The 115,343-nt window shown below is 33.3% G+C and carries 94 protein-coding genes and 2 tRNA genes (1 of these 96 only partly in view); 39 read left to right on the top strand and 57 right to left on the bottom strand.

Features of this window, described 5'->3' with window-relative positions:
• The 3 genes from lysS to OD917_RS16635 all read left to right on the top strand — a co-directional run.
• Positions 1-1,607 carry the 3' portion of a lysine--tRNA ligase gene (gene lysS, locus OD917_RS16645; RefSeq protein WP_263524515.1) on the top strand. Its footprint begins 97 nt before the window's first position, so only the last 1,607 of its 1,704 coding nucleotides appear in the window; the start codon falls outside the window, past its left edge; it ends in the stop codon at positions 1,605-1,607.
• 99 nt (positions 1,608-1,706) lie between these two features.
• A complete protein-coding gene (locus OD917_RS16640) occupies positions 1,707-1,940 on the top strand; it encodes a hypothetical protein (protein ID WP_263524514.1) in 234 nt (77 codons plus the stop codon).
• Positions 1,925-2,248, top strand: coding sequence for a type II toxin-antitoxin system RelE/ParE family toxin (locus OD917_RS16635; protein ID WP_263524513.1), 324 nt, complete (start codon positions 1,925-1,927; stop codon positions 2,246-2,248). Before OD917_RS16640 ends, OD917_RS16635 begins: the two co-directional genes overlap by 16 nt.
• 34 nt (positions 2,249-2,282) lie before the next feature.
• On the opposite strand, the gene OD917_RS16630 is transcribed toward OD917_RS16635, so the two are convergent.
• Together OD917_RS16630 and OD917_RS16625 are read right to left on the bottom strand one after the other, a co-directional pair.
• Positions 2,283-2,879, bottom strand: a complete 597-nt coding sequence (locus OD917_RS16630) for a hypothetical protein (RefSeq protein ID WP_263524512.1) — start codon at positions 2,877-2,879, stop codon at positions 2,283-2,285.
• Positions 2,880-2,906: 27 nt separating this feature from the next.
• Positions 2,907-3,908, bottom strand: coding sequence for a 2-hydroxyacid dehydrogenase (locus OD917_RS16625; RefSeq protein ID WP_263524511.1), 1,002 nt, complete (start codon positions 3,906-3,908; stop codon positions 2,907-2,909).
• 194 nt (positions 3,909-4,102) lie between these two features.
• Here OD917_RS16625 and OD917_RS16620 point away from each other — a divergent pair, with 194 nt between their 5' ends.
• On the top strand, positions 4,103-4,519 hold the full coding sequence (locus OD917_RS16620; RefSeq protein ID WP_129746276.1) for a hypothetical protein: 417 nt from the start codon (positions 4,103-4,105) through the stop codon (positions 4,517-4,519).
• 153 nt (positions 4,520-4,672) lie between these two features.
• A complete protein-coding gene (locus OD917_RS16615) occupies positions 4,673-5,404 on the top strand; it encodes a hypothetical protein (RefSeq protein WP_263524510.1) in 732 nt (243 codons plus the stop codon).
• A gap of 44 nt (positions 5,405-5,448) precedes the next feature.
• Here the strand turns inward: OD917_RS16615 and hemL are convergent, their stop codons facing one another.
• From hemL to OD917_RS16595, 4 genes are all read right to left on the bottom strand, one after another.
• Positions 5,449-6,735 (bottom strand): glutamate-1-semialdehyde 2,1-aminomutase, encoded by a 1,287-nt coding sequence (hemL, locus tag OD917_RS16610; RefSeq protein WP_263524509.1) that lies wholly within the window; start codon positions 6,733-6,735, stop codon positions 5,449-5,451.
• 118 nt (positions 6,736-6,853) lie between these two features.
• Positions 6,854-7,753, bottom strand: coding sequence for a glucosaminidase domain-containing protein (locus OD917_RS16605; RefSeq protein WP_263524508.1), 900 nt, complete (start codon positions 7,751-7,753; stop codon positions 6,854-6,856).
• Complete coding sequence (locus tag OD917_RS16600; RefSeq protein WP_263524507.1) at positions 7,746-8,654, bottom strand: 1-aminocyclopropane-1-carboxylate deaminase/D-cysteine desulfhydrase; 909 nt, start codon at positions 8,652-8,654, stop codon at positions 7,746-7,748. The genes OD917_RS16605 and OD917_RS16600 overlap by 8 nt, the downstream gene beginning before the upstream one ends.
• Positions 8,651-8,986 carry a hypothetical protein gene (locus OD917_RS16595; RefSeq protein WP_263524506.1) on the bottom strand — a complete coding sequence of 112 codons (336 nt, stop codon included), beginning with the start codon at positions 8,984-8,986 and terminating at the stop codon, positions 8,651-8,653. Before OD917_RS16595 ends, OD917_RS16600 begins: the two co-directional genes overlap by 4 nt.
• Positions 8,987-9,100: 114 nt before the next feature.
• On the opposite strand from OD917_RS16595, the gene OD917_RS16590 reads away from it, so the two are divergent.
• The 5 genes from OD917_RS16590 (at position 9,101) to ilvA (ending at position 14,689) form a co-directional block, all read left to right on the top strand.
• Positions 9,101-9,280, top strand: a complete 180-nt coding sequence (locus tag OD917_RS16590) for a DUF5522 domain-containing protein (protein ID WP_095928730.1) — start codon at positions 9,101-9,103, stop codon at positions 9,278-9,280.
• Between the two features lie 11 nt (positions 9,281-9,291).
• Complete coding sequence (locus OD917_RS16585) at positions 9,292-10,266, top strand: 2-hydroxyacid dehydrogenase (RefSeq protein WP_263524505.1); 975 nt, start codon at positions 9,292-9,294, stop codon at positions 10,264-10,266.
• Between the two features lie 363 nt (positions 10,267-10,629).
• Entirely contained in the window at positions 10,630-12,606 is a 1,977-nt protein-coding gene (locus OD917_RS16580) for a urocanate hydratase (RefSeq protein ID WP_263524504.1), read from the top strand.
• A gap of 29 nt (positions 12,607-12,635) precedes the next feature.
• A complete protein-coding gene (locus OD917_RS16575; protein WP_263524503.1) occupies positions 12,636-13,172 on the top strand; it encodes a DUF4136 domain-containing protein in 537 nt (178 codons plus the stop codon).
• Positions 13,173-13,444: 272 nt separating this feature from the next.
• On the top strand, positions 13,445-14,689 hold the full coding sequence (ilvA, locus tag OD917_RS16570; protein WP_263524502.1) for a threonine ammonia-lyase IlvA: 1,245 nt from the start codon (positions 13,445-13,447) through the stop codon (positions 14,687-14,689).
• A gap of 77 nt (positions 14,690-14,766) precedes the next feature.
• Here the strand turns inward: ilvA and OD917_RS16565 are convergent, their stop codons facing one another.
• Positions 14,767-17,184 carry an RICIN domain-containing protein gene (locus OD917_RS16565; RefSeq protein ID WP_263524501.1) on the bottom strand — a complete coding sequence of 806 codons (2,418 nt, stop codon included), beginning with the start codon at positions 17,182-17,184 and terminating at the stop codon, positions 14,767-14,769.
• Positions 17,185-17,562: 378 nt separating this feature from the next.
• On the opposite strand from OD917_RS16565, the gene OD917_RS16560 reads away from it, so the two are divergent.
• From OD917_RS16560 to OD917_RS16550, 3 genes are all read left to right on the top strand, one after another.
• The gene (locus OD917_RS16560; RefSeq protein ID WP_263524500.1) at positions 17,563-17,973 is read left to right on the top strand and encodes a group III truncated hemoglobin; all 411 of its coding nucleotides are present in this window, start codon (positions 17,563-17,565) and stop codon (positions 17,971-17,973) included.
• A 77-nt stretch (positions 17,974-18,050) separates the two neighbouring features.
• Positions 18,051-18,497: a hypothetical protein gene (locus OD917_RS16555; RefSeq protein ID WP_263524499.1), complete on the top strand. Its 447-nt coding sequence runs from the start codon at positions 18,051-18,053 to the stop codon at positions 18,495-18,497.
• A gap of 135 nt (positions 18,498-18,632) precedes the next feature.
• Positions 18,633-20,408 carry an aromatic amino acid hydroxylase gene (locus OD917_RS16550; RefSeq protein WP_263524498.1) on the top strand — a complete coding sequence of 592 codons (1,776 nt, stop codon included), beginning with the start codon at positions 18,633-18,635 and terminating at the stop codon, positions 20,406-20,408.
• 186 nt (positions 20,409-20,594) lie between these two features.
• On the opposite strand, the gene OD917_RS16545 is transcribed toward OD917_RS16550, so the two are convergent.
• From OD917_RS16545 to OD917_RS16520, 6 genes are all read right to left on the bottom strand, one after another.
• The gene (locus OD917_RS16545; protein WP_263524497.1) at positions 20,595-21,230 is read right to left on the bottom strand and encodes a DUF4230 domain-containing protein; all 636 of its coding nucleotides are present in this window, start codon (positions 21,228-21,230) and stop codon (positions 20,595-20,597) included.
• Between the two features lie 182 nt (positions 21,231-21,412).
• Positions 21,413-23,728 carry a BamA/TamA family outer membrane protein gene (locus OD917_RS16540; protein WP_263524496.1) on the bottom strand — a complete coding sequence of 772 codons (2,316 nt, stop codon included), beginning with the start codon at positions 23,726-23,728 and terminating at the stop codon, positions 21,413-21,415.
• Positions 23,712-28,811, bottom strand: coding sequence for a translocation/assembly module TamB (locus tag OD917_RS16535; protein ID WP_263524495.1), 5,100 nt, complete (start codon positions 28,809-28,811; stop codon positions 23,712-23,714). Before OD917_RS16535 ends, OD917_RS16540 begins: the two co-directional genes overlap by 17 nt.
• A 212-nt stretch (positions 28,812-29,023) precedes the next feature.
• On the bottom strand, positions 29,024-29,749 hold the full coding sequence (locus OD917_RS16530; RefSeq protein ID WP_263524494.1) for a hypothetical protein: 726 nt from the start codon (positions 29,747-29,749) through the stop codon (positions 29,024-29,026).
• Between the two features lie 115 nt (positions 29,750-29,864).
• Positions 29,865-30,824 (bottom strand): GSCFA domain-containing protein, encoded by a 960-nt coding sequence (locus OD917_RS16525; RefSeq protein WP_263524493.1) that lies wholly within the window; start codon positions 30,822-30,824, stop codon positions 29,865-29,867.
• A gap of 97 nt (positions 30,825-30,921) precedes the next feature.
• Positions 30,922-31,722 (bottom strand): hypothetical protein, encoded by an 801-nt coding sequence (locus OD917_RS16520; protein WP_263524492.1) that lies wholly within the window; start codon positions 31,720-31,722, stop codon positions 30,922-30,924.
• Between the two features lie 162 nt (positions 31,723-31,884).
• Between OD917_RS16520 and OD917_RS16515 the strand changes: the two genes are divergently transcribed.
• Positions 31,885-33,027 carry a matrixin family metalloprotease gene (locus OD917_RS16515; RefSeq protein ID WP_263524491.1) on the top strand — a complete coding sequence of 381 codons (1,143 nt, stop codon included), beginning with the start codon at positions 31,885-31,887 and terminating at the stop codon, positions 33,025-33,027.
• 41 nt (positions 33,028-33,068) lie between these two features.
• Here the strand turns inward: OD917_RS16515 and OD917_RS16510 are convergent, their stop codons facing one another.
• From OD917_RS16510 to OD917_RS16500, 3 genes are all read right to left on the bottom strand, one after another.
• Positions 33,069-33,851 carry a hypothetical protein gene (locus tag OD917_RS16510; protein ID WP_263524490.1) on the bottom strand — a complete coding sequence of 261 codons (783 nt, stop codon included), beginning with the start codon at positions 33,849-33,851 and terminating at the stop codon, positions 33,069-33,071.
• Between the two features lie 43 nt (positions 33,852-33,894).
• Complete coding sequence (locus tag OD917_RS16505; RefSeq protein ID WP_263524489.1) at positions 33,895-34,692, bottom strand: hypothetical protein; 798 nt, start codon at positions 34,690-34,692, stop codon at positions 33,895-33,897.
• An 87-nt stretch (positions 34,693-34,779) separates the two neighbouring features.
• Entirely contained in the window at positions 34,780-35,520 is a 741-nt protein-coding gene (locus OD917_RS16500; protein WP_263524488.1) for a hypothetical protein, read from the bottom strand.
• 340 nt (positions 35,521-35,860) lie between these two features.
• On the opposite strand from OD917_RS16500, the gene OD917_RS16495 reads away from it, so the two are divergent.
• Positions 35,861-37,606: an ABC transporter ATP-binding protein gene (locus OD917_RS16495; RefSeq protein WP_263524487.1), complete on the top strand. Its 1,746-nt coding sequence runs from the start codon at positions 35,861-35,863 to the stop codon at positions 37,604-37,606.
• A 283-nt stretch (positions 37,607-37,889) separates the two neighbouring features.
• On the opposite strand, the gene alaS is transcribed toward OD917_RS16495, so the two are convergent.
• Entirely contained in the window at positions 37,890-40,529 is a 2,640-nt protein-coding gene (gene alaS, locus OD917_RS16490; protein ID WP_263524486.1) for an alanine--tRNA ligase, read from the bottom strand.
• 278 nt (positions 40,530-40,807) lie between these two features.
• Here alaS and OD917_RS16485 point away from each other — a divergent pair, with 278 nt between their 5' ends.
• The 8 genes from OD917_RS16485 (at position 40,808) to OD917_RS16450 (ending at position 48,366) form a co-directional block, all read left to right on the top strand.
• Positions 40,808-41,785 (top strand): M23 family metallopeptidase, encoded by a 978-nt coding sequence (locus OD917_RS16485; protein ID WP_263524485.1) that lies wholly within the window; start codon positions 40,808-40,810, stop codon positions 41,783-41,785.
• Between the two features lie 57 nt (positions 41,786-41,842).
• A complete protein-coding gene (locus tag OD917_RS16480) occupies positions 41,843-42,175 on the top strand; it encodes a MerR family transcriptional regulator (RefSeq protein WP_012023968.1) in 333 nt (110 codons plus the stop codon).
• Between the two features lie 34 nt (positions 42,176-42,209).
• Entirely contained in the window at positions 42,210-42,794 is a 585-nt protein-coding gene (locus OD917_RS16475) for a LemA family protein (protein ID WP_111283518.1), read from the top strand.
• A gap of 86 nt (positions 42,795-42,880) precedes the next feature.
• Positions 42,881-43,318, top strand: coding sequence for a TPM domain-containing protein (locus OD917_RS16470; protein WP_263524484.1), 438 nt, complete (start codon positions 42,881-42,883; stop codon positions 43,316-43,318).
• 3 nt (positions 43,319-43,321) lie between these two features.
• Positions 43,322-44,152: a TPM domain-containing protein gene (locus OD917_RS16465; protein WP_263524483.1), complete on the top strand. Its 831-nt coding sequence runs from the start codon at positions 43,322-43,324 to the stop codon at positions 44,150-44,152.
• Between the two features lie 93 nt (positions 44,153-44,245).
• Positions 44,246-44,659: an RrF2 family transcriptional regulator gene (locus OD917_RS16460; protein ID WP_012023964.1), complete on the top strand. Its 414-nt coding sequence runs from the start codon at positions 44,246-44,248 to the stop codon at positions 44,657-44,659.
• A 251-nt stretch (positions 44,660-44,910) separates the two neighbouring features.
• On the top strand, positions 44,911-47,472 hold the full coding sequence (locus OD917_RS16455) for a TonB-dependent receptor (RefSeq protein ID WP_263524482.1): 2,562 nt from the start codon (positions 44,911-44,913) through the stop codon (positions 47,470-47,472).
• Positions 47,473-47,622: 150 nt separating this feature from the next.
• Entirely contained in the window at positions 47,623-48,366 is a 744-nt protein-coding gene (locus OD917_RS16450) for a DUF2490 domain-containing protein (RefSeq protein WP_263524481.1), read from the top strand.
• Positions 48,367-48,466: 100 nt separating this feature from the next.
• On the opposite strand, the gene OD917_RS16445 is transcribed toward OD917_RS16450, so the two are convergent.
• The 3 genes from OD917_RS16445 to era form a co-directional block, all read right to left on the bottom strand.
• Positions 48,467-51,214 (bottom strand): outer membrane beta-barrel protein, encoded by a 2,748-nt coding sequence (locus OD917_RS16445; RefSeq protein WP_263524480.1) that lies wholly within the window; start codon positions 51,212-51,214, stop codon positions 48,467-48,469.
• A gap of 156 nt (positions 51,215-51,370) precedes the next feature.
• On the bottom strand, positions 51,371-52,681 hold the full coding sequence (der, locus tag OD917_RS16440; RefSeq protein WP_263524479.1) for a ribosome biogenesis GTPase Der: 1,311 nt from the start codon (positions 52,679-52,681) through the stop codon (positions 51,371-51,373).
• Between the two features lie 231 nt (positions 52,682-52,912).
• Complete coding sequence (gene era, locus OD917_RS16435) at positions 52,913-53,794, bottom strand: GTPase Era (RefSeq protein ID WP_263524478.1); 882 nt, start codon at positions 53,792-53,794, stop codon at positions 52,913-52,915.
• Between the two features lie 117 nt (positions 53,795-53,911).
• On the opposite strand from era, the gene OD917_RS16430 reads away from it, so the two are divergent.
• A tRNA-Met gene (locus OD917_RS16430) sits at positions 53,912-53,984 on the top strand.
• On the opposite strand, the gene OD917_RS16425 is transcribed toward OD917_RS16430, so the two are convergent.
• The 5 genes from OD917_RS16425 to OD917_RS16405 all read right to left on the bottom strand — a co-directional run bounded on the left by OD917_RS16425 (position 53,944) and on the right by OD917_RS16405 (position 57,502).
• Entirely contained in the window at positions 53,944-55,500 is a 1,557-nt protein-coding gene (locus OD917_RS16425) for a recombinase family protein (protein WP_263524583.1), read from the bottom strand. The two genes, OD917_RS16430 and OD917_RS16425, sit on opposite strands and share 41 nt — an antisense overlap.
• On the bottom strand, positions 55,457-55,729 hold the full coding sequence (locus OD917_RS16420; RefSeq protein ID WP_263524477.1) for a hypothetical protein: 273 nt from the start codon (positions 55,727-55,729) through the stop codon (positions 55,457-55,459). The genes OD917_RS16425 and OD917_RS16420 overlap by 44 nt, the downstream gene beginning before the upstream one ends.
• Positions 55,730-55,958: 229 nt before the next feature.
• A complete protein-coding gene (locus OD917_RS16415) occupies positions 55,959-56,276 on the bottom strand; it encodes a hypothetical protein (RefSeq protein WP_263524476.1) in 318 nt (105 codons plus the stop codon).
• Between the two features lie 21 nt (positions 56,277-56,297).
• Complete coding sequence (locus OD917_RS16410) at positions 56,298-56,636, bottom strand: hypothetical protein (protein ID WP_263524475.1); 339 nt, start codon at positions 56,634-56,636, stop codon at positions 56,298-56,300.
• 11 nt (positions 56,637-56,647) lie between these two features.
• Entirely contained in the window at positions 56,648-57,502 is an 855-nt protein-coding gene (locus OD917_RS16405) for a hypothetical protein (RefSeq protein WP_263524474.1), read from the bottom strand.
• Positions 57,503-57,675: 173 nt separating this feature from the next.
• On the opposite strand from OD917_RS16405, the gene OD917_RS16400 reads away from it, so the two are divergent.
• Complete coding sequence (locus OD917_RS16400) at positions 57,676-58,092, top strand: helix-turn-helix domain-containing protein (RefSeq protein WP_263524473.1); 417 nt, start codon at positions 57,676-57,678, stop codon at positions 58,090-58,092.
• 175 nt (positions 58,093-58,267) lie between these two features.
• Here the strand turns inward: OD917_RS16400 and OD917_RS16395 are convergent, their stop codons facing one another.
• Positions 58,268-61,450, bottom strand: coding sequence for a type ISP restriction/modification enzyme (locus tag OD917_RS16395; protein ID WP_263524472.1), 3,183 nt, complete (start codon positions 61,448-61,450; stop codon positions 58,268-58,270).
• A 353-nt stretch (positions 61,451-61,803) separates the two neighbouring features.
• Positions 61,804-62,442: a heavy metal-binding domain-containing protein gene (locus OD917_RS16390; protein ID WP_263524471.1), complete on the bottom strand. Its 639-nt coding sequence runs from the start codon at positions 62,440-62,442 to the stop codon at positions 61,804-61,806.
• 618 nt (positions 62,443-63,060) lie between these two features.
• On the opposite strand from OD917_RS16390, the gene OD917_RS16385 reads away from it, so the two are divergent.
• Both OD917_RS16385 and OD917_RS16380 read left to right on the top strand, forming a co-directional pair.
• The gene (locus tag OD917_RS16385; RefSeq protein ID WP_263524470.1) at positions 63,061-63,453 is read left to right on the top strand and encodes a MobC family plasmid mobilization relaxosome protein; all 393 of its coding nucleotides are present in this window, start codon (positions 63,061-63,063) and stop codon (positions 63,451-63,453) included.
• The gene (locus OD917_RS16380) at positions 63,441-64,688 is read left to right on the top strand and encodes a relaxase/mobilization nuclease domain-containing protein (RefSeq protein WP_263524469.1); all 1,248 of its coding nucleotides are present in this window, start codon (positions 63,441-63,443) and stop codon (positions 64,686-64,688) included. The genes OD917_RS16385 and OD917_RS16380 overlap by 13 nt, the downstream gene beginning before the upstream one ends.
• Positions 64,689-64,744: 56 nt before the next feature.
• Here the strand turns inward: OD917_RS16380 and OD917_RS16375 are convergent, their stop codons facing one another.
• From OD917_RS16375 to OD917_RS16335, 9 genes are all read right to left on the bottom strand, one after another.
• Positions 64,745-65,782 (bottom strand): hypothetical protein, encoded by a 1,038-nt coding sequence (locus tag OD917_RS16375; RefSeq protein WP_263524468.1) that lies wholly within the window; start codon positions 65,780-65,782, stop codon positions 64,745-64,747.
• Positions 65,770-67,770, bottom strand: a complete 2,001-nt coding sequence (locus OD917_RS16370; RefSeq protein ID WP_263524467.1) for a Piwi domain-containing protein — start codon at positions 67,768-67,770, stop codon at positions 65,770-65,772. The genes OD917_RS16375 and OD917_RS16370 overlap by 13 nt, the downstream gene beginning before the upstream one ends.
• Positions 67,771-67,973: 203 nt before the next feature.
• Positions 67,974-69,740 carry a DUF262 domain-containing protein gene (locus tag OD917_RS16365; protein WP_263524466.1) on the bottom strand — a complete coding sequence of 589 codons (1,767 nt, stop codon included), beginning with the start codon at positions 69,738-69,740 and terminating at the stop codon, positions 67,974-67,976.
• 209 nt (positions 69,741-69,949) lie between these two features.
• The gene (locus OD917_RS16360) at positions 69,950-70,090 is read right to left on the bottom strand and encodes a hypothetical protein (RefSeq protein ID WP_263524465.1); all 141 of its coding nucleotides are present in this window, start codon (positions 70,088-70,090) and stop codon (positions 69,950-69,952) included.
• A gap of 90 nt (positions 70,091-70,180) precedes the next feature.
• On the bottom strand, positions 70,181-70,492 hold the full coding sequence (locus OD917_RS16355; RefSeq protein ID WP_263524464.1) for a hypothetical protein: 312 nt from the start codon (positions 70,490-70,492) through the stop codon (positions 70,181-70,183).
• A gap of 432 nt (positions 70,493-70,924) precedes the next feature.
• On the bottom strand, positions 70,925-73,435 hold the full coding sequence (locus tag OD917_RS16350; protein ID WP_263524463.1) for a DEAD/DEAH box helicase: 2,511 nt from the start codon (positions 73,433-73,435) through the stop codon (positions 70,925-70,927).
• Positions 73,428-74,138 (bottom strand): hypothetical protein, encoded by a 711-nt coding sequence (locus tag OD917_RS16345; RefSeq protein ID WP_263524462.1) that lies wholly within the window; start codon positions 74,136-74,138, stop codon positions 73,428-73,430. Before OD917_RS16345 ends, OD917_RS16350 begins: the two co-directional genes overlap by 8 nt.
• 239 nt (positions 74,139-74,377) lie before the next feature.
• Positions 74,378-75,313, bottom strand: coding sequence for a hypothetical protein (locus tag OD917_RS16340; RefSeq protein WP_263524461.1), 936 nt, complete (start codon positions 75,311-75,313; stop codon positions 74,378-74,380).
• Positions 75,314-75,449: 136 nt separating this feature from the next.
• Positions 75,450-75,644, bottom strand: coding sequence for a tyrosine-type recombinase/integrase (locus OD917_RS16335; protein ID WP_263524460.1), 195 nt, complete (start codon positions 75,642-75,644; stop codon positions 75,450-75,452).
• Positions 75,645-76,249: 605 nt separating this feature from the next.
• Here OD917_RS16335 and OD917_RS16330 point away from each other — a divergent pair.
• Positions 76,250-76,714, top strand: a complete 465-nt coding sequence (locus OD917_RS16330; protein WP_263524459.1) for a RadC family protein — start codon at positions 76,250-76,252, stop codon at positions 76,712-76,714.
• Between the two features lie 7 nt (positions 76,715-76,721).
• On the opposite strand, the gene OD917_RS16325 is transcribed toward OD917_RS16330, so the two are convergent.
• The 6 genes from OD917_RS16325 to OD917_RS16300 form a co-directional block, all read right to left on the bottom strand.
• Positions 76,722-77,813: a hypothetical protein gene (locus OD917_RS16325; protein WP_263524458.1), complete on the bottom strand. Its 1,092-nt coding sequence runs from the start codon at positions 77,811-77,813 to the stop codon at positions 76,722-76,724.
• Between the two features lie 83 nt (positions 77,814-77,896).
• Positions 77,897-78,730 (bottom strand): hypothetical protein, encoded by an 834-nt coding sequence (locus OD917_RS16320; RefSeq protein ID WP_263524457.1) that lies wholly within the window; start codon positions 78,728-78,730, stop codon positions 77,897-77,899.
• Between the two features lie 34 nt (positions 78,731-78,764).
• Positions 78,765-79,484 (bottom strand): hypothetical protein, encoded by a 720-nt coding sequence (locus tag OD917_RS16315; RefSeq protein WP_263524456.1) that lies wholly within the window; start codon positions 79,482-79,484, stop codon positions 78,765-78,767.
• 123 nt (positions 79,485-79,607) lie between these two features.
• Positions 79,608-80,282 carry a hypothetical protein gene (locus OD917_RS16310; protein ID WP_263524455.1) on the bottom strand — a complete coding sequence of 225 codons (675 nt, stop codon included), beginning with the start codon at positions 80,280-80,282 and terminating at the stop codon, positions 79,608-79,610.
• Between the two features lie 421 nt (positions 80,283-80,703).
• Positions 80,704-82,371, bottom strand: a complete 1,668-nt coding sequence (locus tag OD917_RS16305) for a recombinase family protein (RefSeq protein WP_263524454.1) — start codon at positions 82,369-82,371, stop codon at positions 80,704-80,706.
• Between the two features lie 3 nt (positions 82,372-82,374).
• A complete protein-coding gene (locus OD917_RS16300; RefSeq protein WP_263524453.1) occupies positions 82,375-82,644 on the bottom strand; it encodes a hypothetical protein in 270 nt (89 codons plus the stop codon).
• A 705-nt stretch (positions 82,645-83,349) separates the two neighbouring features.
• On the opposite strand from OD917_RS16300, the gene OD917_RS16295 reads away from it, so the two are divergent.
• The gene (locus OD917_RS16295) at positions 83,350-83,742 is read left to right on the top strand and encodes a MobC family plasmid mobilization relaxosome protein (protein WP_263524452.1); all 393 of its coding nucleotides are present in this window, start codon (positions 83,350-83,352) and stop codon (positions 83,740-83,742) included.
• Positions 83,730-84,971 carry a relaxase/mobilization nuclease domain-containing protein gene (locus OD917_RS16290; RefSeq protein ID WP_263524451.1) on the top strand — a complete coding sequence of 414 codons (1,242 nt, stop codon included), beginning with the start codon at positions 83,730-83,732 and terminating at the stop codon, positions 84,969-84,971. The genes OD917_RS16295 and OD917_RS16290 overlap by 13 nt, the downstream gene beginning before the upstream one ends.
• A gap of 261 nt (positions 84,972-85,232) precedes the next feature.
• Here OD917_RS16290 and OD917_RS16285 read toward each other — a convergent pair whose 3' ends face one another.
• The 8 genes from OD917_RS16285 to OD917_RS16250 form a co-directional block, all read right to left on the bottom strand.
• The gene (locus OD917_RS16285) at positions 85,233-85,679 is read right to left on the bottom strand and encodes a hypothetical protein (RefSeq protein WP_263524450.1); all 447 of its coding nucleotides are present in this window, start codon (positions 85,677-85,679) and stop codon (positions 85,233-85,235) included.
• A gap of 22 nt (positions 85,680-85,701) precedes the next feature.
• Positions 85,702-86,205, bottom strand: coding sequence for a hypothetical protein (locus OD917_RS16280; protein ID WP_263524449.1), 504 nt, complete (start codon positions 86,203-86,205; stop codon positions 85,702-85,704).
• 85 nt (positions 86,206-86,290) lie between these two features.
• A complete protein-coding gene (locus tag OD917_RS16275; protein WP_263524448.1) occupies positions 86,291-86,788 on the bottom strand; it encodes a hypothetical protein in 498 nt (165 codons plus the stop codon).
• A 9-nt stretch (positions 86,789-86,797) separates the two neighbouring features.
• Positions 86,798-93,292: an RHS repeat-associated core domain-containing protein gene (locus OD917_RS16270; protein ID WP_263524447.1), complete on the bottom strand. Its 6,495-nt coding sequence runs from the start codon at positions 93,290-93,292 to the stop codon at positions 86,798-86,800.
• Positions 93,293-93,295: 3 nt separating this feature from the next.
• Positions 93,296-93,751 (bottom strand): T9SS type A sorting domain-containing protein, encoded by a 456-nt coding sequence (locus OD917_RS16265; protein ID WP_263524446.1) that lies wholly within the window; start codon positions 93,749-93,751, stop codon positions 93,296-93,298.
• A complete protein-coding gene (locus tag OD917_RS16260) occupies positions 93,751-94,884 on the bottom strand; it encodes a hypothetical protein (RefSeq protein ID WP_239455552.1) in 1,134 nt (377 codons plus the stop codon). Before OD917_RS16260 ends, OD917_RS16265 begins: the two co-directional genes overlap by 1 nt.
• A 296-nt stretch (positions 94,885-95,180) precedes the next feature.
• Positions 95,181-95,309 carry a hypothetical protein gene (locus OD917_RS16255; RefSeq protein ID WP_263524445.1) on the bottom strand — a complete coding sequence of 43 codons (129 nt, stop codon included), beginning with the start codon at positions 95,307-95,309 and terminating at the stop codon, positions 95,181-95,183.
• 621 nt (positions 95,310-95,930) lie between these two features.
• Positions 95,931-97,319 (bottom strand): serine hydrolase, encoded by a 1,389-nt coding sequence (locus tag OD917_RS16250; RefSeq protein WP_263524444.1) that lies wholly within the window; start codon positions 97,317-97,319, stop codon positions 95,931-95,933.
• Positions 97,320-97,564: 245 nt separating this feature from the next.
• Between OD917_RS16250 and OD917_RS16245 the strand changes: the two genes are divergently transcribed.
• Both OD917_RS16245 and OD917_RS16240 read left to right on the top strand, forming a co-directional pair.
• Positions 97,565-98,644, top strand: a complete 1,080-nt coding sequence (locus OD917_RS16245) for a TlpA family protein disulfide reductase (RefSeq protein ID WP_263524443.1) — start codon at positions 97,565-97,567, stop codon at positions 98,642-98,644.
• Positions 98,645-98,686: 42 nt separating this feature from the next.
• On the top strand, positions 98,687-99,805 hold the full coding sequence (locus tag OD917_RS16240; protein ID WP_263524442.1) for a TlpA disulfide reductase family protein: 1,119 nt from the start codon (positions 98,687-98,689) through the stop codon (positions 99,803-99,805).
• A gap of 366 nt (positions 99,806-100,171) precedes the next feature.
• On the opposite strand, the gene OD917_RS16235 is transcribed toward OD917_RS16240, so the two are convergent.
• Positions 100,172-102,712 carry a WG repeat-containing protein gene (locus tag OD917_RS16235; RefSeq protein WP_263524441.1) on the bottom strand — a complete coding sequence of 847 codons (2,541 nt, stop codon included), beginning with the start codon at positions 102,710-102,712 and terminating at the stop codon, positions 100,172-100,174.
• Between the two features lie 472 nt (positions 102,713-103,184).
• Here OD917_RS16235 and OD917_RS16230 point away from each other — a divergent pair.
• The 7 genes from OD917_RS16230 (at position 103,185) to OD917_RS16200 (ending at position 108,881) form a co-directional block, all read left to right on the top strand.
• A tRNA-Glu gene (locus tag OD917_RS16230) sits at positions 103,185-103,256 on the top strand.
• A gap of 233 nt (positions 103,257-103,489) precedes the next feature.
• Positions 103,490-104,584, top strand: a complete 1,095-nt coding sequence (locus OD917_RS16225; RefSeq protein ID WP_263524440.1) for an exopolyphosphatase — start codon at positions 103,490-103,492, stop codon at positions 104,582-104,584.
• 210 nt (positions 104,585-104,794) lie between these two features.
• The gene (locus tag OD917_RS16220; protein WP_263524439.1) at positions 104,795-106,195 is read left to right on the top strand and encodes a DUF1254 domain-containing protein; all 1,401 of its coding nucleotides are present in this window, start codon (positions 104,795-104,797) and stop codon (positions 106,193-106,195) included.
• Positions 106,196-106,252: 57 nt separating this feature from the next.
• Entirely contained in the window at positions 106,253-107,347 is a 1,095-nt protein-coding gene (locus tag OD917_RS16215) for a DUF1214 domain-containing protein (protein ID WP_263524438.1), read from the top strand.
• A gap of 124 nt (positions 107,348-107,471) precedes the next feature.
• A complete protein-coding gene (locus OD917_RS16210) occupies positions 107,472-107,798 on the top strand; it encodes an ArsR/SmtB family transcription factor (protein WP_111362835.1) in 327 nt (108 codons plus the stop codon).
• 58 nt (positions 107,799-107,856) lie between these two features.
• Positions 107,857-108,330, top strand: a complete 474-nt coding sequence (locus tag OD917_RS16205; protein WP_263524437.1) for a DUF6428 family protein — start codon at positions 107,857-107,859, stop codon at positions 108,328-108,330.
• A 131-nt stretch (positions 108,331-108,461) separates the two neighbouring features.
• Positions 108,462-108,881: an arsenate reductase ArsC gene (locus OD917_RS16200; protein WP_263524436.1), complete on the top strand. Its 420-nt coding sequence runs from the start codon at positions 108,462-108,464 to the stop codon at positions 108,879-108,881.
• A gap of 140 nt (positions 108,882-109,021) precedes the next feature.
• Here OD917_RS16200 and OD917_RS16195 read toward each other — a convergent pair whose 3' ends face one another.
• The 6 genes from OD917_RS16195 to OD917_RS16170 all read right to left on the bottom strand — a co-directional run bounded on the left by OD917_RS16195 (position 109,022) and on the right by OD917_RS16170 (position 115,125).
• Complete coding sequence (locus OD917_RS16195; protein ID WP_263524435.1) at positions 109,022-110,065, bottom strand: hypothetical protein; 1,044 nt, start codon at positions 110,063-110,065, stop codon at positions 109,022-109,024.
• A gap of 76 nt (positions 110,066-110,141) precedes the next feature.
• Positions 110,142-110,621, bottom strand: coding sequence for a hypothetical protein (locus tag OD917_RS16190; RefSeq protein WP_263524434.1), 480 nt, complete (start codon positions 110,619-110,621; stop codon positions 110,142-110,144).
• Positions 110,622-110,681: 60 nt separating this feature from the next.
• Positions 110,682-111,161 (bottom strand): YybH family protein, encoded by a 480-nt coding sequence (locus OD917_RS16185; RefSeq protein ID WP_263524433.1) that lies wholly within the window; start codon positions 111,159-111,161, stop codon positions 110,682-110,684.
• Positions 111,162-111,339: 178 nt separating this feature from the next.
• Positions 111,340-112,407, bottom strand: coding sequence for a type II asparaginase (locus tag OD917_RS16180; protein WP_263524432.1), 1,068 nt, complete (start codon positions 112,405-112,407; stop codon positions 111,340-111,342).
• A gap of 24 nt (positions 112,408-112,431) precedes the next feature.
• Positions 112,432-113,880 carry an aspartate ammonia-lyase gene (locus tag OD917_RS16175; RefSeq protein ID WP_263524431.1) on the bottom strand — a complete coding sequence of 483 codons (1,449 nt, stop codon included), beginning with the start codon at positions 113,878-113,880 and terminating at the stop codon, positions 112,432-112,434.
• A gap of 39 nt (positions 113,881-113,919) precedes the next feature.
• On the bottom strand, positions 113,920-115,125 hold the full coding sequence (locus OD917_RS16170) for a DcaP family trimeric outer membrane transporter (protein WP_263524430.1): 1,206 nt from the start codon (positions 115,123-115,125) through the stop codon (positions 113,920-113,922).
• Between the last annotated feature and the right edge of the window lie 218 nt (positions 115,126-115,343).

The raw sequence follows: 115,343 nt of genomic DNA, 5'->3' as shown, positions 1-115,343 counted from the left end.
ATCATACTTCGAAGCAGATAAAGGAAACTTTTGAGGAAGGTAAGAAGGTTATCGTTGCAGGACGTTTGATGAGTGTTCGTGATCAAGGTAAAGCTTGTTTTGCTGAATTACAAGACAGCGAAGGCCGTATTCAATTGTACGTGAATCGTGATGTTTTGTGCGAAGGTGACGATAAAACTTTATATAACCAAGTATTCAAAAAATTAACCGACTTAGGAGATTTTATTGGTATTGAAGGTGAATTGTTTACTACACAAGTGGGTGCAAAATGTATTCGTGTAACTGGTTTTACTTTCTTGAGTAAAACATTACGTCCGTTGCCTTTACCAAAAGTTGACGAAGACGGAAAAGTGCACGATGCTTTCAATGACGCTGAATTACGTTATAGAATGCGCTATGTAGATTTAACGGTTAATCCTCAGGTTAAAGAAACTTTCCTTAAGAGAACTAAATTGTTCACTGCAATGAGAGAGTATTTTAACAATGCAGGATATCTTGAAGTAGATACTCCGGTTTTACAATCAATTCCTGGTGGAGCTTCAGCTAGACCATTTATTACGCACCATAACTCACTTGATATTCCGCTTTACATGCGTATTGCGAATGAGTTATACTTAAAAAGATTAATTGTTGGTGGATTTGAAGGTGTTTATGAGTTCTCTAGAAACTTCCGTAACGAAGGAATGGACAGAACGCACAATCCTGAATTTACTGCAATGGAAATATATGTAGCTTACAAAGACTACAACTGGATGATGGATTTTGCTGAAGGCTTATTGGAGCACTGTGCAATTGCTGTAAATGGTACAAGCGAAGTTACTTTTGGCGAGCACAAAATCAACTTTAAAGCGCCTTATGCACGCGTTACAATGACCGATTCTATCAAACATTTTACAGGTTTTGATATTTCTGGAAAAACAGAGCAAGAATTGTTTGAAGCTGCAAGAGGAATGGGAATCGAGGTTGACGAAACAATGGGTAAAGGAAAATTGATCGATGAGATTTTCGGAGCAAAATGTGAAGGAAATTATATTCAGCCAACTTTCATTACAGATTATCCAAAAGAAATGTCTCCGCTTTGTAAAGAGCACCGCGATAATCCAGATTTGACTGAGCGTTTTGAATTAATGGTTTGCGGTAAAGAAATCGCAAATGCATATTCTGAATTAAACGACCCAATTGACCAAAGAGAGCGTTTTGAAGATCAAATGCGCCTTTCTGAAAAAGGTGATGATGAAGCAAACGGAATTATCGACGAAGATTTCTTAAGAGCGCTTGAGTACGGTATGCCTCCTACTTCTGGAATGGGAATTGGAATGGATCGTTTGATTATGTATTTAACTAATAATGCTTCTATTCAAGAAGTTTTATTGTTCCCGCAAATGCGTCCGGAAAAAAAACAAGCTCAGATCGAACTTTCTGACGAAGAAAAATTCATCATTGATTTGCTTACAAAAAATGAAAATAGAATGGATTTGACGCAACTAAAAATTACAGCTAACTTAAGCGGTAAAAAATGGGATGCTTCTATGAAAAACTTATCTAAACACGGTTTAACTAAAGTTGTTGTTGACGGCGAGTTTAAATTTGTGGAATTGATGGGGTAATAATTGTCCTATTTTATTATAAATACAGCCCGATAGGTTTATAACTTATCGGGTTTTTCGTTTTATTTACATAACTTTGATTAATTAAAATGCATTATTATGAGCACTTTAGAAATAAAATTAGAAATATTTGATAAACTAAAAAACATTGAAGATGTTAGTCTGCTGGAGAAAATTAGAAATCTTCTAAAAAATGTAGATACAGAAGATGTTTATCAATTTGAACAATATGAACTAGATATGCTAAGAGAAAGTGAAGAAGACATAAAATACGGAAGAGTTATTTCTCAAGAAGATTTAGATAAGGAAGATCTTGAATGGCTGTCAGAATAATTTGGACTAATGCTGCAGTTAATCAAAGAAGAAAAATACTGAATTATTGGAATAAAAGAAACAAATCAAAAACGTATTCAAGAAAATTAGTTTCGGAAATAACACAAAGAACTAAATTCTTAGTTGAAAATCCTGATACTTATGTTAAAACCAGCTTTCCAGACATCAGAACCTCAACATTAGGACATTATAATATCTTTTATAAAATAACTCCAAGTGAATTGATTGTTATTGCATTTTGGGATAATAGACGAAATCCAAAAATCCTTTCAAAAATTCTAAAAAACAATAAGCCCGACAGGTTTTAAAAACCTGTCGGGCTTTCTATTTAAAAGAATCTGATTAAAACGAATATTTCTCCAATTTCTCTCCTTGAATATCCAAAACCTTAGTGCTTTCTTTTGGAACATCACCTTTTATAACTTCTTGAACAGATGGATTAGACGGATATTTTCCGCCTTTCATTTTTAAAAGATGAAATTTTCCCCCACTTTCAAATATAAGATCATAAAATTTTTCAGTTGCTGAAGTAGTTACATAAATTGGAAAATCGGTTACGGTGAAACGATTAATTACACTTCCATCATTATTTAAAATATAGCCCGAACAGCCTCCGCTTCCGCAGAAATAGGGGTTTGAAAAACCAACTAAATATTCGTTTTTCTTATCGTTATTTAAGTCGAAAGCATCGTAATAAAAATAACGATCCTCTTTTGTCATAGCAGGAATATCGTTCTTTAATAAAACCAACAATTGCTCACGTATTAGTTCTATTGCCTTGTCTTCTTTTGGAGCAGCTTCACTCAAATTGGCTGTTCCTCCAAGTGTTTTAGACAATGTATCTTGAACAACTGTTTTTACAATATTTTTTGAATTATCTTTATTCTGACAAGAACTCAATGCCAGAATAGCAATTAGAATTAAAATTTTATTTTTCATAATCTGAAATTTTAAATTCGTTATAATTTACACCAGCAAAGCGGCTTTATTTTCAATATCATTTTGTTCCAACAGAGATTTTATATTATTGAAAGTCACCAAAGCAATTTGTGTCAAAGCTTCATTGGTAAAAAACGCCTGATGTGCGGTTACCAAAACATTTGGAAAACTCATTAAACGCTGAATTGCATCATCTTGAATAATGTCTGCAGAAAGATCTCTAAAGAACAGTTTTTCTTCTTGTTCGTAAACATCAATTCCTAAATAACCTATTTTTCCTTCTTTTAAACCTTCAATAACCGACGCCGTTTCGATTAATCCGCCACGGCTTGTATTGATAATCATCACGCTGTCTTTCATAAAAGAAATTGAAGTGGTATTGATGACGTGTTTTGTCTGCTCATTTAGCGGACAATGAAGCGAAATAATATCACTTGATTTAAAAATCTCCTCTAAACCAACAAAAGAAACCCCATCCTTTTTCATCTCTTCGTTTTCAACAATATCATAAGCCAAAACTTTACAGCCAAAACCTAATGCTATTTTAGAAAATGCCTTTCCTATATTTCCAGTTCCAATAATTCCGATTGTTTTTCCAAATAAATCAAAACCTAATAATCCGTTTAGAGAAAAGTTTTGCTCACGAACTCTGTTATAAGCTTTGTGTGTTTTTCTGTTTAAAGTCAAAATCATCGCCATCGCATGTTCGGCAACTGCTTGAGGAGAATATGCGGGAACACGACAGACTTTTATCCCGTGTCTTTTAGCAGCGTCCAAATCGACATTATTAAATCCGGCGCAACGTAGAGCAATTATTTTTACTCTTTTTTCTGCTAATTGATTGATAACCGTTTCGTTTACAATATCATTTACAAAAACACAAACAATCTCACATTCCTCAATTAAGGCTACAGTTTGCGGATTCAATTGCGTTTCAAAAAAGTCCAACTGAAAACCAAAATTTTCATTGTATTTATTGAAAAACGTTTTATCGTAAGGCTGAGTTGAGAAAAAGGCGATTTTATTCATGGTTTTGAGAATTAATTCATTTCAAATTTCTTGATCCATTAAAAATAAGAAATTATTTTCAATGAGCACTTAACTAAATTGCTAATCAACTACTTGTCAATTTGTTAAAAAAAGTATAATTTTTAAAAATTCAATTAAACCTGTTTTATTCAAAAAAGTCTAATTCCTTATAAACAATTAAAAAAACTTAAAACATGAAAAAATTATTAATTGCAGCTTTGTTATTTGTTGGAATAGCAAGTTTTGCACAAGAAAAAAAAGAAAGACTAACGCCTGAACAGCGCAACGAAAAGCAATTGCAAAAATTGACAACAGAGTTAAATCTTGATGCTAGTCAGCAAGCTCAGGTGAAACAGCTTTTAGCAGACCGAAGCGCCAAAGCTGAAAAACTAAGAGATGCGCGTCAAGAGCAAAAAGAAAGCGGTACAAAACCAACTGCTGCCGAAAGAGAAGCTTTTAAAAAGGAAATGATGGCTGAAAAAGATGCAAACGATGCTAAAATGAAATCGATTTTGAATGCTGACCAATACACAAAATGGAAAACCATTCAAGAAGAAAACAAAGACAAAGCGAGAGAAAAAATGAAAGAATACAGAAAAGATAAAAACTAAATTAAAGAGGCCTAAAAGCCTCTTTTTTGTTTCTAGACATTCTTTAAACTTTCCTTAATAGTTTCTGTTAAATAAAAGATAAACCTCAAAATAGCATTAAACTTAATAATTCTGATGAAGTCTAATTGCTATAAACCTTTTATAAGACGAATTATGAAAAAATTATTTATTGCAGCTTTATTATTTGTTGGAATAGTAAGTTTTGCACAGGACATCAATCAGAAACCGACACGCGATCAACGAGAAAAATTAACTCCAGAACAGCGTAACGAAAAGTATTTACAAAAACTAACTTCTGATTTGAGTTTAGATAAAAAACAGCAAGAGCAGGTAAAACAGCTTATCGCAGAAAAAAGTGCCAAAGCTGAAAAGTTTAGACAAAGCCGAAAAGACAGCAAAACACCTCCAACAGCTGAAGAAAAAGCAACTTTCAAAAAACAAATAGATGCAGAAAAAGCAGATAATGATGCTAAAATGAAATCTATCTTAAATGCTGATCAGTATACAAAATGGACAGCTTTAAAGAAAGAACACAAAGGACATCATAGAAAGGGTGATTTTAAAACACCTCAAGAACGCGATCAGGCACATTTGCAAAAATTGACAACTGACTTGAATTTAAATGCAGATCAGCAAAAACAAGTAAGCGAACTTTTATCTGACAGAAGCACAAAAATGGCAATGCTTAAAAAAAGCAGAAAAGATTCTACTTCGCAACCAACAGAAGCTGAGAAAAAAGCCATGAAAAAACAAATGGAAGAAGATCATAAAGCTTATGATGCCAAAATGAAATCTATTTTGAATGCTGACCAATACAAAAAATGGACTGCGATTCAGAAAGAACATAAAGACAAAATGAAAGAATACAGAAAAGACAAAAAATAATCTTGTTCTAAAAAAGAAAAGGAGGCTTAAAGCCTCCTTTTTTATTAAAATGATTTTGATACCTTATCAATCGCATTGATTGTAAAATCTAAATCTTCATAAGTCAATGCATCTGTAATAAACCACGTTTCGTATGCAGATGGCGCGATGTAGACACCTTCTTGCAATAATCCGTGGAAGAATTTCTTAAACGTTTCATTATCTCCTTTTGCTGCAGTTTGAAAATCGGTAACCGGATTTGCATCAAAGTGAACCGAAATCATAGAACCTACTCTATTGATTGTAAATACAACATTATTAGCTTTTAAAACTCTATCGATTCCTGCTTCCAAATAAGCTGTTTTTTCTTCTAAACGTGTAAAAATTTCTCTGTCATTATCAAGAGCTTTCAACATCGCATATCCTGCTGCCATTGCCAATGGATTTCCAGATAATGTCCCTGCTTGATAAACTGGTCCTAGAGGCGCTAAATAATTCATGATTTCTTCTCTCGCTGCAAAAGCTCCAACTGGAAGTCCACCACCGATAACTTTTCCGAAAGTTACGATATCAGCATCAATCCCGTACAATTCTTGAACCCCACCGCGAGCTAAACGGAAACCTGTCATTACCTCATCAAAAATCAATAAGATTCCGTTTGCTGTACACAAATCTCTTAAACCTTGCAAGAATCCTTTTGCCGGTGGAATACATCCCATATTTCCAGCAACTGCTTCGATAATAATCGCAGCAATTTCTCCTTTATTAGCTTCAACCAATGTTTTTACATTTTCTAAATCATTGTATTTTGCCAACAAAGTATCTTTTGCTGTTCCTTCTGTAACACCTGGACTATTTGGAGATCCAAAAGTTACAGCTCCGCTTCCCGCCTGAATCAAAAATGAATCTGAATGTCCGTGGTAACAACCTGCAAATTTTACAATTTTATCTCTTTTTGTAAATCCGCGAGCCAGACGGATTGCGCTCATACAAGCTTCTGTACCAGAATTTACAAAACGTATTTTATCAATATTTGGAACCATAGAAACAGCCAAAGCTGCAATTTCAGTTTCCAATTCTGTTGGCATTCCAAATGAAGTACCCAATTTTGCTTTTTCGATTACAGCATCAACAACTGGCTGATATGCGTGACCTAAAACCATTGGCCCCCACGAGTTGATATAATCAATTAATTTATTTCCGTCTTCATCATATAAATAAGCGCCTTTAGCACTTTTTACAAAAATCGGAGTTCCGCCAACCGCTTTAAACGCTCTTACTGGTGAATTTACTCCTCCCGGAATTACTTTTTCTGCTTCAGCAAAAAGCTGACTACTTCTTTTATATAACATTTTTTATTTTAGATTTTAGAATTCAGATTTTAGATTAAAACTGAAAACTTATTTTGAATTTTAGTTTGATTTTCAAAACTGATCCCAATAGCTATCGGGAGAGACTGCGACTGAAAACTTATTTCACTTTCAACCTCTGCCCGATCGAAATCGCATTATCAGTTAGATTATTTTTCTTTTTTAAATCTTCAACCAATAAATTGAATTTCTTTGAAATCGAATAAAGCGTATCTCCTTTTTGAACCTCATACGTATTCGGATCGTATTGATCCATATTGATCTTTGGATCAGAAGCGACATCATAAGATGATTTTTTTGGTGGAGCCGAAGTATTTATTGGCACATAATTTCTTCCTGTAACCTGACAATCGTATTGATGCAGATTGTATCTTTCAATATAACTGATCAATTTATCAGGATATTTTGGATCTGTTGCGTATCCGCAAGCTCTAAGTCCTTTTGCCCAAGCTTTGTAATCGTCTTTTTCGTAAGTAAATAAGCTAGCGTATCGTTTTTTTCCAACCAAAAATAAAGCGTGATCTCTATACGATTCTGATGCTTGAGGATATTTTCTAAAACATTCCTGAGCCGAGTCATCGTCGTGGCGAACACTTTCTCCCAACCAATCATTATGACATTTTATTCCAAAATGATTATTAGCATCTACAGCTAAATCTCCTCTTCCTGCACCAGATTCTAAAATTCCCTGAGCCAAAATAATACTCGCTGGAATTCCGTAAGTTTTCATGTTTCCCATTGCAATTTCTTTGTACTGCAATACATAATTATTGATTAAATCGCTGGTAACAACTGTTTTGGAAGTAGATTGAATAACCTCAGTTGTGTTATTTGTAGAAGGATAATTTTTTCCTATTGGCTTGGCTGGAGTATTTCTTTTTGCTGATGCAGTCCTGGCTTGAACTGCTGCCGCTTTTTTAGTCGTCGCGATGGCAGGCTTACTAGAAGAGCAACTTGCTAAAGCTAATATTACGAGAAGTAATACAATTTTTTTAATCATTGGTTTTGAGTATTGGTAATTTTTTCTGCTTCAACTTTATATTCATTCCGTCAATTCCCTGCAATCCGCCAGTGTGAATGAGTAAAATTTTTGAATGTGCAGGAAAATAATTTTTGCTAATTAAATCTATAACGCCAAAAACCATCTTTCCTGTATAAATTGGATCTAAAGGCACTTTTGTCTTTTCAAAAAAAGCATTAACAAATTCAATTAATTCTAAATTTATCTTGCCATAACCTCCAAAATGATAGTCAGAAATTAAATTCCAGTTATCTTTTTTTGCAAAAATACGAATTTCATCGTTTAAAAAGTCACCTTTTAACGCTGGAAAGCCCAAAATCTTCTGATTTGGCAACGCACTATTGATTAATCCCGAAATTGTACCGCCTGTTCCAACTGCACAACAAACGTAATTAAAAACCGAATCTTCTTCTTTTAAAATCTCCTCACAACCTTTTACAGCCAGTTCGTTTGTTCCGCCTTCTGGAACTAAATAAAAATCGCCGAACTTGTCTTTCATTTTCTCAATAAAAGATGTTTCGCTTTTTAATCGATACTCTTCTCTGGAAACAAACTCAAATTGCATTCCGTTTTGCTGCGCAAATTTAAGCGTTGGATTTTCTTCAATTCTATCGGAAAGTTCGTCTCCGCGAATAATGCCGATAGTTTTAAAACCTTGTTCTTTTCCAGCATAAGCTACTGCCGCAATATGATTGGAGAATGCTCCTCCGAAAGTCAATAAAATGTCTTTATTTTCAGCTTTCGCCTTAAGTAAATTGTATTTCAGTTTTCTGAATTTATTTCCCGAAACAAACGGATGAATTAAATCTTCACGCTTTATTGTCAACGAAATATCATTCGGAAACTGAATATTTATGGATTGATTGAAAACTGGATTCATTTTAATTTGATATAATTCAGAAACTGAAAAAATGATCTTTTTTTGAGATAACTCAAATTGGTTTCGTTTGTATAAGCTTCTCTTTCAAAACTAATATTTCTATAGGCTAAATCTTTGTTTTTGTATTGAATTAACCGAATTAAAAACTCAAAAATATACCAAATAAAAAATGGCAGAATCAGCATTTCCAACTGTTGTCTCAAATGTATTTTTTCATGATTGACAAAAACTCCATTTGCTTTATCAAAATCATATTTCACCAAAACAAACGGAAATACAGCCATTCCTCGATAACCTTTCGGAATTAAATATTTAGCAACAATCAGAAACATTGGCTGTAAAATTTATAAATTTGTAGCTATAAAATTGTTCGATTTCAATAAAATCATAATCAAATATTTATATTTTTGATTTTAATTATTCGAAAAAGAGCGCGAAGCAGATTTATGAAAGAGCAAAGTAATGAAAATAAATTAATCGAAGGCGAAGATTTTTACTATACGCCCGAAGGTTACAAATGCTTTACTGAAAAACATCATTTAAAACGTGGTTATTGTTGCAAAAGCGGTTGTCGCCACTGTCCGTACGGATATGATAAAAAAACAGGAAGAATAAATAAAAATTAGAATACCACAAGATGAAGGTTTTTATAAATAAAAATATACCTGAAGCTGGCATTAAATTGCTTCAAGATAAAGGCATTAGCTTTACAATAAATCCAACAGAGAATCTATTGTCAAGAGAAGAGTTTATAAAAATCTGCCAAGAACATGACGCACTTTTGAGTGTTGGAACCAATAATTTAGACGAAGATTTTTTTCAGCAATGCCCTAATTTAAAAGGTATCGCTTTATTTTCCGTCGGATTTGATTCCGTTACTATTCCATCAGCTAACAGCAGAAAAATTCCTGTTGGAAATACGCCCGATGTTTTAAGTAGAGCTACATCAGATGTTGCTTTTTTATTGATGCAGAGCGTTGCGAGAAAATCATTTTTCAATCATAAGAGAATTCTAAATAATGATTGGGGAAGTTTTGATCCTTTAGCCAATTTAGGTCAAGAACTTTACGGTAAAACTTTAGGAATTTTTGGTTTGGGAAGAATTGGTATTGAAATGGCAAAAAAATGCAAAGCCGCATTCGGAATGAAAATTATTTACCATAATCGTTCTCGAAAAGAAGATGCAGAAAAAGAATTAGATGCAAAATATGTAGATTTTGAAACCTTACTTGCAGAAAGTGATGTTTTAAGCATTCATGCTAATTACAGTGCAGAAAACAATGAAATTTTCAATAAAAATGCTTTTGCCAAAATGAAACCGAATTCCATTTTCATCAATACAGCAAGAGGAAAATTTCAAAATGAAAATGACTTATTTGATGCTTTAACCAACAATATAATTTGGGGAGCCGGACTTGATGTTACAAATCCAGAACCTATGAAGTTTGATAATCCGTTATTGTCTCTTCCAAATTGTTGTATTTTACCGCATATTGGTTCAGCAACTTATGAAGCCAGAAACGGAATGGCAGTTTGCGCCGCACAAAATATAATCGCACTTTTTGAAAATAAAAAAATGCCTTTTTGTGTTAACGAAGAAGTGTACTCTTAATGAGATAATGGGAAATTTGAAAATTAAATAATTGAGGAAATCTCAAATTTTTAAATTCCAATCTAAAATCTAAAATCAACAATCTAAAATTTATATATGGATATCCATTCACGAAAATTTAGGATTACGATCTATAAATCGTATCATCGAGCGGATATCCGTTATCCTTAGTTTTTTTAAATTAGAAAATGTGACAATTTGAGAATTAGACATTTGAATAAATTCCCATCGTGCCATTTAGGCATCGCGAGGGCGACATAATCAAAAAAACAAAAAATTAATCTGCTGTTAATCTAACCGCAATACCTTAGCATCTTAGTCCTGATAGCTATCGGGGACAGCACCTTAGCATCTCTAAAAAAAATGACTTTTAAAGAACAAATACAACAAGGAATACCAAATATATTACCTCCAAAACAAGCATACGATCCAGCGATTAATCATGCTCCGAAACGAAAAGAAATTCTTTCGGCAGAAGAAAAAAAACTGGCATTGAAAAATGCTCTACGCTATTTCGATCCAAAACATCACGCTGAGTTAATTCCTGAATTTTCACAAGAATTAGAAACTTACGGTCGTATTTATATGTATCGTCTTCGTCCAGATTATAGAATGTACGCAAGACCAATTAATGAATACCCAGGGAAATCGTTGCAGGCAAAAGCAATTATGCACATGATTCAGAACAATCTGGATTATGCAGTGGCACAACATCCGCACGAATTGATTACTTATGGCGGAAACGGAGCTGTTTTCCAAAACTGGGCTCAATATTTATTGACGATGCAATATTTGTCTGAAATGACAGATGAGCAGACTTTAACAATGTATTCTGGTCACCCAATGGGATTGTTTCCTTCTCATAAAGAAGCGCCAAGAGTTGTGGTAACAAACGGAATGGTAATCCCGAATTATTCTAAACCGGACGATTGGGAAAAAATGAACGCTTTAGGAGTTTCTCAATACGGACAAATGACAGCGGGAAGTTATATGTATATTGGACCGCAGGGAATTGTACACGGAACTACGATTACAGTTTTAAACGGTTTTAGAAAAATAAAACAAAATCCAGAAGGAAGTTTATTTGTAACTTCTGGTCTTGGCGGAATGTCTGGCGCTCAGCCAAAAGCAGGAAATATTGCAGGCTGCATTACAGTTTGTGCTGAGGTAAATCCGAAGATTACTAAAATCCGTCATGAGCAAGGTTGGATTAATGAAGTAGTAACTTCTACAGACGAATTGGTTGCCAGAGTTGCTTTGGCGAAAGCCAACAAAGAAACTGTTTCTATTGCATACTTAGGGAATGTTGTGGATGTTTGGGAACGTTTTGATCAGGAAAATATTAAAATTGATTTGGGTTCAGATCAGACTTCACTTCATAATCCGTGGGCTGGAGGTTATTATCCAGTCGGAATTTCATTTGAAGAAGCAAATGATTTGATGGCTAATAATCCGGAATTATTCAAAGAAAAAGTTCAAGAAACCTTACGTCGTCATGCAGCTGCAATCAATAAACACACTGCAAAAGGAACTTACTTTTTTGATTATGGAAATGCCTTTTTATTAGAAGCTTCACGTGCGGGAGCTGATGTTATGGCTGAAAATAATATTGATTTTAAATATCCAAGTTATGTTCAGGATATTATGGGTCCAATGTGTTTCGATTACGGATTTGGTCCTTTCCGTTGGGTTTGTACTTCTGGAAAACCTGAAGATTTATTAAAAACTGATGCTATTGCTTGTGAAGTTTTAGAAAAAATGGCTGAAACTGCGCCAGATGAAATTCAGCAGCAAATGCAGGATAACATCAAATGGATTAAAGGCGCACAGGAAAACAAACTAGTTGTAGGTTCACAAGCTCGAATTCTATATGCCGATGCTGAAGGAAGAATCAAAATTGCAGAAGCCTTTAATCAATCGATTGCCAAAGGAGAAATTGGCGCTGTGGTTTTAGGACGCGATCACCACGACGTTTCTGGAACGGATTCTCCTTACAGAGAAACTTCAAATATTTATGATGGTTCTCGTTTTACAGCCGATATGGCAATTCATAATGTGATTGGAGACAGCTTTAGAGGAGCAACCTGGGTATCAATACATAATGGCGGCGGAGTTGGCTGGGGAGAGGTTATAAACGGCGGATTTGGTATGGTTCTTGATGGTTCTACAGAGGCTTCAAAGCGTTTAGCGTCAATGCTTTTCTGGGATGTTAACAATGGAATTTCAAGAAGAAGCTGGGCAAGAAATGAAGGTGCTGTTTTTGCTATAAAAAGAGCCATGGAAGTTGAGCCATTATTGAAAGTAACTTTGCCTAATTTAGTTGACGAAAGTTTGCTTTAATTAAATTGAGAACATTAATTCTTAGAAATATGAAAACACTTAAGTTAATTCCGTTTTTGCTACTGCTGATAGTTACTTCTTGCAGTACCGTGACCGTTTATTCTGATTATGACAAAACTGTCGATTTTACGCCTTATAAAACGTATGCCTATTTTAAGCCCGGAATTGACAAGGTTGAAATATCAGATTTAGATAAAAGAAGAATTTTACGTGCTATTGATGATCAAATGCTAGCTAAAGGTTTTACCAAAAGCGAAAATCCTGACTTGCTGGTAAACATTTTTACAAAATCAAGAGAGCAAGTAGATGTAAACCAATTTAGTGCTGGCTGGGGTTATGGCTGGGGCTGGGGTTGGAATCCTTATATGATGTACGGAGGCCAAACTACAGTTTCTACTTCTACTGAAGGCACTTTGTACATTGATTTAATCGATGCTAAAAAGAAAGAAATGATTTGGCAAGGTGAAGGAGTTGGAACTCTGACAAGAAACATCGATAAAAAAGATGAAAAAATTGCTGAATTCGTTGCTAAAATTTTAGCTCAATATCCGCCAGTAAAAAAATAATTCTTTACATTTGCCTTTCAATCAATAAAGAAAATGACAAACTTTAACAACATTATTATCGCTATTATTAGCATTATTGCAATTCAGCAGTAATGGCGAGGTGTTATATAAGTTTGTAAAATATAATTTATAGAAACCTCCCAATTGGGAGGTTTTTTATTTTAAAAAAGTTTAAGACGAATATTTTTTGCCACAGATTTCACAGATTCACACAGATTAAAAATCATTATAATCCCTTTTAATCTGTGGCAAAAAAATAAAAACAAAACATCATGAGTTTATTTGAAGAAGTACTTAATGCCCAAAAGCATCTTGAAAATGTAGTTGCTGCAACGCCTTTAACGCAAAATTTGAACCTTTCAGACGAATTTGAATCTACTATTTTACTAAAAAGAGAAGATTTGCAAATTGTTCGTTCCTATAAAATTAGAGGCGCTTATAATAAGATTTCTTCTTTAAATGAAAAAGAAAAAGCAAACGGAACTGTATGCGCCAGTGCAGGAAATCACGCTCAAGGTGTTGCCTATTCCTGCAATCTTTTAAAGATTCATGGTAAAATTTACATGCCAAAAACAACTCCAAAACAAAAGGTAAAACAAGTTCAACTATTCGGAAAATCATTTGTTGAAATTGTTTTAACTGGAGATACTTTTGATGATGCTTATGCTTCAGCAACAGCAGATGCTATCAAAAATCATAAAACATTTATTCATCCTTTTGACGACGAAAAAGTAATCGCTGGACAAGGAACTGTTGGATTGGAAATCTTAGAAAGTTTTAAAGAACCTATTGATTATGTTTTTGTACCAATTGGCGGCGGTGGACTCGCTTCTGGATTGTCTGAGGTTTTTAAGCATTTAAGTCCGCATACAAAAATCATTGGCGTTGAGCCGAAAGGCGCTCCTTCGATGAAAACTTCAATTGAAGAAAATAAAAACACACCGCTAAAAACAATTGACAAATTTGTAGACGGCGCAGCAGTAAAACAAGTTGGCGACAAGACTTTTGAAATCTGCCGATACAATCTTGAAGATATTATTCTGGTTCCAGAAGGAAAAGTCTGCACCACAATTTTAAGATTATACAATGAAGAAGCAATGGTTGTAGAACCTGCCGGTGCTTTGACTATTGCGGCTCTTGATTTTTATAAAGATAAAATTAAAGGCAAAAATGTTGTCTGCATTGTAAGCGGAAGTAACAACGACATTGAAAGAACTGCCGAAATAAAAGAACGCTCTTTGCTTTACGAAGGTTTAATGCATTATTTTATGATTCAGTTTCCGCAACGTCCGGGAGCATTAAAAGAATTTGTCAATAATATTTTAGGTCCAGACGATGATATCACTTATTTCCAGTTTGCTAAGAAAAACAGCCGTGAAGTAGGTTCTGTTGTGGTTGGTTTAGAATTGAAAAACAAAAATGATATTATGCCAATCAAATTAAAAATGACCGAAAATGGTTTTGAGTTTCAATACCTGAATGACAATCAAGATTTGTTTACGCAATTGATTGGATAATAAAAAACAAAGGCTGTCAGATGGGATGACAGCCTTTTCAAATTCAATACAAATTACTAATTGAATTGTGGATGTAATTATTGCTTCAAGATTTTTTTCGAATACGAACCTTTACTATCGTTAACTTTTACAATGTAAACTCCTTTTGGCAATCGAGAAATTTCTACTTCAGTTTGATTTCCTTTTACAAATTTTACATTTTTCTTTAAAACTGGCTGTCCAGTAATATTGAAAACCTGGACTTCAGCATCTCCTTCATGATTAGTGTCAATTTTTAAAGAATCATCTGCTTCATTTACAAAAATCGTCATGTCATTTGAGTTTGTATTTTCAACTACAGGCATTTGCGTAGCTAAAGTACTTTTTGCTGCAGAAGATTCAACTTGCACAAATTGCCATTGCTGATTTAAGCCTCCTGTATATGCCCAAACTTGAATATTGGCGCCGTTTGCCGTAGAAACATTTTCAACGTCAAGCGATTTACCGCTGTTTACGTTTATAATTTTATAATAACCAGTGCCAAGACTTGTTACTGTCCACTTAAATTCATTTGAAGATGAGAACGTTTTCTGCTGTACTTTTAATCCATCAGCTGTACCATTGTTTTCAACAGCCAAATACATTCCTGTCGATTTTACAATGATGTAATAATTACCGCTTCCGTCAGAAACAAATTTCCATCTTTGGTTGCTTCCTCCTCCGTTTGTAATATCGTACTGTTGAATTCTGCTTCCGCTTGTTGTAGCATTATCAGCAACGTCTAAACCTTTGTTACTGTTTCTTGAAATAATGTTATAATACCCAGGAAAACCAGTTGAACCTGCCGTTACGGTAATAGCGCTTGTAGCTGTTTTGGCACCATCAACTGTAGTTGCTGTGATAGTGACATTTCCTGCAGCAATTGCAGAAACCAATCCGTTGGAATTTACTGTCGCAACAGAAGTATTGCTCGAACTCCAGTTTACAGCCGTATTTGTAGCATTGCTTGGAGAAACCGTCGCTGTCAATTGCTGTGACTGACCTGCTGTTATTGTAGCTGAAGTTGGGCTTACACTAACTCCAGTAACCGCAACCGGGTTTGATGCTCCCCAAGTAAAAGTAACCGCAGAAGATGCTGGAACTGCATAATTAAATGCTGATGACCCAGAAACTACTTTTATTGTATTGGATGATCCTGCAGAATTATAAACTACCAATGCTGTTGAACCATCAGGATTTTTAAAACCAACTGAAGAAATACTGCCACTAGAACTTGAAGCACTAATTCTTACTGCGCCCGGTTTCACGTATTTAGAAATCTGACCAATAATATAATACGCTACATTTTTAGTATAACTTGTACTATTATTAACTGTTATAGCACCCAAACAAGTACTGCATCCTCCAGGAGTACGAGGCCCAAGACTTGAATTATTTGCAGCATTCCATTCTAAAACTGTTTTAGACCAGTTATTTGTACTACCAATAACAACGTTCTGCATGTGCCAGCCAAAATCTCCGCTAAAGCTTCCGCCCGAACCTGTGTATTGTTCTGTGAAATAAACATTTTTATTGGTTTGAGTTTTTACCGTTGACATTGCTGAGATATTTCCTAAATACAAGTGAAATGCCGCTCCGTCAACATAAGAACTGTTATTTAAGACATCAATTGGGTAAGCTGTATTATCGCAATTGTGGTCAAAAGCAATAATCTTGATGTTTCCGTAACCCGCTGCAGCCATTTGAGGTCCAAGCTGTTGATTAATGAAATTCTTCTGTTCTGTAGAATTCATCAGCATACTTGGTTCGTTGTTTGGATTTTCTGGCTCGTTTTGTGGTGTAATTCCCCAAATATTAATACCTTGTGCTTTCATAGCATCAAAATATTTTACGAAGTATTTCGCATACGCTGCATAATATTGCGTCTGCAGAGAACCTCCAACCCAAGATCCGTTAGTTTTCATCCATCTTGGTGCAGACCAAGGCGTTGCCAAGATTTTGATGTTAGGATTAATGAGTAAGATTTTTTTAAGGATTGGAACCAAATAAGTCAAATCAGGCCCGTTCAAGCTGAAATTGTTCATGTTTGTGTCGCCCGAAGTTTCGTTATAACTGTAAGACGAGCTGCTTAAATCTGAAGCTGCGATACTAATACGAACTACACTTGCATTTAATCCTGTTGTCGGATTGTATAAATCATTTAACAATTGGTTTTGTTGAGTGGCAGCCATTCCAGAAATGACTTCACAGCTTCCTTCGGTAAGGGTATAACCAAACCCATCCATGGTTTGATAAGTCGTTCCTGCATTTACTGTTACAGTTGAAGGATTGGTTCCCGAATTGGTTCCGAAACTTACAGTAGCTTGCTGCTGTAATAATTTAGTCTGATCTCCTGTAGTCATAAAAGGAGTTACCGTCTGAGCATTTAAGCTGTTCATGAATAAAAGCGTACCGCAACATAATAGTTTCAACGCTTTACTTACCCGAATTGTAGGTGTTTGAGTAGTTTTGTGCATTCTTTTGTGGTTTTGGTTTGATAATTAGTTTTTTCTTATTTATTCAGTTTTATTTTACTAAAACAGCACAATATTATGAGTATTTTTGCAACATTCTCATTTTTTTAACTTTACAAATACACATCAAATTAAAAAAATAGATATAACAAAAACTCATCTAATCTATTTTCAAACCATTGAAAAACAATATTTTAAAAAATTAAAAATCATAAAAAACTTACCATCTAAAACCAATAAAACTCATCATTAAACCAAAAATTCGTACAAATCCTGTACAACCGCCCTTTTTAGGAGCATTTATAAGGTTAAATGATAATTATCAGGAAAGTAAAAAGAACTTAAATTGTATTTTTGTATTTTACTTTTATACCTAAAAAAATGACATCTCTAAAAGATATTTCTACTATAGAAGACGTTCAGCAAATGGTTAACAGCTTTTATACAAATGTTAGAAAAGACGATTTAATTGGTCCTATATTTAACGATAAATTACAAGATCGCTGGGAGCCACATTTACAAAAAATGTACAACTTTTGGCAGACGATATTGTTTGATGTCCGTGCTTATTCTGGAACTCCATTTCCTCCACATAAACAGTTACCTGTAGATAAAACACACTTTGACCGCTGGATTGCCATTTTTAACACAACAATAGATTCACAATTTGCAGGCCCAATAACTGAAGAAGCCAAAATGCGTGCTACTAATATGGCTTTCATGTTCAGCCATAAAATCGAATATTTTAGGAATGCAGAAAATGAAATGAGAAACGCAACTAAAAAACCTTAAAAAGTATAAGATTAATAAGCAATAAAACTTTACAATTCGATATATTTGAGTTAAATGAATTAAACCCAAATCTATTTATGAAAAAAGTAATTTTCTTTATTGCAGTCTGTTTCTCTTTTTTAAATCAATTATCAGCACAATCTCAAGCTCCCACTTCTAATTTATACAAAGGAACTGTCGATGGAAAAACTCCTATAACTGTTTACATTAAAACAGAAGAAAATCCATGTACTGCCGATTTGATGTACACTTCAATGTATCGTTATAATAAATCAAAAAACTGGATTCAGCTTAATATTACTCAAAACACAAAAAAAGAAAATGAGTTTGTAATGGTTGAACAAGGTTTCAGCGGTCTTTTGATTTTACAAAAAACTGGGAACACTTTTTCGGGATTATGGATTAGTCCCGATACTAAAAAACAACTAAAAGTAGATTTGAAAGAAATGACAATGACCAAAAAAGAACTCGAAAACTACGAAAAGACAATGGAGAAAGTGAACTACGAAAATAACGACTGCTAAACACGCTTTTAACACAAGTCATAAAACTTACAAAAACGCAATAAAACTTACTTTCAAATAAAAATTTTGTGATGAATGATAAGAAATCGAGCTGTAAATTCGTAATTTTACAATCTAATCTACATCGTTTTCGAAATGAATCCAAATATTGAAACCAATCCGTTATTAGAGCGATTGCCTAAACATTTACAGCAATTTATTAAACCTCAAGATTATAGCGATTACACCCCTATCAATCAAGCAGTTTGGCGATATGTTATGCGTAAAAATGTAGATTATCTTTCTAAAGTTGCGCATCATTCTTATTTGGAGGGTTTACGCAAAACGGGGATCGAAATTGATTCTATTCCGAGTATGTATGGAATGAACCGAATTCTAAGCGAAATTGGCTGGGCAGCGGTTGCTGTTGACGGTTTTATTCCGCCAAATGCTTTTATGGAATTTCAGGCTTATAACGTTTTGGTTATTGCTTCAGACATTAGACAATTAGAACATATTGAATACACTCCTGCTCCAGACATCATTCATGAAGGTGCAGGCCATGCTCCAATTATTGCCAATCCTGAATATGCTGAATATTTAAGACGTTTTGGTGAAATTGGCTGTAAAGCGATTTCTTCTCATAAAGATTATCAAATGTACGAAGCAATTCGTCTGCTTTCTATTTTGAAAGAAGCTGAAGATACGCCACAGGAAAAAATTGATGAAGCTGAAAAAGCCGTTGCCGATTTACAAAATGATATGGGCGAACTGTCTGAAATGGCTCAAATTAGAAACCTGCATTGGTGGACGGTTGAATACGGTTTGATTGGAACAGTTGAAAACCCTAAAATATATGGCGCTGGATTGCTTTCTTCAATTGGAGAAAGCGCCCACTGTATGACCGATAATGTAAAGAAAATCCCTTATGATATTTCTGCAGCCAATCAAAATTTTGATATTACACAATTACAGCCGCAGCTATATGTAACTCCAAATTTTTCTTATTTGAGTTTAATTCTCGAAGAGTTTGCCAATAAAATGGCTTTACGAACTGGAGGTCTTTCTGGAATTAAAAAACTGATTCAATCAAATGCTTTAGGAACAATTGAACTGAGTACAGGTTTACAAATTTCGGGAGTTTTTACTAATGTGATTGAAGAAGAAGGTAAACCAGTTTACATTCAAACTACTGGAAAAACAGCACTTTCTTACAGAGAAAAAGAATTAGTTGGTCACGGAACCCTAACACATCCACATGGATTTGGAAGTCCGATTGGAAAATTGAAAGGCTTTAATCTCGCAATTGAAGATATGAGTCCGAAGGATTTGCAAGCTTACCGAATTGTAGAAAACGAAACGGTAAAATTGGAGTTTGAAGGAAATATTGTGGTTGAAGGAGAAATCATTACAGGCTCTAGAAATTTACATGGAGAAATCATTTTGATTAGTTTTAAAAATTGTACCGTAACTCATGGCGAAACGATTTTGTTTCAGCCAGAATGGGGAAATTACGATATGGCAATTGGCAAAAAAGTAATTTCTGCTTTTTCAGGGCCAGCCGATGTGAATAGTTTTGACTTAATTAATATCGTTCCTTCAACCAAAACGATTAAAGCAAAACATACAGATGAACGTGACGAATTAGAGCATTTATACGCAACTGTTCGTGACATTCGAAATAAAAAAAATGCTGACATCAACTTGCAATCTGTTTTCGAAAAACTAAAAAACAATCATGCAAACGATTGGCTTTTAGCTATCGAAATCGCTGAACTTTTGAAAGATTCAAACGAAAAACAGCTTTTGCAAGAAGTTTTAATTTATCTAGATCAATTGAAAGAAAGACGCCCTGAAATCGCACATTTAATTTCTGGCGGATTGGATTTGATTTTTGACAGTTCTTTACCTAATTTGCCACAAAGGCACTAAGACGCAAAGTTTTTTTATTGGTTGAGTTTTTTAAGCATGTTTGTCATTTCGAGGAACGAGAAATCACACTCGGGATTCGACAAGGATTGACGATTATGATTGCGGAGTTTCTAGTGTGATTTCTCGTTCCTCGAAATGACAAGATTGTGAAAATTCTTTGCGACTCTGCATCTTTGCTAGATTCTTTTATAACTTTGAATTCAAATCCTGAGTCAGCTCTGTTTCCGATTCAATCGTTTTTCCGTTGTATTGTAATTTCCAACCCATTGAATTCGTCATGATTAAAATCTTAGACAATTCGCTAATTAGTCTATTTTGAGCGTTGGTTTTAAGGGTAGAATTTTGGATTTTTTTAGCCAGATTCGCTTTAACAGATTTGTTGATTTTATTATAATCGTCACCTGTAAACGGATTCAGTTTGCTTTGTTCAACATCATAAAACTGAATATCTGGATTTATAGTAATTTCTTCTTTTGGAATATTTAAAATCGTAATGGTTTTATTTTTTTCATCAATATCATATTTCATCTGATGCAAATCGTAGGCAACAGTGACGTTCGCATTGACGACAATCAAAGCTTTTTTCTCAAAAGAAATCATGTCCATTAAATACTTTTGCTGATTTTTATAAGTAATCACTTCAGAGAAATGCCCTTCGGTAACAACCAATTTTCCAACGTTAAGAATCTGCTGCTGTATTAAATTGGTATTATAGTTTATATCAGAATCGTCCTCTTTTTTGAACTGGCAATATTTAAAAGCCAGAACAATTAATAAAACAATAACTCCAATACCTATAATTCTTTTGATCAAGTTTTGCATTCCTTTAAAATATTTAGACCAATTTACTTCATTTTTTTCTTTTTTTAGCCATGAATTACACTAATTACACTAATTTTTTGGAGCGTTTAAAATTTTGCCTTTTCGTATTTTTTATTTGTGAAATTGAAAAACACAGAAGAGAAATTTGTGCTAATTCGTGTAATTTGTGGCAGAAAAAAAATTTAGAATGGATATCCGATAGCAATATTCAAAATCAGGTTATCTTTTCGCCAAGAACTGCTTCCGAAATTAATATCATCAATTATCCATCTTTGTCCGTCTGGCAAAGCAGGATTTCTGAGCGGAATTGCCAAATCTGTTCTTAAAACAAAAAACGATACATCAAAACGTAAACCTACTCCAGCACCAACAGCAATTTCTTTCGTAAAGTCTTTTGAAATTTCTGCTCCAGGTTTGTCCGGATCGGCATGCAAAAGCCAAATATTTCCCGCATCTAAAAACACCGCTCCTTTCACAATGCTAAATAATTTTGCTCGGTATTCGGTATTAAACTCTAACTTTAAATCGGCTGATTGATCTGGTGTATAATTGCTATTTGTTGTAGGCGGAATAACATAACTTCCCGGCCCTAAAGTTCTAGCTCTAAAAGCTCGAATACTATTGGTTCCTCCAACTACAAATTGTTTTGACGCAGGAAGTGTATTCGAATTTCCGTAAGCAAACCCAGCTCCAACAATCAATCTGCTGGCTAATTCGCTTTCTTTTCCTAGTTTTAAATAATGCCTAAAATCGGTTCTGATTTTTACGTATTGACTAAAAGGAACATCAAATATAGTTTTTACTTTATTTGGATAATCTGCGCCAGTGATTAGCCCTGTAAGATTTCCTGCCAAATCCAATTCTCCATTAAAATAAATAGTATTTTTTCGGCGTTTCTGCATTGTATTGGTATACGTATAATTGTAAGTTGGGCCAAAAATCAATTGTTTTTCAATTACTTTTCCAAGTGCTGGATCTTGTTCTATATCAGCTAAATATTCTGGCGTAACATGATTCGGACTTACGTAAGTCACATCGACTACATTCAATTGATGTTCTTTACGAATGTTTTCTTTCCACAAATAACCAAATGAAGTATTAAAAGAATTTAAGGCATACAACTGCGTTCGTTTTTGGTATTCGTAACGAATAGTTGCTTTGGTTCTTGGCACATACTCGCTATTTCCCTCAATATTAAAAGGCGTAATAAATCTTGGCCAAGTTAAACTGACTTCGCCTCCAAGCTTATAAATATTTTTCCCTTTATTTACTCCTCCAAGCTGAAAATCGGCGCCACCAAAAACCGAAGCTGTAAACAATTCTGCACCACGCAAAAAGTTTCGGTTGTTCCAGTTTAGATTTAACTCTGTACCCGTATAACTCGCTGAATTGGTTTTCCCTATAACTTCAACACGAATAAATTTTTTAGGCAAAAGCGTTAAGTAATAGTACGAATCCAAAGCATTATCGATACTGTCGGAAGGCTTAAATTCATTTTTGACAAAGCTGAAAGTTCCAAGATTTACAAAACGGTTCAAAGTCAAATTGTGATCAGTTCGGTTGTATAAATCACCTTTTTTGAAATAAATTGTTCTGTCGTAAACTCTTGGTTTAAATGTTTCTGCTGTATCAATAATCGTAAAATCTTTATATTGAGTAATATTCTTTTTTCTGTAAACCATGCTATCGTTTCCTAGAGAATAATTCGGATAAACAAAAATGTTATTTATTGTATAGGCTCTTAACGCTTTTACTGGAGTTTCGTCTTTAATAACCAATTTAATTTTTACCTCATGATCTCCTTTACTGCTATCTACTTTCGCCAAAAGATAATCGGGATTGAAATAGTAATATCCTTTTTCTTTCAATCTTGCGTCAATACGTTCTCGCTCTGCTTTTATAACATCTAAATCATACGGTTTACCAACTTTGAGCAAACTGCGTCGACTTGACTTGGCAATTATTTTTGACATTTTTAAAGAATCGTCTGGAAATGTGACGCTTTTTATTATGTATTGTTTTTTAGGAACAACGGTATATTCTGCTGTTACTCTTTTATTTCTTACTGTCGAGTCGGCGCTGACACGAGTTTTAAAATAACCTCTGTTTTCTGTGAAATTTCGTAAAACTGAAGCATTATAATCTAAATCGACTTTGCTAAAAAGTACTGGCTCTTCTCCAACCTTATTTCGAAGCCAATATCTAAATCCTTTCTGTTTTTTGGGTTCGCCAGCAATATTATAAAACCATAATTTTGGGCGTAAACCTAAAAAAGTCTTATTTGGTTTTGGACGAAGAAGACCTTCCAGCTCGGTTTGCAGTGCTTTTCTATCTTTCTTTTTCATGATAGAATCTTTCACTTTTACCGAACCGCCTGTGTAAAGCAAATCGCCTTCTGGAAGATATTTTGTATTACTGCATCCAAAAATAAAAAAGAAGGATATCAGCACAAAATACTTTGCAAAATGATTATTAATATGATTATGTTTTTTGTTCATTCCTTTCAATTTGATTTTCCTGCAATTTCTCCTTCTCTTTATCTTCCTTTTTTTTCTGTTTTTCTTTTTCTTTTCGAAGTTTTTCCTCTCTTATCAATTCTTTTTCTTTTTCAGTGCGATGGAAAAGTTCTCTGAATTTATTGTAACTCATTGTGATAATAAAAGCGACACCCGTTTCTATAACCTGCCCTTCGACTGCCACCTGATACTGATTTTTTCTGTAAGCACGAACCATATAACGGCCGTCTTTCGTTAATTGATAATCCAAAGCGACATCTCCGGCAATATTGGTACTTTCTTCATTGGCTCGCTCCGCGCCTTCTACTCCAAAACTGCTTCCAACAGTTACTTTTAATCTGTCATCCAACAGTTTTTTTGAAACCTCCACATTCAGATCGGTTCTGTTTTGCATGGTTCCAGAAGTATAATCTTCAGACGATTCCAAATCAAAATTGACTTCAAATCCTGTAATTAATTCTCCCGCTAAATTATTCAGTTGCTGAGAAAGTATTTTGCTCACACTTTGTCTTGCCATTGTTTCAGCACTTATGCCTCCACTTTGACTCGCAAATGGATTTTCGCCCACAAAACGATTTAATAATAGAAGCGCAAAAACCTGTTTATTCAATTCTGCAGGATCTTGTTCTAATTGTTTCAACTTGGTTTGCGTCATTGTAACCACATCTGTAGAAACATTATAATTTCCATCTGGCAATACAATTCCAAATGAAATTTCAGGCTTCATCAACTCGCCGTTCATTTTCAATAAAGTCTGAAACGGAAGTTTTTGTTTGTAAGTGTTTTGAACCGCCTGAGTCTCACTTTGTAATTGTTTTCCAAGTAAATCAATTGGTGCTGCATCAACCTTATATATAGCCGTAATGCTTACGTTTGCCATAGTCGGTTCACCATTCCAGGTAATAAAACTTCCTTTTTGAATATCAAATTTTCTTTTGATTCCGTTAAAATTCATTTGATAAGCACCATCCGAAAACTCATATTTTCCAGTCAAAGTTGTTTTTCCAGATTTATCAATTCCTCCAACTAATTCTGCTTCTCCTTTCAAATTTAAATAATCGCCATTTGCTTTATCAATCAGCAGCGTCAATTCAGCCTCTTTATCAATCGTAATGGCAACGTTAACGTCCATTCCTTTTAATTCGGATTGATCTAATTTATTCTGAAGATCAACTGTTTGTTTGAGGTACATATTGTCTTCGTCAACAAACTCTACAATTCCTTCACGGTCTGCAATTGAAGGATCTGATTGAGGCATTACAACTGTAAATTTGGTTTCTTTATTGATTTTAAGCGTTCCATCAACAACTGGACTATCTAGATTTCCTTTAATATTCAGTTTTGTATCCAAAAACAAATCGCCATAAAACAAATCATTGTCTTTTGCTTTTGAATGAATTGCTCTAAAATCGTTTGCTTCAACAACCAGATTAAAATTGTATTTAACAAAATCAGGAGATTGAATCGTTCCATTTACATATAATTCATTGTCATTTTCATCGAAAAGAGAGAATTTATCAAATGAAATGGTTTCGTTATTGAAAGTAATTTTTTCGTTTTTAGTTTTAAAATAGGAATTCAGTTGCGTTACTCTAAAACCAGCGTCATTAAAGTTTAATTCTCCATTAATTTTTGGAGCAGAAGTATTTCCTGTCAATTTAAAATTTCCAGATAAAAAGCCTTGACCTTCGGTAATATTTCCCATACTGAACCCCTGAATACTTTTGATGTACAGTTTGTTAATTACAACATCAAAATCAAAATTTCCAGCATCTAATTGATAATCTCCTGTCAGTTTTAGATCATTTCCTTCGTCGCTCAAAGCTACGTTCGCGGCAAGCGTATTGGCAGTTTTATTGTCAACTTTTATTTCTAAATCACCAACTTTTGATCCTTTAAAAGTAAAATCATCTATTTTTAAATCTGATGTAAAAGTTGGATTTGTCATTACATTTTCAACCAAAGCATTTCCGTTTATCAAACCTTGCATTAGCAACTCGTCTTTTTTAACCATGTTCATAATGGTTTCAATTTTGAAGTTTACAAAGTCGATTTGTAACGGCGCATTATCTTGATTTCCTTGCGATTGTACTTTTAATTCATTTCCGTTATTATTCAAATTGAATTTATTGACATACAGTCTTTTTCCTCCAAATTCAATTGAGTTTTCTGGATCGACATTCCAGTTGTCATAATTTAAAATGAAGTTTTCAGAATCCAGTTTTACTATATTTTTAGAATCTTCTGCTTTAAATTCACCTGCAATAAAATACTGCTGTTTTTGTTTTGCATCTTGAACTTCAAGCGCATACGTCAAAATATTATTTTGAACTTCTCCACTTAAACTTGTAAACGGAATTTTTAAAGAACCGCTTTCAATTGTAGCAACAGAAACGGAATATTCTAAAGCATTTTCTTTAGCCTCTATATTGATTCTTCCGTCAGAAATAGTGTTATTCGCGTAAACAATTCTCGGAATCGTCCCTTTTACTTCTAAGGAATCAGTCTGATTATTGTATTTCCCATTGATTGTAAAAGGCTCTAAACCCGTAAGTTTTGGCAACAATTTAAAAAGCACTGGATCATTATCAACTTTCAACATAAACGCCAATCTTTGCTCATCTGATTCTGCATTAACTTTCGGATTTTTAAGATTGATATATTTCGACAATGACTTTTGAACTGAATTTGCCAAAGTCGTCAGTTTGTATTTTCCAGTCACTTCTGCTTTTAGAAATTGAGACGAAATTTTAATAGAATTACTGTCTTTATCTGCGAAAGCCAAAACACGAATCGAATCCAAAACAATTGGCTCAACATCTTGTAAAATCTGAATGTTGGATAAAAATACTTTCCCGTTTAGAAAATCTGGATTACTGTTGGTAATATCGGCATCGACATTTCCACGAAGTTTCATTGGTCCTGCATGAAGATTCAACTTTTCTAAATCGGCAATATCTAAATTCAGTTTTAATTTTACAGTTGGATATTTTTCTTTTGTATCTCCGCTTGCAATTAAATCAAAATTCAAATTTGGATCTTTCATCCCAGATTTTACTGCGAAAGAACCATTTTCTATATTTCCTTTTAAAACCAAATCTCGATAAGTGTATCGATTAAAAACCGCTTTCTGTACTAAACCATCAATCGCTGCATTTGCGGTTTTTGGATCTAAACCATTCCCTTTGACTTTCGCTTTAAGCGTAATTTTTCCGATTGAATCGTTTTTAATTAATCGTCCCAAATCGAATTCCTGTAAAGAAACGTCTGCATCGTATTTTTCTTTTTTCTTGATTCGCTGATCAAATAAAGCATCTACTTTTGCATTTCCGAAACTGCTGTTTAAAGTTAAATTGGTTTTGAAATTCTGTACCGAACCTTTAAATTTTCCTTGTAAGCTTAATTGTGAAGGCAACTGAATGCTTTTCGGAATTGTTCCCACAGGCACAAACATATTGATGTCTTTTGAAGTACTTGAAATCTTCTTGATATTCAGATCATAATAAGCTTTTTGAGCATCAGGAAGTCCGGCAATTTTCCCCGAAAGGGAAACTTTTGTAGAACCGATTCCGCTCATTTCAAATTTCGAAATATTCAAATCTTTTACTTTTCCGCTCACGCGACTGTCCACATACAAAATCGCATTTGGGTTACTTTTAAACGGATTGGTTTTCTGCAAATCAGGAACAAACAATAAAATATCTTTGAAACCAATTTTTGACTGTTTCAAATTGGCATCAATAGCAAGATTTCCTAAATCTTTTTGAAGCGATTCTAGTGATTTATATTGCGCCTTAACTTTATCCTGAACAAGAGTTTGTGGCGTTTTTAAATACAGATTTTCTAACGAGGCGTTTTTTGGACCATAAAAGAAATCTGTTTTTAAAGCTTGAATCTGCAAACCGCTTTTTTCGTTTACGGTCAATGTTTTGATATTTCCAGAAATGGTATCATTCCCGTAATACAATTTTTCGGCTTTAAAGTTGAATTTATTCAAATCCAAGTGCGCATAATCAATACCTTTTGTTTTGGGTTTTGACTGCATATCGTCAAATTTGAAAGCGATATTTTCTAGATTGGTTTCGTTGAGTTTTACTTTCCAGCCTGCTTGTTTTATGGCTGTTGTATCTAAATCTGGAGCTTGAATTTGTTTGTCTTTTGCGCCTAATCTTAGATTTCCGCTAAGATTTTTTACTTCGAAAGTATCAAAATCTAAAAGCTGTTTGTTCAAATCAATTTCGTTTACGGCGAGATTTAAATTTCCTAAACGAATGCCCGAATTTAATTTGGAATCTTTATTATCGTATAAAACATCGATTTTAGACAAAGCTATTTTATCTAGTTTCAGTTTAAAATCTGGACGTTTTGAAACAGTGTCAACGGTTTTAACAGAAACTTCAGCAATTTTCTCGACAACATCTTGATCTAAAACCACTTTCAATCCATTCAAATTGATATTTGGAATATTAAAATCCATTTGATCCAAATCAAACTTTTTAAATTTAGTATCAAAATGAGTCAAGTTTACCCGAATATCATTTTTCGAAAAATCATCTTTAAAATTAAAATTAACTTGATCGAGATTGACTTTTACAACAGAAATTTTGAAAGGTTTAGCTTCCGGATCTTCTACTTTCGGTTCTTTAGATTCAAATGCTTTTATGATGTAATCGAAATTGAAAACGCCATCTTTGTTTCTTGAAATATTGGCTTTTACGTTTTCTAATGAAACTGAATTGATTTCCAGTTCGCTGCTTACCAATTTAAAAAGATCAACATCAACTTCTAATCGTTTACCAGCCAGCAAAGTATCTTTCTTTTGATCTTCAAAGTAAAAACCTTCCAGCACTACATCTTTTGGAAATTTTATCGAAATATAATCTAAGGAAACTTTGGTCTTTATTTTATCCTGAAGATAAGTTATGGCTTTATTTTTAACGAAATTCTGAACCGATGGAACCTGAATTAAGATTATTAGAAGTAATAATAGCGCAACCACAGAAACCACGCACCATAATAGGACACGAAAGATTTTTTTAAAAAAATGTCTGGGTTTCTTATTCATACGTCAATAAAATCTTCTAGATTCAAATTGCTTCTGAAAAAAGCAGGGTTATACATTTTACAAAAATGTAAAATTTAAACCTTAACAATTTACATAATTATGAGGAATTATTCTAAAATTTTATTGCAAACTGATTTATTAAGACCAATAAAAAAAGCCAAACAATAAAATTATTTGGCTTTAAGATTTTCTATATGATTATATATATTTTACTAATAAGAATATGTACATGCAAAAGATATTGCTTTATAATTCATTTCATTAGGAAAATTATTCTCATCAAAAGCATATGCTATCTCATTGGTATAAGTAGAATTATTTGCCAAAGTAACCGTATAGCTTATTACATTATTAACCGATGAGCTAATTTGTGGTTGTTCCTGAAAGATTTTATTAAAACCCAGAACATTTCTCATCGGACTATTTTTATTATCATACTTATAGACTGTTGTAGCATATGAAGTTTCATATTTTATTATATTTCCATCTTTTAATGTATAAATATTCTTTTCAGAAATGATTTCTTCCACACCAGTGGAAATAGTAATTTTAGTTACTACAAATGAAACAACATCATTAGATTCATAGGTATAAGAATATTTGTCATAGTAGTCTTGTCCCGGAAGTTTTCGCAAATAAGTTGTCAGTTTTCCATCCGTATAAGCATACTCATCTGTAAAATCCGAAGCCTCTATCTTTGTTATTAAATCCCCAGTATAAGTATATTTCACAACATAATTGTTAGCATACGTTTTGCTAACGATTTTATTCCCATCAAAAGCAAAATCAATAGTCACTGGATCACTATTAAGACTGGAAATAATTTGTTTTTTCGGTACTCGGCTTGTCTCAGTATTCTGAGCAGAGTTGTCATCGCTTGAACAAGATGTTAACATCATTAGCGAAATGCATAGCAAATAAGTAATTTTTCTGATCATATTTAAAGATATTTATTACAAATAAACATAATTTTAAGATCAAAACATAACAATTTGTTTATTTTTTGTTTTAAATATTTTTAAACCAAAACGTGAAAAAAGTTTTTTTTACACACTAAAATACAATATGAGGCCATTTTTCCTCAACTTTTTTCATTTTCTGTTGAAGATTAGCCAAGAACTTTTTATGCTGTTCTGATTCTGGGTTAAAACTCCTATGACGCAGGCTTTTTTGGATTTCGTCTACTTCCTTCATTACAGAAATACTGTTTTCTGAAACATTATTTTCGCTGAAAAGCTTCCAGATATAATCAATCGCAATTTGGTTGGGATGAAGCATATCTTCGTTATAAAAACGATAATCACGAAGTTCGTCCATCATGATTTCGTAGGAAGGGAAATAATTATGAGTTATTAGTTTTGAATTATGAGTTTTTAAAACCTGATGAAGCGCTGTAAATAAATGCGATTTGCTTAATTGGTTTTCTATAAATCCATCCTTGATATGACGAACTGGAGAAATAGTGAAAATAAAATTAATATTTGGGTTTAAAGTCTGAATAGTGCTAACTGTATTTTGAATACTTTTTTGAATTACTTCTGCTGATAATAATTCTTTTGAAAATTGCTTTTGAGGCACTTTATGGCAATTGGCTACAATTTCGTCTTTTTCAAGATTTCTGTAGATCCAAGAAGTTCCGAAAGTGATAATAATATGAGTTGCTTCTTTGATTTGTTTATAGGTTTCGGTAATTGCTTTGTTAAGTGTTTCCAACAATTCTTGTCGGTCTGAATTACTCAAATCAGAATGAACTTCATAACTATGCCAGCGTTCATTATGAAAGAAAACATCTTTTTCTTCAAACAATTCCTGTTTAGAAACTCTATCAAATAATTTCTCAATTGATACTGGATTAAAAATTATCCCAAACGGATTTGTTTCATTTTGAAATTTAAAATAATCGAATTTCTCCGCCATATTTTCTGCAAAACAAGAACCAATAGAAAGTACTTTCGAATTATAATCAATCGGATTATTACTTTTAAAAATAGGAATCTGGGTTCTAAATTGCATTTCTTTGGGTTTTTAAACAAATTTCGGTTATTTTATTCAACAAAAAAACCAAATACAAAAAGCATTTGGTTTTTTATGGTTTTGGACCTTGCACAAATTAGTATTTATATTCAATTGTTTCATTTAAATTATCCAATGTAAAGATTGTTTTTTTAGTTGGATAACCTTCTTTATTGTATTCATATTTAAAATTACAGACATAATCATTAATAGTATAATTAAATTGATATGTTGTATAGTGACTTTCTCCTTCTAAATTATTTATTGGGGAAAAAGATCCTATACTATCAAAACTTGCTTCACCCATTAAGTATTTTATTCCTAAAACATTTTTAAATGCACTATTACTTGTATCGTATCTGTATAAATGAGTTTCAACAATACTCATAGAATCATATTCATAATAGGATTCTATTTTTGTCAAATTCCCTTCAGTAAAAGTTAAAATTTCATTTGCATTTCTTTTTAGTTCCTTACCTGTTTTACTATCAACCTCATATATTTCTCTCTTAATGGTTCCATCTTCATTGTAAGAGTACAGATATTTAAATTGATTTCCCTTAGAAATTTTATCTACAACAATCAATTTATCATTTACATAAGTAAATGATGTTTCCGAAATTTTCACCTCTTTTCCCGATTCAAAACTGTATATTTTTTCTTTTACTATTTTATCGCCCTGATACTGATAATCATTCCTTTTATTTTTATTGCTAATATTTAAAATCTTATTACCGTCATAAACCAAGTTTGTCACTCTGGTGTATGAATCATTTTCGGCTTTATAAATTATTGATTTAGGCAAGATCAATTTGTTTTCAAAACTTTTTTCCTCATCTTTAGTACAAGAGGTTAAAACAGTTAAACAGCATAATAGAAAGAAATACATTTTTTTCATAGCATTTTTTGATTACAAGTTTCATAACAAAAGGAATGTTTTTCTATTCCTTTAAACTCCACAAAAAGACATTTTTATAACAGATTAGGGCATACCTTAAAGCAGAGCGGAATTAAACATTCATTTTTCATTAAAATTGCGTTTCACTTAAATCAAAATTTTATGAAAAAATCAGTTTTTTCTATCATAAGTCTAATTTGCTTATTCTATTCATGCACTTCTGATAAAACAGAAAAAAATATTCAACCAAAGATTGATGAGGGGCCAATGTGTACTTTTGATCTAATTAATCCACAAAATAATGATAATTCTAAACCAGCTTCAGCAATTATCACTTGGCCTCGATGGCAAACAGGTCAAATTATTAAAATAAAATTTTTAGATGGTAATGAAATGCAGCGAGAAAAAGCAAAAAAACATGCAAGTGAATGGTTAAATTATGCCAACCTGAAATTTGAGTATGTTTCTACTGGATATGCAGATATCAGAATTGGTTTTGATCGAGCTGGAGAAAGTGGGACAAAGTATGGAGCCTGGTCAGAATTAGGAATGAGTTCTGCTTATGGTTTTAATCTAGAACGTCAATCAATGCGTTTAGGTCCACTCACTTCTGCAGATGAAAGTTCTATACGAAGAACTGTTTTACATGAATTTGGTCATGCGCTAGGTTTAGTTCATGAAACAACAAATCCCAATGCAAATATCAAATGGAATTTATCAAAAGTATATAATTACTTTAACGAATATAGTAAAGAAGAGGTGGATGAAATGATCATAAACCCTGATTATAAAACAAATTATAGTGCATACGACCCACTTTCTATAATGCATTATTATATACCCGCTTCCATTACCACAGACGGAAGAGCAGTAAATGAAATGACTCTTTTATCGGAAATTGATAAAAAATCTATAAATGGGTGGTATCCTTTTCCTATAGTTTCGGTTCTAAAATCCGGTCAAAGTATTTATGATCTTGCCTGGAAAGATCGAATAAAGTCTCCTAGCGGAAGATATGCATTAGAATTTACTCCAGGTGTTTTGCGGGTAGTGGATTTAACTGAAAACAAAATAATTTGGGAAGTTGGAAATAAAGAGTATAATCGTAAAGCATTTTGCTATTTTGAGTCAAATGGGAATATAACATTAAGAGGAGCCAAAAATCCATTTTCTGCTATAGAAACCATTTGGACAAGTAATACTTCTGAGTATCCTGAAGCAACTTTACAATTACAAGATGATGGCAATCTTCAATTAATTTACAAGAGAGTTGTAAAATGGTCTTCTAAAACAGGAAAAATCTAAAAAAGCAAAAAGCCAAATACTTCATGTATTTGGCTTTCTATTTAATATAAATATTTTGTTGTACTTGAGACCTGTTCCCCCCCACCTTTATAATACGTTTTTAAACTCGGATATCCTTCATCATTATATTCATAAGTATTCTTATCGTAAACAAAATTTGCATTACTCGAAATTGTTAAAATATTATTACTTGAGGACATCTCGTCAGCAATTAATAAATTGATACCTTTAATGTTTTTAAATGGAGAATTTTTATTGTCGTACTCATAAATTTGCGCATACATATCAAGTGCTGTTTTGCCGTTTACAGTGGTGTTTCTAATTACATTTCCATTTTTATAGATCAGCATATTATAAGTATCGCTTTCTTTTTCAATATTTGTAAATTGATCTGTGTTAAATCTTTGCTCTTTAATTAATGTGTCCGATACAAAGGTATATACATTTCTACCTGCAAATTTTCCATTCGGATAATCTATACTAATGCTACTAATAAATTTACTTGATGCTAGTTTTCCGTTTTCATAAAAGTAAGTTACAACTGTAGTCTTGTTTTCTTTACCTTGAACAATCTCATAATACTGTTTAGATTGAATTAATCCTCCTTCGTAAAAAAAATAAATTTTATTTTTTTTAGTAGCCATACTTTCAATTTTATCATCTTTATAAGTAATAAAAGTAGTATCGGCCGGAGATCCTGAATAAGTAGTTATAATACTTTTTGGAAATGTATTGTCTTTTGCTTCAGGAGAAGAATTTTCATCACTTGAACATGATGAGAATAGTAGTGCCAAAGTTCCAAAAAGCGGTATTAGTTTTTTCATAATTTGTATTTGTTCTCGTCTTTATTTTAGATTTTTAGATTTCTTAATAAGTATATTCAATTTCATATTCAATATCCTTTCCACCTCCATCAAATGAAGTATGTCTTGTTGGATAATTTTTATCGTTATAATGGTATGTTGTTAAGTAAACAGCTGCATTAGGATATTCAGAAGATTTTCTTGTTGTTTTTACAATATTATTTTTTCCAAATTCACCGATTTCATTTAATAACAAATTGAAACCTAAAATATTTTTAAGAGGATTATTTTTAGTATCGTATTCATAATCAGAAGTTACTGTTACTGAATTGGATTTCTGCTCCTCTTTTACTAGATTACCGTCTTTATAAGTCAAAGTACCTTCACTGCTTTTAGTTTCTGCTTTAGTGTCTTTATCAACTGAATAGTTTACATAAGAAATAATTTCGTTTGAAGTATGTGTATAAACCACTTTATCAATGTAATATCCATCTGGATATTCTGTAGTGATATCTTCTTTTAATAGTCTCGTTTTTAACTTTCCATTTTCGTACACATATGAAACTTCCTCATTCTTTGTTTCTTTTCCACTCCCATCTACGTCAAAAACTTCTTGTTTAATGATTACATTTCCATCATAAGTGAATATTGATTTTGAGCCTTCACTTGTAATGCTAACGATTTTATTTCCATTATAAGTAACTGTGTTTTTAACATTTGTCCCTAATTGAGGATTAGGATAAATGTAAGAAATTGTTTTTGGCAGCGTCGAATCATTTTCTCCTGAAGAAGAGTTCTCATCACTTGAACATGATGATAGCAGTAATGTTAAAGCGCCAAAAAGATATAAGACTTTATTCATGATTGAGGTATTTTTGTTAAACTTTGCAAAAGTAAGAAAGCCAGAAGCATTTGCATCTGGCTTTTATAAATAAAACAGGTTGAACTATTAATAAAAATATTCAATAGTACCTAAACTATCAGATCCTGTATCAACTTCTTTTACTGGATAACCATTTTCATTATAGGTAAAAGTACTGTTTGTCCATAAGTCACCTTCTGATGTATCAGTTAAAATATTAAATTTAACTCCATTAGCTTCTCCGTCAATGAATGCAATTTTATCCATTCCTAAAATATTTTTCGTTGCATTGTTTTTGTTATCATAAGTATATTTATGATTTTCCCAGCTTGCATCTTCACTTATTATCTCGCTAACCTCTCCATTTACAAATTTTATAGTATTGGTTGTTCCTTCAAGTGTTTGAGTTGTTCCATCTCCAGAAAATGATTGCGCTGTAACAGTACCATCAGCATTATAAGTATAAACTTCTTTATGTCCCCAATCCATATTTGGTTCTATTCTAACAAAAGTTACTAATTTGCCTTCTGCGTTGTAAGAATAGTTATTTATCTGATCGATTGATCCATCTGGATTTTTATATTCCATTTTAGTAATTAGATCTCCGGTATAAGTATAATAGATATTTAATTCTCCTGAATCATCTATTGCACTTACTATTTTATTACCATTGTAATTATAAGTAATAGTATATTTCTCTCCGTCAGAATTTGTGATAACGTTTTTTTTAAGTAACACAACATTTGAAGAATCTGAAGAAGAATCATCGCTTGAACAAGACGTTAATAGTAAAGTAAATGCTCCAAAAAGACATAAAATTTTTTTCATTTTGATTTGGTTAAATTTGTTATTGTTACAAACGTAAAACAACCTAAAATCAAATCCTTACGGGATTCCACATTAAAAATCAATTACTATAATTTAAATGCTTCTTAAGATATTATTGGCTAACAAAATAAGCAAATAAATACCTTAGTAAAAAAGATTTGCTAAACGTAAAAACACGTATAAATACCTAGCTTTTTTCTTCTATTTTTTTAATTAATTCAGAGACTAAAACAACCGGTAGTTTCATCTGTAAAAAAATTACATTTTTAATAACAAAAATGAACTTCACAAACTAAAACAATTCCTTATTTTTGCATCTTCCATTTTTTTAAAATCATATATGAAATTATTATATACTTACATTATCAAACATAAAATGCTCCTGTTTTTTGCTTTGATAATGGCTTCTATCAACATTTGTTTCAGTTTATCAGACTCAGTAATTACAGGAAAACTTATGCAGGATTGCGGAGTTGGTCTGGCAAAATATAAAGGAAACGAAATCGGATTCATTAAATCATTGTCTTTCTGGCTTGGCCTTTCACTTGGTGCAGCGATGATTTCTAGAATTACCAAAAACTTTCAGGATTACTTTACCAATGTCGTTATTCAGCGTACTGGTGCTCAAATGTACACAGACGGAATTAAGAAATCTCTTGATCTTCCTTATGCCGAATTTGAAGATCAGCGAAGTGGAGAAACTTTGAGCAAATTGACAAAAGTTAGAATTGATTCTGAGAAATTAATTACACTTTCTATTTCACTAATTTTTCAAACGATCATTGGTTTCATTTTTGTAATCGTGTATGTTGCAAGAATCGACTTTAGAATTTCGATAATCTTTTTAATTACTGCTCCAATTATTGCTTTGGTAAGTTTGTATTTGGGTAAAAAGATTAAAATTGTTTCTCGAAAAATTGTTAACCAAACAAATGCACTTGCAGGCTCTACAACTGAAAGTTTACGAAATATCGAATTAGTTAAAAGTCTTGGTTTAACGTATCAAGAAGAAAAGCGTTTAAATCTGAATACCTTTAAAATTCTTCAATTAGAACTGGAGAAAATTCGTTTTATTAGAAGTTTGAGTTTTATTCAAGGAACAACGGTTCATTTCTTAAGAACTTGTGTCGTTTTTGCTTTGTATTATTTCTTATTTGGAGGAAAAATCATTGTTGGTGATTTGTTGACAATGGTATTTTTTACTTTCTTCATCTTTGGTCCATTGCAAGAATTAGGAAACTTTATCATTGCTTTGAATGAAACTAAAGTTTCTATGGAGAACTTTAGAAATTTATTAAATGCTCCGAAGGAATTTCGTCCAAAGACTCCAAAACACGTTGGAGCAATTCAGAAATTACTTTTCGAAAATGTAAGTTTTCAACATAAAACTGCCAAATTTAAAGCAGTTGAGAATATTAATTTCGAAATCAAACAAGGACAGACCGTTGCTTTTGTAGGTCCGTCGGGATCTGGAAAAACAACTTTGGTAAAATTATTAGTCGGATTATACACTCCACAAGAAGGTCAGGTTTTGTATAATGATATCGATTCTGCAGAAATTGATTTGCTTGATTTAAGAAAACAATTAGGATTTGTAACGCAAGACGCCCAATTATTCTCTGGAACGATCCGTGAAAACTTATTATTTGTAAAACCAAATGCAACTGACGAAGAACTTTATGATGCTTTAAAACGTGCAAGTTGCGACAAACTTCTTAGACGTGCAGAAGACGGTTTAAACACGACAATTGGCGAAGGCGGAATCAAAGTTTCCGGTGGTGAAAAACAACGTTTATCTATTGCTAGAGCTATTCTTAGAAATCCGAATTTATTGATTTTTGATGAAGCTACTTCTGCTTTGGATTCGATTACTGAGGAAGAAATTAATGCGACAATCAGAAATATATCAGACAAAAATAGAATTACTGTTTTAATTGCACACCGTTTATCAACTGTAATGCACGCCGACAGAATATTTGTTCTGGAACAAGGTAAAATCATCGAACAAGGTAAACACGATGATTTGATCGTCGAGAAAGGTTTGTATTACGCTATGTGGCGCCAGCAGATTGGGGAGAGAAAATAGTTTTTTTTAGCCACTAAGGCTCTAAGACACTAAGATTCTAAGTTTTTTAAACAATCTATACTCGTACTATTTGTCATTTCGGCGAAGGAGAAATCTCCACAAGTAACTCCGTAACGAAAATCCAATCTTTGTCGAGCTTCTCGCGAAGATTTCTCCTTCGCCGAAATGATATAAAATGAGAGAATACTACAAATAAAAAACCCGACAGATTTTAAAAATCTGTCGGGTTTACTTTTATAAAAAACTCAGAACCTTAGTATCTTAGATTCTTAGCACCTTTAAATTATTTCACGAATTCCACTGCTTTAGATAAAGCTTCAGCAATTCCATCAACATTTTTACCTCCTGCAGTTGCGAAAAAAGGTTGCCCTCCTCCTCCACCTTGGATGTGTTTTCCTAATTCACGAACAACTTGGCCAGCGTTTAGGTTTTTCTCAGCTACAATTTCTTTAGAGATGTAGCAAGTCAACATTGGTTTTCCTTCATGAGCAGTTGCAAAAACTACAAATAAGTTATTATAAGAATTACCTAATTCGTAAGCCAAATCTTTTGCTCCTTCTGGATTCAAATCTACTTGTTTTGCTAAAAATTGAACTCCATTGATCTCTTGTAATTCTTTAGCTAAATCAGCTTTCATATTTTTAGCTTTATCTTTTAGTAAAGCTTCCACTTGTTTTTTCAATTGAGCATTTTCATCTTGTAATGCCTGAATCGCTTTTACAGGATCTTGGGCATTTTTAAGCACTTCTTTAATTTCGTTAAAAGAAATTGCCTGAGACTCAAAATATTCTTTTGCTGCCTCACTTGTTATCGCTTCAATCCTTCTGATTCCGGCTGCAACTGCTCCTTCAGAAACAATTTTAAAATGCCAGATATCAGATGTATTTGCAACGTGTGTTCCTCCGCATAATTCGACAGAATCACCAAATTTGATTGTACGAACCAAATCGCCATATTTTTCTCCAAATAAAGCAATTGCTCCGTCTTCAAGTGCCTGATCTTTTGGAATGGCTCTTTTCTCGATTAATGGCAAACTCTCACGGATTCTAGCGTTTACGAAGTTTTCTACTTCTACTAACTCTTCATCAGAAACTTTAGAAAAATGAGAAAAGTCAAAACGAAGTGAAGCATTACGAACCATCGAACCTTTTTGTTCAATATGAGTTCCTAAAATCTTGCGCAAAGCCTGGTGCAATAAATGCGTAGCCGAGTGATTTGACGAAGTTTTTGCTCTTTGTACTGCATCAACAACAGCATTAAAAGTTCCTGTAATATTTTCCGGAAGCGACTTTGCTAAATGTATCGTTTGGTTATTTTCTTTCTTAGTATCAATAATATAAACAATATCTCCGTTTTGAGCTTCAAGATATCCTTTATCTCCAGTTTGTCCTCCGCTCTCTCCATAAAATGGAGTTGCATTGAAAACCAATTGAAAAATTTCTCCATCTTTCGCGCTTTCTACTCTTCTGTATTTCGTGATTTTCACTTGTTGAGATAATCTGTCATATCCAACAAATTCCTGAATATCATCCTCAACAATTACATTCCAGTCACCAGCAGTTACTTTTGATGCCGCACGAGATCTTTCTTTCTGTAATTGCAATTGTTCCTGGAATCCTTTTTCATCTAATTTCAATCCTTTTTCTGAAAGAATCAAAGCTGTTAAATCGATTGGGAAACCATATGTATCATATAATTCGAAAGCTTTTTTACCATCGATTGTATCTCCTACATTATTTAAGATTACAGCATCCAAAAGAATTAATCCCTGATCTAATGTTCTTAAGAAAGAGTTTTCTTCTTCACGAATAACATTCGAACAAAGTGCTTTCTGTGTTCTGATTTCTGGGAAAGAATCTCCCATTTGCTCGCTTAAAGTTTCAACCAATTTAAAAATAAACGGCTCTTTTGTTCCTAAGAAAGTAAATCCGTAACGAATTGCACGACGCAAAATTCTACGAATAACATATCCTGCACCCGTATTAGAAGGCAACTGCCCATCCGCAATAGCAAAAGCTACCGCACGAACGTGATCTGCCACTACACGAATAGCAATATTCATTTTATTTTGTTCTTCACTAATACCTGTTACATCATTAGTTGTATATTTTGCACCAGTAATAGTTTCAATTTCTCTAATTAAAGGCATGAAAACATCAGTATCATAGTTTGATGTTTTTCCTTGTAAAGCCATACACAAACGCTCAAATCCCATTCCCGTGTCAACGTGTTGTGCTGGTAATTTTTCTAACGAACCATCTGCTTTACGGTTGAATTCCATGAATACGTTATTCCAGATTTCAACTACTTGAGGGTGGTCATTATTTACTAAACTTTTTCCAGAAACCAACGCTTTTTCTTCCGCAGAGCGTAAGTCAACGTGAATTTCAGAACAAGGTCCGCATGGTCCTTGGTCTCCCATTTCCCAGAAATTATCTTTTTTATTTCCAAGAATAATTCGGTCTTCGTCTATTAAAGTTTTCCAGATATCCCAAGCTTCTTGGTCAAACGGAACATTATCTTCTTTACTTCCTTCAAAAACAGAAACATACAGATTCTCTTTTGGGATTTTATACACCTCAGTCAATAATTCCCAAGCCCAGTTGATTGCTTCTTTTTTGAAATAATCGCCAAAAGACCAGTTTCCTAACATTTCAAACATCGTGTGGTGGTAAGTATCGATACCAACCTCCTCAAGGTCATTATGTTTTCCTGAAACACGAAGACATTTTTGCGTATCGGCTATTCTTGGACTTTTTGGAGTTCCGTTTCCTAAGAAAAATTCTTTAAACTGGGCCATTCCCGAGTTATTGAACATCAAGGTTGGGTCGTCTTTAAGGACAATAGAAGCTGATGGGACAATTGTATGTCCTTTACTCTCAAAAAAATCTAAAAATTGTTTACGTACGTCTTGTGATTTCATATTTAAATTAGAAAAATGTGTCTGTTTTAATGTGTCAATTTGAAAATTAGATGATTAGCTAATTTATTCATTTGATGATGCGTTAAGTTTTTTATAATGTAATTAAAAAACTTATAATTTAAACAATAAATTACCTATTTTGCGCATTATCTTAATGATAAAATAGCCCCAATATCTAATCATTAATTCTTGTAAAAAAGAGCTGGACAACTGAAACATTTGGCAGTTTCCTTCGACTAACTCATTTTACAAGGTGCAAAAATAGCGTATTTTAAAATATGGCGAAAGTAAAATATTATTACGACTCAGAAAATCTGGCTTATACGAAAATAAAAACCAGAAAAAGGATTAAAATCGGTTACGCATTACTGTTTTTATTGGCTTCAGCACTATTTGGCTTTTTAGTTTTTGTTCTTTTAATTAATACTCCTTATTTCGAAACTCCAAAAGATCGTTTACAAGCACGTGAAATAGAAAATTTAAAACTGCAATACGCCATTTTAAATAAAAAATTAGATGAAATTGACGAAGCGGCAGACGCATTAGAAGAACGTGACAATAATATTTACAGAGTTTATTTTAATAAAACTGAAATTCCCGATTCTATCAGAAAAGCTGGCTTTAGAAGTTCTCAAAGATATAAGGCTTTAGAAGGTTATAATAATTCTCAGCTCGTTTTAAATGCAACAAAAAGAATTGACAAACTGTCAAAACAATTGGCAATTCAATCTACATCTTTAGATGAAATTTTGAAATTGGCTGGAGCCAAAGAAAATTTATTACTCGCAATTCCTGCCATTCAGCCAGTTCGAAACGAAAATTTAAAACGTGTCGCGTCAGGTTTTGGATACCGAATCGATCCTTTCACGAAAGTGCGAAAAATGCACAACGGAATGGATTTTACCGCCAATACTGGAGCTCCCATTTATGCAACAGGTGATGGAGTTGTAGAAAGAGCTGACAACACGGCTTCTGGATACGGAAATCATATTGTGATCAGGCATGGTTTTGGATATGAGAGTTTATACGCCCACTTAAGCAAATACAACTGTCATCCGGGACAGCGAGTTAAAAGAGGTGATGTTATTGGTTTTGTTGGAAGCACAGGAAGATCTGAAGGTCCGCACTGTCATTATGAAGTTCATAAAGATGGTAAAGTAGTCAATCCGTTGAATTTTTATTACGGAAATATTTCGGCTGCAGAATATGTGGCAATTTCACAAATGGCAAACCAAGAAAATCAATCATTAGATTAATAAGATTAATATTCCGAAAAAATAGTATTTTTGAAATAAAATAGAAAAAAACGAACCATGCATATTGAACTTTCTAAAGACAAAAGATATTACAGTATTGGCGAAGTAGCCAAAGCTTTTAATGTCAATGCCTCTTTGATACGATTTTGGGACAGCGAATTTGATATTCTGAAACCTAAAAAAAATGCAAAGGGAAATAGAATGTTCACGCCTGAGGATATTACAAACCTTCAGCTAATTTACCATTTAGTAAAAGAAAGAGGATTTACTCTTGAAGGTGCGAAAACACACTTAAAAGAAGGTCAGAAGAAAACGTTAGATAAATTCGAAATAATACGTAAATTAGAATCCATAAAAACGCAATTGAACGACATCAAAAACGAATTGTAATTAAAAATAGAAATAAACTTAAATCAAAACAAATATGAAAAAGTGGTTAATCCCTGTAGGAATTATTGTAGCACTTATTGCTATTATCGCATTTTGGTCGATTGGTATTAAAAATACTGCTTTACAACACAGTCAAGCTGTAAATAAAGAATGGGGAAATGTTCAAACGGCTTACCAAAGACGTAATGATCTTATCGGGAATTTAGTAAACACTGTAAAAGGTGCTGCTGACTTTGAAAAAGGAACTTTAACAGCAGTAATCGAAGCTCGTGCAAAAGCTACTTCGGTAACAATTGATCCAAGTAATGTAACTCCTGAACAATTAGCAGCATTTAACCAAGCTCAAAGCGGTGTGAGTTCATCATTATCAAGATTATTGGTTTCTGTTGAACAATATCCAACTTTGAAAGCGAACGAGAATTTCTTAAAATTACAAGACGAATTAGCAAGTACTGAAAATCAAATTTTAACTGCTAGAACTCGTTTTAATGAAGCTGTACAAGTTTACAACGGATATATCTTAAAGATTCCAAACAACTGGTTCTTGAGCGAATACAAAGAAAAACCATACTTTGAAGCATCTACTGGAGCAGATAAACCTGTTGAAGTAAAATTCTAAAGATTTAATATTTTTGATTAACGATTTTTAGATTTCAGATTTATCTGCAATCTAAAAGCTAAAAGCTAAACTCTAAAATAATTTCCATGTCAAAAGTAGAAGATTTTTTAACCAAAGAAGAAGAGCAAGAAATTGTTGAAGCTATTCGCATGGCCGAAAATAATACTTCTGGCGAAATTAGAGTACATATAGAAAAAACAACTTCTAAAGTCCATTTTGATAGGGCTTTAGAAGTTTTTCATGAATTGCGAATGGATGAAACTAAACTGAAAAATGGCGTATTACTCTATTTTGCAGTTGAAGACAAAAATTTTGTAATCTGTGGAGACAAAGGAATTAATGATTTGGTTGCCAATGATTTTTGGGACTGTACCAAAGATATTATGACCAATCATTTTAAAGCTGGAAATTTTAAACAAGGAATTGTTGACGGTATTTTAAATGCTGGAGAACAGCTTAAAAAATATTTCCCTTCTCAAGAAGATGATGTAAACGAATTATCTAACGAAATCTCAAAAGGATAAATAATGAAAAATTCCAAAAATAAAATCTCAAATTTCAATAGAATTTTTCAGATTACTCTTTTGTTTATCGCATTATTTATCAGCAATAGCATTTTTGCTCAGTTTGATATTCCCAAAAAACCAGATTTTCAAACTTCAGTTTACGATTACGCTAATATTTTAAGTTCTACAGAAAAAACGCAATTAGAAGAAAAGCTAATTCGCTATTCAGATTCTACATCTACACAAATTGTAGTAATTACCATTGAAAGCTTAAAAGGTGAAGACATTGGTATTCTTACGCCAAAATGGGCTCAAGAATGGGGAATCGGACAAGCAAAGGAAGATAATGGCGTTTTAATTCTATTGGCTAAAGCCGAAAGAAGAATTTGGATTTCGCCAGGTTACGGACTTGAAGACCGATTAACTGCAGGTATTGGCGGAGAAATTACTCGAAACATTATTATTCCAGAATTTAAAAAAGGGAGTTATTATAACGGTCTTGACAAAGGAGCTGATGCGCTTTTTGATGTTTTTAAAGGAAAATATAAAGGCGAACGTAAACAATCAAAAGGACAAGACTTTCCTTTTCTGCCTTTTATCGTAATTGTTGTAATTGTTTTAATCTTACTCTCTCGAAATAAAAGAGGCGGTGGAGGAAATTCTGGCAACAATGGCGGTGGTGGCCCTAGCTTGCTTGACGCTATTATTTTGAGTAATCTTGGAAGAAGTAGTGGCGGATTTGGAGGCTTTGGCGGCGGATCATCTGGCGGTGGTTTTGGCGGAGGCGGCGGTTTTGGCGGTGGCTTTGGCGGCGGCGGATTCTCTGGAGGTGGCTCTGGAGGAAGCTGGTAATTTATTCTGGTTCTAATTTTCATTGTTTGAGGTTTCAGGTTTAGGTTTCAATCTTAAAAAATCATACATTTACATTTTACAATTTATTAATAGATGTTATCACATAAAGCAAAATACGCCCTTAAGGCCTTACTTTATTTAGCAGAACAGGACGAAAATCACATTTCTAGAACCGTAGAAATTGCTGATGGCGCGAATATTCCAAAAAAGTTTTTGGAACAGATTTTATTAGATCTAAAACGTGGTCGTTTTGTGAGCAGTAAGCAGGGAAAATTTGGCGGATACTATCTAATTAAATCCAAAAATGACATTACTTTGGCAGAAATTCACCGATTATTTGACGGTGCAATTGCACTTTTGCCATGCGCTTCTTTAAATTTTTACGAGCCTTGCTCTGATTGCAAAACCGAGTCTGAATGCAGTCTGCGTCACGGTTTGATGCTTATTAGAGATAAAACTTTGAAGGCTATGGAAGGCATCACAATCGCCTCATTGGTAAAAAAATAAAAAAATATTTTCTAAAGTCTAGTAAATCGATAGAATTAATTATATATATTTGCCAAAAATAATTAACTAATCATTTACAAAATTTTAACTCATGAAAGTACATTCTAGTAAATCAGGTGGACAAAATCTTTTGCAAAAAAAACATAATTATAATTTCACAACTGTGAATACTGTTTCATCTATGATGTGTATGTGTTGGTAAAAAAAAATTAATTTTAAATTCTACTAATCACATATACTTAATATAAGAAATGAAAACATCTATAAAAAATATACTTACAATACTTGCAGTTTTAACATTCTCAATCTCATTCGCACAAAACATTGAAGGAGTTGTAACAACTGATCAAAATATTCCTTTAGAAGCAGCTAACGTGGTAATTAAAGGAACAACTTTTAGTACAATTACAAATTCTGAAGGACGCTTTTCTATAGAGTCTCAAGGAAAATTACCTCTTACACTTTTAGTTCAATACATTGGTTATAATACCGCTGAACTTGAAATTACTTCAATTCCAGCTTCTCCAATATTAATAACTTTACGCGAAGAGAATAAACTTGTTGAAGTAGTAGTTTCTTCAAGAAGAAGAATCGAAAAAGTACAAGATGTGCCAATTGCAGTTTCTGTCGTTACAGGAAAACAAGCAGAAGCAGCTGGAGCATTTAACGTAAACCGTATTAAAGAATTGGTTCCATCTGTACAATTATATTCTTCTAACCCAAGAAATACAGGAATCAATATTAGAAGTTTAGGTTCACCATTCGGACTTACAAATGATGGAATAGATCCTGGAGTTGGTTTCTATGTTGACGGTGTTTACTATGCACGTCCAGCAGCAACTACTTTAGATTTTATCGATGTAGAACAAATCGAGGTTCTACGTGGCCCACAAGGTTCTTTGTTTGGAAAAAACACAACTTCTGGAGCTTTTAACATTACTTCTCGTAAACCAAGTTTCACAACAGGTGCCGATTTTGAACTTAGCTACGGAAATTATGCCTTTTTACAAGCTAAAGCTTCTATTACAGGAGCATTAGGAAAAAAAGTGGCAGGTCGTTTGTCTTTTTCTGGAACGCAGCGTGATGGTTTAATTGATAACGTTGCTACAGGAAGACCGACAAATACTTTAAACAATCAAGGTTTTAGAGGACAATTATTATGGACTCCTACCGAAAATACAAACGTCACTTTTGCAGGTGATCTTACAACACAGCGTCCTGACGGATATGCGCAGGTTGTTGCTGGTGTTGCCCCTACTAAAAGGGCTGCATACCGTCAGTTTGATGCTATTATTGCCGATTTAAATTATCAATTGCCAAGTTTAAATGCTTTTGATCGTAAAATTGATCATGATACTCCTTGGCGTTCTGGACAAGATTTAGGAGGGGTTTCATTAAATGTTGATACAAAAATTGGAGGCGGAACACTTACTTCTACAACAGCATGGCGTTTCTGGAATTGGGATCCATCAAATGATAGAGATTTTACAGGATTACAAGTTTTAGCTAAATCTCAAAACCCAACAAGACAAACTCAAATTACGCAAGAAGTTCGTTATGCAGGACAATTAACTTCAAAAATTAGTGGTGTTGGAGGAGTATTCTTTATAGACCAAACTTCTCAAACAAACGGAACTGAAGAATCTGGAGATGCGCAATGGAGATTCTCTCAAAGTTCAACAAGTTCATTATGGGCAACTCCTGGACTTTTTGAAGGGTACGGAATTCATACTGATGCAAGAATTAGAGCTTCGAGTGCGGCAGTATTTGGACAACTTGATTGGGCAATTACAAACAGATTCCATATTTTACCAGGTTTAAGATATAATTTTGATAAGAAAGATGCAAGCTACTCTCGTAAAACTTACGGAGTTCTTCAGACTACAGATCCTGCCCTATTGGCTTTGAAAAAATCGGTTTACTCTGATCAAGCATTTGATTCAGATACTGATAACACAGATTTTTCTGGAAACTTAACACTTACTTACAAAGCATCAGACAAAATCAATGCTTATGCAACATTTGCTAAAAGTTACAAACCAGTTGGAGTTAACGTAGCTGGACTTCCAACAAATTCATCAGGACAGCCAATGACTGAACTTGCAGTGGTTAAACCAGAAAAAGTATATCATTACGAAGTTGGTGTAAAAACATCTCCATTTAAAAATTCAATTTTAAATTTAACACTATTTAATACTGATATCAAAGATTTTCAAACTAACGTTCAGGCAGCTGAATTAGGTGTAAACCGTGGTTATCTTGCAAATGCTGATAAAGTACGTGTAAGAGGTGCCGAATTGGATGCGAGCTTTGTTATCAATTCACATGTAACAATAAATGGTGCTGCAACTTATACTGATGGTAAATATGTGAAATTTACAAATGCACCACTTCCATTAGAAGAAACAGGACTTACTGTTGATGGGGTTCAGGTGGCTTATAAAGATGTTTCTGGAACTGATTTACCAGGTGCTTCAAGATGGGCTGGATCTCTTGGAGGTGAGCTTTCTGATCAGGCAAGATTCTTTGGTAATGCTGGAAAAATTTTCTTCGCTGCTGATGGTTATGCACGTTCTGAATTTTCTTCAAGCCCTTCGGCTTCAAAATATTTAGTAGTTCAAGGTTATGCAATCTTTAATGCTCGTTTAGGTTTCCGTGCTTCGCAAGGTTTATCTATTCAAATTTGGGGAAGAAACCTTTTCAATAAAGATTACTATGAGCAATTATTGCCTGCAAGTGGTAACACAGGACAATATGCTGGAGTTCTTGGTGATCAAAGAACTTACGGAGTTACTTTTAAGTATTCACTGTAAGCGGTTAGGTTAGTTAGTTTTAGTATTAAAAACGAGATGCATTTTAGAATGTGTCTCGTTTTTATTTTCACAAAAAAAATTATAAAACAGATTTTAAAATAAATAGAAATGAGATCAATTGTATAAATTCGCAGCCTGAATTTATAACTTTTGAACAGATCTTTTAGATTTCTTTTTATTATAATCTTTGCTTGCCAGCTAATTACAGCGCAAAATCAAAGAAATATCGACCAGCAAACTTTAACCTGGATTCGATACTATAATATTTTTCCGTTATCTGAAAAATGGGCTCTTCATTCTGAATTTGACAATCGAAGTTTTGTAAATCCCATTCATGAAAATCTTTTTGTCATTAGATCTCAAGCTCGTTATAGAGCAAATAAAACAATAGATTTAGGTGCCGGATTTGCTTTTTTTAGTGTGAACACTCAAAATCCGTATGTTGATCCTGATTATTCGGTTCCTGAATATCGCGCTCAGCAAGATGCGACCTTGATTAATGATATTGCGAAAATTACTTTTCATAACCGTTTTCAGCTAGAGGAACGATCCATACAAAAAGCAGATAAAAACGGATTATTGGACGAGTTCTCCTATGCTTTCAGATTTAGGTACCGCTTACAATCCATGTTTACGCTTTGGGAAAAAGAAGGCAGAAGTATAAAAGGAACTATCTCTGATGAAATTTTATTCAATTTCGGAAAAGATAATCGCAGAAATACTTTCGATCAAAACCGATTTTATGCTGCATTGCGTTATCATTTCACACCAAATCTTGGTTTAGAATTGGGATACTTAAAAAACTTTCAAAGACGTGCCAGCGGTGTAGATTTCTATAATCGTGATATTATTAGGTTTACGGTTTATCATAGAATTAATCGTAAAAAGTTATGAGTTATGAGTTATACAAAAAATGCCTGTCAAATCAAATTTGACAGGCATTTTTTGCAATCTTTAAACCTTTGTTCCTCTGAATCTTTGCCCCTCAAAAAAATCAAGATCCTCTTTGTCTCTTTCCTTTTTTACTTTCTGCAAAGTTTCCAATTTTATAGGCTAAAGAAAACATTACATAACGTTTTAAAACCGTATTTTCTTCATCTCTAATCGATGTTGCCGAAATGGTTCTTGTAGCACTTTGATTCTGATTTAAAACATCATAAACCTTAACCTTTGCATATAATTTTTTATCCAAAAATCCGTAAGACAAACTCGTGTTCCAAAGGAAAAAATCCTTTTTAAAATCACCTGAAATATTTGAATTATAAGTGTATCCAAAATCATTTCCAAAAATTAAATTGGCTGGCCAATAAGATGTTGTTTGCAAATTAATTCTGTGAATCACGTTTGAAGTCGCGTCTCTCGAATAATTTTCATATCTAGTTTCATTATATGACAAACTATAAGATGGTGCAATCGAAAGCACTTCTCCATAATCGTAAGAAGCATAAACACTTGGCGTAACTACAACCGATTTTGCATAATACAAAACAGCATTTGTAAATCCTTTATCAAAATTATAATTACCGCTCAAGCGAAGACCGTATCTAATTGTATGCGCATCTTTTTTAATCTGCTGATTCCAGTTTCCGCCAATCGAAGCTGAATAAGTTCCTGAAATATTTACATAAGTCGTATTTCTTTTCCCGCTTTCATCATAAATAGAAGTCGAAACTACGTCATTGTTATAATAATCGCCTCTAAGGAAAAGGCTGTATCCTGAACGCGTTCTAAAATCAAAATTTCTGAAATCAACGCCTGCACTGTTTTTCTCAATCGGATTCAAATTAGGATTTCCAATTACACTATTAAGCGGGTTATTTAAGTTTGCAACTGGCATTAATTGTGTTGCAGACGGAAGCGTATTCGAATAATCATATTTAAAAGTCAAATTTCTCGAACGATCAAATTTATATCGAAGCTGCGCATTTCCATAAGGAAGCATATATCTTTTATTCAGATCGGTTGCTTGATTTAAATAGAAAGAGTGATTGTCAAACTCTATAATAGAAGTTCTCGAATTTAAATTAAGAGTGAATTTACTTTTCTGTAGAGTAATTCCAACTTTTGGCGTAATCGAATTTTGTTTTGATGTAGTGTAATTTGTTAAAGATAAATTCAGATCAGAATATTGCTGTTCTGTTTCATCAAAATCAAATGTTTTTTGGTCATTAATCGAATTCTGCCAATTAAAATCGGTTCCGAAACGCACACGAAGCGAATCTGTAATTGGCTCTGTATATTCTAAATCAATGGCATAATTATCACTTTTAGATGTGTTTTTAGCATTTTGATTTCTTTCGTCATTTGGTTTTGCATCCTGATAGAAAATAGTTTCAGAAACGTTGATTCCGTCAGAATCACTCTTAGTGTTATTGTTATTGAAAACAATACTCAGATTTCTTGATTTCTTTTCGAATGTTTTATTGAAATTGATGCTGTTCGCAAAATTCGTATTCGAACTTTCATTGTGCGAAGTCGCTGTGCTTTCGTTCAATGCTTCACCGTTTTCGTTTTCAGAATATGTCGAAGAAGAAGAGTCACTATTTGACTGCGAAAGGTTCAATTTTGGAGCAAAAACGATCTGCATCGTCGGATCGATTTTATATTCTAATTCGAAATTTACATTGTTTCCTGTATTTTCATTTTTAGTCTTAGAATCTGCTTCAGTCAAAATATTTCCAGTCGGCAAGAAACTCAACTGATTTGATTTGCTATCATTTTTAGTTACAGCATTTGTAAAATTATAACTGCTCATAAATTCCAAATCCTTTGTCCAATCATCTGAATAATTAATTCCAGCCAAAGTAGACTGTGTAATTCCTTTTGCGCCACTACTAGCGCCCTGACCGCCTTTTGCATTTCGTCCGCCTCCCATATTATCAAAAACTTCATCCATAGAGAATCCCGTTGAATTGATATTATTGGAAGAAGCCAAAACACTTATTTTTTGTTTATTTTTGAAAAAGTTCATCATCAAACTGCTTTCGTAGCGTTCGTCAGAACCATATCCGCCAAGAACTTTTCCAAAATATCCTTTGTTTTTCTTTTCGTCAATAGTGATATTAACTGTTGAATAATCTGAACTCGATTCTTGTTTTGCAAGCTCTTCTTTTTTTGTTTTAAAATCAGAAACCTGAACTTTTTTAATGATGTCTGCAGGAAGATTTTTAATCGCAATCGCTCCATCTTTATCAAAAAACGCTTTTCCATTCACTAAAACCTGATTGACTTCTCGTCCATTTACCGTGATTTTCCCGGAATTATCAACATCAAAACCAGGCAGTTGCTTCAATAAAGTCTCCACATTCGCATCTGGACGAACTTTATATGAAGGTGCGTTAAATTCTAAAGTATCTTTTTTAATGGTAATTGGCGGGGCTTCAGATTTTACTATAACTTCATTTAGAACATTTGCATTTTCAATCATATACAATTTTCCAAAGTCTTTACTTTCTGTAAGTCCCTTTTGCTCTTCGAAATAAGCTTGATATCCTGTATAATTTACTTTTAAGAAAACGGGTTTATCATACTTTTTTGTATTTATAATAAAATTTCCATTTTTATCCGTAGTAGCATATTCGATAATTGTGGAATCTTTTACAGCTGTAAAATAAACGGTAGCAAGTTCAAGTGGAAGCTGGCTGTTAATATCAATTACAGTTCCTTTAATAACAACATTGTTCTGGGCACTTGCCGAATAAACAAAAACTAAAAACAATAGAAACGAATAAATTCTGGTCATAAAATTAGGTTGGTTATAGCAATAAGACTTAAAAAAACACAAAAGGTTTAATTGTGTTTTTTACATTTATTCAAATATAATGCCAATAAAAAATTGATCTTATAATTATAATGGCACAAAACATAAAAAAATCCCCTATTCTAGGGGATTCTTTTTTTATTTTTCTCTGATATAAATATCGATTGGAACTCCAGCGAAATCCCATTTCTCTCTAATTTTATTCTCCAGATATCTCTTATAAGGTTCTTTTACGTATTGCGGTAAGTTTGCAAAAAACACGAATTGTGGTGTTTGAGTTGGCAACTGCATGCAATATTTAATTTTCACATACTTTCCTTTCATTGCTGGCGGCGGATAAGCTTCGATTACTTTCAACATATACTCGTTGAATTTTGAAGTTGAAATTCTTTGTTTTCTATTTTCGAAAACCTGAACCGTAGCTTCCAATGCTTTTAATAAACGTTGTTTAGTCAAAGCAGAAACGAATAAAATTGGCACATCTGTAAAAGGCATCAATTCTTTTTTGATTTTCTCTTCGTAATCACGTGTAGACATAGTATCTTTTTCTACTAAATCCCATTTGTTTACCAAGATTACAACACCTTTACGGTTTTTCTCTGCCAACCAGAAAATACTCTGGTCCTGACCTTCAAATCCGCGAGTTGCATCGATAACTAAGATACAAATATCTGCATGCTCGATAGCACGCACAGAACGCATTACAGAGTAAAACTCTAAATCTTCTTTTACTTTTGCTTTACGACGAATTCCCGCAGTATCAACCAAGTTAAATTCGAAACCAAAACGGTCAAATTTAGTATCAATTGCATCACGAGTTGTTCCAGCAATATCGGTAACAATGTAACGATCTTTACCAATCAAGGCGTTGATAAAGCTAGATTTTCCAGCATTCGGACGTCCAACAACTGCAAAACGAGGCAAATCTTCTTTAACCTCAACTTCTGGTTTTTCTGGAAAAGCTTCAATTAAAGCATCTAATAAATCTCCCGTTCCGCTTCCTGAGATACTTGCAAAAGTGAAATAATCTCCTAAACCAAGATTATAAAACTCAATTGCATCTTTCTCACGCATTGCGTTATCTACTTTATTTACAGCCAATAAAACTGGTTTTGTTACTTTACGAAGTAATTTTGCAACAGTTTCATCCATTGGCGTAATTCCTTCTTCAACATCAACCACAAAAATAATAACATCAGCTTCGTCAATAGCAAGCTCAACTTGTTTACGGATTTCGCCTTCGAAAACGTCATCAGATCCTCGAACATATCCACCTGTATCTATGACAGAAAACTCTTTTCCGTTCCACTCGCTTTTACCATAGTTTCTATCACGGGTAACCCCAGATACTGAATCTACAATAGCTTCTCTTCTTTGTATCAGCCTATTAAACAGGGTCGATTTCCCTACGTTAGGTCTTCCTACTATCGCAACAATGTTATTATTCATTTTTTTTGAATTTTAGACTTTAGACTTTAGGTTTCAGATTTTTAGCTTACTAAAAACCGAACCATTAAAACCCTAAATGCCTTATTTAAATTTTTTGCAAAGGTAGTTAAAAAAAGTTGCTGAGCTACTAAGTTTCTAAGTACCTAAGATTTTGTTCTCTTTCAGGTGTAAAGTTTAAAGTTTTTAAGTCCAACATTCAACTTGAAACCTGAAACTTGAAACAATTAAATTTTATTGATTGTAACCAAATCGTTTCAACATATTAGCATTACTTCTCCAGTTTTTGTTCACTTTTACATAAAGCTCAATATGAATTTGTTTTCCAAAGAATTTCTCTAGATCAGCTCTAGCATCGGTTCCAACTTTTTTCAAAGCGGCACCTTTATGTCCAATAATGATTCCTTTTTGCGTATCGCGTTCTACCATAATTACCGAACGGATTCTGATAATAGTATCGGTTTCGTGAAATTCTTCTGTTACGATTTCTACTGCGTACGGAATTTCTTTAGCGTAATTCAATAAGATTTTCTCACGGATTGTCTCGTTAACAAAGAAACGTTCTGGCTTGTCTGTTAATTGGTCTTTTGGATAATAAGCTGGAGATTCTGGCAATAATTCGATAATTCTTCCAAAAACTTCTGGAACGTTGAAATTCTGCAAAGCCGAAATTGGAAAAATTTCTGCATTTGGTACTTTTTCTTTCCAGAAAGAAACTTGCTGTTCTAATTGTTCTTGATTTGAATTATCAATTTTATTTAAAAGTAATAAAACCGGAATTTTAGCATGAATGATTTTCTTAAAGAAGTCTTCGTCTTTAAGATCCTGCTCGCCTATTTCGACCATGTAGATTAAAATGTCAGCATCTTCAAAAGCCGATTTTACAAAGTTCATCATAGATTCCTGCATTTCATATGCTGGTTTGATGATTCCAGGAGTATCAGACAAAACTAACTGAAAGTCTTCTCCGTTTACAATTCCAAGAATTCTATGACGTGTAGTTTGTGCTTTTGAGGTAATGATCGATAATCGCTCTCCGACGAAAGCGTTCATCAATGTTGATTTTCCAACATTTGGATTTCCGATAATGTTTACGAAACCTGCTTTATGTGACATTTTTTGTTTTATTTATTTTGCAAAGGTAGTCATATCAAGTCAATACAGAAAATAAAACATTTTTTTAAGTTTTCGTTGGATTTCTCAAAAATCGCCGTATCTTTGCACCCGAAACATCGCGGGATAGAGCAGTAGGCAGCTCGTCGGGCTCATAACCCGAAGGTCACAGGTTCGAGTCCTGTTCCCGCTACTAATTGGGACAAAGAAGAAAATTTCTTCTTTGTCCCTTTTTTATTTAGCCCTATCAGCCTGTTAATACTGTAGATGAGATGCACCACTTCATTTACTCTAGCGGTTCGAAACCCGTTTTCTGAGATCGTAAAATTCTCAGGAAAAATCGAACCTAATAAATCTCTCGACTCAATCCAGTTGCCGTTTTCATAATATTCGTTAAGCTTCATGAGATTCTCAACTCCTGCTTTTAAAAGCTCTTCTATATCTTTATTCTCATCGTCAATACCAGATAATTTTAATTCAAGCATTCTTACCATCTCTCCGTAATCTGACTTCATATCTCGGTAGTCAGAAGCATCTATCTGTTTTGTTGCAAGAAGATCTCTTGCATTTGAGATTCTTGTTTCATAATCTTTGATCTGACTTATGATTTTAGTCTTTTCTTCCAAGACATCCTTGATCTGTTCTTTATAACAGTCGCCTATGACATTCGCATAGATATTTTTAATTTCAGGAATAGGCACATATTTTTTCAGGTTTTGTATAAATATCTCATTGGCTGTTTCCGAATTAATCCTATATCTGCAACCTGCACTGCAATGATAATACGGGTAATATTTATGTCGTCCTTTAGATATGCTTCCAGTCAATATTTTCCCGCAGTCGGGACAGATGAAAAAACCTCTCAGCGGAAAAGGCTTGGCTGAAAGAGCTTTTGGAAGATATTTGCGGGATCGCCCGTCAAGCACATCCTGAACTTTGTAAAAAAGTGATTCCGAGATCAATGCTTCATGCTGTCCTCTCACTAAAGTGCGTTCCTCATCCTTATATTTAGGAACTTCTATCTTTCCACAGTAAAGAGGATTGCGGATCGCTCTCCAAAAATGGTTCTTGCCTGCTTTAAGCCCCTTTTCTTTTGCCATGTGAAGCACCTGTTCTGTATTGAAAATTCCTTTGGAAAGTTCTTCAAAAGCCCATTTTAAAATAGAGGCTTCTGGCTGGTCGAATGCAATATATTTTGTACCATCTTCTTTTACTCGGTTAACATATCCAATGGGAGCAATTCCCATATATCTTCCCTCTTTTCTAGCTCTTCTCATTCCGTGAAAGGTATTCAGGGCTCTACGGTCATTCTCTACCTCAGGAGCAGCCAGATAAAAAGCCAGCATCATTTTGTTCTCGGGTATTGAAAGATCTAAAGGCTGTTCTATAGCCTGAGGCTCAACTCCCAATTTTCTGAGGATACTGATCATCTGGTAAGCATCTCCCGCATTTCTGCTGAATCTGTCCCATTTGGTAAAAAGCAGAAGATCAGTTTTATTCTTCTGCTTCTTTAGATCCGTAAGCAGTTTTTTCCACTGCGGGCGGTTGAATGTCTTTGCCGAATGGTCTTCATAAATTACATATCTAACTTCAACTGCATTTATATCGCAGTACTTGCGAAGCATTTCTTCCTGATTTCTCTGTGAGTAGCCCCTGTCAGCCTGCTCATCGGTACTCACTCTCACGTATAGGTCTGCTATTTTTCTCATCTTTTTTCTTTAAATAGTTTGAAACTGCCATGTTTGCCAATTTTCTTAAAAATTCTAAAATCATTCCCGCCTGTTCCAGCGATACTTCCACTCCTTCATCTTTCAGCATTTTTCTTGTCTTTTCTGCCGTCATTTTTCCTCTTTCTTCTCTTCCATCCTTCTCCATTTGAAATTCCTCTTCATTAAAAAAAGACCGAGCCTCGGTCTTTTTTGTTCCACAATCATTCATCGCTATAAAGTTATGACACTTTTTTCATTTTATCCTGATCAAAATATGGTGGGGATAATACAAATATAAAACCTAATTCACTGAGGATCATAAGTAAAATTTACCTATCATAACTCAATCCATTTTCAGATTCTCTCCCAAAGATAAATCGCTTTTCTGTCAATGTCATGGACATAATATGTACATAAAATAGTTCTATCATTATGGAAAAACTTATTTAGTTTAGTGTTCATTTATCTTCGCTCTTTTCATTGAGCATTCTGTATATTTCATCCAGAACCTCTATTTCTGCACTTGGAATCAACTGAAGAGCAAGCTCCAGAACCGAACCTATGTAAATATCCCTGTTGTCAAGTTCATCCGAATAAACCACATTCAGGCACATTTTAATAAGATTCACTCCCAGACATGTCATATCTGTATAACCATAAAATCTTATCTCACGTATTGATTCCCCATCTTTGTCCTGAATGGGTTTCAAAAGTTTAAAATGATAGGATGCAAAATCTTTAAATTCTTCCAATGTTTTTATCTTATCAGTTTCCATAATTTTAAGTCTTAATATTAGTTATTCCATTTCTTCTTTATTTTCTGAAAACAGATCATTAATCTCATTTAAAAATTCAAATTCGTCAACTGGAAATAACTGAAGAGCTATTCCCAGTATAAGTCCCACATCAATGTATTGGTTTTCAATCGTAGGAGGAACTTCTGCGCTGTCGTGATCTAAAGCGATAATACAGAGCTTCATCAGGTTTCTTATAACACAAGCAAGCTCTTGATAGTCATAAACTCTTATCTCTGCATTGTACATTCCCCTTTTATCGTCTGCTGGTTTCAGGGTATTAAGCATTCTTCCGCTTAATACCCTGATATTATCCAGTTTTTTGATTTCATCAGTTTCCATAACTTCATTTTTTAAGCTGATAAAGTCACATCTTGATGAATTTCCGCAAGTCTCTCTAATTCTTTTTGAATCATAGCTTCTGCCTCCCTCATAAAATCACGGCATCTGTCTTCCATCAGCTGATAGTACAGATAATCAGAACTGTTTCTTCTGCTGAATCGAAGTGTGTTCGGATTCTTTTTCAGAAGTCTGAACATATTTTTTTCATCCCTGCTGTTTCGAGGGAAGTATTCAGAAGTTATGTCTGTAAAATATTCACACACTTCAAATAAGTAGCCCATAGAAAAATGGTTAGGCGTGTACCCGAGAAATACCCTTATAAGTGAAAGGCAAGTCTGCTCTACGATCTGATGAAGAGAACTCATTCTGACTTCATAGGAAAAATACTGATCATTATTGTAAATAAGATCCCAGATCGATGCAGAAACACTGCTTCGGTCTCCAGCGTATAATGTGGTGCTTTTTACATGGCGCATCCCAGAATCAATGTCAATTTTAGGATGCTTTTCGGCATCAATAAACAGAGCCTGCGAACTCCTAATAATATTACATAAGAATAACTGCTGGTCGCCGTATAATTTCATAATATTTCGAAGGCTGTGCATAAGAATAGTAACCGTTATCAGACCTTTCGATCTGCCCTTTATCTTATCGGTAATATCATTGGCGATATTATCCTCGAACTCTTCTGCTATAACCAGCAGATAAAGATGGACACGCTTTTCTTTTTTAACAGGCTTCTGGAAAGGCTCATTAAAAGTATAACTGCTCTTCTTCTCTGCAAAACAGTAAATGCCTATCGGATCGATGTTCTGCGAAATAACTCGATAAATTAAATCGGATGCGGTGTTTTGAATTGCTTTCATAATTTTACTCATTTTAGTTAATACTTGTCTGAAAAATTGTATTTTTGTTTAACACACAGGCAAGTAAGCAATTACTTGTACCGTACCGTATCAAATTTTACCGTACCGTACATGAGATTCTTTGTATCATACATGAATCCCGCTTTTTTATTCTTAATTATTATCTTTGAGCTATGAGCACATTAACAAAACCAAACCACATGGGACGCAAAATCAGCCGTATCCGTGAATTGAAAGACATGAAGCAGGAAGCATTGGCGCAGGCTATGGGAACAAACCAGCAGACTGTTTCAATATTAGAAAATAGCGAAGAGATCGATGATGAAAAATTAGCAGAAGTGGCAAAAGCTTTAGGAGTTACTGTAGAAGCAATTAAAAACTTTTCTGATGAAGGCGTGATTAATTATTTCAATACTTTTAGTGACAATAGTATTAATCAAGGACCAATAGGTAACCAAAATATTTGTCATTTTAATCCTCTTGACAAACTAGTTGAAGTTTACGAAGAAAATAAAAAACTTTACGAAAGATTATTGAAATCTGAACAAGACAAAATTGAATATTTGGAAAAATTACTAAAAGCCAAATAAGCTTTTCTATAAAAGATATATTAATTCACGCAAAAAAGAGACTAAAAGTCTCTTTTTTGCTTTTAATTCATTTACATAAATAGCTCATAAAGGTAGTTTTTTTAACTGCCTATTAAAAATCCCACTATCTAATTAATTCGAATTGAAAATATCATTATACTGCAAAGTGATTCCTCTAATCTATTTCAATTTTATTAATTTCTTCCATTATTTTGTTCGTTTCTGATAATGCAACAATTATTTTTTGGTAATGAGCAATTTCATCAAATTCAAGTTTTCTTTCCTTTCTGTCTTTCAGCCATTTCTGCGCTGGCTGATACCCCCCAATATAAAAGTTCCATACAATTTCTGGAACATTCTCAAAATATTGTGTTTCATTGATAAATATCTTTTCGTCTTTATAGTGAGGTCTACTTACAACACAATCTCCGGAAATATTAAACTCCGTTATAAAATCTTCAACTTTTGAACTTTCTAATAAATGAATTTGTCTAATTTGCGAACCCAATGCTACCAATTCCCAGAAAAAATTGATATTTTTTGGATATGGAATTTTTGGAAAATCTGTTTTTAAAAAATCTTTGTATTTAGCTCTGTATTTTGGAGAATGCAAAACTGCGTATATATAATCTAAAAGATCAATTGGAGAAAAACTACTTGTATTTTGTTCTTTTTCATGTGTAAATTTCAGATCTAAAATAGTTGCTATCTCGTTTATAATTTCAGCATTTAAATTTGGAATTCTTTTTGAATTTAATTCTGTAGAAAGCTGTCCGTTACTTTCAGGATAAAGATATAAGGGAAAAAGATTGACACCACCTCGGCGAAACATATTAGCATCAACAGGATTTTTAGAAACTGTTGTTAGACACCATTCAACATCTCCAATTGCTAATCCCTGTCTACCAATTCCTAACAGTATATTTTCTTTAGCTAAAACATTTGTAATTAATTCTTTTCTTGGATAATCCATCATTACACTACTGAAATAACACGGTCGGTCGTCAAATGGCCTATAAGCGCAATTAATAATTTTTTTATCCCAATTCAAATCATTTTGAATGTCTGTTCTAGCCTTAGTAAGCTTCCAATCTCTATTATCTTTAATCGCATATTTTAAGTAGATTTCTTCATTTGAAATATTTTTATTTCTTAGTATTTCAGCTCTTTTAAATATCTCATTTTTATCCAAATTGATACAAAAGTCATCCCTGTGGGTCTGAAAACCCATAACGTTTATTTTAAATAATTTTGTTGGATTTATTCCTTTATTATATTCAGTAAAACGTTTTTCATCAATACTTTTAAAAAGAAAATCATTTTTAAATGGAACAAAGTTTTTGAATTGAATAGATTTCAAAGAATTTTCAGAAAGGAAATCATATTTAAAATCTCTTTTTCCAAATAAGTCGTAATGAAAAACTCTCCCTAATTCGTTTGCTTTTTTCTTTCCAGTTTTTATAAATATATTAATTGAAACACCTTGCTCAATATCAAAAACATTTACATCTACAGAACCATCTGGGGAAGTTTCTTTTTTCTTGTTATTCCCATGTAGATCTATTGTGTAAATTTTGTCGTAAGTTTTTAATAAACTCCAACGCATTCCTCTAAATGTTGGGTTGTCTAAAAAACCGTGTGGATTAATAAAAGCCAAGACTCCTTCACCATTTCGTTCAATATAATGTTGCGCATAACGCAAGAACTTTACATAATCGTCATTTATAAATTTTGAGTTTTGTTCTTTTAATTTTTCTTTCCCGCCTGGCTCTTTTTTGTAATCCTCCATTAATTGTGTAATCCATTTGCCTTTATTTTTGCTTTCGCCACTATAAGGAGGATTTCCAACAATACACATTACTGGTGTATCACGTTTTATGAAATTTGCTTCGTTAGCTTCGCTACTTAACCAATTAGCAAATAAGGTTCCTGTATCAGGATGACTTTCTTCTAAACTGTTGGTTAAATATATTTTGAAACGTTGATCCTTAGTTGGTTTAAAACCTGTTTCTGTTAACAACAAATCCATTTGTAAATGCGCCATTGCGTAACTTGCCATAAGCAACTCAAAACCATTTAAACGAGGTAATAAATGTGTCTCCACATAATTACTCCAAACGCCTTGTTGTCCTTTGAATTTTGCGTGAATATGTTTTACTACTTCAGCCAGAAAAGTTCCCGTTCCTGTTGCTGGGTCAAGAATTTGGACTTTATGCACCTCTTCCTCAACTGTTCTAATATTGTCTTTGTATCTTTTATCTGTTGCTTGAACATTTACCTTAATTCTTGTTTTACTATTGTCTGCCAATCCTTGTTGCAAATCAAATTCTGTTTTCAGGATTTCGTCAACTGCACGAACTATGAAATTCACGACCGGTTTTGGCGTGTACCAAACACCGCGAGCTTTTCGTAATTTGGGGTCGTATTCGCTCAAAAAAGTTTCATAAAAATGGATAATTGGATCTTCCATTTTTGTTGATTTTCCATAATTTTTCAAAATTTCTGCAACGTTACAAGCCAAGAAAATTTCTACTAAACTATCTACAATCCACATTATTCTGTCATCAATATCTGGTCCAGCAATGTAACCAAACAATTTTCTCAAAAATGGATTTGTCTTAGGAATTAACTCTGATGCTTCCTGTCTTGAAAAAGTTGGCAAGGTAGGGTCGTGTAAACGAGCAGCAAACATTCCATAAGCAATGGTTTGAGCATATACGTCTGCGAAACCTTTTGGAGTAATATCATGAATTAATATTTCTTTGAAAGCTTCCATTTGATCTTTCAGAGTACTATCTTCACTATTATTCTCGTCATTCGTTAAAGCTAATTCAATAACATCGGAAAGAAGGCGAGCTTTACCAGCCATCATTTCAGCTAGCTTTTTTGAACTTTTGATAGTTTGTCCAATAAATGAACAAAAGTCCTTTAGTAGATTAATAAATGTGGCAAAATTGTTAGGTAAAGCAATTATTTTTCCATTCTGAATTTCTGCGATTGTAACCTTAGTAATAAAAACTCCTTCAATATATAGATGGAAATCTAAATAATCTGTGAATATAATATTTGGTAAAGCTGATTTGTAACGGTCAAATTGTTCTTTATTTCCCGTTTTTTTTGTTCCCGCTAAATCTTTGTCACCAATATCTTTTGCTTCAATGTAACCAACTTCAATTTCTTTTTTAGTTATAATATAATCTGGAGCCCCACATTTAATTCTCTTGGGCTCGTTTGTCGCTTTTACTTCAGGGACTATACTTTCTACCAGTTGTTCAAGCAAACCTCTAAAAGTATGTTCAGTTGAGTTACCAAGCTTATATTTGGCATTTAAACTTTCAATATATTGTTCTAAACTCATTTACGTATGTTGTGTTTTATGAAACATAATGTTAATCTTAAAATAAAATCTTTGTTTTTCATTTCTGAGATTTTTTTTAATAGCATGATATAGCCATCTTTACAATAAATATTATTTATTATAAAAATGGTAAATTATACATAGCTTATAATTACAATACTACATAAAAAAAACAAACAGCCCTTATCAATAACCATAAAAAATCAGAATTATTTATTGCAAAAAATCGAAATAAGGTGACTTATTAATACGGGTAAGGATCATATTTGGACTTCCTAAATAATAAAATTCTCCAAAACCTATATTTGCCATAATTCAATTTTTGAAATTCATTGCAAATTTTTAATAGAAAATTATTTTGGTATATCAGCTATTGCTTCTAATTTCTCAGTTAATTCGATTGCTTCTAAAATATATTCTCTGATTTTCTCAGGAAACATATTTATGTCCAAAACTTTTATTGCCGTGCCTGCCATACAAACCATTAGCATATTTGTACTACCTGAACCAATTTCGTTATAATCTATGTCTGTAGAAATTATAGCATTTCCTCCCATTTTAACACATTGGATCCTTATATCAGCTTTACATAAATTAGTTGCATTTAATATTTTCTTATTTGTTGTATTTGATGTTCCACCAAAAAAATCGTTGAAAGACCGTGAAAGTTCAGTTGCGAATCCAGTTCCAGATGTTGTTTGTGCAGTAATCATGTCGATTGCCTCATATTTCCAGTCATTTGGAGCTGGAGATGATAATATTGGTATGTAATGAATGATTTGCCTCAATCTATTTTCTATATCATTTTTTTGTTGTTGAAATGTACGTGCTAATTTATTAAGCAAATCAGGTGAGCAACCAGTACAGTAGGCATCAAAATTTTGATTAAGATGTCTATTTATAAAATCAATTTTTGTTTGTGGCACTAAGTTTACAGTACTAAAAAAACCTGTTAAAGATTTTCCACAGCAAGGACATTTCTCTAATTTCATAATAAATGTGATTTTGAATTTCAGTTAAGCTAAATACTTTTTATTTTTATAAATTAGTAAAAGCATAATATCACAATGATACATAAAAAACACAAATAGCCTTTACGGTTTTCCATAAATTCATTTTATTTCTAAAATATCCAAATTAAAAAATAATTTATTTATGCCACAGCTGGAAGAATTTAAGAGCTATAATCTGCTTTTTTAGACTTTCAATTATTCAAAAGACTAAAAAGTAAAGCAAGGTATTGGACACAGCCAGAGAAGTGCGCATAACATTTTCCTTCGTTCCTCAAAAAAATGCCCTTCGGGACTTATAGCACTTCACCTGTCTGACTGTCCAATTGAAGACTGCTTTCTTTTTTCCCTTTTTCTTTTTTTAAGTATTTATACATCGTAACAGTCTACAGCCATCATGACCATATTTTGCGCATGATACATTCAAATATTTTCTTTAAATTAGAAGCCTGCTTTTAAAAATCCCCAAAGATTGCCACGTTTCTGCAATCAGCAAGATGTACGGTTGTCTGACAACCGCCTATCTTGCCACCTTCTGCCTCGGAACTCGGCGGTGGAGAATCTTAAAAGAAGAGAGTTCGAAAACAATGAAAAGGAAAAATGATGGAAAGAGAAAATTCTAACAGATCACGCAGGATAACCCTGCGTCTGACAGAGAAAGAGTATGCAAAAATTGAAAGCCAGTTCAAGGCAAGCACCTGCAGAAAACTAAGCGACTATATCCGTAGGCACATATTCAGCAGACCAATAACAAGCACTTACCGCAACCAGTCTTTAGATGATTTAATGGAAGAAACCGTCGTGCTTTCTTCAGAACTCCGTTCAATTGGAAACAACATCAACCAGATTGCCAGAAAAGTAAATACGCTGAAAATGATTCCTGAGTTTAAAACACAGCTGTTTTTATTTGATTTGGAAAGAAAAGTACTTTCTAATAAATTAGAAGCAATCAGCAGTCATACCCAAAAAATATCGGAACAATGGTTGCAGTGATAAAAACCAGCCGTTCGATAAACAGCATTCTCAACTATAACGAAAATAAAGTTAAGGAAGGAGTGGCTGAGTGCATTAACGCCGTGAACTATCCTCTTGAATTAGAGAAATTAAACTTTACCCAGAAGCTGAACCGTTTTTTAAAACTGTCTTCATTGAATGTAAATGCAAAGCGGAACAGTGTTCACATATCGCTCAATTTTGACCCGTCGGAAAATCATTCTAAAGAAAAGCTGATTGAAATTGCAGACACTTATATGAGAAAAATAGGTTTTGGAAAACAGCCCTATTTAGTGTATCAGCATCATGATTCAGGGCATCCGCACCTGCATTTGGTCACAAACAATATCCAGAGAGACGGGAAAAGAATTGATCTGCACCTTATAGGCGTTAAAAAATCAGAGCCTGCGAGAAAAGAAATTGAAGAGCTTTTCGGGCTGGTAAAAGCCGAAGGAAGAAAACAGAAAGAAAACTTTTCATTAAATCCGATAGATATCGGCAGAGTCCAATATGGAAAAGCAGAGTCCAGAAAGGCAATAAATTCAGTTTTAAACAAGGTTTTATTTGATTACAAGTATTCAAGCCTGCCTGAACTCAATGCAGTTTTAAACCTTTATAATATCCATGCTGACAGAGGAAGTGCGGAATCGAGAGTTTTTAAAAACAACGGACTGCTTTACAAGATACTTGACCAGAATTTAAAACCGATAGGCGTGCCGATAAAAGCCAGCGAATTTTACAGCAAACCCACCTTAAAATTTCTGGAAGAAAAATTCAGGGTAAATGAAGCAAAGAAACAATATGGCAAAAGCCACGTTAAAAATGCTTTGAGGCAGGCTTTTTTTGATGAAAGAATGATTTCTGTAGAGAGATTATCCGAAAGACTCAAAGATGAAGCCATTCATACTGTTTTAAGAAAAAGCAGTGAGGGAAAACTTTATGGAATTACATTTATCGACTTTAAAACACAGTCGATTGTCAATGGAAGCAGTCTGGGAAAAGAATTCAGTGCAAAGGGAATTCAGAAAAGCTGCGCAATGAACATTATAGCATTTGGAAAAAAGCATCAAAACTCTATTTCAATAAATCCAGAGAACTTTCAGGGTTTTGAATCAAGAAAGTATATTAAAGAAAATCTTGCAGAAATACTATGTCATGGGGAAAAAATAAATGATTATGTATCAAAAGAATTTAATTACAAAAAGAAGAAAAAGAGACTTCATAAAGGAATGTAAAAAAGTTAAAGGAAAAATATCCTTTAACTTTTAATGTATTTTAAAAACATCAATCCCTAATTAACAACAATTACCTCAACGTTAAAGTCATGTCCTCCTTTTATTCTATCGCCATTAAGATCTTTAAAATTTGAAACATCTCTGGTTTTTTTATAAGGATCATAAACAAAACAGTATAGTTTTCTCAACCACTGACATTCATGATAAGATTCAAAGTCAACCTTTAACTGCTCGATAAAATGCGTCTCATTTGAATCTTTAAGTTTAATCATTTTTACCTCGATCAAAATCTTTTCTTCTCTTATGATTAAATCAATTTTGGTAGACTTTTTACCAACTTTAGGTATTGGATCTTCTTCTCTCAAATTTGGAAAAACAGACTTTAAAATAACATATAATATATCTTGTACATCATATTCATCCTCAATTTGAAACTCAGCATGATTTAATCTTCTTCCTGTTATTATCTTTTGAATGGCATTACTAAAGTTATTTAATACATCACGTACTAATTCATCAGCATTTTTATTTGTAAACCTAACTTGTAAAATTATGTGCTCTAAATCTTCTAAAAGGACTTGTAATTGCACATCAATATTATTAAGCAAGGAAGTAGATTTTAAAGCGTTATTTAGTTCATCCATTGTTATGGAGTCAATATTTAAAATGGCCCTTACAAAAATTGCAATGGGATTATTCTCCTGCTGGATTTCTTCATATAACTTTGTCGTTAAAGATGGTTCTATTTTGCTAAGAAAATATTTTTGTTTCCAATCGCTTTGTTCAAATTTATCTTCCAAAGATTTATGCAATTCATTTTTCGCAGATAAATAAAGGCCTGAAAACTTATATATATTGGAGGTAGCACTAATTCCTTTAATTGGAACTTTTGAAAAAATTTTCATTACCTCTGAACTATTAATTTTTTCTTTTCTATAACCAATTAGTGCAATTTCTTCTTCAGGGCTTAAATCAAATGTAAAATTGGATAAGTCTTCAAACGAACGAATGTACAAGTAGGAAGCTAGTTCAATATTTTTTATTTGAACTAGCTTTTCTCTATTATGTATTAAAATTTCTCTTAAATAAACCATAACTTTTCACTTACAGCTCTTAATCTTTCATAATCCCATCCATCCACTTTTTTAAGTTCTTCAGTCATTTTAGCCATTAACGAAGGATACATTATTGTTACTGTTCTTTTAGAGGGCATGTAGCTTCTATGTGATAAGTGAGAAAACCAATATACCTGTTTGGCAATATAAAATAGACTGGTGTAGGTCGATCTTTTATCTAATTCAATTTTTAATGGCAAATCGCTTTTACTTACAAAATGTAATAAAGCAGAATATTTACTAAGTTGGATGTAAGTTCCCTGAATTAAATCATTTTTACCATCATTACTATATAATCGAAAATTATGACCATAAGCTAAATGTACCAATGCAAATTCAAAATTATAATTTGCTAATCTTTCTTTAAGACCATTTATTGCTTTTATTTCATATTCCTCACTAGCAGACTTAAATAAATGAAAAATTAAACGAAATGTACCAGATTTGTTCATTTCTTCAACTAATGGCTTTAACATCTTGAAAAGATGATTCTCTAAATTTTCAGCATAATTGCTAAATGACGATAAAGGAGAACAATCTCCTGTCATATACCTACCGTCATTATGAAATACCTGGGCTATTCCAAGTACAAACTCTCCATTTTCAGATAGAGTAGAACCAATACCAACTACTAACTCATCTTTTACTTTGTCTTCCTTCTCAATTGTCCATGCAGTTCCTCCTAACTTTGCATACGAATTTAAAGAAATATTAGTCAACGTAAATTCATTTAAATTTTGCCTTATTGTCTCGATTTGAATATCCTGAGTTGGGATTCCATTTCCTATAAATTTTGCCTTACATACATAGTAAGGTGAATCACTTGGATTTAATTTTTCCTGCATTTGATTTACAATTACATAAATTAAATCGCATCCAAGCAACAAACTATCATATAGCACATCTTTGTAACTTTGCAAATCAGTATTATCAACAATTCTAAAACAAAAACTTAAGGAATTGAAATGGAATACTTCTTTAAGCTTAGCTTCTATTTTTTTTATAAAAACTTCCGTCTCGCCCTGATATTCTGCTGGACAAATAACACCTATTTTAATATTTTTATTCTGATACAATTCTAAAGAATAGGGCTGGTATGCTTTAACCATCTGATCGTAGCTTCTAAGATTCAGCGTATTTTTACGATTACTATAGAAATATCTTTGAGGTTTGCTTATCATCTCTGACTTGATTAGATCATTTTCAAGTGGCAAATATTTTTTTGAAATTGTATTAATACTCAAATTAAATGGCATAGTGATTTCTTGTTTATTTTTGTCAAGCCAGTTATAAAAAGTATCTATTACAGAAAAAACTTTAGTGTTCTTGTTTTCAATAAGTATAATTTTATCATATTTACCTGAAAGTCCTTTTGTTTCTAAAAAACGTTTTAAAGATTGCTTATTTGCAAAAATTCTTTCTTCATCTCCTTTTAACCCCTTAATATCGACTCCTTGTTTTTCGAATTCAATCCGACTCCAAGAAAACGAATTTTTTAATGATGTTGATAAGCTAAAACCAAGTAACAGCACATCTTCCTTATAAAAAAAACAAGGGCTGAAATGTACTATTCTATTAACAATTAAACCTTCAAATTCACCATTAAGAACATCCTTCGGAGAAATAATCTCCCATGAATTTGAGTGTTTATTTTTAAAAAGTTTATAGCCTTTGGCTTCAATGAAACTAATTATTCTCCTTTCTAAAATTTTCGAAAGCACCTTAGGTTTTTCGACAAAGTTAATATCTACGAGATAAGTTCCCTTCGGATATTCAGCTTCAGAATTATTCTTCCAAATTAAAATTTTATCATTATCCCTATAAAAAGAAAGGTTCGGAAAGTCGGATTTCAACTTATTAAAAGCTTCTCTTGAAGAATAATCGTTGTAACTGAGAGAATGTACATATGAGATTTCTGTACTTGCAGAAATGGATATTTGATAAAAGTTTAAAAATAGACCGCTCATTAATTTATTTACTTTTCGTGACTTACCTTAAACAATGTGCTAACTTCAAGCTAATTTAATATTAATAAACCATATAAAACAACTGAGTTATAAACATGTGTTTTCTTCATAATTCTTAAAAAACTTAATCTAAACGAAATCAAACAAATTAAACACTTGTTATTTCAAACACTTGAATATTTCTACTTGATTTATATCATTATTTATCTTTCCCACATTTTTATGGCAATATCAAATAATTTATCTTCTCTTTCTTTTATATTATTCTCACTCCATTCCTCGTTATGAATATAATCTGTAGTTTGCCTAAGCGTTGAGTATTTTAGCAGAGCATCCTTTTTCTTTTTCCAACTTGAATCGCGCATTGAACTGTTAAGCTTGCCTCTTATTAATGTTAAATTACCTAATGTTAACAATTTATGCCTTCTAAAATCTGCTTCAATACCTTCTGGAAGCTGTTTCCAATTTTTAATCCAATTCTTAGGCATAATATGTTCTACACTAAATCCTTCAAAATTTAGTCTTGGATTATCAGCAAAAGCATGATCTAGTTCGTAAAGTGCAATGCAATATAGAACTTCACGGCTGTATTTATTAATTAAATGCGAAGTACCAAATGCTGCTTTAAATTCTTCATTCGTGGGAAATTTATTCGTTACTTCTGTATAATCAAGCAGTCTGCCTTTTATGCTATCTGCAGATATTTCAGACATTTGTTTTGTCTCTGCCAAAAGTGATAAAAACAAATTATTGTAATTTTTAGTAGTAAATTTACAAATTGTTCTTCTTGTAATATAGGATTCCAATACTTTTAAAATTGCTATACGTTCATCAATCTCTTGTACATTTTTGTATATGAATAGGATCAACGGAAAAATAGTCGTAATGTCAAATTCTTTTATAAGATGAAAGAAACGTTTCTCATGCTCCTTATATGATATTTCGGAAAGATTTTCTCCATCTGGCATTTCCTGATAAACTATAGCATACTCTTGCAGTTCTTTTGCAAAAGCAATTAATTCGCTATCACTTTTACCGTTTAAATAATTTTTAAATTCTTTAAAAAGAGTTTCCATTTTGACATTCCCTTCTTTTATAATAACTAGATAACTATATAAAAACAATTCTACAGTTGTTCTTCGCACCCTTCCAGAAGTCTTTTCTCTATTCCAAAATTCTATTATATCCTCATCTGCTTCAAATATACTATACCAATAATCTTCATAATAGTCTACAACGCACTTATTAGCGTACAAGTGATTTTTTAAGAGCTCAGCTGTGGTTAATTTTACACCGAGAGAGTTTATAGTATCAAAAATCTGCTGTACATCATCTTCAGCATTTAGTGCCATATGAATGACTGGAAGACGTTCAATAATGACATTTACATATTTTCTCACATCGACGATGTCGCAATCTTTTGATATTCTATATCTAAAATAAATATAAGCACCTATAATGTTACTAATTGATTCTATCTTCTTTTCTAAATCTTCAATCTTTAAATCTTTATATTCATTCCATAAATTGTTATTCCCATTTTTATCCTGAACAATATTTTGAAAGTTTACCGTATCTACTTTACTGTGCTTAATTCTTATATTTTCTTCACCGTAAGAATCTACAAAAGTAAAGAAGTTCTTAATCCAAGTTTTTGCACTTTGCTCTTCTGTTACATCATAAAATGCTCTTAGCAAAACACATACTGTTGTCAAACGTTGCTGTCCGTCAATCAGTTCATATTCTGTTGCTCCAACTCTTTGCGAAAGAACTTGTTTTATAATTATCGTACCTATAAAGTGTTCACTAAAGTTGTTATTATTCAATTCATTGTATTCTTCAAGAATATTTTCCCAAAGTTCCGCCCAATTTTCAGTTTTCCAGACATAGCTTCTTTGGAAAAATGGAATTATATATTGACTTGAACCATTTAGAAATGAAAGTAGTTTTTCTTTACTTGCACTTAGCATATTTTTTAAATTAGAGATTTATGTATTTAATTTTAGCGCATATCAACTCAGAAATGATAAGAAAAGCAAGGAAACAAATTTCTGCGAAAATTGAACAGGTATTTATACTTGATTTGAAAAGTTAAAATTTCAATTCTTTATCCTTTCATATTTATTACTCATATTCATTAATCATATTAAATCCCATCTGAAAAGACGGGACTTAATATTTAATCTTTCGGTTTATGCTTGTGTGGTTTTAAATCAGGATGTTTATCTTTATTAGGAGGATTAACCCTCCTTCTTTTATCATCTTTTCCCTCATCTGTTTTTGGCTTTGGTCCAGGTTTAATTGCATACATACTTTCCATAATTTTTATATTTTAAAGTTTTAGAATCAAAAACGATTCAATAGCAAATAACTAAAATCTTCGAAGTATAATTTTATGGAAAACCGTAACTTATAAATATATTTCAAATATTAGCAATAACTTTAAGCAAATAAAAAAGGAGAGTTTTATTAGTTCATTTGCCCACATTAAAACTAACCTCACTTTTAGAATTCTTTTCCAAAGCATAATCCAGCCAGATATAATTTTCTTGTGTCTGATATAAGTACACAGTTCATCTACTTCGTAAGTTTTACCTCTGCTGACAATTGGTCTAGTTATATTTCTCGCAATGGAGACAATTCTTTTCAATAATGTTGTCGCTGATATTTTTAATACTCTTGCCGTGCTTCTTATTCCTAAACCTTCTTTGGTGAACAGCACGATCTCCTGATTGATATCTCCTTTGCAAGCGTTATACTTATAGTTAATCTACTGTCGTTTTTGACAAATAGTACATTTATAACGCTGATTACCGTTAGATTGAAATCCATTCTTTATGCATTTACCATTGCAAAAATTACATTTTATTTTCATGACCTAATTTGAAACACTAAGGTAAGGCAAAAGCATTTTAAGGCTTATTAAAAGACAACAAACGAAAGAGACGACCTGATGGTCATCTCTTTTTCCATTCAATAATTTAATTTTAATATTCTTTTTTAGTTAGCTACATGGATATATTTCAAAACACCTAATCTGTAACACTACCAAATGCAATTTATTTCGATTAAACACAAATTTTGCAAATACAAAACAGACTTTCAATAATCACCAAAACCCAACTTGCACTTACTAGCTGTTGTGGGAAGTGCTTTAATTTAAATATCTTTGGATTTCAAATCGAAAGAGTTCTTGTTGCTTTTGAAGGTAATTATTAAAATCCCGAATGTTTTTAACTCGTAAATTTCCATTATTATCAATCTCTATATTTTCAATTTGATTGTCACTTTGTAACTTGGTAATTATGTTAACGCTGAGTCCGAAACGCGCAAGCTTAATTACTTCCATGTCATTTGTGCCATAAATGTAATTGAAATAATAATCTTCTGGAATTATTTCAAATTCATATAAAAAAACAATTAGTGAGTTTAATTTAAAACTGATAAAATCCTCCTCCATTTTCAGTTTTACGATAGCAATATTTACAAGTTTATCCTCAGAAATATTTAAATCAATATAAACTTTCCCATTATAGTGTTTGTTGTTATAGGTTTTATATGGACTAATCATATCTCCGTATGATTCACCAATGTATAAACTTGAGTCTTCGGATTTTGCTTTTTGTTTAAAATACTTTAAAGTATTGGTTATACGTTCATTTAAATGCATTTTTTGCATTACCTCTAAGTAATTATTATAATAATTTCTTGCTTTTTCATTTCTTAATCGCTCTACAACAAAATCTGAGATATTATTTTCATTGTTTTCTATAAATATTTTAAAAACGATGTCTACAATCTTATCTGAGACAGCAAAATTATAACTTGAAATATTTTGAATAACCGTATTAATGGCTTTATCTAAATCATGAAAAATCATATTAATAGAATTTTCTATGAAATTCTTTTTTATTTCGAAATCCAAATTTGTAGGATCTTCAAGAACAAATTCAGAATATTTAAGAATTTCTTGATCAATTATTGAGTGTTTTATTTTTCTTTCAAGCTTTTCTTGTTTGTTTCCCGAAAAGGATAAGTCATCAATATTATAATTTTGTATCAGCGGATTTTTTATTGTGTCTTTAAAACTATCTTCTCTAAGCGATTTTATCGCAGATTTAATACTAAGTTTACCTTGATAGTATTCATGATCTAAAAAATGAATTTTTGATACTAAACCAGATAAATTTTGTTTGTCTTTTTTAAAAACATCATTTAATCTATTGGCTCTACCAATCAGGTTTATTAAATCTTTAACCTTTAATCGTTCAATTTTGTTTCCGGTTCCATTAGTTGTGATGAAAATGGTTTCAATAGGTAGATTTATTCCTTCAAGAATAACGGAATTAGCCACAATATATCTTATCTCGGCAACGGTTTTAAATTTGTCTTCCAAATATTCTTTTATAATATTTGGTATTTTTGCATGAATATAAACTACACCTTTTTTTATGTAATCTACCGCATAAAAAGATTTATGAACTTCTTTTGTTAGTGTTTCTACAATAATATCTATTTCTTTGTTTCCGCTAAGGTTTGTATAAACGTTTTTAGATATATTCTCAGCTAAACTTTCAACCTTTACGGGCCTTGAATTAAAGATAAAATTCTTGTTGCTTGAATTACTTTCAATATATTTAAAGTAGTTAATCTTGCCGTTTATAGTAAAATATGAGTCAGTAAATCTATCATAGAAATAGCTTTGATTATCTTTAAATAAGTATAATTCAAAAGATTTGAAATCGTGTTGTATTCTCTTGGTGTAAATTAATCCAGTATTTGAATTTTTAACTTTTAAATTCTGGTCATTTTCTATTAGAGGCGATAAGTAAACTACTTTTTGTTTGTTATTTCTAATGTAATTCAGTTGCATTAATCTTGATAGAATATAGCTTCGAGAATCCCTATCGAAAAGTTTATGTGCTTCGTCAATAAAAAGAATTTCAAAGTTTGACAACTTGTATTTGTTTAATATTCTTGTAGCTCTTTCTTGTGTTAAAATCCCAATGAATTTTTGATCATTAACATTAAACATTTCATCATGAAGAACTAGTTTATAATCAAGCTTAAGGGATTTAATTTCTTTATAGGTTTGGACAAGAAGTGATTTTGATGGAACAATAATAGCAATCCTAGAATAATTGTTCAATTTGATAAATTCTTTAATAATAGAGCTTTTTCCATATGATGTTGGTGCTATGTATGCGATTTCTTCTGAATCACTATTAATTATTGAATTTCTAGATATGTTTTGCTCTAAAGATTCAATGTAATTTTCAGGTGATTTGAAATCTTTTCTGTACGAAATGAAAGTTATTGCATCAAGAATTAGATTTTTAGAGTTGACCTTGTAAAGATTTCTATTTTGGTCTGTAATAAAATCTATCAAAGGATAAAATCCAATTTGTAAGCTGATTTCATATAGTGGTTTATAATTTTTTGAATTAATCGAGTATTTTAAAATGATGTAGTATCCAATTTTAAAATAAACTTTTAATCTCTTGTCAAGATTGTAGTTTTTAAAAAAAAGTAATGCACAGGTAAGTAAATATTCTTCTTCAATATCACTTAGTTGCTTATTCAAGCAAAGCTTTTGGAATGCTTCTTTAAAGTACTCGTCATTTCCGAGTTTTTTTAACTGTTTTAAATCATCTGTTTTATCCATCAATGAATTTAATAAAGTCGTCTATACTTTTCTTATTTATACAAATAAGATTTAACTTTTTTGCTTTGTATTTTTTGCAAAGACTTTCTAATTTATGTTTCAAATCATCGTTGTCAATTGTCTTCCAATTATCACCTAAAAAAATCGTAGAGCATGGAATAATATTATATTCATCTATTTTATGATTAATTTGATTAATATAATCACTACTTAAATCAGCAATTATTTTTGAAAGTGTCTTGTTTTCATGAATATTTCTGTTATCGATATGATTTTTTGCATTTTCCCAAGGGTTATTTTCCTCATTATCTACAGATTCAATTTTAAGTTTGATGTTGTTGTAGGCTTCGCTAATTTTTTTGTTATGAGTTTTTAAATTTGATGAAGTCGATTTACTTTCTAGCAACCAAAGTTCATTATCAAATAAATACAAGCCATCGAATCCTTTTTTGGGTCCGTTTTCTTCTAAATTTTTAAAAAGAAAATATTGTTCGAAGTTCTTTGATCTTAGATATAGGTGACAAATAAATTCTGCCACATATCCAATTCTAGGACGCTCATCATTTATTTTTGTTTTGAACCATCTATTAATTGCTTTCTTGATATCGCCAATATTTTCATTGCTTAAATTCCCGTTTCTAATATACCCAATCTCTTTTTCAATTTGATTTAATAAATCAATAGAATAACTTTCGATATTCAAAAAGTTTAGACATAACTTGTCAGATATTATTATTTGTGTCTCTTTAAACAAAGTTCCTAATTATTTGATTTTAACTGCGAGTGTCATAACATTTCCCACAACGGTTGCGGGCTTTGCGTTCGGGCGGTTTTGGAGTACAAATTTTCAATTTGTCACTAAAGTTCATTAGAAGCACAAAGCTCCAAGGTTGCACGTCAGCCCGCCTGAGGCAAAACCCGTGTTACTGGCTGCCCTGTTCGTTAACGTATATGTGTTTCTACTTTCTCTATGTTATGTCTCTTTAAAATGTTGTTAAGCGTATCAATAATTTCTCTCCTGTCGTTATTTAATGTTTCACTTACTTTTGTTTGCCAGTCACCAGGAAAATAAAGGAAATTATCCCGTTGCTCTATGTTGCCTTCTCTCAAATTATCTGTGGTAAAGCTTCTTATTTTTTGAAGTAGTCTCTCAATAATAGTAATCTCATTACGATCTTCCTGTTTACTTAAATTTTTTGCAGGATAAGATGTTGTTATTAAGTTGCCATCACGGTCGTACAATTTCCCTGTATTAAAGGCTCTTTGTGTGTCGGACATTGCTTTAAGAAAGTCTTCGCAATTATTTTCTGAATGAAAATTGGTGTTAAATGCTGGTCTGCTTAAAGAATGTTTCAATAGTGCAAGTATGTGAATGTCCTTGTCATATTGATTGAATTTCTTTAAAATTTCATCATAGTAAAAATATGCTAACTCGGAATGCTTATTTATTTCTTCTTCAAATGCTTCCCAAAACCAAATTTCAATTTTTGGAAGTCCTTTGCCTTTCCTTTTGTCATTTAGATTGTTGATGTGAGTTTGTATTTCTACATCTCTAAATGTCGTTGTTGCGATTATGAAGCGGTCAAGTTTTGGCGTAAAAGTGTCAGCAAGTATGAGTTCAGCGTCAATGATTTTTGTCGTGATTGCTGTAACAATTTTCCTCGCTGTCGCAGGAGTGTGTCCTTTATGTTTACACTGCAAACCGCTATTGATTTCATCCTTATCCCAGCCATACACATCAACACCATCCTGAGCTTGTCCCTGCCGTCCATAATTTTCAAAGTCTCCAGCAAGCCGGTATTTTGCAACATCCTTTGCAAGTTGTTCAAAGTCTTGCCAATTTCTTGGTGGCGGAAATGAAAGTATGAGTGTTCCCATTTATTTTTAGTTTGATTGGTCGTGTCGTCTTAGGGTTGCCACTAAATTGTTTATATGCTCAGTTTTTTCTCATTTTACCGAGTATATACATCCTTTTTTTGTTGTATACACTCAACTTTTGTTGAGTATTATTTTTTTATAAATCATCAAAAGGACTTTTTATTTGTTGTAGACTTTTTATACTCACATGGGTATAAATTTCTGTTGTTCTACTACTATTATGCCCTACTAATTCTTGTATATTACGTAAATCTGTACCGCTTTCCAATAAATGCGTTTCATAACTGTGTCTGAGCCAATGTAATGCTACAGGTTTGTTTATACCGGCCAATTTAATACTTTTTTTTAGTTTCTTCTAAGCTCCTGTCAGAATATTTGGTATTTTAGCTACTCTTCCAGGAGCCATGTTTGGGGTTTATAACGGATATAGTACTCTCAAAGCATCTCTAACATTTTGGGCGATAAAGGTATAATTCTGTCTTTTTTACCCTTGCTTTGCCTAATAATTACTTTGAAGCTTTTATCCTTCCTGCAGATATGGATTCTAGTCAAAAGCGATTGAAAAAATTCAAATAATAAAATTATACCTCATTCAAAATCTTCAAATCCTCCATAAATTGGTTCGAATTCTGCACCGTAAAAATCACATTTAATAACAAAAGTCTACCCGTTATTAAATTTGTAGATTTTTCAATTTCTAGTGACCGCAGAGGGGTTCGAACCATAGTTATATTGAATTTATTTTTTGACTGTATAAAGGCACATTACTTATAATATCTCATTTAATTTCGTCACAAAGTTCGGAAATCACCTGCGGGCGCTTGCAAAAAATTCCCCCATAAATGCAGGATAAAAATCCTGCTTTATTGCGTTGCTTTTTGCGCTTGCTGGATGATCTCCGATTGATGTTCCATAATTAATTTAAAATTTAAAATTATGGAAACTTTAAATCAGAAATGGCAGATTGTATCGGAAATTGAATTAATCTACAAATCAAAAATTAAAACCTCTGAAAGACCTCAGATCAAATCATCTAAAGACGCCTACTTACTTTTGAAATCCTCATGGGATCAGGGTAAGATAGATTATTTTGAACAATTCAAGATCTTGTTTCTGAATAATTCATTCAAAGTTTTAGGACTTTACGAAATGTCCTCGGGAGGAATAACAGGAACTATAGTAGATCTTCGCATGATATTTTCAGCAGCCCTGAAAGCAAATGCCACAAACATTATGATTACACATAATCATCCCTCAGGAAATACAAACCCCTCAGAAGCAGATAAACATATGACTGCAAAGATCAGACAGGCAGGCGAACTTCTTGATATAAAACTACTGGATCATCTAATCATAACCTCGGAGACTTATTACTCCTTTGCGGATGAAGGCGCCTTGTAGGTGCCATTTACCATTTTTTATACTGCTTTAAGTCATGTTCTGTAAAGATATCATCAGGGGCTCGTATGAGTGGATCCATCCAATTGATCTTTTTTTCAGCCCAAATTATCCATTGCTGAGTCTGATCATCTAATGGGTCGGTCTGCTCTTGAACAGCTTTTACATAATTCCGTAGTTTCGTAACCTCATCAAATCTTTGTGCTTCCTCAAGCAAGGCTTTAAAATCCTGTACCTCTTTTTGCTTTCTCTCAGCTTTATTCCTTTCAATTGCTTCTTGTTTTTCCCGTTCTATCTGTCGCAGTCTGCTTTCTTCCTGCCATTTCTTTTCCTTCTCTGCCATTATTTCCAGCTTGGCAACAATCCTCGCAAGTATTCCTTCCAAGGGTGTAGTGCCGTCTCGCCATTCTTTCTGGTCGGAATATTTTCCTACTTGAAAGACAAAGACACCCGTTGGCATTAGTTCAGTTGCACTGTATCCTTGTTTGGAAGGTACACGTTTGTTCGCTTCACGAAGATGCACCTCGATTTCGATACCGTCCACCACTGCGACCGTATAGCCATACTGGTTCTTTTTTAATTCATGTCCACGGTATTCAAGCAGCTTGATCAAAGCATCCATGAAGCGAAATGCCCTAGGCATAAGCGCATCAGCTACATGCAAGAATAGTCCTTCCCTATTCGGCTCCCAGTAACTTTTGCTTCTGTCTCGTTTTTCCCAGTTATCTTTAGTAATCTGTATGAGTCTATGAGGCTTATTTAGTTTTTCCCCAACTTCAAGAGGAGCTTTCGGGTCTTTTTCAATTTCTCTTGTAAGCAATACTATAGGCAAAGGAACTGGTATATGTTTTTCGGTTTCAAACTTCTTTTTCAGAATCTCCACTGTCTGGGATCCCGCATAATTCTGAGGCAGTTTTGTCTTCCACTCTCTGCCGTACCTAACCTGTACCCAGTAGCTGGCATAAGGAAGAGGAACCTGTATTTCTGCGCAGGCGGCACGGAGATTGTAACTGGATATGCCATAGAGTCTGGTGATCTGCTCCATGGTCTTTTTCCATACAAGATCGTATAATTCCTCCCGTGTAAATGAGATTGTTTTCATAGGTGCTTTAAGAATGCAAAACGACAGAAACATCATTCATATTTTATCAAAATAGATTAAAGTTTGAGAAGTAGCAGATCTGCTTATTCAGGCATTTCATTTTCGAAATCCGCTGTTAAAAACTCCATTTCAATCCAATGTACGGTTAAATCAATAAGTTTTTTTAAATCCGAAAGATCTTTATTTTCCCATCTTCTAACATAATGTGTTTCATCATTACCCAACCAAACAGCTCTTTTAGACACTGATTCAATACGTTTGTCATCAATATAATCTTTAATACATTTTGCAAGAAGTTTTTGCTCTATTTGCTCAGCTTCATTTGGATTTTTAAACTTTGCATAATCTTTAATAAGATACTCCAATGCTTTTCTATATCCAACGCCACAAATTTCAAATAGCTGCTCTTGTTCCGCATAGAATGCTTGATTATAAATAGTTACAAATTCTAACGATAATTCCATAATAGAATGATTAAAATCTTTTTCTAAAATTGTTCCTCTCGTTACTCTGTTTTGGAATTCAAAACAGTTGAAATTATAGGTTTCTATATATTCACCTATGAAAGTTTTCAAGCATGTATTTTTTGGACAAGAAAAAAATACATCCATTTTATGGCTCGCTGAAATAAAACCAAAATGAGCATTCGGAGATATTGAGCTATGACAAAATGGACATTCGTTTGGCAAATCATTGATTATAGCATGTTCTTTATTAGTTTGAATTCCTATTGACATCTTATATGTTTTATTATTAATAGATTTATACTTTATTATTTTTCTCCAGTCTGAAGATAGTAAACAAAAAGATTGTTGTTCATTCTTAATTGTTTCGCATTTGTTATGATGATTTACCACGGTAGCACATTGATAAATTAACTCAATTTCAAAATCAGATTCAAATTCAATACCATGCATCAACTTGACTATTTATTTAACGATGTTCGCTCTTTTAAGAATAATCTCTTTTTTTTGGTCCATTTGTATTTGGTACACCTGTCTCGCTATTTATTCCTTTACCAATTACTCTTAAGAAATTGCCATCACCAGTATCTATTAAAACTAAATTATCAGGATACTTTTCGTAGAGTTTCGTTTCAATATCATTTATTAAATTTATGACAAAAATTAAATAATTAAGACTGTTTCTTTTAGCAAATTCCATAGTGTATTTTAGCTGAAAGCTTGGGTCAGCTTTTGTACTAATCGTATAATTATTTATGGCTTGCTCGTCTGGAAAGTCACGTAGAATCTTATCGCTATCACTGTGAGAAAATCCATTTCTAAATTGATTTTTAATTTGCGTTACAAGCTTATTCCTATTACTTTCCGATAATAGACCTTTCTCAAAACATTGCTCAATACTTTGATTCATCATTAACTTGCTATATTTTCTATGCGCTTCTTCCCAGTGCTCTTGTGGAGGGTAAGGAATTGGAGCCAATTCATTATAATCTTCAATTAGTGCTTTCTTTAAAAGTTTTTCAACTATATAATTCGTTAAAGTTATTGCCCCGTAATGAGATTCGTACATTAAACATTTGCAAACTTCATTTATATGTAAAAATATTTCACAAAATATAACTGGTTTATAATCCATTAAAGGCTTTAATGTGTTGAAATGTTTTTCAATCAAATTATTAGAGTTTTCTTTAAATTTTTCTATGTCCATATTATTTGAATAAAAAAGTGATGGGCTTTTGCCCTATGTAAAATTTCAAACTTCGACTAAACAGTATTCTAACTATTATCTTTTCGAGTTTATACTTTTCATTTTATTTAGCACTACTTATAATTACCGATCTTTTTTTGCGATTGGCATTTTTGCTTCCTCAGATAATTTATTTCTTTCGTCATACTGAATTGAATCGAAATCTCCTTTTTTAGAATTAAATTTCATATCAATTTTTGTTATTACACAATTCCCTACTTTTTGAAAAATACTAATTATCTCTTTTATGCCTATTTCAAATAAGAATTCATTTTTGTTTGCATCCGAATTTACAAATATTCCAAGTAATGCTTTTTCACTATTATGATAGATTTCAATTTTTTCATCATCTGGTATTTTTTCATCATCCATTTTTAGTCTAGAATCTTCTTCCACTATATCGATTATTGGAATAAAAAGATAACTATGTACAAATTGATTTATAAAAAATTTCAACTCACGTTTTTCAAATTTTGGACTTTTAAAATCATAGTTATCAAAAATATCATAACGATCTAATGTCATTATCTTTTCGTGATTACTTGGATAGACTTTACATAGAAGGCGAGAGTTGCAAAGCTTATTATCTAATTTATTTGCTTCCATTAATTTTCGAATGATATAAAAACCAACCATAATTTCCTGTTCAAATTTTGCTCGTCTAGAATCTGACCAATTTTTTTCAACGGTAATTTTTCTAGATATTTTTTTAGATATTTTGATGAGTTTCTTTCTCCAATAATAGCTTTCGTAAATCATATTTTTTGTATTATTAATATCTTATTCATGAATGCATGTGTTAACCATCTAAAACTATCAACTTTATTAATATTTGATGCTTTAATTTATATTATAATAGCCAAAACAAGGCTACCCTATAAGGGCAGATATACCATAATATGAATCATGTTAGTTTTTTTATTAATTCAAAACTACTTATATAGTACGCAGTTATTTTGCGTAGTTAAATGATAATATTTTATTCTTTTGATTTGTTATGCGATTGTACAACTAATAAATCTGATAATCAGAATGACTCTATCTAACATCAAACTCTAAAAGTTAAAGATTAAATGAATAAAATTTGAAAATTATAAAGTGGAAATTACAGATCTAAATCAAGTATAATTGTCGAAACTTTGAAATGAGTATATAAGTTGGAAGTGTAATAATATATATTTCAACCTAGAATTTTTAAATCATTAATAAAATGGTTCGAAAATTGTCCCGTTAGGGCTACAGAGAATGACCCATCAAAATTTTGATGGGTTTTTTGTTTTTTATTGCCCCTGTCAATGCCTGTAAACGTTTGGACTAATCCAAAAATCGAGTTTACTCTTCCAGTTAGATATTCCCTATTTTCAGACCTAATTGACAATCCCTCTGGAAATACCAGATTCTGGATTCTTATTTTGCTGTCTATATCGCCTTCTTTCCAGTATTTATTAATGTTCGTAACTTTCTCTATTACTTTATCGATATGTCTGCCGTGGTTAGATATTTTTTTGCCGTTTGCTGTAATCTGAAGCCCAACTTCTTTTAATTCCATATCAAACTGAAGCGAGTATCTATTGTATTTTTCATCTCCGAAATTCGGATTGTCAAAATAGCGTTTATCCAAGTTTTCGATTTTGGTTTCCAAATCTTTTTTCTTCGCAAGAAGGCTTTTCATTTCTTCCCTGCCTTCATTTTCCATGATATCAAAAAGTTTATTCAGCTGAAGTTTGAAAGGTTCTACAAATTGAGAACTTAGCGTATATCTTGATAATAGCTTTTCAAAAGAATCATTCAAACCTTCCGCTTTTGAATATGGTGTGGTCAATGCGTTGAAACTGGCATTTCTGCATTTCTGGCACTTGTAGTAGTGCGCATTCTTTTTTCTCACCACATAGCTTGTCAGAAGGCTTCCGCATTCGCATCTTAAAAATCCCGTCAATGGTCTGAACTCATTGATCCTGCTTTTGGAATATTCCTTGACTGGCACTTTGCTTTCAGAGAGCATTCTGTCAACCTTTAGAAAATCCTCCTCACTGACCAAACCTGTCCAGTTTCCTTTCACTGGCTCTTCAAGCAGTGCATTCACCGATATTCCGCAGTAAAAAGGATTGCGCCACATAGAACCGAGTGACTGTTTTGTAATATTTAAATTCAACTTTGCCAGTTTCTCCCTGATTACAAAATCCCTCTCACCCGCAAGCTTCCATTTCCAAGCCTTTTTTAAAATCTCTCCCTCTAAATTAATTGTGATAGACTGCTTTTCCTGTATTAGAGCGTAATCCCCAACCTTCCTTCCTCTCATTGTATAGCCTCTGGGAGCTTTGCCTAGCCAGTTTCCTGCTCTCAGTAGCGCTTTCATGCCAGGAATTGTTTTTTCGAGCCTGTCCATGTTTTCTCTTCTGGCATCTAAAAGCTTGCTGTAAATATCAAGTTTGCTGTACTCGTCATTGGTGCACAGACCAGAAGAAGTTTCAATTAAATGCACTCCGAGTTTATCCACAAGCTCGTGAACAATGCTAATAGCGTTTCCTCCTGTTCTTGAAAACCTGCTGATAAATTTTATGGCGATTGCAAAAGGTTTCTGTTTTGCGCTTTTAACCTCTTCCAATAATCTTGTAAACTCTTTTCTGGTAAAATCTCCCGAAGCGCTTTCATAAGTCCCTCCAAGCATATTTTTGAGCGTATAGCCGTTTTTGGAAGCAAACTGTATTATTTCCATACGCTGTTCTTCAAGACTGTTGTTTACTAACTGTAGTTTTGAGCTTACCCTTGTGTATCCCCAGATTTCTTTTACCTCAGCCTTTTGGGCTAATTTTTCTTTCTGAAATTTCTTAAAACTTTCAATCCCCATAGTCTACATTTTAAAATTATATACAATCACTGCCAATTGAAATAAGCTTTCGATTATCTCATTCCCCTCCGATTCTGAAATTTCTTCAAAACCTCTGCAACTTCTTAATTCTTCAACTGTTAATTTCCCTTCATTTGTTTTAGTTGTTTCTTCTGCATCACAAATACCACTTTCTCCTTCACATAATCTAACCCCTTGTTTTTCAGTTTGTAAATTTACAAAAGTTTTCCCTCGGGTGATTCTTCTTCTCTCATCCGTTGCTCTGTTTTTCATTATACAATTCCTCTTCATTAAAAAAAGACCGAGCCTCGGTCTTTTTTATTCCACAATCACTATCCGCTATAAAGTTAAAACACTTTTTTCATTTTACCCTGATCAAAATTTGGTGGGGATACTACAAATATAAAACCTAATTCATTGAGGTTCATAAGTAAAATTTACCTATCATCACTCAATCCATTTTCATGTTTTCACAAAGATAAATCGCTTTTGCGTCAATCTCATGGACATAATATGTCCATAAAACTTTTAAGCAGTGTCTATAATACGAATAATTTAACTGCTTCATATTATAAATAAGCCAAAAGAAAAAAGAAAAGCAAGGTATTGGACACAGCCAGAGAAGTGCCCATAACGTATTTTTCTCGTCCCTCAAAAAATCCGCCCTTCGGGACTTATAGCACTTCAACTGTCTGACTGTCCAATTTTAGACTGCTTTCTTTTTTCCCTTTTTCTTTTTTTAAATATTTATCTATTGTCACATCCTACAGCCATCATGGACATATTTTGAACATGATACATTCAAATATTTTTTCTAAATTAGAAGCCTGCTTTTAAAAATCTCCAAAGATTGCCACGTTCCTGCAATCAGCAAGATGAACGGTTGTTAAACAACCGCCTATCTTGCCCCCCATTGCCTCGGAACTCGGCGGTGGAGAAACTTAAAAGAAAAGAGTTTGATAATAATGAAAATGAAAGATGATGAAAAGAGAAAATTCAAACAGAACACGAATCGTGGGACTGCGATTCACTCCTTTGGAGTATGCCGAACTGGAAAAAAGATTTAGAGCAAGCACCTGCCGAAAATTAAGCGACCACATCAGAAGCCACTTATTCAACAGACCAATTGTCTCCACTTATAGAAACCAGTCTTTAGACGATCTGATGGAAGAGACAGCCGTACTTACTTCCGAATTACGGTCAATCGGCAATAATATCAATCAGATTGCCAGAAAGATAAACACGCTCAACACAATTCCCGATTTTAAAGGGCATCTTTATCTGTTCGAGATCCAGAGAAAAAGACTTTTTGATAAAATGGAAGAGGTCTCAGGCCACACCCAGAAAATAGCAGAAAAATGGTTGCAGTGATAAAAACTAGCTCGTCCATAATAGGTATTCTGAATTACAACGAAAATAAAGTTGAGATCGGAAAAGCGGAATGCATAAGCGCAGTGAATTATCCGCTGGAACTGGGAAAACTGAGTTTCACTTCAAAATTAAACCGTTTTCTGAAACTGGCAGAACTCAATACCAATGCGAAGCGGAATACGGTGCATATCTCGCTAAACTTTGATCCTTCTGAAAATCATTCGAAAGAAAAACTCGCTGAGATTGCGGATGTCTACATGGAAAAACTGGGATTCGGTAGACAGCCCTATCTGGTGTATCAGCATCATGATGCGGGACATCCGCACTGCCATATCGTGACAAACAACATTCAGAGAGACGGCAAAAGAATCGATCTGCATTTACTGGGAATCAGAAAATCAGAACCCGCCCGAAAAGAAATTGAAGAAATGTTCGGGCTTGTAAAAGCCGAAGGAAGAAAACAGAAAGAACATTTTTCGTTAAATCCGATAGATATCTGTAGAGTCCAATACGGAAAAGCAGAGTCCAGAAAGGCGATCAGTTCAGTTTTAAATCAGGTGTTGTTTGAATATAAGTATTCAAGCCTGCCTGAACTCAACGCGGTTTTAAACCTATATAATGTTCATGCTGACAGGGGAAGCGAAGAATCAAGAGTTTTTAAAAACCATGGACTGCTTTACAAGATACTTGACCAGAATTCTAAACCGATTGGCGTGCCGATAAAAGCCAGCGAGTTCTACAGCAGACCTACCTTAAAATTTCTGGAGGGAAAATTCAGAGTCAATGAAACAAAGAAGCAATACTGCAAAAGCCACGTTATAAATGCTTTGAGACAGGCTTTCTTTGATGAAAGAATTACTTCTATCGAGAGATTATCCGAAAGGCTCAAAGATGAAGCGATTCACACAATTTTAAGAAAAAGCAGTGAGGGAAAGCTTTATGGAATTACTTTTATCGACTTTAAAACACAGTCCATTGTCAATGGAAGCAGTCTTGGCAAAGAATTCAGTGCAAAAGGAATTCAGGAAAAATGTGCCTTGAACATTCTTGCACTTGAAAGAAAGCATCAAAACTCAATTTCAACAAATTCTGAGAACTTTCAAGATCTTAAATTAAGAGAGTATGTAAAAGAAAATCTTGCAGACATCCTGCTTCGTGGGGAAAAATTAAATGACTATGTTTCTAAACAGTTTAAACAAAAAAAAAGAAAACTTTATAAGGGAATATAAAAAAGTGGCACTTGGCCTCTTAACTTTATCTCCAATTTTCGTGAGCGTAATCACGTTTTCTTTAATAATAAAAACAGAAGAGACGACCAACTGATCGTCTCTTTTATTATCTGAAAACTATGTTTATACCAATTCATTAAACCATATTTGTTTAACTATATAATCTTGAATACTGTTATAAATAAGCAATCAAGCCTCGTAAAAGCATCCTTTTATTTGTATGATCCAGATGTCTCAGAAGTAATTTGTTTTGGCTGATACTTATATATATCTTTTTTCCTTAAAATAATTTTCTAAATCTTTTTTAAAAGTAGCCAAATCAAAGTCTTTAATTTTAGTTCTCATAGTTTCTATTATTTCTAATGATTTCAGAATTTCTAATGACAAATGTTTTTTAGCCTCAATTTCTGAAAAATTTTTGAATGTTTCAAAGTCTAATTTTATGCTATACTCTAGGCATTTTTCAACTTCATATTCAAATCCCTCGCTTTTTATATGTTTTTTTTCATTAGTATATTTTGGTCGTTTTGGTTTAAAAAATTGTTCAAACATTGGACTTACACATATAATTCCAATTACAATTTCAATTAAATCATTTCCATATCTCTTTTCTATGAAAGATTTTTTCATCTCATTTGAAAAATCTATTAAAAATCTGGTTTCGTTTTCTATTTCAGCAGAACTGTATTGTGCCAAGCCTAATCTCATATATTATTATATTATTAATTATTTACCTAAAAATTGGATTTCCTGGCGGCCTCTCACCATGCAAGAAATAATATCCATATATATAATATTTTTCTTGAATTAATATTTCCATTTGGTTTCCGCCAGGTGGAAGAGGCCGCATTCTCAAGCCATTTGTCTCAAGCCATTTTTCTGAATATCTATTTGTTTTTGTTGTTTGCCCATATTTCCAAACATCCCCAATTTTTAATTTGGTTGAACCCCCAGTATTCAAATTCGGATAATCTCGATTTTCTGTCGCCACTAGTTCATAGACAAAACCAGACGGCCCCAATGTTCTTTTTTTGATTCCCTCAATCTCTCGAGTCATCTTCTCAATATAGTCGCCAGAATAGAGATAAGCCGCTGCAGCTGTACCTGCTATTCCATATGCAACCCATTTAGGCCAAGCTGCGTCTGATGGCTCAGGGTCAATCGTAAAAAGTCGGAGACTTTTATTACGTTTAGAAATTCTAAGACCAAAAAAATTGCACAAAGTCAGAGACATTTGTGCAACTTTTTAATCTAAGTTTAGAACTCTTTGCAGAGCGGAGTAAATTACTAATTTAAAAAAACTCTCTCAAATATCAACCTCATATCCTTTTGTTCTTTTCAAAGTATTGGTTTTCAAAATTTTTAGTTCTCTCAATGAAGAATTCTTTACCTTTAATCATAAATTCGATTGCTCCCACAGGAAATTGAAAAGATACTATGGGGATATTAAATTGTTCCTCAGTCAAATTGTTCCCCAAAAGCTCTTTTTCATTATATTTCAGTTTATACCATAATCCTGATTCAAGATCTCTCCATCTGAAAATGGGATAATAATTCATTTTATCAGGTATTTCTATATTTCCTATTAGTTTCCATTTCTTCATTTTTATACCCGCTTCTACGGTTGTATAGAAATAAAAACTATATCCAGAATCAAGAATTTCATTTAAATTGTCATTATCAATATTTTGGTTAAAAACCCAAATTAAATTACCTCCCAAATAATGTGGATCTGTATAAAAATACTGAAAGTACCTAACTTCCTTTTCATCAATCACTTTAAATATATTTCCAGTATTCATTATTTTTTTAGCCATCTTTAAGGTTTATTTTTTTATATTATATTTAATCCAATACTTTTCTGCAACTGCATTTATCCGATTGTATAATTTTTCTAATTTATAATTGAGAATTTCCATTTGCTCGTAATATTTTGCTCCATATTTACTTAGACCGCCCTTATATAATACTGGTTCGACATTGTGAATCCATCCTTGTTTTGTTTCATCTAATAAATGCTGCGCAAATCTAGTTAACATTCCTTGATTTGTTTTTCCTACATATTCAACAACTTGAGTTTCTTTATTTACTAAATGATAAACTTCATATACTTTTTCTCCAGCCTTTGCAAACAGCGTGACCTCCGCTTCACCTGTAATAAATTCTAAACCTCCACTGCTTGCGATCAAATAAGGGTTATCTGGTCTACCAGATAATAATCTTTCAATGAGAGGCTTTTTTTTCCATTCTTCATAGTCTTGCAAGTACTGCCCATACTTAACCATAGAGGAAGGTGCTTCTAATGACGTTCCATTGATCCCTAAAAGCGAATTATCAGTTTCTGGATTAACTATAGGTGCATATTGACCAATCCCATTTTGCTTATCTTTAGAACTGCCATAACCAAAATCTGTCGTTATAGTCGTGCTAAAACTAATTCCCGCATTATTTGATGCGGCATTCCAGTCTCCAGTTTTACTATACTCAGCATACGCAGCACCAAAATGCGCCACTCCGGCTCCAATTAATACAGCTCCAACCCCTGTCCCAACGCCTGTTACTGACAGAACCGCCCCAACAGCTATTGCAACTCCTGCGATTATGTCATTGAAATTAATTTTAAACTCCCCGCTAGGATCTGTATATTTTAGCGGGTTATTCAATACATAGCCATATCGGTTATAATTTTGGGTGTTTTCGGGATCCTGCACGTAATTATCCGGCTGCAGGAAACGGTGGAGCTTAGGATCGTACAGACGCCCGTTCATGTGTATCAGCCCTACGCTCTGCAGATGCTCGTGCCCTGTATAGCCTCTGTCAAGAATAGTAAGCCCATTTAATGCATTACCAGAGCCATCCTGCACTTTTACAATAGCTCCCCAAGCATCAAACTGCCTTTTTTCCAATACAGCTCCCGCCTCATTAGTTATAGCCAAGATGCTCCCCAGATAATCTCTATGCAAATATAGAGTTTGTTCCTGTACAGCTCCTGCACTGCTGTATGTTTTTTTATAAACGACAAGAGCCGAGTATCCGTCACCATCCGCATAAGTTACGAACTCAATTTCTCCTGTTTGCGTATTTTCTTTAATCTCCATCGTGCCATCAGCACTATAATGCTTGAGGTATGTTCGGGTTTCTTTGAGCCCTAAGCCTCCATAAAACATCACGCTTCGGCTATTGTCCGCATTATAAACAAAGCTTATTTTGTCTCTGCCATCTTCCACTATTTCAACCGGGCTCTTAAAAGTGTTATAGCTGACTGTCTGCAAGGGTCTGTTCTGATAATCGGTTGAGGCCTGAGCGGTCAGTGTTATAGAGGTATTTTGGTGCTTTTTATCTGAGCTGCCATAATTATAGGTTCCCAATCCGTTTGACTTAATCCGTCCATCGTCTTCATAGGCCTGATCCTCCTGCACACCCTGTGCATTAGGATACTGTATAAGGCGATCTTGGCTGTCATATCCAAAATTTTCAGTAACATTTCCGAAAAGGCTGTTTTTACGCCATTTGAGATTTCCGCGTTGAGTGTCAAAACTGGTGCCTAACTCCATGATAAGAGACGTGCCTAAGGTATGCTTTGCATTGGTTATATAACCGTAGCTGTCAAAATCCCTGCTAATGGCAATTCCATTGCCCAGCAATGCCTTGGTCACCTGCCCTTGGGCATTTACCTCGGTAGCTTCCCAGAGAGTTTTCGTTTTTTGTCCGCCTTTTAGCTCATAAACTTTATATGCAAAACCATTTTTGTATTCATTTTGAGTGCTATATGAACTTGTTTTTCCGTTTAAAGAAGCCGTTTTGGTTTCTTTTTCAATCCTGCCCCAGGCATCATATTCTATCTTCTTTGTAAAAACAGCACCATAGCCTGTGGTTTCGGTAACGGTTTCCAATCGTTTTTTGGAATCGTAAGTGTAATCGGTAATAATTGCTTTTCCTGCATCCCCTCCATCAGTATAAACCGTCTTTGAAAGCAGCCTGCTGTCCGGAGCATAAGTGTACTGCGTGGTGCTGTTAGTGTTAGCGCCTGCTATGGTTTTGGTTTCGAGTTTGCCCCAATCGTTCAATTTATAGGTTGTCGTACCGTTGGGAGTGTTTTCTTTTGTGCTTTCGCCAAGTTCATTATAAGCATATGTGTAGGTTCCGGCAGACGGATCGCTCATGCTGATCTTGCGCCCCCAGCCATCTTGACCTATCGTTATTTTGCTGCCATTGCAATTGGTTTCCTTTAGATTTCCGTTGGCAAAATAGCTGTAATTTATGGTGCCCCCTATTGGGCTCTCAACCATAGAAACCAAATTGCCCATAGCATTTTTAGTCCCTGTTTTAGTTTGACCGGTAGCGCCATCCGTTACTGTAGTGGTTCGCTTATCGTATTTCACAGTTGAGATTTTGCCTCTGTAATCTGTAATAGTTTCAGGACGTCCATAAACGTCATATAAAGTAGTATTCCATAATGGAGGGCCCGTATTAGGTTCGCTGACACTATAGTTACGGTCATAAATATCGTATTTGAAATCTACATAAGACATAATGCCATGCACGCCTTTTATGCCAGTGCGTATTTTTCTTCCCAATTCGTCAAACAGCTCTTCGCTATAAGTATCGTCAGTGTTTCCGGTCAGCGTAATTTTGGCTCTCTCATTTTCTCGTATGTATGCATAGGTGTGGGTTTTGCCCAAATAATCGGTAACCACAGTTTTCCTGAACCATGGATCATATTCGTACCCCGTCAGCAGGGCATTGTTCCAAACGCCTAGCTCGGTCTGCCTGTTTTCCGATTTAAGGGTTCCGTTAGGATAATACTCAAATGCTGTTTTGAATCCCTCAATTCCAGTGCTTTCCTTTAACAGAATGCCTGTAGGATCATATGCGAAACTCGTTTGCCTATCTGCGAGGCCAGATGCCGATATCTTTTTTAATGTCACGTTTCCGAAAGCGTCATACACATTGGATTCTGTTATAGCGTTTGTATTGCTGCCCCATTTTTGGATTATCTTCAATAAATTGCTTTCAGATCCCGAACCGTATTGATAGGTCTCCTTAGAATTCATGCTATCGCCAGAAGCAGCCACATTTTGGGTCTTGCTATTTGGCCTGCCCACCATGTAAGGGGCATTTATCAGCGGGTCATAAGCAATTGTAGTAGTAGTGACTTGCTGGTTGACTCCTCCAGATCTGATTTTAGTTATAGACTCTGTAGGATTATTAAAGTCATCATATACAGTATTGGTTTCGTCACTGCTGTCATTTAGAATATCATAATTGTTGGATCTTACATTTTGCAGCTTGAATACTTTTGAAGCAGACAGGCTGGATTCATAAAATAAAAGAGATTTGCTTATCAGCCCATAAGGCGGAATGGCATTTGTTTCCGTATAGCCATTCGCATCATAATCGGAAGTGATTTTAGCCGTAAAAGCATTGCCTGCTCCAGGTTTGATGACTGCACCTGGGCTAAACGTAATACTGTTTGTCGCCAAAATGGTCTCGGTTGCCGTTCTGGTATTGTCTACCGTAATTTGGCTTGCTCTAGGAATGTTTGGAGCGGCACTGTTCAATGCTATTGAAGGGCCAACGACACCCAGATAGGTATAATCCTCAACTATAGCGCCACGCAGGCTTGGATCAAACTTAGACACAGAACTAATCGACTGATTATCCTCTTCGAACCAATTTGTTCGCATTGATGCGCGATATCCCATAAAGCCCAACCCTTCTAAATTGGATACTGCTCCAGCATAAGCGAACAGCTGTTTTTTGTACACCGAGGCGCTTAACCTCTCTAATTTAGAAACTACTTGAACAGCCAGCGCAAATTCTACATCTGTGTTAGGATAACTCTCCGTATATCCGCTCGAATATACTGGCATGCGTCCCTCATTCACTGAAGCTGCAGACAATGGCTGGTAGGTAATCAGCTCTCTTACTCCATTTCCTGTTGTTATGCTCCGAAGCAATTGGTCCTGGCCGCTGTCTTTATTGGAATTAAAATAAAATATCTTGTTATTGCTCAAAAATGCAATTTCCAAAGTCGGATTATATGGCTTGCCATCGCTTGGTATTCCTCTTCCCGTGGTTAAGTAAATGGGCAGTGCGCCCAAATTAATATCAGGACTGCTTATGCTCGAAGATGAAGCCGAATTAGGATAAGAAAAAATGCCTTCTTTATTGCCAAAACATTCGATATCTATTCGCCCCGACGACGAGTTGGCGAGTTTAGAGCTATCAGCTCTAATTAAATCAGATTTTCCATCCTTATTATAATCGGTAGCAATATAATTGTGGGTGGAATCGCTTTCATTAGGATAATACCAAACGCCATAAAAAGGCATCTTCACAAAAGTGGTGCCCGTTGATGTATAAGTAATCCATGACATGGTTCTATTGCTTACATCAGCAGGAATCATAAAATCTGTTTTCCCATCTCCGTTATAATCCCCGAGAAGAGGGAAATTCGAATTTGAAAAAATTTGAGAATCGGCATACTCAAATAATAGTACAAGCTGATTGCTGTCATTGAGGGTATAGGCACTTGCTTTTCCTTTTTCAAAAATTATAAAATCAGATTTCCCGTCACCATTCACATCCGCCACTTCGACTTTAGAAGCGGAAGTGACAACTGATGCCAATTCTCCCGAATAGATTAAGAAATTAGATGTGCTATCTCTTTTTAAATCGACAAAATAGACCTTTTTTGAATCTACCAATTCATAAGTTATATAATCGCAAGAACCTCGATAGAACGATTCTGTCATCTGCAGATCAATCGCAATTGCATCAGTGAGTCCATCACCGTTGAAATCTCCTGAAAGTATCTTTTTAGGGAAAACTTTTTCAACCTGATACTCTGAGCATTCCCTTGCTTCACTCACTGATATAGTGGGGAAGCTAACCGTCTTTTCGTACTGAAAATAGACAGGAGTGACTGTTCCGGCAGAAAAAACAGTAAAAGTATAATTCAAATCCGTTTTTTTTACTACTGCCCATCCCTGTTTTGACCATAATTTATTGTTCCAAGTCAGCCAGCTGACAGGAAAGATAGTTTCAAAAGCCCCTACTTTATGCTCAAAGCCTATATTATTTCCACCGGAATTTATATCCGAGTACAGCCAATACTTTGATTTTGCATCCGGCTCTATTGTAGGATAGATTAAAAAATCCATTTTTTCATCCCCTCCAAAATCTCCGGAAACAGTGGCTACATTTTGAGAAGATACATTTCCTAGGCTTACCTTTGTAGTAATATCTGCATATGATATAGACTCGCTGGTATTTTCATAGGTGAATACTGTTGGATTATAGCTTTTCGTTCCATCTCCGCTTAATTCAAATACTTTCTCCAGGCGCTGGTATCCTATAGTGCTGGAAATATATTTTAAATCGTAATTCCTAAAACCCAGTCCATTGCCTTTAACTTCAATTCTTTCTAAAATTTTGTCATCCAGAATGCTTTCGCCCCCTATATAAGACTGTTCTGGACGTGAGCGTGTCCCGTAAAGAAATTTAATTTCGTTAATGGGAGTTCCTGTTCCCAGCGCTCCATATTTAATGCTTGTCACTATGATATTGTTCTGCGATTTAGCATAATTATACGAAATTCTTACCCCTTGCGGGTTCTGCCAATAATTAATGACCCAAGCTTTAATTGACTGCGAGTCTAAAGAAGAGCCATACTCCGCAATCGAGCCATCAGGGTATTCCACTAAGAAAGACGCCGGACCATAATTAGCGCCAAGCGGAGATACTCCAACAGCTTTAATCTTCACATTGGAGAAGTTCTCTGTTTCATAAGTCGTATTTGCCGAACCGTAAAGCGCACCTGTTTTTAAAATTAATCGCTGTCCATCTAGGGCAAAACGATCCTTAGCGTCAAGATTTACTCCTCCTACGCTTCCATCATGAAATTTTGTTCTGGGAATTCTGGTTATGGCTGAAACGCCTGAAATGCTCCAGCCGTAGCCTGCGATTCCATTTCCTGACTGGCTATTATAAACTAGATTCACTCGCGGCACTACGCCATTAATTCCCGCAGGCACCGCAATGGGAATGGAGTAGTTGGCTGCACCACTAAGCGAAACTGACAATTGTCCTTCCGTAACGCCCACTTCAGCCGAAGTTCCCGTCGGTCCAGGTATTGCGCTTATGGCTGCCAAATTGGAAATTTCACTATTATTTTCAATGTTGCCAACTGCAGTTTCTGCTTCTTCATTGGCTCTCTGTATAAGAGTCACCCCCTCAACTGGCGTTCCCCCTGAGTCCTGGGCTGAAGCATAAAAAGATAAACCGGTAAATAGGAATGTTAGGTAGAAATGCTTCATATATTACTGCTTGATGATTTTAATTGTCTTCTGCTCCCCATTTCCATAATTGAGAGCCACCAGATAGACCCCTCTTGGATATTCCCCAAAGGAAATAGTCTGATTATCCGTATTTTCTGTTCTCGAAAAAGTCTGCAGAACCTGTCCCGATATTTCATAAACGGTGATGGAAGATACCTTGCTCCTGTTGATCAGCTCCCATTTTATGTAGAGCAGCTCTTTCACTGGATTAGGGTAGTAGGAGATGACATCCTCCTCTGAAAATTTAAGCAGATCATCCTCTACCAGCGCTTCAATTTCTTTGGTTTCCTCTACTGTTTTGGCCGTACCCCCACAGTTGCTTAAGCACAAATTGCGGCTTATCTGATTTCCTGCACTGTCATATCCGAATGTTATTTTCTGCTGGGCATTTGTTAAAGAGCAAATTCCAAAAAGCAGAAGAGTAATTATTCTTTTCATTAATTTTTTGATTTAATATCCTTCACTTCCTTTTTTAATTCCTCAATAGCCTTATTCTGCTCTATCACATACAAAGTAAGCTCTTCAATTTTCTGCAGCAGTTTGGAATTCATTTCCCCAAGGCTGATTCCGTTTTTCAGAACCTCCTCCTCACTCGGAATATTCTCCAAATGGCCTTTTTCGGCAATATGCTTTTCGACTTCAGCAAGTGTTGGCAATTCATAGCCATTCTTAAATACAAAATCAGACCAGCCTGTCATGTCCACTTTTACCTCTTTTGAATGGATTGTGCCATTGACATCAAGCTTATTTGTTCCAATTGTCGTTCCTATGCCCACATTTCCTGAAGTGCTGATGTATATATCAGGAGTGGTTCCTGATGTCTGTGCACTGAACAACAATGGTTTTGCAACAGTCGGAGCAATATTTGTCGATTTAAACCTGTTATAGGCCGTATTCGATCCATCAAAGAAAACTCCTCCATTTGTATCAACAATATGAAATTTTGCTACTGGCGATGCAGTTCCGATTCCGACGTTTCCATTTCTTGATATGTCAACTAGTGCGGATCCATATCTTGTGAATCTAAAAGCAGATGTTGTCAGTGTAGAAAAATCAGCATTAGTGTTCATCCTAACATCGAAAGACATATCAGGATTGCCATTTGTGTCAGGAGTAGCCCCCATTAGTCGCAAACCAGATATGGCATCATTTGTTTTTCCTGTGATTGTTGGAAATGCTAATGTTGCGCTAGAATTGTTTACCGATATGCTGCCATTCTGCTGGTTTGCCAGATCAAGCGTATTGCCTGTCAAACCTGTAAAAATATTAAGCCTACCAACTGGCGCCGTTGTGCCAATGCCAACATTACCATTTCTTAGAATATCAAACAGCGATAAATTATATCTTGAAAATCTAAATGCGCTTGATGTTAGTGTGGTGAAATCGGTTCCGTCTTCCTTCATTACTACAAATCTCATATCCGGACTGGCATTTACATTATTTGTACCCGTAAAAATTGAAAAACCTGCCGAATTGCTGCTTTTACTGAAAAGGGTCGGTATTGCTAAAGATGCATTATTATTTGCAAATGCAATTGAGCCTGAAGATAATGCCCCTATTGAGGTTGGCACGCCTGAAGTTCCTGTAACTATCTCTAGCTTCCCGGCAGGTGCTATTGTTCCGATACCGGCATTTCCCGTGGTTGGAAATGTATTTTGAGCCGCCAGATGCTTGCAATTCAAAATAATTATTATAATTAAGAGCTTAGATAATCTGTTCATTTTTTTCCTTTTTATGTTAATCTTTATTGTTGTTCATTACTCATTTATTTCAGAAAAAGGCTGATCTAATCCATAAATAGTGCCCCTAGCATTGATAGCATTAAGAAAACCTTTATTTTCATGACTGGATTAGGCTACCGAAATCTTTAAATCATCTGATTCTCGGGATCATTCAATCCCAATCCAAAGCTATAAACAATTGTTAATGCTTCGTTAATTTTTTTTGCGCGCAAATAAACAAAAGCATTCCCTATTTTCTTTACGGGATTCCTCATTTTGACATTTTTTTTGATGATTTTAAAGATTGGAAAAAATAGGAAAGACAGGATTAACAGCTAACTCCAAAAAACTTCTAATGGATTACAGTTCTATATTGGAAACAGTCTTATAAGTTGAAATTAAACTCCGCAAAATACAGACTAAGTAATTTAACTTTTCAGCAAAGTCTTCCTACTTGATTTTTAAACAATCCGTTTGTCGATAGATAAATATAGACGGGCAGTTAAAACTCAAGCTGATAAGCTTCTGATCAAGCATCCAAAATATCCCCTCTCCTTAAATGTAAATCTCTAGAAGCTTATTTCAAAGCGTTTGTTCATAAATTGCCAGCAGGAAGGCTACTAGCTTCCTTTGCAGTGACAATAAATTAGCCCGTTATTCAATCACCACTTTCAAACAATAAGCAGGACCACTGCAAACAGGTCAAGAAACTAATCTTAACACCTCATTAAAATCATCAAAAAACCGGTTAGATAATTGAATGCTTCCCGCTACTAAAAAAAAGCTTCAGATTTCTCTGAAGCTTTTTTTTGTTTTTACCCTTTTCTGATTCTCTTTGCGGGCACAGATTGCAAAATCTGCGCTATTGTTGTCTACATATCGGAGCGATCGGATTTTTATTTCATCCGTTTTGCTTCTATTTTTTTTCCATTCTGTAATAAAAACAAATTTGAAATTTCTCCTTTTTCGTTCTTTTCAAACTGAATTTGTGCATCTACTACTTTGTAGAAAAATAACATTTCACTATCTGCAAATATTCGGAACGCATTTTGTCCTGTCAATTGTGAAAATAGTTGGTCTTTGTCTAATGAAATTTTGATTTCAAAATCTTTTTCAACTTCATAAGTCCCAACAAACTTTTGAAGTTCTTCAGTAGTAATACTAATTTCTTTTCTGATTTTTTGCACAGGCAATGGTTTATTATATAGAATATTTCTAATTGCTTTAGAAGGAATTGAAACGTTGTTGTGATTTTGAAGTATTATTATTGTTTTATCATTTGTAATATGCCTATCGATAAAAGTTACATAACCTGGCCAACCACCATCATGGTTTGCAATTTTTCCAAAATCAGCATTTTCTTCAATTCCCCAGCCAAAACCATAATTCCTTTTAGCTCCGTCTTTCAAAGTTGCTAATTCAAAAACTGCTTTCATATCCTCTTCTCTGAGTAATTTATTGGTATATAATGCCCTATCCCAAATCAATAAATCGTTTACAGTTGAATTAACTCCTCCGTCTCCAACAACACCATCAAGCCAAACAACTATTTTAGTTTCTTCCAATTCGTCTGGTAAAACATATTTTTTCAAATTATCTGAGTAAACATAACCAAAAGCATAATTGTCAATTTTCTTTGGCGATAATCTACGATTGTAAACAAAGGTGTTTTTCATTTTCAACGGTTGGAAAATAGCTGTTTTTAGATAGTCAGCATATGTCAAACCCGATGCTTTCTCAATTATTGAAGCCAATAGTGCGTAGCCCGTGTTGCTGTATTCCCACTTAGTATTTGACTCAAATAATATTTTTGGTTGATGTTTACTAAATATATCAATTATGTCTTTGTTAGTGGCAACTTTAGATTTATCAAATAAACTATCCATAAGCTGCATATAGTCTGGCAAACCTCCTGTATGATTTAATAAATTTCTTATAGTTACACCTTTATAAAAAGAAAGTTCGGGTAAATATTTTTTGATTTCATCGTCCAAATTCAACTTTCCTTTTTCTTTAAGTATCATTATCCCCATAGCTGTGAACTGCTTTGAACAAGATGCCAATTCAAAAATCGAATTTTCGTTCAATTTCTCTTTTGTTGTTTCGTTAGCAAGTCCAAAACTATGGCTATAAATAACTTTCCCTTTTTCTGCAATTAGAAAATTCCCATTGATTTTCTCTTTTGAATAAAGAGAATTGAGTAAACTGTCAATTTTTTGAATTCTGTCTTGTCCAAATGTAAAATGTCCAATTAAAAGAAGTGCGATTGTAATTGTTAATTTCATTTTTTATTTCTGGTTAATAATGTAGGTAATATGCATCTCATAATTGAACAAACTTATTTATATGCGTAATAAACTTCAACATATTATTATCAAATATATACTTTTAGATTTTCTCTACAAAGCAATTCATAATCAACGCAAAAAATCATTTACGATGTGGTTTTACGTATTATTTTACTCTTTTTTTATTCTATATTTGATTAGTAATTTATTCGATTTCTTTTTAAAACATTAAAAGTATCAATATGACTATAAAAAACTTTTCCTTTCTACTGTCTGCTTTTCTATTGCTTTCGTGCTCTCAAAAAAAACAAGAATCAGGTATTATCAAAGCTGATATTAGCAAGCTCACTACAGATTTTGACAAAGTAGTTATTAATATGTGGGGAGATGAAGCTCTTGGAGATTCGATAAAAACATTTGACACCATACCAGCAAAAGAAGGTAAATTTGAGTATCATTTTAAAGTTAGAGAACCTAAACACGCTTATATTTATTTTCTCAAAAACAATAAGAAAGTTGCAAATTTAGGTTTTAGGGACAAATCTTCTAAAAAGCAAAGTTTTTGGGGTGATATTCTTTTAGGCAATGAAAATATTGAATTCAACACAGACAGCCTGTATGAAACTAAAGAATTTAAAGGTTTAAAAATCTATCAGGTAAATTTTGAAGGATCGCCAGAAGCTGAAATGTTTATGAGAGGCTGGAAAGAGCCAATTGTTTCGAATAAAAATATCAAACAAAACTCATCAAATTTCGCGCTATTGTATAAATTATTCTGGAGTAAGGAGCAGTATTCCGTAAATCAATTAAAAGAATACAGTTCTTTGTTTTCTGACGAAATAAAAAAATCTGTTCCGTTTAATATGCTTACGGATTATATCAATAATAAAGAAAAAATAGAAAAATTTGGATTTAGGGAAAATTTCAATTGGGTTGACATTGATAACAAAAATTACACTTTTGATCAAGTAAGCAATGGCAAGCCAGTACTTTTAGTATTTTGGGCAAGCTGGTGCGGTCCTTGCAGAAAAGAAATTCCAGAGCTTAAAAAATTTCATAACGCTTATAAAGATAGAATAAGCATTGTTAGTCTAAGTATAGATGATAAATACGATAATTGGAAAACGGCAGTAGAAAAAGAAAATATGCCTTGGCTTAATCTTTCTGGGTTGCCAAAAAGAAATAATGCGATAAAAAAAGAATACAATATTTTTGCTGTGCCAAATTTAATCTTACTTAATAAGGACGGAAAAGTATTGCTTAATGCTGCAAATGATCTTTCGCAGGTCATTAATGCAATAGATAAAAAGACAACAATCTAGTTCCTTTTCTGTAAATTATTAAGAGGACTCAATTAAAAAACAATGAAATCATCATCAAGAATATTTTTCTTAATCTGCACATTTATAGTAATAATAGCCTTTATTAAAAAAGAAGAGAAATTTACTATTTATGGTCAAGTAACTGGATTTCAAAATGGAACCAAATTCTATTTAAAAAACCTCGCAACAGATGCTATTATAGATAGCACAACTGTAGAAAACAACAAATTTAAATTTGAAGGAAAATTAGCTAGTCCGCCAGAGCAAATTTGGATGTATGCCCTTGTAGATGAAAAATTAATCTATACCAGTTTACTTATTGGCAACGATAATATTAGAATCAAAGGAGACATTAAAGACTTTCCTCGAAATGTAGAAATCAAAGGTTCAAAAAGTCAGGAAGATTTTAATTATTCGCAAAGTTTTACAAAAGAATATTTTGCCAAAAGAGAAACTCTTGTAAATTCATTTTTGCAGTTGCCAAAAGATAAGCAACAAGAAGCTGGCGCAAAAATATGGGACGAAATTAAAGGCATTGACAGCATTACACAAGAACTGCGCATTAAATATGTAAAATCACATCCAGATACTTACGCAAGTATAATAGAGCTTGGTTATCTAAAGAATCAATTGCCAAAAGACACAATTCAAAAAATATACGATAAATATACTCCTCAAATAAAAGAAAGTAAATATGCTAAAGTTGTTGAAGTCTTTTTGAAAGAAAACATTTCGAAAGTTGGAGATAAATATCACGATTTTGAAGGTTGGAATCAAAAAGGTGAAAAAGTTAAGTTTTCAGACATTAAAGGTTCTTATACTTTAATTGAGTTTACTTCTGCCTTTTGCGGACCTTGCATTCAAGCAGCAAAGGAACTGACTGAAATTAATGAAACCTATTCGGGTTCTTTAACTTTAGTAAGTTTTTCTTGTGATCCAAAAAAAGAAGACTGGCTGAAATCTGTAGACAGAGACAAAGTTATTTGGAATAGTGTATGGGACAGCAAAGGTCGATTTAGCGAAACTGCTATTAAATATGGCATTCAAGGCATTCCTACTTTCATTCTAATTAATCCAGAAGGAACAATTATCGACAAATGGTCTGGTTACGGCAAAGGCAGTCTGATTAATAAACTGGAAAAGAAAATATTAAAAAAATAAGTTCTGGAAGTTATAACGTAGTGAAAAGCCAAATAATAACAAATTGCCAAAACCCTAATATTGCAACAATATCATTTGAATTGAAAGACAATTATCTGATTTTACATTTTCTTTCTAATGAAGGATATTCTCAAAAATTTCAAAAGAATCAATTAAAAAATGCATAGTTAATCTTTATCAAGTCCCCACTTCAAAACAAAAGCTTCAAATTTCCTTGAAGCTTTTGTTTTTTACACATTTTTCTACTTCATACAAATATTATTCTTTATTAAATTCATCAGCTCGACTTGCACAAGCAGGAGAAGTTTTAAGTGGTGATAATGGAAGAACTTTGAAATCTCTTAAAGATTACTTATTTAGAACTTATCAATTTTCAAATCCACGTGTCATGAAATAAGTACTAATCCAAAATCCATTTACTTTTATAGCATTTCGCAAAACTTTTTCCATGAATCTGGTATCACCAAAAGCATGATCTCGAGTTCTCACATTGGTTACACAACCATCTCTTTCCATAGTAAAATCAACTACATCTGTAAGCGAACTATGATTATATCCAAATCCTGACTTTTCATTCCAACGTGTTCTTTTAAACTCCAACAAATCGGAATAGTATTTTTCTTGTATGTATTTTACATTTGTAAATTCTAAAGATTTTTTATTAAATAGATTGTCTTTAAGAAAATACAGAAGATGATCAGAAGGTGCTATTTTATTAGCAAAATCTTTTAAAAGAGCATCATCAGGACTATCAAGCGCTCTAATCAATCCCGCTTTTAATTCATCAAATGTGGTATAGCCGTTGTGTGGTGCCATAACGACTTCGCTTGATAAAAATTTCCCTTTGTCATTTATAACCTTCATCTTATTGTTATAAAATGTTAAAGCCTGTGACACCCTAGTACGTCTATCAATCTGCTCAAAATTAGCCACTTGATCAAACGGACCTTTATTTACCACTTCATTTTTTGAATTTATAATCTGATATTCTTTTCCTTTTTTAGCTTTGAAAAGTCCATTTTCTGAAATTCTTTGTAAATCATCATAAATGAAAGGAATCTGCTCTTGATTTTTAAGATTCACAGTTCCAAACTTTTTCCCTTTTACGACTATAACGCTATATGAAATATCACTTACATCATTATATTTAGCCCCTATTAAATTTACATCTATAAAGTCATATTGAAATGGAATAATTTCTTTGTTTTTCTCATTGATAAGTCCAAATTTCTTATTTTTTTTAACACTAAAATAAAGGTTTCTTTCGCTCGCAAAACGCTGAATAATTTGATCATAAATCATTGGAACCTCCAACACTTCTGTAGTTTCATTTAGCAATCCGTACTTACCATTTTTTCCTTTCACAAACAATAAGGACTTACCTCTTTCATCAAAAGGATTCAACAACTTCTCTTCATTTAAAACATATCCATATTGAGTAATATTTTCAGGAAAAATAAGCTCCGATTTCTGATTTAAAAAATTATATGAATTAGCATCTTTTCTTAAAACAGTTATTTTACTGTCTTGCGTTTCACTATTAGTAATCCAACTATACTCTGCAGGAACAACCAATTTTCCACTTTTACTATAAAGTCCAAACTTTCTATTTGGATCAGGTGTAACCACTTTAAAAAATCCATTTTCCTCTCCTATCCATTCGAAATTTATAGGAATAATAATCTCATTTTTAAGATTAATAACTCCCTGTTTTTCACCTTGTTTTACTTTTATAAAATAATCCATTCCACTTTCATAAAACGAATCAACATTGTCATAAATTGGCGGAATTATAACATTCCCTCTTTTATCTGTAAATCCTTTTTTCTTGTCTTTTGTGATTTGTAAACCAAAACGATATTGAGCAATAAATTCTGGATCATATTCAAAAGGTATAATTTGTTCCCCTTTTATTGTAAATGCTCCACCTTTTTTGTTCTTGTCTGCCATAACATATCCAGTACCATCAGCATAAACACGATCATATTCAATCTCTGTTTTTTTACCAGTATCCATAAAGTAAACCCCATACAGATTATTCTTTTTCACTGTAAAATATCTTTTCATTTCGACACTATTTATTGCATCATTATCTGCTGGATAGATAATAGTCGAATTGTTATCTATTAACCCTAGTTTACCTCCTTTTTGAATTGTCATTAAAGTAACTGTCTTGCTCAACTTTGAATATTCAAATGCAAAAGGATTATTTTTTTTAGTTTTTTGGGATTTGCTTACATTATTATACCCCTCAGGAACAGGTACGTAAATACTATCATACTCAAAAGGAATTATAACTTGATCTTTTATAACACCAAATTTTCCATTCACTTTTAATATCGTTAAATTAGCATATACTTCTGCATAATCAACTTTCTGAGGAAACATCTTTTCATCCTTATTGAATATTAGTGATACATTTCCGTCTTTGGCTTTCACAAAAGAAATAGGATTCTGACTGCCACTATAAAGAACTTTGTCATATTTTGTAGAAAGTATTTGTTTTCCATCTTGAGACATACTTCCATATTTCCCTTTTTTCTTGACAATAAATGTATTGCTTTGGGATTTAAAGCCAATACTGTCAAACTCTATTTTTCCAATAAGAACTCCTTTTCTATCTGCAATGCCATACAAATCATCTTTTTTTACAATAAAGCCATTGGAAGCAGACTCAATTTTATCATAACCCGTTTTTTGTCTAACATTTTCTGGATAAACAAAACCGTATTTTCCATCTTGCTGGTAATAACCTGCATTATAATCTTTATTTGTTCCATTACCTTCCTCTATAGTTAACATATCTCCGACATCTCCAGATACTCGTCCTGAATTATTTGAATTAGGAATCTGTGCTATCGCATTGATTGCAAATAAAAAAGAAATAATAGATAAAATTGATTTCATATAGTTTGATTGTATTAACAGTATTTAGACATTGTCTTCCTGGCTCTATAAAGAGAAGAAAATAGAGACATTCTAACAATGGACGAAGATAAAAAATAGCTTTGAAGTTTCGGCATTACGCTTTCGTTATTTTAATAGTAATTTTATTAATATAAATGATATTTGTTCTGATTCGTATACTCTCACTCAAAAAACAATAAAAAAACACAACACGTCGAGAGAATATTCTTTCTTATTAAGAAAAAATAATATTTTTAAAAAAAATAATCCTGGCAAAAAAACTCTCATTGCCTTTATTCAAACACAAAACAACCAGTTATTAATCAAATAAATACAAATCACTTAAGTTATTTTATTTTTGAATGAATCTTGCAAAATGTGATGTTTTTCAAAATAACCGAAAGAAAAAGTTTTTATTTTATTTGGTATTATGAAATTAATTCCCTTGTTTTGCACCCGCAATGAGAAAGCAGGTCCGTTCGTCTATCGGTTAGGACGCCAGGTTTTCATCCTGGTAAGGGGGGTTCGATTCCCCCACGGACTACTTAAAAACACAAAGCTTCAGAGAAATCTGAAGCTTTTTTTATTTGCTAAAAACCTCTTCTACAGCGTCTCTATAATTAAATAATATTTTCTTAATAGCTTACTTTTCATTTAGCAGATGTTTTTCATAAATTTGCCGCTTTAAAAAAGTAGTCTTTATTACTTCGCTATTCCAGAACAAATAATTATCGTACAGTCTAATTTACAATTATATAATAACCGCAATTCAATACAATGCTTAAAAAAAACAAACCCCAAGTTTTAATTATTACCCTTTTAACTTTATTTTTTTCCGTTAATTCATTCTCTCAAAAAAGTATCTACGCAGGAATCGAAATTGGACGTAGAGCCATAAAAGTTTCTGTTATTGATGTGAGTAACATCAGAAAAGCAGATTATAAAATTATTTCTTTCTGGACTGAAAGAATTCCTTTTGCTGATCATATTGCCGCTAATGGTGAACTTACTGCTGAAGACATCACTAAAACTAGTCTTATAGTTACCAACCAATTGCAAAAAATAAAAGCAGAAAATAAATTGCTGGATGAAAACATCTTTATAGTTGCTGCTCCTGTTTTTGAAGGTGCACGTAATCTTGATGTTTTAAGAAACAAAATTATGCTTCTAGCAAACAAAGAACTTGAAGTATTAAATGCAAACGAAGAACCAAAAACTCTAGTTAAAGGTGCAATTCCGCCAGTTGATTTTTCTAACGCTTTCTTGCTTGATATTGGTGCTCAAACGACTAAAGGAGGTTATATTGACGAACTGGAAGGCGGTAAATTAGAGTTTATTCCGCTTGAACTTGATTTTGGTACAATGACTCTTACTGATGCTGTAAAGAAAACAGTTCACAATCAGAGTCAGGCAAACGATATGTCTACTTACCAAGAAAAATCTTTTGACTTTGTTCCTGTTCTTCGCAAAAAAATTAAAGACTTATTTGATGCGAATCCGCCTTTAGAGAAAAAAGAAAAATTATATTTATCGGGAGGTGCAGTTTGGGCTTTTTCGACTCTATATTATAACGAAGACGTTAAAGAACACTATATTGCTTTAACTCTAGAAGATGTTATAAATTACGATGCAATTCTTAAAAATAACTTCGGAAAGTTTACCAGTCTTGCTAAAATCAATAAAGAAGCTGCAAGAGTTTTAAGCACTTACGATCAGCAAAATCTTATCTCGGCTAATAATATATTAGTTAGCTGTTTGGAAAACATTCCAAACTTGGCAACAAAGAAAATACTTTTTGTAAAAGAAGGACAAGTAACTTGGTTAATCTCATACATTGCAGATCGTTCTAAAAAAGTAAACACTAATTTTTAAAGATTTATTTTTTTCAATATCATAAAGCTCCAGAGAAATCTGGAGCTTTTTTTATGGCTTTACGCTAATTATAAAAACAAAAAAATGGTTTCAAGTTATAACTTGAAACCATCTTTCGATTGAAAAAAATCCGAAATACTTTCATAAAATCTAATTTTAGAAGACCTAATTAAGAAATAAACTCTTTGTTAAATCTTATTATTTTGAATTATGAAAAATCCAGTCCTACTGTTAATTATATTGCTTTTAAGCATAACAGCCTACAAGAAAGATCACTCCGCAGATAAACAAGAAACCGTAACTGCCAATTCCGCCGATTCAATAACTGCTATTGCAAAAGAAGCTTGGATATATGGGTATCCTATATTTTATAATTACAAAACCATTTATTCCAGTGCAATTAACAAAGATGCTAAAGAATATTCAGGATTTAACAAATTCAAAAGTGTAGCTACAAGCGCAACTCCAACAGATACTTTAGTAATAACTATAAATAATGACACTCCGTACTCAATGGCATCGCTTAATGTTTCAGATGAACCTGTTATTCTTGAAGTGCCAAAGATTGAAGAAAGTAGATATTATGTAATGCAGTTTGTAGACCTCTATACCTTCAACTTTGAATATATTGGATCTCGAGCAACTGGCAATAATGCTGGAAAATATCTCATTGCAGGGCCAGATTGGAAAGGAGAAACTCCAAAAGGCATTGATAAGGTTTTACATTCTGAAACCAATTTGATCTTTCTTGTAGGCCGTACACAATTGCACGATCCTGCAGATGTGCCAAATCTTAAAAAAATTCAGGCGCAGTATAAATTAATTCCGCTTCATGAATATACAAAACAACCTGCTCCTCCAGTAAAAAAATACAATCTTCCTCTGCCTGTCTGGAAAGAAAGCGATTACAGTTCGCTTCAATTTATTAGTGCTCTAAATGCCTTATTACAATATACGAGCGAAGACAGCAGCGAAAAAGAACTTAGAAAACGTTTTGCTAAAATCGGAATTGTACCTGGAGAACCTTTTGACAGTTCGAAATATCCGCCAGAAACGATAAAAGCGATAGAAAAAGGAATTGCCGAGGCCAAACAAGAATTGGAATCTAAAATAGATAATGTTAAAGATGCAGGAAGCCTTTTTGGCACGCGCGCAGAACTTAAAAATAACTACCTCAACCGTGCAATTGCTGCAGCGGCAGGAATTTACGGAAACACCAAAGAAGAAGCCGTTTATACTGGAAGCAACGTCGATAAAAACAATCAGGTGCTTTTAGGAAATAATAAGTATGTTTTGAAATTTACTAAAGACCAATTGCCTGAAGCCAAATACTTTTGGAGCATCACGATGTACAATCTTCCTAAACGTTTTCTTGTGCAAAATCCAATTAACAGATATTCTATTGGCAATAAAACAAAAGGATTAAAATATGAACCCAATGGAGATTTGAACATTTATCTACAAAAAGACTCTCCTGGAAAAGACAAAGAAAGCAATTGGCTTCCGACACCTAAAGATGAAAAATTCATATTTGTGATGAGAATTTATGGCCCGCAACCCGATGTTATCAATAATGTTTGGAAAATGCCTCTTCCGGAAATTGTAAAATAAGCTCCGTGAATCAGAAATAAAATCATAACCATTTTTCTAATTTTAATTTCAAATAGTATGAAAAATTACAAATTGCTATCAGGAATATTTTTAGTTACTATATCGTTACTCATTTCTTCCTGTAAAAAAGAAAAATCAAACAGCGATTCAGAAACATTAAAAGATTCTACTGCTGTAAAAACAGATTCTTCAGCTCAGAAAAATAGCGTTGCTGTAACCGCAGCAAATTTCAATCGTGCAGAAACCGATGTTTATTTTTCAACTTCTGTAAAAGAATCGGGCGGTGTTGGAAACATGCATCATTACAGAACGCTTATGCCAATTGACAAACAGACTGTTATTCGTGCCAATCGTGATGTTTTGTATTCGTCTGGCGTTTTTGATCTCGATGCAGGACCTGTAACAATAACGCTTCCTAACCCAGGGAAACGTTTTATGTCTATGCAGACAATCGACGAAGATCAATATTCTGAAACGTATTATGCCCCTGGAACTTTTACTTTTACCAAAGAAAAGGTCGGCACACGCTATTTGATGTTGGCTATACGAACATTTATTGATCCAAATAATCCTAAAGATCTTCCTATTGTAACGGGTCTGCAAGACGCTATTAAAATTGACCAGAAAGAAAAAGGAACATTTGATATTCCAAATTGGGATCAGACGAGTCAGAAGAAAGTTCGCGATTCTTTAATTGAAGTTTCCAAAAAATTGTCTGACACCAAAGGAATGTTTGGACCAAGAGGAAAAGTCGATGAAACCCGCCATTTGCTTGGAAGCGCTACCGGTTGGGGCGGAAATCCTGAAAAAGATGCGTTGTATCTTTCTGTAAATCCGAAAAAAAATGACGGAAAAACAGTTTATAAACTTAAAATAAAAAATGTTCCCGTCGACGGTTTTTGGTCTGTGAGTGTGTACAATAAAACGGGTTATTTTGAGAAAAACGATCTCAATATGTATACTTTAAACAATATTACGGCAAAAAAAGATGCCGACGGATCGATTACGATACAATTTGGAGGCTGTGACGGAAAAACGCCAAATTGTATTCCGGTTACTGATGGATGGAATTATTGGGTTAGACTTTATCGTCCGCATAAAGAAATACTTAACGGCACTTGGAAATTTCCTGAGGCTGTTGAGGTTAAATAAAATATAATTTTATTTAAGGTGAAAGCTCTAGAGAAATCTGGAGCTTTTTCAGTTTAAAATAATCTATTAAAAATTTCATCATTTAAAAACTATATCGTAATATTGCAATATTAATATAATCAACATGGGAGCAACTAAAACGGAACATTTTACAGACGCACAAAATCAAATTGCTACAATTGCCAAAGCGTTAGGACATCCTGCAAGAATTGCCATAATCGAATATTTACTAAAAGTGAATGAATGTATTTGCGGAGATATTGTAAACGAATTGCCTCTTGCCCAGCCTACAGTTTCTCAGCATCTAAAAGAGTTAAAAAATGCGGGAATCATTAAAGGAAACATTTCTGGAAACGCTATTTGCTATTGTATTGATGAAAAAACAATCGATATTTTAAACTCCTACTTTTTAAACATCACACAAACTATTTCAAAATCAAAATGTTGCTAAAACATTTTTTTGACAAAATATATCGCAATATTGCAATTAACAAATAAATAAAAATAAGATGAAATTATCAGAAGTTAAACAGATTTTGCCAACATTAGAGAATGTTGAATTTCAATTGGAAAACGGAACTTTTGTGCCAGAACATTTTCATGTAACAGAAGTTGGCGTAGTAACCAAAAATTTTATTGATTGCGGCGGAGTAATCAGAAATGAAAAAGCGATTAACTTTCAGCTTTGGGATGCTAACGATTTTGAGCATCGTTTAAAACCGAATAAATTATTGCACATCATTCAATTATCTGAAGATAAGCTAAACATCGAAGATTTAGAAATTGAAGTAGAATATCAGAATGTTACAATTGGAAAATATGATTTGGATTTTAACGGAAAAACTTTCGTTCTAAAAAATAAAACTACAGCCTGTTTGGCACAAGATGCTTGCGGTATTCCAGCAGAAAAACAAAAGATCAGTCTTACTCAATTGACCAATGATACTGCTTCTTGCTGCACGCCAAACTCAGGATGCTGCTAAAAAATGAAAGAACTAATCTTTAAACACAAAAAACCAATTATAATAACCTCCTCTGTTATTTTGTTGCAGCTTATTTTCGGTTTTGAACCAAAATTCTGCATCATAAATATCATTTGGTTATTTGTTTAATTATGAAAAAGAAAATATTAATACTTTGTACAGGAAATAGCTGCAGAAGCCAGATTGCTGAAGGCTATATGAGATTTTTTGCAGGAAATAAAGCTGAGGTTTACAGCGCAGGTGTAGAAACTCATGGCGTTAATCCAAAAGCTATTTTGATAATGAAAGAGGACGGAATTGACATTTCAAACCATACATCAAATAATATTGATGAATATACGCATATTGATTTTGACTTTGTGATTACAGTTTGTGATAATGCAAAAGAACGATGTCCGTTTTTTCCAACAAAGGCAATTAAATTTCATTATAACTTTCCTGATCCAGCAAAAGCAACAGGAACTGATTCTGAAATAATGGAACAATTTAGAACCGTTAGAGATCTTATAAAAGACTATTGCAAAGACTTTGTGGTAGAAAATTTAGCATAATTTAATGTCGCTCCGCTGGAGCACACAATTCAAATTCATTTCTGCGCAATGTTTAAACATAATATATTAAAAACCAAAAATGCGTAAACCCAAAAGGACTTACGCATTTTTTTCTGATGAAACATTATAAAAAACGCCGTTTATCTTCTTCTTCCGCCACCTCCTCCGAAGCCGCCTCCGCCGCGAGAACCGCCTCCCATTTGTCCTGCACTTGGTCTTGACGAAGAACCTCCTCCTCTATTAAAATTAGAGTTTGAAGAACTTCCTCTATTAAGATTTGAAGTTCCAGCACTTGGTGATGCACTTTGGCGCGTTCTACCTGATGCATTGGTATTTCTAGCGCGATCGGATGTTCCTGCTGAAGGACGCGAATTGCCGCGATTGGTATTATATCTATTATTGGCAGAATTGTCTCGTACAGTAGTCGATCGTGCTCTATTATTATTGTAATTATTAAAACTGTTTCTGTTATTAATATATACATTGTTATGTCCGCCATGATAATGTCCGCCATGATAACCATGATGATGGTAATAATGGTTATGACGATAAATCCCTACTGCCATTACTGTAAAAGCGGCGAAATAAGGCGGATAAAACCCATAATAATAAGGTGGATAATATGGCACATAAGCTGGCGAATATACATACTGTACAATTGGTACAGTTTCTACCACCACTGCTGTTACAGCTGGTGTTGTAGTTACAGGATCGTTTCCTGTATAAGCAGGATTTGCTGTTTTTGCAGGTTCTGATTTTGATATGGGTTCAATCACATAATCTTTACCATAAAGGAGTTCATCGCCCACAATTTGCATTTTTACTTTTCCGTTTTTGTCTTTATCGACCAAAATAACTGCAACGTCCTGATTCTCTGTTTTGCTTACAGCAACTTGAAGAACAAAAGTAAATGAGTTGCCATTTTTCTTGGTATTTACTTTTATGAAGTCTACTTTTTTGTCAAGATTCAAATCCAGATTGTTAATTCCTGTTTTCTCCAGATTCAGGTTTTTCTCAAATTCCTCAATAGTTTTTGATTTCTGAAAAAGCGTCATTACAGCATACAAATCCAGATTATCTCCAGGAAGTCCAAGCTCTTTAACATCATTTTCAGACTGGCAAAAAATAAACTGAGTAAATAAGATCATTGTTATAGTCAAATATTTTGTAAATTTCTTTATCATAGTAAGAGTATAAAATATTAATAAGATGAGTAGAAAAGCTTCTTTCTATACTTTCTACTCCTTACCCAGAAATCGTCTAATGTTTTTTGGCTTGATCCAATTCACCAATAAAAGGAATAGCGTTCTGAATTTCAGATCGAATAGTTACTTGCAAGTACAATTCTAACTGTACAAATTTGGCAGCATTGATTCCGCCAATTGCTTTCACCAATTTAGAATGTGTTTTGGCAAGTAATTTTTCTGAATCCTGATTGTATTTTAAATTTGCGTTTGTCAATTCTGTAGCCTTAGCATCGCTAAGATTCGAATAATTCTGAGCATAATCTTCTAGAATCTTAATCTTTTGCTGGCTTAAAGATTTGCGTTGTGATTCGTAACTGTCATAAATTGGCTGAAATGCTGCAGATTGTGTCTCAGATAAACCCAAGTATTCTTTAACAACATCTGATTTAGATTTTCCATAAAGGTCTTGGATCAATTTGATTTCATCTGTAGAACTCTGTGCAGAAGCATTCAACCCCAAAACCATCAGGAGTATAAATAATATATTTTTCATAATTTTTAATTTTTTCGTTTTAATTATTTGCTAAAGTCATAGCTAAAATTGGATGCTGTTTTATTCTGTCAATCCATCAGAAGCACTCATATCTCTCAAGCACACATATTTGCCATCTCTTTTTTCGAAAAGGCTCATATAATTTCCTGTATTTATTGGAGTGTTTGTTGAATCGGTTACTTTGTAATAACCAACTTCTACAACCATTTTTCCATCATTAGAAACAAAAACTTCTTTGGTTTCAAATGAAATCACATTGGTATTATTGGCTAAATCTGATTCTAAAAATTTATATCTAGCATCTTTATCAGTAATTGGCGGTCTATTTTGATAAAAGGTTATAGCGTCTTCTGCGTAATACCCGATCTCTTTTAACTGACCTGCGTTGTATGTTGCTGCATATTCATTTTCTTTTGCCTGAATTTCCTTCTTGACTTGCTTTAAATCGATTTCAACATTTTCTTCCTTTTTTGTATTGCACGAAACCAGTAAAACACAGAATCCCGCGAGAATCACTCTTGCAACTATTTTATTTTTCATATATATTTAATTTTCAAGTTGATATAACATTTATCCTTTTATAAAGTAACGCACCATTTGCTTTATAAAAAACATTTCGTAATCTGTCTCTAGAACTTTAGATTTATTTTCATTTTGCTTGGTTGATAGTCTATTTTAAATTGAGAATAAATTGATCGGAAATAGATTTTTAAAACATTTAATACTCTTCAAATATTTTTTGAAGTTCAGCCAGACTTCTCTGTTTAAGCAATGCAACAGACAATAGAATTCTAGATTTCTGCGGATTTAATCCGTATGAAGCAATAAGTCCTAGTTCATCATCATTACATTCCACATTACGTCCCACAATTCCTGTAGCAACACGTGTACTTCTTACTACGATAATTCCTTTTTTACTCGCTTTTGCACAAGCATCAAGAGAAGCTTTGTTCATGTTTCCGTTTCCAACTCCGGCAATTACGATTCCTTTTGCTCCTTTTTCAATCGAAGCATCAATTAGATCAGGTTTCATATCTGCGTCAGCATAAATGATATCTACACGAGGAAAAGTGCTCACGCCTTTAACATCAAATTCTGAGTTTTTTCCAAATTTTTGATCAGGGTAATGGAAGAAATCATTTACTCCGTAAGCAGTAGTTCCTATAAGTCCACGAATTGGAGACATAAAAGTCTGAACAGCTGTTGTACTTACTTTTGTTAAAGATTGTGCAGAGTGAATCCAGTCATTCATTACCAAAAGTACTCCGTGTCCTTTTGCTTTAGGATCTGCAGCAACCGCAATTGCATTGTAAAGATTTAAGGGCCCGTCTGCACTAATAGCCGTTGATGGACGCATAGATCCTACCAAAACAACTGGTTTGTCTGTTTTTACAACCAGATTTAAAAAATAAGCGGTTTCTTCCATTGTATCCGTTCCATGTGTGATTACAAAACCGTCTACATCTTTGCTTGACGCCAATTCGTTGATTCGATTAGCAACTTTTAGCATAATTTCAAATGACATATCCTGAGATCCTACATTCGAAATTTGCTCTCCTTTAATGTCTGCCAATTTCATAGCATCTGGAACTGCATTTACCATCGCATCAATAGTTACTTGTCCAGAAGTATATCCTGACTGTACTCCGCTTTTAGCAGATCCAGCGATTGTTCCACCTGTTGCCAGAATAAGAACTTTAGGTTTTGCCTGTCCAAACATGCCAATGCTTAGTAAAAGCATCACTATTAAAAATATTTTGCTGTAAAATTTTATAGTTAATTTCATGATTATTTTGTTTTAAGGTTATGTTTATTTTTGCCCTGTTAAGCTTACTGGATCAAGAAGTTTTTTAATCTGATCTTCTGTCAGCAATTTCTTTTCTCGAATAAGCTCCAGAATTCCTTTATTGGTTGCAAGTGCTTCTTTAGCCAATTCGGTAGTTTTTTCGTAACCTAGAATAGGATTAAGAGCCGTTACAATACCAACGCTTCTGTCCATATAATGCGCTAAAATGTCTTTATTAACCGTGATACCATCAATACAATTTTTTCTAAATAACGGCATTGCTTTAAAAAACAATCCTTGAGATTCCATCATTGCAATAGCTTCGACAGGTTCAAAGGCATTTAATTGCAATAAACCAGAATGTGCTGCGAGAGTTACTGTAAGATCATTTCCCATTACTTTAAAACACAACTGATTCATAAGTTCTGGCATTACTGGATTTACTTTTCCTGGCATAATAGAAGATCCTGGCTGAAGTGCTGGAAGATTGATTTCAAAAAGTCCAGTACGCGGACCAGAAGCTAAAATGATCAAATCACTGCTTATTTTTGATAATGCAACTGCCATACTTTTTAGTGTAGATGAATACATCACAAATCCTTGCTGACTTGTTGTTGCCGCAATAAGGTCTTTACTCATTACAATTGGTTTTCCTGTAATTTTTGCAAGATGCGTCGCTACTTTTTCAGCATATCCTGGAGAAGCAGTAATTCCTGTTCCAATGGCTGTAGCTCCCATATTTTGTTCGCATAAAAAAACTTCCGATTTTTTCAAAGCAGTAATCTCAGCATCAAGCTGATTACCAAAAGCATGAAACTCTTGTCCAACCGTCATTGGAACAGCATCCTGACCTTCAGTTCTTCCCATTTTTACGATGTCTTTAAATTCATCACCTTTTTTGTGGAATGCTTTCGCAAGAAGATCCGCTTCTTTGACTAATTTATCATTATGAAGCAATAATGCCACTTTTATAGCTGTTGGGTACACATCGTTTGTAGACTGTCCCATATTTAGATCATCGTGAGGTTCAATGTATTGATACTCCCCTTTTTTATGTCCGCTAAGTTCCAATGCGATATTCGCTAACACTTCATTGACATTCATATTAGCAGAAGTACCTGCCCCTCCTTGATACAAATCAACTAGAAATTGATCGTGATATTTTCCGTCAATTACTGCTTGGCACGCTTTTTCTATAGCAGCAAGTCTGTCCTTTTTAAGTCGGCCCACATCTGCATTGGCACGTGCTGCTGCCAATTTAACCATTGCAAAAGCTCTTACATAGTCCGGATAGAATTGAGTGGTCATTCCGCTAATTTGGAAATTCTCTAATGCGCGGGCTGTTTGTACTCCGTAATACGCATTTGCTGGGATTTGTTTTTCTCCCAAAAGATCTTTTTCAGTTCGGGTCTGAGCATTTAGAGCACTTATAGACAATCCGAACAATACTAGATATCGTACAGTTTTATACATGTTTTCTTTTTTTGTGATTAAGAAGTAGAAACTATTTTATTAATTTTTTCTATAGAATGATTCTGAGAAGTTGTATCTAAAAGAAAACTGCAGTTTACTAATGGAAGTATTCCATCCGTCGTTGAAATTTTCGCGGTCACCCCACTGAAATTCAACTCCGACCATGCAATTTTTTACAGGAGTATATAAAAGATTTACGAGAGCATATTGTCCCTTTTTAAAAGCATCGTCTTCTTGTCCGTCTGTGTTATCGATATCAATCATCGAATATCCTAGCGAAGTACTAAATTTATCACTCCAAGTGTGATCTAAAAAGGCTACAACACCAATTAAAGGAAGTGCAACACCTTTTACAGGAGTTACAGGATTATTAGGATTATTTTCGATAGCTATATCTACTGGCGCATCATTCATGTAGTTTTGTATTCCTTCTCCATATACAACTTGTCCTCTAAAAACATCACTTTTTCCAAAATTGATATTAGTACTTAAATTAAGTCCCCATCCAATTGCATCTCCAGACAAATCAAATTGGTCATTATTTTGATCTTTCCATTCAATTTTTCTTACTATACCAGCCAACTCAACATAACCCCACTTTGTTCCAAGATGATATTCTGCTGAAAGGTCTGGCAACGGAAATCTTGCCTTTACACCTTGCAATTCCACACGATTTGCATAATCTCCCTGATCAGCACTTGCTCCAGGTCTTTCTAATGCAATTGTTAAACGAGTATCTCCTTGGATAGGCATGTAACGGATTTGAATATTTCGGAAAAATACCATTCCAGTTGGTCCCCAATACTCTAATGAATTTGGAAATACGCCAATATCCATAAATGGGCTCCAAGTTTGTCCTGCTCCAAATTTTCCTAATTCGGCATACGCATGGCGTAAACGAAAAGTAGTTTGACCAGCATCTACTCCTGTTCCGAATAACTCAAATTCGAATTGTGTCTTTAATTCTCCTATTCCTGTATCAAAATAATTTTTAAAACCTAATCTAGTCTGACGTACAGAAGCATAGTAATTACCATCTGGTCCATACTCATTTTCATAAGAAGGCAGTTTAGTTGGTCTTACCACATCATACCAATCTGATTGAATTTGATTAAAATTATAACCAATATCAGTCATAATAAATCCATAGATTTCCATACTTTTTTTAGCATTATCATCTTGAGCTTGTACAAGATTTGCTAGAAGAAAACAAATTATAATGGCACGATACCTGATCTTTACCATTTGTAAAAACTTTTTTTTCATAATGATTATAGTTTGTTTATTGTGGGATACTACTATTAATCTGTTTTTTACAATCTGGGTTTAAAATAAAAGGTACTTTATTTTAAAAAATCTGTATTCTCAATTATTGGTTTTTTAATGCCGAAAAGTCTTCTTCATTTTTCGTAAAAATTTCTCGTGTAGGGACAAAAAATTTTATCAGGTTTTACATTTGGTTA

The organism is Flavobacterium sp. SH_e, assembly GCF_025717045.1.
In the GTDB taxonomy this organism is placed as follows: Bacteria; Bacteroidota; Bacteroidia; order Flavobacteriales; family Flavobacteriaceae; genus Flavobacterium.
The sequence above is the reverse complement of the archived record's forward strand: the minus strand, read 5'-3'. Positions and strand labels throughout refer to the sequence as shown.

Excerpts from the sequence above, each read along its gene's own strand:
- OD917_RS16515 (WP_263524491.1), top strand. The coding sequence starts at position 31,885 with ATGAAAAAATCAGTTTTTTCTATCATAAGTCTAATTTGCTTATTCTAT.
- OD917_RS16530 (WP_263524494.1), bottom strand. The coding sequence starts at position 29,749 with ATGATCAGAAAAATTACTTATTTGCTATGCATTTCGCTAATGATGTTA.
- OD917_RS16495 (WP_263524487.1), top strand. The coding sequence starts at position 35,861 with ATGAAATTATTATATACTTACATTATCAAACATAAAATGCTCCTGTTT.
- OD917_RS16325 (WP_263524458.1), bottom strand. The coding sequence starts at position 77,813 with ATGAAAACAATCTCATTTACACGGGAGGAATTATACGATCTTGTATGG.
- OD917_RS16585 (WP_263524505.1), top strand. The coding sequence starts at position 9,292 with ATGAAGGTTTTTATAAATAAAAATATACCTGAAGCTGGCATTAAATTG.
- OD917_RS16365 (WP_263524466.1), bottom strand. The coding sequence starts at position 69,740 with ATGCTAAGTGCAAGTAAAGAAAAACTACTTTCATTTCTAAATGGTTCA.
- OD917_RS16180 (WP_263524432.1), bottom strand. The coding sequence starts at position 112,407 with ATGAAATTAACTATAAAATTTTACAGCAAAATATTTTTAATAGTGATG.
- OD917_RS16640 (WP_263524514.1), top strand. The coding sequence starts at position 1,707 with ATGAGCACTTTAGAAATAAAATTAGAAATATTTGATAAACTAAAAAAC.
- OD917_RS16545 (WP_263524497.1), bottom strand. The coding sequence starts at position 21,230 with ATGCAAAACTTGATCAAAAGAATTATAGGTATTGGAGTTATTGTTTTA.
- OD917_RS16265 (WP_263524446.1), bottom strand. The coding sequence starts at position 93,751 with ATGAAAAGAATAATTACTCTTCTGCTTTTTGGAATTTGCTCTTTAACA.
- OD917_RS16340 (WP_263524461.1), bottom strand. The coding sequence starts at position 75,313 with ATGGGAACACTCATACTTTCATTTCCGCCACCAAGAAATTGGCAAGAC.
- OD917_RS16375 (WP_263524468.1), bottom strand. The coding sequence starts at position 65,782 with ATGGTTTATTTAAGAGAAATTTTAATACATAATAGAGAAAAGCTAGTT.
- OD917_RS16380 (WP_263524469.1), top strand. The coding sequence starts at position 63,441 with ATGGTTGCAGTGATAAAAACCAGCCGTTCGATAAACAGCATTCTCAAC.
- der (WP_263524479.1), bottom strand. The coding sequence starts at position 52,681 with ATGAATAATAACATTGTTGCGATAGTAGGAAGACCTAACGTAGGGAAA.
- OD917_RS16405 (WP_263524474.1), bottom strand. The coding sequence starts at position 57,502 with ATGAAAGCAATTCAAAACACCGCATCCGATTTAATTTATCGAGTTATT.
- OD917_RS16190 (WP_263524434.1), bottom strand. The coding sequence starts at position 110,621 with ATGAAAAATATATTATTTATACTCCTGATGGTTTTGGGGTTGAATGCT.
- OD917_RS16575 (WP_263524503.1), top strand. The coding sequence starts at position 12,636 with ATGAAAACACTTAAGTTAATTCCGTTTTTGCTACTGCTGATAGTTACT.
- OD917_RS16235 (WP_263524441.1), bottom strand. The coding sequence starts at position 102,712 with ATGAAATCAATTTTATCTATTATTTCTTTTTTATTTGCAATCAATGCG.
- OD917_RS16315 (WP_263524456.1), bottom strand. The coding sequence starts at position 79,484 with ATGGACATAGAAAAATTTAAAGAAAACTCTAATAATTTGATTGAAAAA.
- OD917_RS16525 (WP_263524493.1), bottom strand. The coding sequence starts at position 30,824 with ATGCAATTTAGAACCCAGATTCCTATTTTTAAAAGTAATAATCCGATT.
- OD917_RS16455 (WP_263524482.1), top strand. The coding sequence starts at position 44,911 with ATGAAAACATCTATAAAAAATATACTTACAATACTTGCAGTTTTAACA.
- OD917_RS16480 (WP_012023968.1), top strand. The coding sequence starts at position 41,843 with ATGCATATTGAACTTTCTAAAGACAAAAGATATTACAGTATTGGCGAA.
- OD917_RS16220 (WP_263524439.1), top strand. The coding sequence starts at position 104,795 with ATGAAAAATCCAGTCCTACTGTTAATTATATTGCTTTTAAGCATAACA.
- OD917_RS16195 (WP_263524435.1), bottom strand. The coding sequence starts at position 110,065 with ATGATAAAGAAATTTACAAAATATTTGACTATAACAATGATCTTATTT.
- OD917_RS16390 (WP_263524471.1), bottom strand. The coding sequence starts at position 62,442 with ATGAAATTAGAGAAATGTCCTTGCTGTGGAAAATCTTTAACAGGTTTT.
- OD917_RS16635 (WP_263524513.1), top strand. The coding sequence starts at position 1,925 with ATGGCTGTCAGAATAATTTGGACTAATGCTGCAGTTAATCAAAGAAGA.
- OD917_RS16330 (WP_263524459.1), top strand. The coding sequence starts at position 76,250 with ATGGAAACTTTAAATCAGAAATGGCAGATTGTATCGGAAATTGAATTA.
- OD917_RS16445 (WP_263524480.1), bottom strand. The coding sequence starts at position 51,214 with ATGACCAGAATTTATTCGTTTCTATTGTTTTTAGTTTTTGTTTATTCG.
- OD917_RS16360 (WP_263524465.1), bottom strand. The coding sequence starts at position 70,090 with ATGGAAAGTATGTATGCAATTAAACCTGGACCAAAGCCAAAAACAGAT.
- OD917_RS16500 (WP_263524488.1), bottom strand. The coding sequence starts at position 35,520 with ATGAAAAAAATTTTATGTCTTTTTGGAGCATTTACTTTACTATTAACG.
- OD917_RS16300 (WP_263524453.1), bottom strand. The coding sequence starts at position 82,644 with ATGAAAAACAGAGCAACGGATGAGAGAAGAAGAATCACCCGAGGGAAA.
- OD917_RS16615 (WP_263524510.1), top strand. The coding sequence starts at position 4,673 with ATGAAAAAATTATTTATTGCAGCTTTATTATTTGTTGGAATAGTAAGT.
- OD917_RS16475 (WP_111283518.1), top strand. The coding sequence starts at position 42,210 with ATGAAAAAGTGGTTAATCCCTGTAGGAATTATTGTAGCACTTATTGCT.
- OD917_RS16395 (WP_263524472.1), bottom strand. The coding sequence starts at position 61,450 with ATGAGTTTAGAACAATATATTGAAAGTTTAAATGCCAAATATAAGCTT.
- OD917_RS16540 (WP_263524496.1), bottom strand. The coding sequence starts at position 23,728 with ATGAACAAAAAACATAATCATATTAATAATCATTTTGCAAAGTATTTT.
- OD917_RS16510 (WP_263524490.1), bottom strand. The coding sequence starts at position 33,851 with ATGAAAAAACTAATACCGCTTTTTGGAACTTTGGCACTACTATTCTCA.
- OD917_RS16520 (WP_263524492.1), bottom strand. The coding sequence starts at position 31,722 with ATGAAAAAAATGTATTTCTTTCTATTATGCTGTTTAACTGTTTTAACC.
- OD917_RS16595 (WP_263524506.1), bottom strand. The coding sequence starts at position 8,986 with ATGTTTCTGATTGTTGCTAAATATTTAATTCCGAAAGGTTATCGAGGA.
- OD917_RS16565 (WP_263524501.1), bottom strand. The coding sequence starts at position 17,184 with ATGCACAAAACTACTCAAACACCTACAATTCGGGTAAGTAAAGCGTTG.
- OD917_RS16485 (WP_263524485.1), top strand. The coding sequence starts at position 40,808 with ATGGCGAAAGTAAAATATTATTACGACTCAGAAAATCTGGCTTATACG.
- OD917_RS16290 (WP_263524451.1), top strand. The coding sequence starts at position 83,730 with ATGGTTGCAGTGATAAAAACTAGCTCGTCCATAATAGGTATTCTGAAT.
- OD917_RS16605 (WP_263524508.1), bottom strand. The coding sequence starts at position 7,753 with ATGATTAAAAAAATTGTATTACTTCTCGTAATATTAGCTTTAGCAAGT.
- OD917_RS16185 (WP_263524433.1), bottom strand. The coding sequence starts at position 111,161 with ATGAAAAATAAAATAGTTGCAAGAGTGATTCTCGCGGGATTCTGTGTT.
- OD917_RS16305 (WP_263524454.1), bottom strand. The coding sequence starts at position 82,371 with ATGGGGATTGAAAGTTTTAAGAAATTTCAGAAAGAAAAATTAGCCCAA.
- OD917_RS16215 (WP_263524438.1), top strand. The coding sequence starts at position 106,253 with ATGAAAAATTACAAATTGCTATCAGGAATATTTTTAGTTACTATATCG.
- OD917_RS16280 (WP_263524449.1), bottom strand. The coding sequence starts at position 86,205 with ATGTCTCTGACTTTGTGCAATTTTTTTGGTCTTAGAATTTCTAAACGT.
- OD917_RS16400 (WP_263524473.1), top strand. The coding sequence starts at position 57,676 with ATGAGCACATTAACAAAACCAAACCACATGGGACGCAAAATCAGCCGT.
- OD917_RS16560 (WP_263524500.1), top strand. The coding sequence starts at position 17,563 with ATGACATCTCTAAAAGATATTTCTACTATAGAAGACGTTCAGCAAATG.
- OD917_RS16625 (WP_263524511.1), bottom strand. The coding sequence starts at position 3,908 with ATGAATAAAATCGCCTTTTTCTCAACTCAGCCTTACGATAAAACGTTT.
- OD917_RS16425 (WP_263524583.1), bottom strand. The coding sequence starts at position 55,500 with ATGAGAAAAATAGCAGACCTATACGTGAGAGTGAGTACCGATGAGCAG.
- OD917_RS16200 (WP_263524436.1), top strand. The coding sequence starts at position 108,462 with ATGAAAAAGAAAATATTAATACTTTGTACAGGAAATAGCTGCAGAAGC.
- OD917_RS16590 (WP_095928730.1), top strand. The coding sequence starts at position 9,101 with ATGAAAGAGCAAAGTAATGAAAATAAATTAATCGAAGGCGAAGATTTT.
- OD917_RS16255 (WP_263524445.1), bottom strand. The coding sequence starts at position 95,309 with ATGAGGAATCCCGTAAAGAAAATAGGGAATGCTTTTGTTTATTTGCGC.
- OD917_RS16620 (WP_129746276.1), top strand. The coding sequence starts at position 4,103 with ATGAAAAAATTATTAATTGCAGCTTTGTTATTTGTTGGAATAGCAAGT.
- OD917_RS16295 (WP_263524452.1), top strand. The coding sequence starts at position 83,350 with ATGATGAAAAGAGAAAATTCAAACAGAACACGAATCGTGGGACTGCGA.
- OD917_RS16310 (WP_263524455.1), bottom strand. The coding sequence starts at position 80,282 with ATGATTTACGAAAGCTATTATTGGAGAAAGAAACTCATCAAAATATCT.
- OD917_RS16250 (WP_263524444.1), bottom strand. The coding sequence starts at position 97,319 with ATGAAATTAACAATTACAATCGCACTTCTTTTAATTGGACATTTTACA.
- OD917_RS16460 (WP_012023964.1), top strand. The coding sequence starts at position 44,246 with ATGTTATCACATAAAGCAAAATACGCCCTTAAGGCCTTACTTTATTTA.
- OD917_RS16535 (WP_263524495.1), bottom strand. The coding sequence starts at position 28,811 with ATGAATAAGAAACCCAGACATTTTTTTAAAAAAATCTTTCGTGTCCTA.
- OD917_RS16285 (WP_263524450.1), bottom strand. The coding sequence starts at position 85,679 with ATGAGATTAGGCTTGGCACAATACAGTTCTGCTGAAATAGAAAACGAA.
- OD917_RS16210 (WP_111362835.1), top strand. The coding sequence starts at position 107,472 with ATGGGAGCAACTAAAACGGAACATTTTACAGACGCACAAAATCAAATT.
- OD917_RS16410 (WP_263524475.1), bottom strand. The coding sequence starts at position 56,636 with ATGGAAACTGATGAAATCAAAAAACTGGATAATATCAGGGTATTAAGC.
- OD917_RS16205 (WP_263524437.1), top strand. The coding sequence starts at position 107,857 with ATGAAATTATCAGAAGTTAAACAGATTTTGCCAACATTAGAGAATGTT.
- OD917_RS16420 (WP_263524477.1), bottom strand. The coding sequence starts at position 55,729 with ATGAATGATTGTGGAACAAAAAAGACCGAGGCTCGGTCTTTTTTTAAT.
- OD917_RS16580 (WP_263524504.1), top strand. The coding sequence starts at position 10,630 with ATGACTTTTAAAGAACAAATACAACAAGGAATACCAAATATATTACCT.
- OD917_RS16470 (WP_263524484.1), top strand. The coding sequence starts at position 42,881 with ATGTCAAAAGTAGAAGATTTTTTAACCAAAGAAGAAGAGCAAGAAATT.
- OD917_RS16240 (WP_263524442.1), top strand. The coding sequence starts at position 98,687 with ATGAAATCATCATCAAGAATATTTTTCTTAATCTGCACATTTATAGTA.
- OD917_RS16170 (WP_263524430.1), bottom strand. The coding sequence starts at position 115,125 with ATGGTAAAGATCAGGTATCGTGCCATTATAATTTGTTTTCTTCTAGCA.
- alaS (WP_263524486.1), bottom strand. The coding sequence starts at position 40,529 with ATGAAATCACAAGACGTACGTAAACAATTTTTAGATTTTTTTGAGAGT.
- OD917_RS16630 (WP_263524512.1), bottom strand. The coding sequence starts at position 2,879 with ATGAAAAATAAAATTTTAATTCTAATTGCTATTCTGGCATTGAGTTCT.
- era (WP_263524478.1), bottom strand. The coding sequence starts at position 53,794 with ATGTCACATAAAGCAGGTTTCGTAAACATTATCGGAAATCCAAATGTT.
- OD917_RS16415 (WP_263524476.1), bottom strand. The coding sequence starts at position 56,276 with ATGGAAACTGATAAGATAAAAACATTGGAAGAATTTAAAGATTTTGCA.
- OD917_RS16245 (WP_263524443.1), top strand. The coding sequence starts at position 97,565 with ATGACTATAAAAAACTTTTCCTTTCTACTGTCTGCTTTTCTATTGCTT.
- OD917_RS16175 (WP_263524431.1), bottom strand. The coding sequence starts at position 113,880 with ATGTATAAAACTGTACGATATCTAGTATTGTTCGGATTGTCTATAAGT.
- OD917_RS16275 (WP_263524448.1), bottom strand. The coding sequence starts at position 86,788 with ATGGCTAAAAAAATAATGAATACTGGAAATATATTTAAAGTGATTGAT.
- OD917_RS16465 (WP_263524483.1), top strand. The coding sequence starts at position 43,322 with ATGAAAAATTCCAAAAATAAAATCTCAAATTTCAATAGAATTTTTCAG.
- OD917_RS16370 (WP_263524467.1), bottom strand. The coding sequence starts at position 67,770 with ATGAGCGGTCTATTTTTAAACTTTTATCAAATATCCATTTCTGCAAGT.
- OD917_RS16320 (WP_263524457.1), bottom strand. The coding sequence starts at position 78,730 with ATGCATGGTATTGAATTTGAATCTGATTTTGAAATTGAGTTAATTTAT.
- OD917_RS16385 (WP_263524470.1), top strand. The coding sequence starts at position 63,061 with ATGATGGAAAGAGAAAATTCTAACAGATCACGCAGGATAACCCTGCGT.
- OD917_RS16555 (WP_263524499.1), top strand. The coding sequence starts at position 18,051 with ATGAAAAAAGTAATTTTCTTTATTGCAGTCTGTTTCTCTTTTTTAAAT.
- OD917_RS16270 (WP_263524447.1), bottom strand. The coding sequence starts at position 93,292 with ATGAAGCATTTCTACCTAACATTCCTATTTACCGGTTTATCTTTTTAT.
- OD917_RS16505 (WP_263524489.1), bottom strand. The coding sequence starts at position 34,692 with ATGAATAAAGTCTTATATCTTTTTGGCGCTTTAACATTACTGCTATCA.
- hemL (WP_263524509.1), bottom strand. The coding sequence starts at position 6,735 with ATGTTATATAAAAGAAGTAGTCAGCTTTTTGCTGAAGCAGAAAAAGTA.
- OD917_RS16350 (WP_263524463.1), bottom strand. The coding sequence starts at position 73,435 with ATGGATAAAACAGATGATTTAAAACAGTTAAAAAAACTCGGAAATGAC.
- OD917_RS16225 (WP_263524440.1), top strand. The coding sequence starts at position 103,490 with ATGCTTAAAAAAAACAAACCCCAAGTTTTAATTATTACCCTTTTAACT.
- ilvA (WP_263524502.1), top strand. The coding sequence starts at position 13,445 with ATGAGTTTATTTGAAGAAGTACTTAATGCCCAAAAGCATCTTGAAAAT.
- OD917_RS16600 (WP_263524507.1), bottom strand. The coding sequence starts at position 8,654 with ATGAATCCAGTTTTCAATCAATCCATAAATATTCAGTTTCCGAATGAT.
- OD917_RS16550 (WP_263524498.1), top strand. The coding sequence starts at position 18,633 with ATGAATCCAAATATTGAAACCAATCCGTTATTAGAGCGATTGCCTAAA.